Source organism: Streptomyces malaysiensis subsp. malaysiensis (genome assembly GCF_040653035.1).
GTDB classification, from domain to species: Bacteria; Actinomycetota; Actinomycetes; order Streptomycetales; family Streptomycetaceae; genus Streptomyces; species Streptomyces malaysiensis.
Map to the genome: position 1 here is coordinate 173015 of NZ_JBEZNG010000007.1, position 115343 is coordinate 288357.

Annotated in this window: 67 protein-coding genes (2 of these 67 running past the window's edge); 25 read left to right on the forward strand and 42 right to left on the reverse strand. The window is 71.8% G+C overall.

Features of this window, described 5'->3' with window-relative positions:
- The 5 genes from AB0E24_RS16925 to AB0E24_RS16945 all read right to left on the reverse strand — a co-directional run.
- On the reverse strand, window positions 1-11863 hold the 5' portion of the coding sequence (locus tag AB0E24_RS16925; protein ID WP_359377762.1) for a type I polyketide synthase. 2426 nt of this gene lie to the left of the window's left edge; 11863 of the gene's 14289 nt are visible here — the first part of the coding sequence; its start codon is at window positions 11861-11863; its stop codon lies beyond the left edge, outside the window.
- Window positions 11864-11888: 25 nt separating this feature from the next.
- Window positions 11889-22019, reverse strand: a complete 10131-nt coding sequence (locus tag AB0E24_RS16930) for a type I polyketide synthase (RefSeq protein WP_359377765.1) — start codon at window positions 22017-22019, stop codon at window positions 11889-11891.
- 82 nt (window positions 22020-22101) lie between these two features.
- The gene (locus AB0E24_RS16935; protein ID WP_359377768.1) at window positions 22102-37644 is read right to left on the reverse strand and encodes a type I polyketide synthase; all 15543 of its coding nucleotides are present in this window, start codon (window positions 37642-37644) and stop codon (window positions 22102-22104) included.
- A gap of 256 nt (window positions 37645-37900) precedes the next feature.
- Window positions 37901-38107 (reverse strand): ferredoxin, encoded by a 207-nt coding sequence (locus AB0E24_RS16940; RefSeq protein ID WP_069860755.1) that lies wholly within the window; start codon window positions 38105-38107, stop codon window positions 37901-37903.
- Between the two features lie 176 nt (window positions 38108-38283).
- Window positions 38284-39129 carry a cytochrome P450 gene (locus tag AB0E24_RS16945; protein WP_234701112.1) on the reverse strand — a complete coding sequence of 282 codons (846 nt, stop codon included), beginning with the start codon at window positions 39127-39129 and terminating at the stop codon, window positions 38284-38286.
- Between the two features lie 993 nt (window positions 39130-40122).
- Here AB0E24_RS16945 and AB0E24_RS16950 point away from each other — a divergent pair.
- Together AB0E24_RS16950 and AB0E24_RS16955 are read left to right on the forward strand one after the other, a co-directional pair.
- Window positions 40123-44661: a hypothetical protein gene (locus tag AB0E24_RS16950; protein WP_359377773.1), complete on the forward strand. Its 4539-nt coding sequence runs from the start codon at window positions 40123-40125 to the stop codon at window positions 44659-44661.
- On the forward strand, window positions 44658-45323 hold the full coding sequence (locus AB0E24_RS16955; protein WP_102936372.1) for a hypothetical protein: 666 nt from the start codon (window positions 44658-44660) through the stop codon (window positions 45321-45323). Before AB0E24_RS16950 ends, AB0E24_RS16955 begins: the two co-directional genes overlap by 4 nt.
- On the opposite strand, the gene AB0E24_RS16960 is transcribed toward AB0E24_RS16955, so the two are convergent.
- Genes AB0E24_RS16960 through AB0E24_RS17060 form a run of 21 tightly spaced genes read right to left on the reverse strand, consistent with a single transcriptional unit; the run spans window position 45302 to window position 69884 of the window.
- Entirely contained in the window at window positions 45302-45589 is a 288-nt protein-coding gene (locus AB0E24_RS16960; RefSeq protein ID WP_079260202.1) for a hypothetical protein, read from the reverse strand. The genes AB0E24_RS16955 and AB0E24_RS16960 overlap by 22 nt on opposite strands.
- A 5-nt stretch (window positions 45590-45594) precedes the next feature.
- Window positions 45595-47697 (reverse strand): ATP-binding protein, encoded by a 2103-nt coding sequence (locus AB0E24_RS16965; protein ID WP_359377776.1) that lies wholly within the window; start codon window positions 47695-47697, stop codon window positions 45595-45597.
- A 5-nt stretch (window positions 47698-47702) separates the two neighbouring features.
- A complete protein-coding gene (locus AB0E24_RS16970; protein ID WP_359377778.1) occupies window positions 47703-49610 on the reverse strand; it encodes an amino acid adenylation domain-containing protein in 1908 nt (635 codons plus the stop codon).
- Window positions 49607-50137: a hypothetical protein gene (locus AB0E24_RS16975; protein ID WP_102936374.1), complete on the reverse strand. Its 531-nt coding sequence runs from the start codon at window positions 50135-50137 to the stop codon at window positions 49607-49609. The genes AB0E24_RS16970 and AB0E24_RS16975 overlap by 4 nt, the downstream gene beginning before the upstream one ends.
- A 2-nt stretch (window positions 50138-50139) precedes the next feature.
- Entirely contained in the window at window positions 50140-51276 is a 1137-nt protein-coding gene (locus tag AB0E24_RS16980) for a hypothetical protein (RefSeq protein WP_359377781.1), read from the reverse strand.
- Window positions 51273-53381: a hypothetical protein gene (locus AB0E24_RS16985; protein WP_359377784.1), complete on the reverse strand. Its 2109-nt coding sequence runs from the start codon at window positions 53379-53381 to the stop codon at window positions 51273-51275. Before AB0E24_RS16985 ends, AB0E24_RS16980 begins: the two co-directional genes overlap by 4 nt.
- A 2-nt stretch (window positions 53382-53383) precedes the next feature.
- The gene (locus tag AB0E24_RS16990) at window positions 53384-54640 is read right to left on the reverse strand and encodes a hypothetical protein (protein WP_359377787.1); all 1257 of its coding nucleotides are present in this window, start codon (window positions 54638-54640) and stop codon (window positions 53384-53386) included.
- Window positions 54641-54652: 12 nt separating this feature from the next.
- Window positions 54653-56674, reverse strand: a complete 2022-nt coding sequence (locus tag AB0E24_RS16995) for a phage tail protein I (RefSeq protein WP_359377789.1) — start codon at window positions 56672-56674, stop codon at window positions 54653-54655.
- Window positions 56671-58722, reverse strand: coding sequence for a putative baseplate assembly protein (locus AB0E24_RS17000; protein WP_359377792.1), 2052 nt, complete (start codon window positions 58720-58722; stop codon window positions 56671-56673). The genes AB0E24_RS16995 and AB0E24_RS17000 overlap by 4 nt, the downstream gene beginning before the upstream one ends.
- Window positions 58719-60668 (reverse strand): putative baseplate assembly protein, encoded by a 1950-nt coding sequence (locus tag AB0E24_RS17005; RefSeq protein WP_359377795.1) that lies wholly within the window; start codon window positions 60666-60668, stop codon window positions 58719-58721. The genes AB0E24_RS17000 and AB0E24_RS17005 overlap by 4 nt, the downstream gene beginning before the upstream one ends.
- Window positions 60665-61078: a GPW/gp25 family protein gene (locus AB0E24_RS17010; protein ID WP_069860743.1), complete on the reverse strand. Its 414-nt coding sequence runs from the start codon at window positions 61076-61078 to the stop codon at window positions 60665-60667. Before AB0E24_RS17010 ends, AB0E24_RS17005 begins: the two co-directional genes overlap by 4 nt.
- Window positions 61075-61770 (reverse strand): phage baseplate assembly protein V, encoded by a 696-nt coding sequence (locus AB0E24_RS17015; protein WP_202543553.1) that lies wholly within the window; start codon window positions 61768-61770, stop codon window positions 61075-61077. Before AB0E24_RS17015 ends, AB0E24_RS17010 begins: the two co-directional genes overlap by 4 nt.
- Before the next feature lie 2 nt (window positions 61771-61772).
- Complete coding sequence (locus AB0E24_RS17020; RefSeq protein WP_069860741.1) at window positions 61773-62954, reverse strand: phage late control D family protein; 1182 nt, start codon at window positions 62952-62954, stop codon at window positions 61773-61775.
- Between the two features lie 10 nt (window positions 62955-62964).
- Window positions 62965-63636, reverse strand: a complete 672-nt coding sequence (locus AB0E24_RS17025) for a CIS tube protein (protein ID WP_359377800.1) — start codon at window positions 63634-63636, stop codon at window positions 62965-62967.
- Complete coding sequence (locus AB0E24_RS17030; protein WP_237288168.1) at window positions 63636-63809, reverse strand: putative phage tail protein; 174 nt, start codon at window positions 63807-63809, stop codon at window positions 63636-63638. Before AB0E24_RS17030 ends, AB0E24_RS17025 begins: the two co-directional genes overlap by 1 nt.
- A 14-nt stretch (window positions 63810-63823) precedes the next feature.
- Complete coding sequence (locus tag AB0E24_RS17035; protein ID WP_069860738.1) at window positions 63824-64342, reverse strand: phage tail protein; 519 nt, start codon at window positions 64340-64342, stop codon at window positions 63824-63826.
- Window positions 64339-65832, reverse strand: a complete 1494-nt coding sequence (locus AB0E24_RS17040; protein WP_359377803.1) for a phage tail sheath family protein — start codon at window positions 65830-65832, stop codon at window positions 64339-64341. The genes AB0E24_RS17035 and AB0E24_RS17040 overlap by 4 nt, the downstream gene beginning before the upstream one ends.
- Before the next feature lies 1 nt (window position 65833).
- Window positions 65834-66289, reverse strand: a complete 456-nt coding sequence (locus tag AB0E24_RS17045) for a phage tail protein (RefSeq protein WP_069860736.1) — start codon at window positions 66287-66289, stop codon at window positions 65834-65836.
- Window positions 66290-66308: 19 nt separating this feature from the next.
- A complete protein-coding gene (locus AB0E24_RS17050; protein ID WP_359377806.1) occupies window positions 66309-68573 on the reverse strand; it encodes a phage tail sheath C-terminal domain-containing protein in 2265 nt (754 codons plus the stop codon).
- Window positions 68574-68583: 10 nt separating this feature from the next.
- Window positions 68584-69309 carry a carboxypeptidase-like regulatory domain-containing protein gene (locus AB0E24_RS17055; protein ID WP_359377809.1) on the reverse strand — a complete coding sequence of 242 codons (726 nt, stop codon included), beginning with the start codon at window positions 69307-69309 and terminating at the stop codon, window positions 68584-68586.
- A complete protein-coding gene (locus AB0E24_RS17060) occupies window positions 69306-69884 on the reverse strand; it encodes a Pvc16 family protein (protein ID WP_069860733.1) in 579 nt (192 codons plus the stop codon). Before AB0E24_RS17060 ends, AB0E24_RS17055 begins: the two co-directional genes overlap by 4 nt.
- Window positions 69885-70062: 178 nt before the next feature.
- On the opposite strand from AB0E24_RS17060, the gene AB0E24_RS17065 reads away from it, so the two are divergent.
- Window positions 70063-70290 carry a hypothetical protein gene (locus tag AB0E24_RS17065; RefSeq protein WP_069860732.1) on the forward strand — a complete coding sequence of 76 codons (228 nt, stop codon included), beginning with the start codon at window positions 70063-70065 and terminating at the stop codon, window positions 70288-70290.
- A 175-nt stretch (window positions 70291-70465) separates the two neighbouring features.
- Window positions 70466-71278 (forward strand): AfsR/SARP family transcriptional regulator, encoded by an 813-nt coding sequence (locus AB0E24_RS17070; RefSeq protein ID WP_069860731.1) that lies wholly within the window; start codon window positions 70466-70468, stop codon window positions 71276-71278.
- Window positions 71279-71356: 78 nt separating this feature from the next.
- Here AB0E24_RS17070 and AB0E24_RS17075 read toward each other — a convergent pair whose 3' ends face one another.
- Complete coding sequence (locus AB0E24_RS17075; protein ID WP_359377813.1) at window positions 71357-73315, reverse strand: ABC transporter ATP-binding protein; 1959 nt, start codon at window positions 73313-73315, stop codon at window positions 71357-71359.
- Window positions 73316-73450: 135 nt separating this feature from the next.
- On the opposite strand from AB0E24_RS17075, the gene AB0E24_RS17080 reads away from it, so the two are divergent.
- Complete coding sequence (locus AB0E24_RS17080; RefSeq protein WP_359377816.1) at window positions 73451-73891, forward strand: MarR family winged helix-turn-helix transcriptional regulator; 441 nt, start codon at window positions 73451-73453, stop codon at window positions 73889-73891.
- Between the two features lie 98 nt (window positions 73892-73989).
- On the opposite strand, the gene AB0E24_RS17085 is transcribed toward AB0E24_RS17080, so the two are convergent.
- Complete coding sequence (locus AB0E24_RS17085) at window positions 73990-74727, reverse strand: hypothetical protein (protein ID WP_079260187.1); 738 nt, start codon at window positions 74725-74727, stop codon at window positions 73990-73992.
- A gap of 154 nt (window positions 74728-74881) precedes the next feature.
- On the opposite strand from AB0E24_RS17085, the gene AB0E24_RS17090 reads away from it, so the two are divergent.
- Both AB0E24_RS17090 and AB0E24_RS17095 read left to right on the forward strand, forming a co-directional pair.
- On the forward strand, window positions 74882-76852 hold the full coding sequence (locus AB0E24_RS17090; protein WP_359377818.1) for an ABC transporter transmembrane domain-containing protein: 1971 nt from the start codon (window positions 74882-74884) through the stop codon (window positions 76850-76852).
- A complete protein-coding gene (locus AB0E24_RS17095; RefSeq protein ID WP_359377820.1) occupies window positions 76849-78630 on the forward strand; it encodes an ABC transporter ATP-binding protein in 1782 nt (593 codons plus the stop codon). Before AB0E24_RS17090 ends, AB0E24_RS17095 begins: the two co-directional genes overlap by 4 nt.
- A 44-nt stretch (window positions 78631-78674) precedes the next feature.
- Here AB0E24_RS17095 and AB0E24_RS17100 read toward each other — a convergent pair whose 3' ends face one another.
- Window positions 78675-79466 carry a metal-dependent hydrolase gene (locus AB0E24_RS17100; RefSeq protein WP_069860726.1) on the reverse strand — a complete coding sequence of 264 codons (792 nt, stop codon included), beginning with the start codon at window positions 79464-79466 and terminating at the stop codon, window positions 78675-78677.
- 136 nt (window positions 79467-79602) lie between these two features.
- Here AB0E24_RS17100 and AB0E24_RS17105 point away from each other — a divergent pair, with 136 nt between their 5' ends.
- Complete coding sequence (locus tag AB0E24_RS17105; protein WP_069860725.1) at window positions 79603-82131, forward strand: DEAD/DEAH box helicase; 2529 nt, start codon at window positions 79603-79605, stop codon at window positions 82129-82131.
- Between the two features lie 61 nt (window positions 82132-82192).
- On the forward strand, window positions 82193-83083 hold the full coding sequence (locus AB0E24_RS17110) for an acyl-CoA thioesterase (RefSeq protein ID WP_359377825.1): 891 nt from the start codon (window positions 82193-82195) through the stop codon (window positions 83081-83083).
- A 28-nt stretch (window positions 83084-83111) separates the two neighbouring features.
- Here AB0E24_RS17110 and AB0E24_RS17115 read toward each other — a convergent pair whose 3' ends face one another.
- Entirely contained in the window at window positions 83112-84092 is a 981-nt protein-coding gene (locus AB0E24_RS17115) for a DUF6397 family protein (RefSeq protein ID WP_359377827.1), read from the reverse strand.
- Between the two features lie 98 nt (window positions 84093-84190).
- The gene (locus tag AB0E24_RS17120; protein ID WP_069860722.1) at window positions 84191-84595 is read right to left on the reverse strand and encodes a roadblock/LC7 domain-containing protein; all 405 of its coding nucleotides are present in this window, start codon (window positions 84593-84595) and stop codon (window positions 84191-84193) included.
- A 119-nt stretch (window positions 84596-84714) separates the two neighbouring features.
- Between AB0E24_RS17120 and AB0E24_RS17125 the strand changes: the two genes are divergently transcribed.
- Window positions 84715-85143, forward strand: a complete 429-nt coding sequence (locus tag AB0E24_RS17125; RefSeq protein WP_069860721.1) for a PPOX class F420-dependent oxidoreductase — start codon at window positions 84715-84717, stop codon at window positions 85141-85143.
- Between the two features lie 53 nt (window positions 85144-85196).
- Here AB0E24_RS17125 and AB0E24_RS17130 read toward each other — a convergent pair whose 3' ends face one another.
- Both AB0E24_RS17130 and AB0E24_RS17135 read right to left on the reverse strand, forming a co-directional pair.
- Window positions 85197-86390 carry an alcohol dehydrogenase catalytic domain-containing protein gene (locus AB0E24_RS17130; RefSeq protein WP_069860720.1) on the reverse strand — a complete coding sequence of 398 codons (1194 nt, stop codon included), beginning with the start codon at window positions 86388-86390 and terminating at the stop codon, window positions 85197-85199.
- Complete coding sequence (locus tag AB0E24_RS17135; protein ID WP_359377832.1) at window positions 86359-86877, reverse strand: roadblock/LC7 domain-containing protein; 519 nt, start codon at window positions 86875-86877, stop codon at window positions 86359-86361. The genes AB0E24_RS17130 and AB0E24_RS17135 overlap by 32 nt, the downstream gene beginning before the upstream one ends.
- A gap of 243 nt (window positions 86878-87120) precedes the next feature.
- Here AB0E24_RS17135 and AB0E24_RS17140 point away from each other — a divergent pair, with 243 nt between their 5' ends.
- The 3 genes from AB0E24_RS17140 (at window position 87121) to AB0E24_RS17150 (ending at window position 89144) form a co-directional block, all read left to right on the forward strand.
- Complete coding sequence (locus AB0E24_RS17140; RefSeq protein WP_359377834.1) at window positions 87121-87768, forward strand: class I SAM-dependent methyltransferase; 648 nt, start codon at window positions 87121-87123, stop codon at window positions 87766-87768.
- 296 nt (window positions 87769-88064) lie between these two features.
- Window positions 88065-88244 (forward strand): hypothetical protein, encoded by a 180-nt coding sequence (locus tag AB0E24_RS46000; protein ID WP_383137612.1) that lies wholly within the window; start codon window positions 88065-88067, stop codon window positions 88242-88244.
- A gap of 102 nt (window positions 88245-88346) precedes the next feature.
- On the forward strand, window positions 88347-89144 hold the full coding sequence (locus AB0E24_RS17150) for a hypothetical protein (RefSeq protein WP_079260182.1): 798 nt from the start codon (window positions 88347-88349) through the stop codon (window positions 89142-89144).
- A 320-nt stretch (window positions 89145-89464) separates the two neighbouring features.
- Here the strand turns inward: AB0E24_RS17150 and AB0E24_RS17155 are convergent, their stop codons facing one another.
- Entirely contained in the window at window positions 89465-89647 is a 183-nt protein-coding gene (locus tag AB0E24_RS17155) for a tail-anchor membrane protein (RefSeq protein ID WP_069860718.1), read from the reverse strand.
- A gap of 142 nt (window positions 89648-89789) precedes the next feature.
- Here AB0E24_RS17155 and AB0E24_RS17160 point away from each other — a divergent pair, with 142 nt between their 5' ends.
- The 3 genes from AB0E24_RS17160 (at window position 89790) to AB0E24_RS17170 (ending at window position 95702) form a co-directional block, all read left to right on the forward strand.
- Entirely contained in the window at window positions 89790-92711 is a 2922-nt protein-coding gene (locus AB0E24_RS17160) for an SCO1167/SCO6262 family helicase (protein ID WP_359377838.1), read from the forward strand.
- On the forward strand, window positions 92708-94081 hold the full coding sequence (locus AB0E24_RS17165; RefSeq protein WP_359377842.1) for an SWIM zinc finger family protein: 1374 nt from the start codon (window positions 92708-92710) through the stop codon (window positions 94079-94081). Before AB0E24_RS17160 ends, AB0E24_RS17165 begins: the two co-directional genes overlap by 4 nt.
- A 520-nt stretch (window positions 94082-94601) precedes the next feature.
- On the forward strand, window positions 94602-95702 hold the full coding sequence (locus AB0E24_RS17170) for a pectinesterase family protein (RefSeq protein WP_359377844.1): 1101 nt from the start codon (window positions 94602-94604) through the stop codon (window positions 95700-95702).
- 172 nt (window positions 95703-95874) lie between these two features.
- On the opposite strand, the gene xylA is transcribed toward AB0E24_RS17170, so the two are convergent.
- Complete coding sequence (xylA, locus tag AB0E24_RS17175; RefSeq protein ID WP_069860714.1) at window positions 95875-97047, reverse strand: xylose isomerase; 1173 nt, start codon at window positions 97045-97047, stop codon at window positions 95875-95877.
- A 117-nt stretch (window positions 97048-97164) separates the two neighbouring features.
- Here xylA and xylB point away from each other — a divergent pair, with 117 nt between their 5' ends.
- Together xylB and AB0E24_RS17185 are read left to right on the forward strand one after the other, a co-directional pair.
- The gene (xylB, locus tag AB0E24_RS17180; protein ID WP_359377848.1) at window positions 97165-98622 is read left to right on the forward strand and encodes a xylulokinase; all 1458 of its coding nucleotides are present in this window, start codon (window positions 97165-97167) and stop codon (window positions 98620-98622) included.
- A 130-nt stretch (window positions 98623-98752) separates the two neighbouring features.
- The gene (locus AB0E24_RS17185) at window positions 98753-100018 is read left to right on the forward strand and encodes an ROK family transcriptional regulator (protein ID WP_079152780.1); all 1266 of its coding nucleotides are present in this window, start codon (window positions 98753-98755) and stop codon (window positions 100016-100018) included.
- On the opposite strand, the gene AB0E24_RS17190 is transcribed toward AB0E24_RS17185, so the two are convergent.
- Both AB0E24_RS17190 and AB0E24_RS17195 read right to left on the reverse strand, forming a co-directional pair.
- On the reverse strand, window positions 99999-100487 hold the full coding sequence (locus AB0E24_RS17190) for a GNAT family N-acetyltransferase (RefSeq protein ID WP_359377851.1): 489 nt from the start codon (window positions 100485-100487) through the stop codon (window positions 99999-100001). The genes AB0E24_RS17185 and AB0E24_RS17190 overlap by 20 nt on opposite strands.
- 106 nt (window positions 100488-100593) lie before the next feature.
- On the reverse strand, window positions 100594-101499 hold the full coding sequence (locus AB0E24_RS17195) for a phosphatidylinositol-specific phospholipase C/glycerophosphodiester phosphodiesterase family protein (protein WP_359377854.1): 906 nt from the start codon (window positions 101497-101499) through the stop codon (window positions 100594-100596).
- A gap of 397 nt (window positions 101500-101896) precedes the next feature.
- On the opposite strand from AB0E24_RS17195, the gene AB0E24_RS17200 reads away from it, so the two are divergent.
- Window positions 101897-103309, forward strand: a complete 1413-nt coding sequence (locus AB0E24_RS17200) for a family 2B encapsulin nanocompartment shell protein (RefSeq protein WP_359377857.1) — start codon at window positions 101897-101899, stop codon at window positions 103307-103309.
- A 71-nt stretch (window positions 103310-103380) separates the two neighbouring features.
- On the forward strand, window positions 103381-104769 hold the full coding sequence (locus AB0E24_RS17205; protein ID WP_359377860.1) for a family 2B encapsulin nanocompartment shell protein: 1389 nt from the start codon (window positions 103381-103383) through the stop codon (window positions 104767-104769).
- 59 nt (window positions 104770-104828) lie between these two features.
- On the opposite strand, the gene AB0E24_RS17210 is transcribed toward AB0E24_RS17205, so the two are convergent.
- The 4 genes from AB0E24_RS17210 to AB0E24_RS17225 all read right to left on the reverse strand — a co-directional run bounded on the left by AB0E24_RS17210 (window position 104829) and on the right by AB0E24_RS17225 (window position 108660).
- Window positions 104829-105023, reverse strand: coding sequence for a hypothetical protein (locus AB0E24_RS17210; RefSeq protein ID WP_069860708.1), 195 nt, complete (start codon window positions 105021-105023; stop codon window positions 104829-104831).
- Between the two features lie 294 nt (window positions 105024-105317).
- Window positions 105318-106457 (reverse strand): acyl-CoA dehydrogenase family protein, encoded by a 1140-nt coding sequence (locus tag AB0E24_RS17215; protein WP_079260172.1) that lies wholly within the window; start codon window positions 106455-106457, stop codon window positions 105318-105320.
- Window positions 106454-107659 carry an acyl-CoA dehydrogenase family protein gene (locus AB0E24_RS17220; RefSeq protein WP_359377863.1) on the reverse strand — a complete coding sequence of 402 codons (1206 nt, stop codon included), beginning with the start codon at window positions 107657-107659 and terminating at the stop codon, window positions 106454-106456. Before AB0E24_RS17220 ends, AB0E24_RS17215 begins: the two co-directional genes overlap by 4 nt.
- Window positions 107656-108660 (reverse strand): NADPH:quinone oxidoreductase family protein, encoded by a 1005-nt coding sequence (locus AB0E24_RS17225; RefSeq protein WP_359377866.1) that lies wholly within the window; start codon window positions 108658-108660, stop codon window positions 107656-107658. The genes AB0E24_RS17220 and AB0E24_RS17225 overlap by 4 nt, the downstream gene beginning before the upstream one ends.
- Before the next feature lie 243 nt (window positions 108661-108903).
- Between AB0E24_RS17225 and egtA the strand changes: the two genes are divergently transcribed.
- From egtA to AB0E24_RS17250, 5 genes are all read left to right on the forward strand, one after another.
- The gene (egtA, locus tag AB0E24_RS17230; protein WP_069860704.1) at window positions 108904-110169 is read left to right on the forward strand and encodes an ergothioneine biosynthesis glutamate--cysteine ligase EgtA; all 1266 of its coding nucleotides are present in this window, start codon (window positions 108904-108906) and stop codon (window positions 110167-110169) included.
- On the forward strand, window positions 110166-111494 hold the full coding sequence (gene egtB / locus AB0E24_RS17235) for an ergothioneine biosynthesis protein EgtB (RefSeq protein ID WP_251772653.1): 1329 nt from the start codon (window positions 110166-110168) through the stop codon (window positions 111492-111494). Before egtA ends, egtB begins: the two co-directional genes overlap by 4 nt.
- A complete protein-coding gene (gene egtC, locus AB0E24_RS17240; RefSeq protein ID WP_079260168.1) occupies window positions 111494-112249 on the forward strand; it encodes an ergothioneine biosynthesis protein EgtC in 756 nt (251 codons plus the stop codon). Before egtB ends, egtC begins: the two co-directional genes overlap by 1 nt.
- Window positions 112246-113211 carry an L-histidine N(alpha)-methyltransferase gene (gene egtD / locus AB0E24_RS17245; RefSeq protein WP_069860701.1) on the forward strand — a complete coding sequence of 322 codons (966 nt, stop codon included), beginning with the start codon at window positions 112246-112248 and terminating at the stop codon, window positions 113209-113211. Before egtC ends, egtD begins: the two co-directional genes overlap by 4 nt.
- Before the next feature lie 390 nt (window positions 113212-113601).
- The gene (locus AB0E24_RS17250; protein WP_079260167.1) at window positions 113602-114825 is read left to right on the forward strand and encodes a transglycosylase family protein; all 1224 of its coding nucleotides are present in this window, start codon (window positions 113602-113604) and stop codon (window positions 114823-114825) included.
- On the opposite strand, the gene AB0E24_RS17255 is transcribed toward AB0E24_RS17250, so the two are convergent.
- Window positions 114815-115343 carry the 3' portion of a phytoene desaturase family protein gene (locus tag AB0E24_RS17255; RefSeq protein ID WP_359377871.1) on the reverse strand. It continues 1094 nt past the right edge of the window, so 529 of the gene's 1623 nt are visible here — the last part of the coding sequence; its start codon lies off the right edge, out of view — the gene reads right to left on this strand; the stop codon is at window positions 114815-114817. The genes AB0E24_RS17250 and AB0E24_RS17255 overlap by 11 nt on opposite strands.

A 115343-nucleotide genomic window follows, 5' to 3' on the forward strand; every position in this document is an offset into this window, starting at 1 on the left:
GACCCACTTCCAGGAACCTTGTCACGCCCAACGCCTTAAGCGAACGTACTCCATCCGCAAACCGAACCGCCTCACGCACATGCCGAACCCAATAATCCGGAGAACATGTCTCCCCCTCCGAGGCCAGCTCGCCAGTGACATTGGACACCAGCGCCATGGTCGGCGGTTCAAAAGAGACCTCACGGACCACGTGGCCGAACGCGTCCAACATACTGTCCATGAGGCAAGAGTGAAACGCATGCGAGACCCGCAAACGCCTAGTCTTTGTCCCCTTCGCCGTCCATGTATCCGCCACCTTCTGGACCGCTTGCGCATGCCCGGCGATCACCACTGCCGTCGGTCCGTTGACCGCCGCGATGCTCATCTCGTGCTCACGGCCGGCGAGTGAGGCGGCGACCTCCTCTTCAGATGCCTGAATGGCCACCATCGCGCCGCCCTCGGGGAGCGCCTGCATCAGACGGCCGCGGGCCGCGATCAGTGTGCACGCGTCCTGAAGCGAGAACACCCCCGCCACATGCGCGGCGGCGATCTCCCCCACCGAGTGACCGATCACCACATCCGGAGTGACACCCCAGTGCTCCAGCAACCGGAACAACGCCACCTCGATGGCGAACAACGCGGGCTGAGTGAACCCCGTCTGATCCAGTAGCTCGGCATCCGCACCGCCCTCGACCGCGAACATCACATCCCGCAGCGGACGATCGAGCAGCACATCCAGGTGGGCGCACACCTCGTCCAGCGCACGGGCGAACACCGGGAACGCCTCGTACAACTCCCGCCCCATGCCCAGGCGCTGCGCACCCTGCCCCGAGAACAGGAACGCCGTCTTGCCGCCCGGCACCGCCTGCCCCTGCACCACACCGGAAGCGATCCCGCTCCCGGCCACGGCCTCGAGACCGCGCAGAAGGGCTTCCCGGTCCTCGCCGACCAGCACGGCACGGTGCTCGAACACCGACTTGGCCGCCAGCGAATACCCCACGTCCAGCACGCCGAGGTCGCCCCGGGCCGCCACATGCGCGGCGAGCCGCCCGGCCTGGGCGCGCAGCGCCTCCTGGCTCTTGGCCGAGACCAGCCATGGCACCACGACCGTCGACTCGACGGTCTCGGAAGCGGAAGAGGAAGCGGGAGCCGGAGCGGAAGCGGGGGCCACGGTGTCCGAAGCCGCGGGCCCCTCGGCCGCCGGCGCCTGCTCGATGATGGTGTGGGCGTTGGTCCCGCTCAGCCCGAACGAGGAAATACCCGCCCGGCGCGGACGGCCCGTCTCCGGCCATGCGGTGGCCTCGGTCAGCGGACGCACCTCACCCGCCGACCAGTCCACCTCGTGCGACGGCTCGTCCAGGTGGAGGATCTTCGGCAACACGCCCTCGCGCATCGCCATCACCATCTTGATCACACCGGCGACACCGGCGGCCGCCTGTGTATGACCGATGTTGGACTTGATGGCCCCCAGCCACAGCGGCTGGTCCTCAGAACGCCCCTGGCCATAGGTGGCCAGCAACGCCTGCGCCTCGATCGGGTCACCCAGCGTCGTGCCCGTGCCGTGCGCCTCCACCACGTCCACATCGGCCGTCGAGAGATGGGCACTGGCCAGCGCCTGCCGGATCACCCGCTGCTGGGAGGGGCCGTTCGGCGCCGTAAGGCCGTTCGACGCACCGTCCTGGTTGATCGCCGAACCGCGCACGATCGCCAGCACCGGGTGGCCGTTCTTCCGCGCGTCCGACAGCCGCTCCACCAGCAGCATGCCGACACCCTCGGACCACCCTGTACCGTCCGCGGCGTCGGCGAACGGCTTGCACCGGCCATCGGGCGCCAGTCCGCGCTGACGGCTGAACTCGACGAAGGCGCCGGGTGTCGACATCACCGACACACCACCGGCGAGGGCCAGATCGCACTCGCCCTGGCGCAGCGCCTGCATGGCCATGTGGAGTGCCACCAGCGATGACGAGCACGCCGTGTCCACCGTCACCGCGGGCCCTTCGAGACCGAAGGTGTAGGAGATGCGCCCGGACACCACGCTGGCCGCGCTGCCCGTGCCCAAGTGGCCTTCGAGGTCGCCCTGGGAGTCCACCCACAATCCGGCGTAGTCCTGGCCGTTCGTCCCGACGAACACACCCGCTCGGGCGCCCCTCAGCGACTCGGGAGCGATACCTGCGCGCTCGAACGCCTCCCACGAGGTCTCCAGCAGCAGCCGCTGCTGCGGATCCATGGCAAGGGCCTCACGTGGCGAGATCCCGAAGAACCTGGCGTCGAATTGCGGGGCGCCGTAGAGGAAGCCGCCCTCGCGGGCGTAGGACGTGCCGAGCCGCTCGGGGTCGGGGTCGTACAGCCCATCGAGGTCCCAACCGCGGTCGGTGGGGAACTCGGAGATGGCGTCGGCGCCTTCGGCCACCAGCCGCCACAGGTCCTCGGGCGTGTGGACATCCCCGGGGAAGTGGCAGCTCATCGCCACGATCGCGATGGGGTCGTGGTCCACGGCCACCGCGTTCGGCCGGGTGGTGTCGAGGGCCGGCTGGGCCGTGCCGAACGCCTCGGCGTCCAGGTAGTCGGCCAGTTCGGCGGCGGTCGGGTAGTCGAAGACGAGCGTCGCCGGGAGGCGCAGGCCCGTCGCGAGGTCCAGCCGGTTGCGCAGCTCGACCGCCGTGAGGGAGTCGAACCCGAGGTCGCGGAAGGCGCGGCCGGGCTCGATCGAGTCCGCCGTAGTGTGGCCGAGCACCGAGGCCGCGTGGCCGCGGACCAGCTCCAGCACGGCCTCGTTGCGCTCGGCCGCCGACAGTCCGGCCAGCTTTCCTGCGAAGGTGGCCGCCTCCGTAGCGGCGCCGCCGTCGTCCGTGGCCAGGTGCTTGTGCGCCTCGGGGATGTCGCTGACGAGAGTGCCGCCGCGGGCGGCGGCCAGCGACGGGGCCAGGCGCTCCCAGTCGACGTCCGCGATGACGAGCGACGCCTCTTCTTGGCCCACGGCCCAGCTCAGCGCGTCCACCGCCAGCGCCGGGGCCATCGCGGACACCGCGCCACCGCGCACCCGCTCCCCGGCGCGGCCGCCCGCAGCCATACCGGACTCGGCCCACGGTCCCCACGCCACCGCCGTACCGGCCAGCCCGGCGCCACGCCGCACCACGGCCAGCGCGTCCAGATACGCGTTCGCCGCCGCGTAGGCGCCCTGTCCGGCGCCGCCCACCACCCCGGCGAACGACGAGAACAGGACGAACGCGTCCAGTTCGAGGTCGGCCGTCAGCTCGTGCAGCAGCCGCGCGCCCTCGACCTTCGCGCCCAGCACCCCGGCGAGCTGATCGACGGTCAGGCCGTCCAGCACACCGTCATCCAGCACACCGGCCGCGTGCACCACACCACGCAGCGGGAAGCGCTCGGGAATCGCCGCCACCACCTCGACCAGCGCATCCCGATCCGCGGCGTCACAAGCCACCACCGACACGGCGGCGCCGAGCCCTTCCAGCTCCGCCCGCAGCTCGGAGGCGCCCTCCGCCGCGAGACCGCGGCGGCTGGTCAGCACCACATGCTCGGCGCCCTCACGCACCGCCCAGCGCGCCACATGCGCGCCCAGCGCACCCGTGCCGCCGGTGATCAGCACCGAGCCGCTCGGCCGCCATGCCTCGCCGCCCGTGGACGCCGTACCCACCAGCCGCCGGCCGAACACCCCGGAGCCGCGGATCGCCGTCTCGTCCTCGCCGCCCTCCGCGGACAGCACACCGGCCAGCCGCGACACCGCGCGCTCGTCCAGCGTCTCGGGCAGATCGACGAGCCCGCCCCAGATCTGCGGATGCTCCAGCGCCGCCACCCGGCCGAGGCCCCACATCTGCGCCTGCGCGGTGCTCGCGAGCCGGTCGGAACGGCCCACCGACACCGCGCCCCGCGAGGCACACCACAGCCGAAGGCCCGCGTCCAGCCCGGCCGCGGCCTGCACCAACCGCAGCGTCAGCGCGAGTCCGGCGGCGACCACCGGCTCCCCGGCACACGGCTCCTCGTCCAGCGCGAGCAACGACAACACACTCGCGTCGGACTCATCACCGAGCGCGCCCCGCAGCGCCTCGGCGAGCCCATCGCGGTCCATACCGCCGTCAACCGACACCGGTACGACATGAGCTCCGTGCTTCTCCAGCCCCTGCGTGATGGTGACGGTGAGCTCGCTGTCCGCGAGCCCTGCGGGCACCGCCAGCAGCCACGTACCCGACAGCGGCCCAGCCGCCGGCTCCGGGACCGGCTTCCAGGAGACCCGATAGCGCCAGCCGTCGACCGTGGCGCGGTCACGCTGCTGACGGCGGTACGAGGACAGCGCGGGCAGCAACTCGCCGAGCGAGCCACCGCCATCGACGTCCAGCGCCTTTGCCAGCGCCTCCAGGTCCTCGCGCTCCACCGCGTCCCAGAACCGCGCGTCCACACTGTCCGCGGCGGAGCCGCCCGAAGCCTCCGCGCGGTCCTCCAGCCAGAAGCTCTGATGCTGGAAGGCGTACGTCGGCAGCTCCACCGTCCGCGCACCGCGCCCGGCGAAGACCCGCTCCCAGCCCACCTCGACCCCGTGCACATGGAGTTCGGCCAGCGCCGCCGTCAGCGCCTGAACCTCCGGGCGGTCCTTGCGCAGGACGGGCGCCACGACCGAGGCCGAACCGGCGTCCGCCATCAGGCAGTCCCGTGCCATGGCGGACAACACACCGTCGGGGCCGACCTCGACGAACCGGGTCACGCCCAGCTTATCGAGGGTTCGCACCCCGTCCGCGAAGCGCACGGCCTCCCGCACATGGCGCACCCAGTACTCCGCCGAGCACACGTCATCGCCGCTCGCCGCCTCACCCGTCACGTTCGACACCAGCGCGATCGACGGCGTCTGGAAGGACAGCCCCTCGACGACCTTGCGGAAGTCGCCGAGCATCGCGTCCATACGCGGCGAGTGGAACGCGTGGCTGACCCGCAGCCGACGGGTCTTACGACCCTGCCCCGACCTCTGCTCGGCGATCTCCAGCACCGCGGCCTCATCACCCGCGATGACGACGGCGTTCGGGCCATTGATGGCGGCGATGCTCACCTCCGCCTCACGACCGGCGACCGACGGAGCGATCTCCTCCTCCGACGCCTGCACCGCCACCATGGCCCCGCCCTCGGGCAGGTCCTGCATCAGCCGGCCGCGCGCGGCCACCAGCGTGCACGCGTCCTCCAACGAGAACACCCCGGCCACATGGGCGGCGGCGATCTCACCGATGGAGTGGCCGATCAGCACATCCGGAGTGACGCCCCAGTGCTCCAGCAGCCGGAACAGCGCCACCTCGATGGCGAACAACGCGGGCTGCGTGAACGCCGTCTGGTCGAGCAGCTCGGCGTCCGCGCTCCCCTCCGCCGCGAACACCACATCCCGCAGCGGACGGTCCAGCAGCACATCGAGATGCGCGCACACCTCGTCCCACGCGTCGGCGAACACCGGGAACGCCTCGTACAACTCCCGGCCCATGCCCAGGCGCTGCGCACCCTGGCCCGAGAACAGGAACGCCATCACACCCGACGCGTTCGCGACGCCCTGGACCACCCCGGGGGCCACTTCACCGGACGCGACGGCCTCGACGCCGCGCAGCAACTCCGCACGGTTCGCACCCGCGATCACCGCGCGGTGTTCATGCACCGCGCGCGTCGCCACCAGCGAGTGGCCCACGTCCAGCGCGCCCAGCTCGGCACGCTCGACCAGATACGACCGCAACCGCTCAGCCTGGGCGCGCAGAGCCTCCGCGCTCCGGGCGGAAAGCGCCCAGGGCACGATGCCGTGATCCTCGGGCGGGGCCGCCGGGGCGGGCTCCGCCTCGTCATCCGCCGCCGGGGCCTGCTCGATGATGGTGTGCGCGTTGGTGCCACTCACGCCGAACGCCGAGATCCCGGCCCGGCGCGGATGCCCGGTCTCGGGCCACTCCATGGCCTCGGCCAGCAGCCGCACCTCACCCGCCGACCAGTCCACCTCGCGCGAGGGCTCATCCACATGCAGCGTCCGCGGCAGCACACCGTGCCGCATCGCCATCACCATCTTGATGATTCCGCCCACACCGGCGGCGGCCTGCGTATGGCCGATGTTCGACTTGAGCGCGCCCAACCAGAGCGGAAGGCCCTCCGGCCGCTCCTGGCCGTAGGTGGCCAGCAGCGCCTGGGCCTCGATCGGGTCACCCAGCGTGGTACCGGTGCCGTGCGCCTCCACCACGTCCACCTCGGCGGCCGACACTCCGGCGTTGGCGAGGGCCTGGCGGATCACCCGCTGCTGCGAGGGGCCGTTGGGCGCGGTCAGACCGTTCGAGGCGCCGTCCTGATTGACGGCCGAGCCCCGTACGATCGCCAGCACCTGGTGACCGTTGCGCTCGGCGTCGGACAGCCGCTCAACCAGCAGCATGCCCACGCCCTCGGACCAGCCCGTGCCATCCGCGGCGTCCGCGAACGGCTTGCACCGGCCGTCGGGGGCCAGACCACGCTGGCGGCTGAACTCCACGAACGCTCCAGGGGTGGCCATCACCGTCACACCACCGGCGAGCGCCATCTCGCACTCGCCCTGGCGTAGCGCCTGCGCGGCCTGGTGCAGGGCGACCAGCGACGACGAGCACGCCGTGTCCACCGTCAGCGCGGGCCCCTCAAGACCCAGCGTGTAGGAGATACGACCGGAGACGACCGATGTCGCGTTGCCGGTGAGGATCTGCCCTTCCAGCTCCCCGGCCGCGCCGTCGTGCCCGACTCCGTAACCCGAGGTCGCGGCTCCCACGAACACGCCGATCTGGCGGCCGCGTACGGAGGTGGGGGCGATACCGGCCCGCTCGAACGCCTCCCACGAGGTCTCCAGCAGCAGCCGCTGCTGCGGATCCATGGCGAGCGCCTCACGCGGCGAGATCCCGAAGAATCCGGCGTCGAACTCGCCCGCGTTGTGCAGGAAACCGCCCTCGCGCGCGTAGAACGTGCCCAGACGCTCCGGGTCGGGGTCGTACATCCCGTCCACGTCCCACCCACGGTTGGACGGGAAGTCGGAGATGGCGTCACCACCGCCGGCCACGAGCCGCCACAGGTCCTCGGGGCTTCCGACGCCGCCCGGGAAGCGGCAGCTCATCCCGACGATCGCGATCGGGTCGTCATCGACCGCGGCCACCACCGCCGACGGCGTGGCCACCGCCCCCTGCGTCCCCAGCACCTCGGCACGCAGATGGTCGGCCAGCACCGTGGCACTCGGGTAGTCGAAGACCAGCGTGGCCGGAAGCACCAGCCCCGTCTCCGCGTTCAACCGATTACGGAACTCCACCGCGGTGAGCGAGTCGAAACCCAGCTCCTTGAACGCCCGCCCGGGCTCAACCACCTCCGCACCCGTGAAACCGAGCACCGCGGCGGCCTGGCCGCGCACGAGGTCGAGCAGGGTCCGATCGATCTCGGCCTCGGTCAGTCCGGCCAGCCGCTCCCGCAGACCCGTCGATGCGTCGCCCGCCTGGCCGGGCGAGGTCGCGGTGTCGAGTGCCCTGCGGACCTCGGGCAGGTCGCCGAGCAACGGGCTCGGTCGCTCCAAGGTGAACAAGGGGGCGAACCGCTTCCAGTCCACATCGGCGACCGTCACCACACCGTCGTCACCCGCGACCGCTCCATGCAGCGCGGTCAGGGCCAGCGTCGGGGGAATGACCGCCAGGCCACGACGGACGAGCTCCCCTTCCATCCCCTCCGAAGTGGCCATACCGCCCTCGGCCCAGGGCCCCCAGGCCACGGCCGTACCGGCGAGACCCCGTGCACGGCGGTCCTCCACCAACGCGTCCAGATACGCGTTCGCCGCACCATACGCGGCCTGACCACCACTGCCCCACACACCCGCGATCGAGGAGAAGACCACAAACGCGTCCAGCTCACGGTCGCCCAGCAACGCGTCCAAATGCCCGGCACCGGTCGCCTTCCCCGACACCACCGACGCCGCATCCGCCAAACCCATCCCCGCGAGCTCCGCAGCCTGCTCCACACCCGCCGCATGGAAGACAGCCCTCAGCGGGAACTCCTCCGGAACGGTCTCCAGCACCGCCGCCAACTGCTCACGGTCGGCCACATCACAGGCCGCCACCGTCACCCGGGCACCCAGCGCTTCGAGCTCCCCGCGCAATTCGGCCGCACCCGGCGCCGAAAGCCCCCGACGGCTGGTCAGCACCACATGCTCAGCCCCCTGACCCACAACCCACCGAGCCACCCGGCCACCCAACGCACCCGTACCACCCGTCACCAACACCGTGCCACGCGCCCGCCACGACACCCCCTCACCCACAGCCACCGCCGACCGCACCAAACGACGCACAAACACACCGGAACCCCGCACCGCGACCTGATCCTCACCACCCCCACCCGACAGGACACCCACCAGCCGCCCCACCGCACGCTCATCCAACACCTCAGGCAGATCCACCAGACCACCCCACACCGCCGAATGCTCCAACCCCACCACCCGACCCAAACCCCACACCTGCGACTGCACCACACCAGCCAACCGATCCGAACGCCCCACCGACACCGCACCCCGCGACACACACCACAACAAGCACTCGGCACCCACCCCGACCAACGCCTGCACCAACGTCAACGTCGAAGCAAAACCAGCAGACAACGCCGGATACCCCGGGCACGACCCCTCATCCAGAGCGAGCAGCGACAACACACCACCCAACTCCGGCACCTCAGCGACAACCTCACCCAGCCGCTCCCCCAGCACCCCGGCGTCCAGGTCCCGCTCATCCACCACCAGCGACACCACACCCGCACCATGCCGCTCAAGCCCCGAGACAACCCCGGCCACCAACTCGTCCTCGGCACGAGACGCCGGAACCACCACCAGCCACGTCCCCGACAACGCCCCACCGGCCACATCCGCAACCGGCTTCCACGACACCCGATAACGCCAACCATCGATGGTCGACTGATTGCGGCTGCTGCGTCGGTACGCCGACAGCGCGGGCAGCACCGCGCCCAGCGTCGCCTCGTCATCGAAGTCGAGGGTCTTGGCGAGCGATGCGAGATCCTCGCGCTCCACGGCCTGCCAGAACCACGCGTCCACCTCGTCCCGGATACCGGCATCGACACCGGTTCCGTCGGCGGACTTCTCTATCCAGTAGCGCTGACGCTGGAAGGGGTATGTCGGCAGGTCGACCCGGCGGGCTTCGAGACCGTCGAACGCCGGCCGCCAATCGACGACGGAGCCATGAACATGCAGCCGGGCCAGCGCCGTTGTCAGGGCGACGGCCTCCGGGCGATCCTTGCGCAGCACCGGCAGGGCCACGGGCGCCGAGTCCTCCCCGGCCCGCTCCGCCAGGCAGTCCTGCGCCATCGCCGAGAGCACACCGTCGGGGCCCACCTCCAGGAAGGTGGTCACGCCTTGCGCGTCGAGCGTCCGTACCCCGTCCGCGAACCGCACCGCCGCACGGACATGGCGCACCCAGTACTCCGGCGAGCACACCTCCGCGTCCGCCACCTTGCCGGTGACGTTGGAGACGAGATCGATGGAGGACGGGGCGAACGACAGGGCTTCCACGACGCGCCGGAAGTCGTCCAGCATCGCGTCCATGCGCGGCGAGTGGAAGGCATGGCTGACCCGCAGCCGACGGGTCTTACGACCCTGCTCCGACCACTGCTCGGCGATCTCCAGCACCGCGGCCTCATCACCGGCGATGACCACGGCCGTCGGGCCATTGACGGCGGCGATACTCACCTCGGCCTCACGACCGGCCAGCGACGGAGCGATCTCCTCCTCCGACGCCTGCACCGCCACCATCGCGCCGCCCTCGGGGAGCGCCTGCATCAGTCGGCCGCGGGCCGCGATCAGTGTGCACGCGTCCTGAAGCGAGAACACCCCCGCCACATGCGCGGCGGCGATCTCCCCCACCGAGTGACCGATCACCACATCCGGAGTGACACCCCAGTGCTCCAGCAACCGGAACAACGCCACCTCGATGGCGAACAACGCGGGCTGAGTGAACGCCGTCTGATCCAGCAACTCGGCGTCGGCACCGCCCTCGACCGCGAACATCACATCCCGCAGCGGACGGTCCAGCAGCACATCCAGGTGGGCGCACACCTCGTCCAGCGCACGGGCGAACACCGGGAACGCCTCGTACAACTCCCGCCCCATGCCCAGGCGCTGCGCACCCTGACCCGAGAACAGGAACGCGAGGGTGTCCTCGATCCGTGCCACGCCCTGGACGACCTGGGCCGCGTTCTCGCCGTTGGCCAGAGCCTCCAGACCGCGGAGGAGGCCATCGCGGTCCTCGGCGATCACGGCCGCGCGGTGCTCGAAAGCCGAACGGGTCGTGGCCAGGGAGAAGGCCATATCGGCCGGCGACAACTCCGGATGCGCACTCATGTGGGCATGGAGCTGGCTCGCCTGGGCGCTGAGCCCCTCCGCGCTCTTGCCGGACACCAGCCACGGCAGGACGACGGACTGCTTCGCCGCGTCGGCCCGGGGGGCGGTTGCCTCCTGTTGTTCATCGGGGTCGGCTGTCGGAGCCTGCTCGATGATGGTGTGCGCGTTGGTCCCGCTCAGCCCGAACGAGGAGATACCCGCCCGGCGCGGCTGCCCGGTCTCGGGCCACTCGGTGGCCTCCGTCAGCAGCCGCACCTCACCCGCGGACCAGTCCACCTGCCGCGACGGCTCATCCACATGCAGGACCTTCGGCAGGATGCCGTGCCGCATGGCCATCACCATCTTGATGATTCCCGCGACACCGGCGGCGGCCTGGGTGTGACCGATGTTCGACTTGATGGCCCCCAGCCACAGCGGCTGCTCCTCGGGCCGCCCCTGACCATAGGTGGCCAGCAGCGCCTGCGCCTCGATCGGGTCGCCCAGCGTGGTGCCCGTACCGTGCGCCTCGACCGCGTCCACCTCGGTGGCCGACAGTCCCGCGCTGGCCAGTGCCTGGCGGATCACCCGCTGCTGGGACGGGCCGTTGGGCGCCGTCAGACCGTTGGAGGCGCCGTCCTGGTTGACCGCCGAACCGCGGACGATGGCCAGCACCGGGTGGCCGTTCTTCCGCGCGTCCGACAGCCGCTCGACCAGCAGCAGGCCCACGCCCTCGGACCAGCCCGTGCCGTCCGCGCCCTCGGCGAACGGCTTGCAGCGGCCATCGACCGCGAGCCCGCGCTGCCGGCTGAACTCGATGAACGAACCGGGCGACGACATGACCGACACACCACCGGCAAGCGCCAGATCACACTCGCCCTGACGCAGCGCCTGCACCGCGAGATGCAGCGCCACCAGCGACGACGAACAGGCGGTGTCCACCGTGACGGCCGGTCCTTCGAGGCCGAAGGTGTAGGAGATACGGCCCGACACCACGCTGGCCGCACTGCCCGTCAGATAGCCCTCGAGTTCGCCTCCCACCTCATAGAGATGGGTCGCGTAGTCCAGGCCACTCGTGCCGACGAAGACCCCGACCGGCCTGCTGCGCAGGGAGACGGGGTCGATACCGGTCCGCTCGAACGCCTCCCAGGAGGCTTCCAGCAGCAGCCGCTGCTGTGGATCGGTCGCCAGTGCCTCACGCGGGGACATCCCGAAGAACTGCGGGTCGAACTCGTCGGCGTCGTAGAGGAAGCCGCCCTCACGGGTGTAACTCGTCCCCGGGTTGTCCGGGTCCGGGTGGTACAGCGTCTCGTTCTCCCAACCGCGGTCGGTCGGGAACTCGGAGATGGCATCGACGCCATCCACGACGAGTTGCCAGAGTTGCTCGGGGGTGCGCACACCCCCGGGGAAGCGACAGCTCATACCGACGATGGCGATGGGCTCTTTCGAGGCCGCGACCAGACGCTGGTTCTGTAGCTTGAGGCGGTCGTTTTCCCGCAGAGAAGCGCGCAGCGCTTCGACAACTCTTTCGGAGGACGTAGCCATCAGTAGCTCCACACTTCCAACAACATCAAAGGTCAGCGCCGCCCAGAGCCCTCTGGACGAGGTCATCGACATCCATCGTGTCGACCGCGCTACTCAGTTCTTCTTGCGGCGCCGACTCAGAACCGCTCTCCGGTTTCCGCGCGAGTTCGAGCAGGGTGTCCATGAGTCCGGCTTCACGGAAACGCGCGAGCGGAATGGAAACCAACGCCTCGCGTATCCGGTCCTCTTCCGAGTCGTTCTGCTCAGCCCCATCACCTTGCGGGAACATGCCCGTCTCCAGGTGCTCGGCCAGGGCGATGAGGTTCGGGTAGTCGAATGCCAAAGTGGTCGGCAGTTCCAGGCCGGTGATCGCGCCCAGCCGGTTGCGTAGCTGAACGGCCGTCAGCGAGTCGAAACCGAGCTCGGTGAACGACCGATCGTTCTCGATGGCGTCAGGGGTGGTGTGCACCAGGACCGCGGCGACGTGCTGACGCACCAGCTTGCGCAGCTGGCGCTGACGCTTCGCCGAGGGCAGCGCCTCCAGGCTCGCGCGCAGCTCGGCCGCCGCCGACTCGGTCGCCGCCGGGTCGGAAGGTGTCAGTGATGCCGTCGGCCGCTGCCGCTCGGTCAGCTCGCTCAGCAGCGGTATCGGCCGGTCTGCTCCCAGCTCACCCGCGAGCCGCTCCCAGGCGGCATCGGCCACGAGGAGGAAGGTCTCGTCCAGGTCCAGCGCGCGCTGAAGCGCGGAGATGGCAAGGTCCGGTTTCATCGGGGCCATGCCGCCCCGCCTCATCTGCTCTTCGAGCTCCCCGTCGACCGCCATTCCGCTTCCGGCCCAGGCGCCCCAGGCGATGGAGGTGGCCGGAAGGCCATCCGCACGCCGCTGCGACGCCAACGCGTCGAGATAGGCATTACCCGCCGCGTAACTCCCCTGACCCGGACCACCCAACGTACCCGCCGCCGAAGAGAACAACACAAACGCCGACAGATCCATCCCCGCCGTCAACTCATGCAGATTCCACGCCGCATCCACCTTCGGACGCAACACCCCAGCCGCACGCTCCACCGTCAGGGCATCCAGCACACCGTCATCCAGCACACCCGCCGTGTGCACCACGGCGGTGAGCGGCAGCTCCGAAGGAATCGCCTCCAGCACCGCGGCCAGTGCGTCACGGTCCGCCGCGTCGCACGCCGCCACCGTCACCCGGGCCCCGAGCTCCTCCAACTCCGCCTTCAACTCGACGGCACCCTCGGCCTCCATGCCACGACGGCTCGTCAGTACGAGATGCTCGGCGCCCGTACGCGCCAGCCAGCGGGCCACATGACCACCCAGCGCACCCGTACCACCAGTCACCAACACCGAACCACCCGAACGCCACCCATCAACGCCGGTGGCCTCAGACGCGGAAGCCCGCACCAGCCGCTTGACGAACACACCCGAACCACGCACCGCGACCTGATCCTCACCGCCCTCCGCGGACAGCAGCCCGACCAGTCGCGACACGGCGCGCTCGTCCAGCGTCTCGGGCAGATCGACGAGCCCGCCCCAGATCTGCGGATGCTCCAGCGCCGCGACCCCGCCGAGGCCCCACACCTGCGCCTGCGTGGCGCTCGCGAGCCGGTCGGAACGACCCACCGACACCGCGCCCCGCGAGGCACACCACAGCCGAGCGCGCACGCCCAGCCCCGCCACGGTCTGCACCAGCCACAGAGTCAGCGCGAGTCCGGCAGCGACCGCCGGCTCCCCGGCCATCGGCTCCTCGTCCAACGCGAGCAACGACAACACCCGGACATCGGATTCGCCGTCGACCGCGGTCAGCAGTGTCCGGGCGAGCCCGGCGCGGTCCGCGCCCGCGTCCACCGCCACCGGTACGACACGGGCACCGGACTTCTCGAGCCCTTGGGAAATCGTCCCGGTGAGCGGGCTGTCCGCGAGCCCGGCGGGCACCACCAGGAGCCAGGTGCCCGACAGCGAGCCCGCCGCCACCTCCGGGACGGGCTTCCAGGAGACCCGGTGCCGCCAGCCGTCGACCGTGGTCCGCTCACGCTGCTGACGGCGGTACGACGACAGCGCGGGCAGCAGCTCGCCGAGCGAACCGCTCCCGTCGACGTCCAGCGCCTCCGCCAGCGTCTCCAGGTCCTCGCGCTCCACCGCGTCCCAGAACCGCGCGTCCACGCTGTCCACCGCGGCGGAACCGCCCGGCAGGGAGCCGGCCGACGTCTCCGCGCGGTCCTCCAGCCAGTAGCGCTGACGCTGGAAGGCGTACGTCGGCAGCTCCACCGTCCGCGCACCGCGCCCGGCCAAGACCCGCTCCCAGCCCACCTCGACACCGTGCACATGGAGTTCGGCCAACGCCGCCGTCAGCGCCTGAACCTCCGGGCGGTCCTTGCGCAGAACGGGCGCCACGACCGAGGCCGAAGCCCCGCCCGCGATCAGACAGTCCTGCGTCATCGCGGTGAGCACACCGTCGGGGCCCACTTCGAGGAACGAGGTCACCCCGAGCTTCTCCAGCGCCCGGACCCCGTCCGCGAACCGCACCGCCTGCCGCACATGGCGCACCCAGTACTCCGCCGAGCACACGTCATCGCCGCTCGCCGCCTCACCCGTCACGTTCGACACCAGCGCGATCGACGGCGTCTGGAAGGACAGCCCCTCGACGACCTTGCGGAAGTCGCCCAGCATCGCGTCCATACGCGGCGAGTGGAACGCGTGACTGACCCGCAGCCGACGGGTCTTACGACCCCGCTCCGACCACTGCTCGGCGATCTCCAGCGCCGCGGCCTCATCACCCGCGATCACCACGGCCGTCGGGCCATTGACCGCCGCGATGCTCACCTCGGCCTCATGACCGGCGAGCGACGCCGCGATCTCCTCCTCCGACGCCTGCACCGCCACCATCGCGCCACCCTCCGGCAGCGCCTGCATCAACCGGCCACGCGCCGCGATCAGCGCACACGCGTCCTCCAGCGAGAAGACCCCGGCCACATACGCGGCGGCGACCTCGCCCACCGAGTGGCCGATGAGTACATCCGGGGTCACACCCCAGTGCTCCAACAGCCGAAACAGCGCCACCTCGATGGCGAACAGCGCCGGCTGGGTGAACGCCGTCTGATCCAGCAGCCCGGCGTCCGCGCTCCCCTCCGCCGCGAACACCACCTCCCGGAGCGGACGGTCGAGCAGCACATCGAGATGCGCACACACCTCGTCCAGAGCCTGGGCGAACACCGGGAACGCCTCGTACAACTCCCGACCCATACCGAGGCGCTGCGCACCCTGGCCCGAGAACAAGAACGCCCGCGGGCCGGACGCGTTCGCGACGCCCTGAACCAGTCCCGGGGCGACCTCACCGGATGCGACGGCCTCGAGCCCGGCGAGAAGCTCCGCACGGTCCGCACCCGATACCACCGCACGGTGCTCGAACATCGACCGCGTCGCCACCAGCGAATGGCCGACATCCAGCGCGCTCAGCTCGCTCCGCTCCAGCAGGAACGCCCTGAGCCGTGCCGCCTGGGCTCGTAGCGCATCCGCGCCACGAGCCGACAGCAGCCATGCGGCCACACCGCTGTCGGCGCCGGAAGCCGGGCCTTCCTCGGCCTCGCCCTCGCCCTCGTCAACCGGCGGGGCCTGCTCGATGATGGTGTGCGCGTTGGTGCCACTGACACCGAACGCCGAGACACCGGCCCGGCGCGGCTGCCCGGTCTCGGGCCACTCGGTGGCCTCCGTCAGCAGCCGCACCTCACCCTCCGACCAGTCCACCTCCCGCGACGGCTCATCCACATGCAGCGTCTGGGGCAATACGCCATGCCGCATCGCCATCACCATCTTGATGACACCGGCGACACCGGAAGCCGCCTGCGTATGGCCGATGTTCGACTTCAACGCGCCCAACAGCAGCGGCCGGCCCTCAGGCCGCCCCCGTCCATAGGTCACCAGCAGCGCCTGCGCCTCGATCGGGTCACCCAGCGTCGTACCCGTACCGTGCGCCTCCACCACGTCCACATCGGCCGCCGACAGACGAGCACTCGACAGCGCCTGCCGGATCACGCGCTGCTGCGAGGGACCGTTCGGCGCCGTAAGGCCGTTCGACGCACCGTCCTGGTTGACCGCCGAACCCCGGACGACCGCCAGCACGGGGTGGCCGTTGCGCCGGGCGTCGGACAGCCGCTCCACGAGCAGCATGCCCACGCCCTCGGACCAGCCCGTGCCATCCGCGGCGTTCGCGAACGGCTTGCAGCGGCCGTCCGCGGCGAGGCCACGCTGTCTGCTGAACTCCACGAACGCGCCGGGCGACGACATCACCGAGACGCCGCCGGCGAGCGCCAAATCGCATTCGCCCTGGCGCAGCGCCTGCGCCGCCAGATGCAGCGCGACCAGCGACGACGAGCACGCCGTGTCCACCGTCACCGCGGGCCCCTCAAGGCCGAGCGTGTACGAGATCCGGCCGGAAGCCACGCTTCCAGCGCTTCCGCTGCCGAGCGACCCCTCGAAGCCCTCGGGAACCTGCCGCAGCCGGGTGCCGTAGTCGTTGTACATCACGCCCACGAACACACCGGACCGGCTGCCTCGCTTGGTCGTGGGGTCGATACCGGCCCGCTCGAACGCCTCCCAGGAGGTCTCCAGCAACAGCCGCTGCTGCGGGTCGGTCGCCAGCGCCTCGCGCGGGCTCATGTCGAAGAAGGCGGGGTCGAATTGGTGCGCGTCGTAGAGGAACCCACCGTTCTGGGCGTAGTACGTGCCTTCCCGGTCGGGGTCCGGGTCGTACAGGCGCTCAAGGTCCCACCCGCGGTCGGACGGGAACTCGGACATCGCGTCCGTGCCCGCCATGACCAACTGCCACAGCTCTTCGGGGGTCCGCACGCCACCCGGGAAGCGGCAGCTCATGCTCACGATCACGATGGGATCGCTGTCCACCGGCGCGCCCGGCGCGGCCACCGCCGCCGCGCCCGCCGACGAGGGAGTGCCGTCCCCGCCCAGGATTTCGTCGCGGATATGGCCGACGAGTGCCATCGGGGTCGGATAGTCGAAAACCAGCGTGGCGGGGAGCCGTAGACCGGTCTCCGCGGTGAGCCGATTCCTGAGATCGACCCCCATCAGCGAGTCGAAGCCGAGCTCCTTGAACGGCCGTCGTGTGTTGACGGTCTCGGGGGTGGCGTGCCCGAGGGCCGCCGCGGTCTGCACGCGGACCAGCTCCAGCAGCATCTGGTCCTGCGCTGTCCGTGGCAGACCCGCGAGGCGCCGGCGCAGTTCATCGGGAAGGCTCTCGTCCTGCTCCGATCGTGCGACACGCCGCGCCGTCGCGGTGGGCACGACATTGCGGAAGAGGGCGGGGAGTTCGGCGCCCTGCGCACGCAGCGCCGCGATGTCCAGCCGCACCGGAACGGGCACGGTCTCATTCGCCACCAGGGCCGCGTCGAACAGCTCGAGCCCCTCGTCGGAGGAGAGCGGCACCAGACCGGAACGCGACACCCGACGCAGGTCCCGCTCGCCGAGGTGTCCGGTCATGCCACTGGCCTCGGCCCACAGACCCCACGCCATCGACACACCCGGCAGCCGCTGAGCCCGCCGCCACGACGCGAGACCGTCCAGGAACACATTCGCCGCCGCGTAGCTCCCCTGGCCCGGACCGCCCAACGTGCCCGCCGCCGAGGAGAACAGCACGAACGCCGACAGGTCCATCCCGGCCGTCAGCTCATGCAGATTCCACGCCGCGTCCACCTTCGCCCGCAACACCGGCTCAACCCGCTCACGCGTCAACGACGTGAGCAGTCCGTCGTCGAGCACACCCGCCGCATGCACCACACCGCTCAGCGCAAAACCCTCGGGCAACCCGGCCAACACCCCGGCCAGAGCCTCACCATCCGCGGCATCACACGCCGCGATCACCACCTCAGCACCCGCCCCCTCCAACTCCGCCCGCAACTCCGCCGCGCCCTCGGCCTCCGCACCACGACGCGACAACAACACCAGCCTGCTCACCCCATGCCGCACCACCAGATGCCGCGACACCACACCACCCAACACACCCGTACCACCCGTCACCAACACCGCACCCGAACCAAACCCACCCGACTCCGACGGATCCGGCACCGGCACCCGGCCCAGGCGCGGCATCCGCAGCACACCGGAACGCACCAGGACCTGCTCCTCGCCCAGAGCCAGCACTCCGGGGAGCAGACTGTCGACGCCGTCCAGGTCATCGGTGTCCAGCAGCACCAGACGCCCGGGGTTCTCCGACTGCGCGGACCGCACCAGCCCCCACACCGCCGCCCCGGCCATGTCCTCCACACCATCACCCGCATCAACAGCACCCCGCGTCACCACCACCAACCGCTCACCCGCGAGGCCCTCATCCGCCACCCACGCCCGCACCCGCTCCAGGACCTCAAGGACCCGGCCATAGACCTCACTCACCACATCCGGACCGTCTGAGACGACCCGTACGACCTCGGTCCGCGGCGCCACCTCACCCACCGCTGCCACGGCCCCAGGCGCGTCCACCCACTCGAGCCGGAACAGCGCGTCGCGCGCCGCTCCGCCGACCGCGTTCAGCTGATCCGCGTCGACCGGGCGCAGCACCAGCGATTCGACCGAGGCCACCCCACGCCCGGACTCATCCCCCACCAGCACCGACACCGCATCCGACCCAACACCCACCGACGCCAACCGCACCCGCAACGACGTCGCACCCACCGCCTCCAAAGCAAACCCACGCCACGAGAACGGCAACAAACTCCCCGAACCACCCGCAAGAACCCCACTCACACCCAACGCATGCAACGCCGCATCGAACAACGCCGGATGCAAACCAAACTGACCCGCCCGCTCCCGCTCCCCCTCCGGAAGCCCAACCTCAGCAAACACCTCACCATCACGCCGCCACGCACGCCTCAACCCCTGAAAAACAGGCCCATACTCCAACCCGTTCTCCGCAGCCCGCACATACTCACCCGACACATCAACCAACTCAGCCCCCACCGGAGGCCACACACCGAAGTCGAAGGAAGCCGCCTCGGCACCTGCCATCGGCGCGAGCACACCACGGGCATGGCACGTCCATACCGCGCCCTCGCCCTCCGCCTCCTCCCGTGAGAACACGCTCACCTCACGGAAGCCGGAAGCGTCCGCCTCCCCGGCCTCGACCTGGATCCGCACCCCACCGTGCTCGGGCAGGATCAGCGGCGCCTCGATGACGAGTTCCTCGATCCGGCCACAGCCGACCTGGTCCCCGGCCTGCACCACGAGCTCGACGAACGCCGTCCCCGGCAGCAGCATCACCCCGTGTACGGCGTGGTCCGCCAGCCACTCATGCGTGGCCAACGACAACCGCCCACTCAGCAGCACCCCACCACCACTCGCCAACGACACCACCGCACCCAGCAACGGATGCCCCAGCGAACCCAACCCCACCGAACCCACATCACCCGTACCCGCGGGGACGTCAAGCCAGTAACGCTCGCGCTGGAAGGCATACGTCGGCAGCTCAACCTGCCGACCGCCCCGGTTCTCCAGCACGGCGGCCCAGTCCACCTCGGCGCCGTTCACGAACACCTCGGCGGCGGAGGTCAGGAACCGCTCCAGGCCACCCTCGTCACGCCGTAGCGTGCCGACGACCACGGCCTGTGCCTCGGCGGCCTCGACCGTCTGCTGCACCGGCACGGTCAGCACCGGATGCGGGCTGACCTCGATGAACACACCATGCCCGGCATCGAGCAGGGTGCGGGTGGTGGACTCCAGCTCAACGGTCTGGCGCAGGTTCCGGTACCAGTACTCGGCGTCCAGCTGAGCCGTGTCCACCAGCTCACCGGTCACCGTCGAGTAGAACGGCACCTCCGAGGACCGGGGCTGAAGGTCCGCCAGAACCCTCAACAGCTCCTCACGAATCCCCTCCACATGGGCGGAATGCGAGGCATAGTCCACCGGAACCCGACGGACCCGCACCTCCTCACCCTCCAGCTCCGCGACCATCTCATCCAGCGCCCCCGGATCACCCGACACCACCACGGAACCCGGGCCGTTCACCGCCGCCACCGAAATCGCCCCACCCCACCGGGCGATACGCTCCTCCGCCTGTTGCGCCGACAGCCCGACCGACACCATGCCACCACGACCAGCAAGCCCCACCGCGATCGCCTGCGACCGCAACGCCACCACCTTCGCCGCATCCCCCAGCGACAACCCACCCGCCACACACGCCGCAGCAATCTCACCCTGACTATGACCCATCACCGCATCCGGCTCCACACCCACCGAACGCCACAACCGCGCCAACGACACCATCACCGCAAACAACACCGGCTGCACCACATCCACCCGATCAAAACCAGGCGCACCCTCAACACCACGCAACACACCCGTCAACGACCAATCGACATACGCCGACAGCGCCGCCTCACACTCGCCAACCGCCTCCGCGAACACCGGCGAGGACTCCAACAACCCCACCGCCATACCCACCCACTGCGCCCCCTGCCCCGGGAACACAAACACCGAACGACCGGGAGGCGCGCTCTCGCCCACCACCACGCCCGGAAGAGCGGACTTCTCCGCGACGGCGCCCAGTCCGGACAGCAACTCGTCCCGGTCCCGGCCCACCAGCACCGCGCGGTGATCCAGCACCGACCGGGTCATCACCAGCGACCGCGCCACATCGGCGGCGCCCAGCTCCGAACGCCCGGCCACGTATGCCCGCAGCCGCTCGGCCTGGGCCCGCAGCCCCTCGGCACCGTGGCCCGACACCACCCAGGCCACCGGACCGTCGGCGGCCTCGGGCTCAGCGTCCCCGGCCGCCTCGGCCTCCGGCGCCTGCTCCAGGATCACATGCGCGTTCGTCCCGCTCACACCGAACGAGGACACACCGGCCCTGCGCGGCTCACCCGTCTCCGGCCACGGGGTCGACTCGGTCAGCAGCGACACCGCCCCCGCCGACCAGTCCACGTGCTCCGACGGCTCCTCCACATGCAGGGTCTTCGGCAGCACACCGTGCCGCATCGCCATCACCATCTTGATGACGCCACCCACGCCCGCGGCCGCCTGCGTGTGGCCCACGTTCGACTTGAACGAGCCCAGCCACAACGGCCGATCGGCTCCGGCGCGCTCCTTGCCGTAGGTGGCCAGCAGCGCCTGTGCCTCGATGGGGTCGCCCAGCGGTGTTCCGGTGCCGTGTGCCTCCACCGCGTCCACATCCGCCGCGGACAGACCGGCGTTGCGCAGCGCGTCGCGGATCACCCGCTGCTGCGAGGGGCCGTTGGGAGCCGTCAGCCGGCTGCTCGCCCCGTCCTGGTTCACGGCGGCGCCCCGTACCACGGCCAGCACCTGGTGTCCGTTGCGCTGGGCGTCGGACAGCCGCTCCAGCAGCAGCACACCGGCGCCCTCGGACCATCCGGTGCCGTCGGCCGCGTTCGAGAACGACTTGCAACGTCCGTCCACGGCGAGTCCGCGCAACCGGCTGAACTCGATGAACACCCCTGGTGTCGCCATCATGGCCACGCCACCGGCGAGCGCGAGCGAGCAGTCGCCCTTGTGGAGCGCCTGGACGGCCAGTTGGAGCGCCACGAGCGACGAGGAGCATGCCGTGTCCACGGTCACGGCGGGGCCTTCGAAGCCGAAGGTGTAGGAGATGCGGCCGGAGGCGACGCTTCCGGCGCTGCCGTTGCCGAGGTGGCCTTCGAGACCCTCCGGTATGGACTGGATGCGGGAGCCGTAGTCGTTGTACATCACGCCGACGAACACGCCGGTTCGGCTGCCACGCGCGGACGCCGGGTCGATGCCCGCGCGCTCCAGCGCCTCCCATGAGGTCTCCAGCAGCAGCCGCTGCTGCGGGTCGGTCGCCAGCGCCTCACGCGGACTCATGCCGAAGAAGGAGGCGTCGAAGCCGTTCGCGTTGTGCAGGAACCCGCCCTCACGCGTATAGCTCTTGCCCGGCTTCTCCGGGTCGGGGTCGTACAGGTCCTCGTCCCACCCACGGTCCACGGGGAAGGTGGACACCGCGTCGGTGCCCGAGGCGACCAGCTCCCACAGGTCTTCGGGCGACTCCACCCCGCCGGGATACCTGCACCCCATGCCGACGATCGCGATGGGTTCCCGGTCCCTGTCCTTGAGTTCCTTCAGCTCTTGACGAGTTTCGTGCAGGCTGGCCGTCGCGCGCTTGAGGTAGTCGCGCAGCTTGGTCTCACTCACCGCTTCTTGTCACTCCTCTGAGCACCCCGGACAGGGGTGGAAAGCCTTCGGCCGGTAACTTCCGGGGACGGGGGCGTCCGCGTCACGAGAGCTCCTCGTCGAGGAAGTCGAAGATCTCGTCGTCGGTGGCCGACTCGAACTTGTCGGCGGCGACGACCCCACCGTTCGCGGTCTCCGTCTGCTGCCCCGCCGTCAGCTTCGCCAGGACCTGCTGCAAGCGCGAGGTGAGACGTGCCGTGGCGGCTTCGTCCGCCACCACCTCGGCGAAGGAGCGCTCCAGCTTCTCCAGCTCCGACAGAACCGGCAGCACCAGCGATGCGTCCGGCCCTTCCGCGACGAGCTCCTGCGCCAGGTAGCCGGCCAGCGCCCTGGACGTCGTGTAGTCGAACAGCAGGGTGGCGGGGAGCCGCAGACCGGTCACCGTGCCCAGCTGGTTGCGCAGTCCGACCGCGGTCAGCGAGTCGAAGCCGAGCTCGAGGAAGCCACGGTCGGGGGCGATCATGCGGGGGCTGTCGTGGCCCAGGGCCATGGCCGCGTGCTCCGTGACCAGTTCGAGGAGCGCCTGCTGCCGGGCGGCGGGGTTCATCGAGCCGATCCGGCGGCGCAGTTCGGCGGGGTCGGCACCGGAACCGCCCGTGGACGCCTTCGCGGGGCCGCGCCGGGCCGTGGTCCGGATGATGCCCCGCAGCAGCGCCGGGATCGGCCCGTCCTGGGCTCGCCACGCCGCGGCGTTGAGCCGTGCCGGGACCAGAGTGGCCGCGTCGATGCCGCGGGCGGCGTCGAACAGGGCCAGTGCCTCCTCGGAGGACATCGGGGTCACGCCTTCGCGGGCGAGGCGCCGCATATGGGCCTCGTCCAGCTTGCCCGTCATACCGCTGCGCTCCTCCCACAGGCCCCAGGCGAGCGACTGGGCGGGAAGGCCCTCGGCCCTGCGCCGGTGGGCGAACGCGTCCAGGAAGGCGTTGGCGGCCGCGTAGTTGGCCTGGCCGGTGCCGCCGAGGGTTCCGGAGAGCGAGGAGAAGAGCACAAACGCGGACAGGTCGAGACCGGCGGTCAGCTCGTGCAGATTGAGCACCGCGTCCACCTTGGGCCGCAGCACACGGTCCACCCGCTCGGGCGTGAGGGCTTCGACGACGCCGTCGTCCAGCACTCCGGCGGTGTGCACCACGGCGGTGAGCGGGTGTTCGTCCGGCAGGGAGGCCAGAAGCGCGGCGAGGGAGTCGCGGTCGGCGGTGTCACAGGCGGCGACCACGGCGTGGGCACCGAGGTCCGTCAGCTCCGTCCGCAGTTCGGCCGCGCCGTCCGCGGCGAGGCCGCGGCGGCTGACCAGCACGAGGTGGCGGACGCCGTGCTCGCCGACGAGGTGCTTGGCGACCAGGCCGCCGAGGCCGGATGCCGCCCCGGTGACCAGGACGGTGCCCTGCGGGTCCCAGGTGACGCCGGTCGTGACCGACCGTGCGTCGCCCTGCTCGGACGCGCTGCCGTGCGCCGCCACCCGGGCCAGCCGGCCGGCCAGGACCGTGCCGTTCCGGACCACGATCTGTGGTTCGTCGGTGGTGAGCGCCGCCGGGAGGATCCGGCGCGAGCCTTCCCTGTCGTCCAGGTCGGCCAGGACGAACCGGCCGGGGTTCTCGGACTGGGCCGAACGCACCAGGCCCCAGACGGCCGCACTGGCGGGGTCGGCCACATCGGTGTCATCGCCCGCGGCGATGGCCCCCCGGGTGAGGAAGACCAGCCGGGAGCCGCCGAGGCGGTTGTCGGCCAGCCAGCTCTTGAGCAGGTCGAGGGCGTGGTGGCCGGCTTCCCGTACCGCCTCCGCCAGTTCCCGCGTCCGGCCGGTGCGGGACACGTTCGCGGCGAGTACGACGTCGGGCGCGGTCGCGCCCGCGTCGATGGCCTCGGCCAGGGCCGCGAGGTCCGGGTAGGTGTCCACGGTGACATCGGCCGATCCGAGGGCGCCGGTCAGCTCGGCCCGGTCGGGTCCGACGAGCGCCCAGCGCCCGGCGGCCGCGCCGCTCGTCTCCGGGGCGGTCGGCACCCAGTCGACCTGGTACAGCGACTCGTGCGGCTGGGCGGAGTTGACCTGCTCCGGGGCCACGGGCCGCAGTACGAGCGAGTCGACCGAGGCGACGAGCGCACCGGAGACGTCGGTGACGTGCAGGGAGACCGTGTCCTCGCCGACGCTGGTCAGCCGCACCCGCAGCGCGGACGCGCCGCTTGTGTGGAGGGTCACCCCGTTCCACGAGAACGGGAGGGTGCTGCCGTCGCTGCCGGACGGCTTGAACGCCACGGTGTGCAGCGAGGCGTCGAGCAGCGCCGGGTGGAGACCGTAGCGCGCGGCCTCGCCCTCCTGCGCCTCGGGCAGGTCGACCTCGGCGAAGACCTCGTCGCCACGGCGCCAGGCGGCGCGCAGCCCCTGGAAGGCCGGGCCGTAGGCGAAGCCGACGTCGATGAACCGGTCGTAGAGATCGGCCACGTCGATGGCCTCCGCCTCCGCGGGCGGCCACACGGCGAAGTCGGCGGCCACGGACTCCGGGGCCGTGGTGGACGGGTCCCTGCTGAGCAGGCCGGTCGTATGGCGCGTCCAGGGGTCGTCCGGGTGGGCGTCCTCGGGCCTGGAGTACAGATTGAGCGAACGGGCGCCGGACTCGTCCGGCTCGCCCACGGCGAGCTGGATCTGGACCGCGCCCCGTACGGGCAGGACCAACGGCATTTCGATGGTCAGTTCCTCCACCCGCTCGTAGCCCACCTGCTCGGCCGCGCGCAGGGCCAGTTCCACGAAGGCCGTGCCGGGGAAGAGCACGGTGTCCGCGAAGGCGTGGTCGGCCAGCCACGGCTGGGTGGCGACCGACAGGCGCCCGGTGAACAGGTAGGTGTCGGTGTCGGCCAGGGCGACGGCGGCGCCGAGGAGCGGATGGTCGGGCGAGTCCAGGCCCGCCGATGTCACATCTCCACCGGCGGCCGGCGCGGCTTCGAGCCAGTAGCGCTGCCGCTGGAAGGCGTAGGTGGGCAGCTCCACCCGCTGGGCGCCACGCCCGGCGAACACCGCGTCCCACTTCACCGTGGCGCCGTGCACATGGAGTTCGGCCAGCGCCATGGTCAGCGACTGAAGCTCGGGCCGGTCCTTGCGCAGTACGGGCACGAGGGCGGGAGCCACCGCGCCACCGGGTTCTGCGGCCGTCAGGCAGTCCTGCGCCATCGCGGTGAGCACACCGTCCGGGCCCACCTCGACGAACGAGGTCACGCCCAGGTTCTCCAGGGTCCTTACCCCGTCCGCGAACCGCACGGCCTCGCGCACATGCCGGACCCAGTACTCCGGCGAGCACACCTCGTCCGCGTCGGCCGGGGCGCCGGTGACGTTGGACACCAGGGAGATGGTCGGCGGGGCGAACAACAGCCCCTCGACAACCTTCCGGAAGTCACCGAGCACACCGTCCATGCGCGGGGAGTGGAAGGCGTGGCTGACGCGCAGGCGGCGTGTCTTACGGCCCTCCCGCTCCCACTGTCCGGCGATCTCCAGCACGGCGGGCTCGTCGCCCGCGATGACCACGGCGGTGGGGCCGTTGATGGCCGCGATGCTCACCTCGGCCTCACGACCGGCCAGCGACGCGGCGATCTCCTCCTCGGGCGCCTGGACGGCCACCATCGCGCCACCTTCGGGCAGCGCCTGCATCAGGCGGCCACGGGCCGCCACCAGGGCGCACGCGTCCTCCAGGGAGAACACCCCGGCCACATGGGCGGCGGCGACCTCACCAATGGAGTGGCCGATCAGCACATCCGGGGTGACACCCCAGTGCTCCAGCAGCCGGAACAGCGCCACCTCGATGGCGAACAGCGCGGGCTGGGTGAACGCCGTCTGGTTCAGCAACTCGGCGTCGGCACTGCCCTCGACCGCGAACATCACCTCGGTCAGCGGCCGGTCGAGCAGCACATCGAGGTAGGCGCACACCTCGTCCAGCGCCTGGGCGAACACCGGGAAGGCGTCGTACAGCTCCCGGCCCATGCCCAGCCGCTGCGCGCCCTGGCCCGAGAACAGGAACGCCGTCTTGTGCTCGGCCCGTGCCACGCCCTGGATCAGCGTGGCCGCGTTCCCGCCCGCCGCCAGCGCTTCGAGCCCGGAGCGGAACTGCGCCGGGTCCTCCGCGACCACAGCGGCGCGGTAGGGCAGTGCGGAACGGGTGGTCGCCAGCGAGTAGCCGATGTCGGCGACATCACCGGCCCGCGCGGTGCGCACACCGTCGAACTCGCTCAGCCGCCCGGCCTGAGCGCTCAGCGCATCGGGGTTGCTGCCCGAGAGCAGCCAGGGAACCACCGTGATACCCGCGGGCGAACCGGTGGCCTCGCCACCCGTCTCCGGCGACGGCGACTCAACGGGGTCGGCCGCCTCGATGATCGTGTGCGCGTTGGTGCCGCTGATCCCGAAGGACGAGACGGCCGCCCGGCGCGGGCGGTCCGTCTCCGGCCACGCGGTCGCCTCGTTCAGCAGCGACACGGCGCCACTGGTCCAGTCGATATGCGGCGAGGGCTCGTCCGCATGGAGCGTCTTCGGCAGCACACCCTCGCGCATGGCCATCACCATCTTGATGACACCCGCGACACCGGCCGCGGCCTGCGTGTGCCCGATGTTCGACTTGATCGAGCCCAGCCACAGCGGCTGGTCCTCGGAACGCGCCTGGCCATACGTGGCCAGCAGCGCCTGCGCCTCGATCGGGTCACCCAGCGAGGTGCCCGTGCCATGGGCCTCCACCGCGTCCACATCGGCGGCCGACAGACCCGCGTTTTCAAGGGCCTTGCCGATCACACGCTGCTGCGACGGGCCGTTCGGCGCCGTCAGACCGTTGGACGCGCCGTCCTGGTTGATCGCCGAACCCCGGACGACGGCCAGCACCTTGTGGCCGCGGCGCCGGGCGTCCGACAGCCGCTCCACCAGCAGCAGGCCCACACCCTCGGACCAGCCGGTGCCATCGGCCTCGGCGGAGAACGCCTTGCACCGTCCGTCAGGCGACAGCACACGCTGGGCGCTGAACTCGACGAACGTGCCCGGCGTGGCCATGATCGTCACACCGCCGGCCAGCGCCATGTCGCACTCGCCCTGGCGCAGCGACTGGCAGGCCAGGTGCAGGGCGACCAGCGACGACGAACACGCGGTGTCCACCGTCACGGCCGGGCCCTCGAAGCCGAAGGTGTAGGAGAGGCGGCCGGAGGCGACGCTGGACGCGCTGCCGAGTCCGAGGTAGCCCTGCACACCGTCCGGCGCGCTGATCGCCCGGCCGCTGTAGTCCTGGTAGTTCGAGCCGATGAAGACGCCCGCCTGGCTGCCGCGCAACGCCGCCGGATCGATTCCGGCCCGCTCGAACGCCTCCCAGGACGTCTCCAGCAGCAGCCGCTGCTGGGGGTCCATGGCCAGGGCCTCACGCGGTGAGATGCCGAAGAAGTCCGGGTCGAAGTCGGAGACGTTGTCCAGGAACCCGCCGGTGAGCGCGTAGGTCTTGCCCGGCTTGTCGGGGTCGGGGTCGTAGAGCCCGTCGAGGTCCCAGCCACGGTCGTCGGGGAACCCGGAGATCGTGTCGACTCCGGCGTTCACCACGTCCCACAGCTGTTCAGGGGTCCGCACACTGCCCGGGAAGCGGCAGCTCATCGCCACGATCGCGATGGGCTCGTCGAACGATTCCGATCGGGTCGGCGTGACCTCGGCGGCGCCGCCTTCCTCGGTGCCGAACATCTCACCGTTCAGGAACCGCGCCAGCACCGTGGGCGTGGGGTAGTCGAAGACCAGGCTGACCGGCAGCCGCAGCCCGGTCGCCGCGCCGATCCGATTGCGCAGTTCAACGGCGGTCAGCGAGTCGAAGCCGAGGTCGCGGAAGGCACGGTCCGACGCGACCGCGTCCGCGCTGTCGTGAGCGAGGACATCGGCGGCCTGGGCGCGCACCAGATCGCGCAGCGCGGCTTCGCGCTTCTCCCGGGGCAGGGCTTCCAGCCGGTCGTGGAGTTCCGCCCGCCCGGGGTCGGCGCCACCCGGTGTGGACTGCTTCCCCGTGGCCGTGGTCCGCGCGCCGCGCAGCTCGCGGAAGAGGGGGCTGTCGACGGAGTCCGCTTCGAAGCGTGTCCAGTCGATGTCGGCGACGGCGAGGAATGTCTCGTCGTGGTCCAACGCCTGGTGCAGCGCCGAAATCGCCAGCTCGGGGGACATGGCCAGCATCCCCGAGCGGCTCATCTGCTCGCCGACCGCACCGGAGACGAGGCCACCGCCGGCCCAGGCGCCCCAGCCGATGGAGGTGGCCGGAAGGCCATCCGCGCGCCGCTGCGACGCCAGCGCGTCGAGATAGGCATTACCCGCCGCGTAACTCCCCTGACCCGGACCACCCAACGTGCCCGCCGCCGAAGAGAACAACACGAACGCCGACAGATCCATCCCCGCCGTCAACTCATGCAGATTCCACGCCGCATCCACCTTCGGACGCAACACCCCAGCCGCACGCTCCACCGTCAGGGCGTCCACGACGCCGTCGTCCAGCACACCGGCCGTGTGCACCACGGCGGTGAGCGGCAGCTCCGAAGGAATCGCCTCCAGCACTCCGGCCAGCGCCCCACGGTCCGCCGCATCACACGCCGCCACCGTCACCCGGGCCCCGAGCTCCTCCAACTCCGCCTTCAGCTCGGCGGCACCCTCGGCCTCCATCCCGCGACGACTCGTCAGCACCAGATGCTCGGCACCCGTACGCGCCAGCCAGCGAGCCACATGGCCACCCAGCGCACCCGTACCACCGGTCACCAACACCGACCCACCCGAACGCCACCCACCGACACCGGTGGCCTCAGACGCGGAAGCCCGCACCAGCCGCTTGACGAACACACCCGAACCACGCACCGCGACCTGATCCTCACCGCCCGCGCCTGCCAGCACTCCGGCCAGCCGGACCAGCGCCCGGCTGTCCATGGTCTCGGGCAGGTCCACAACACCGCCCCAGCGCTGGGGATACTCCGCCCCCACGATCCGGCCCAGGCCCCACACCATCGACTGCACCGGGCTCACCAGCCGGTCGGAACGACCCACCGACACCGCGCCCCGGGTACCACACCACAGCGGAGCCACCACACCCGCATCGCCCAGCCCCTGGACCAGACCCACCATCGCGGCCAGACCACCCGGCACCACACCGAACGCCGGATGCCCGGACTCGTCCAGCGCCAGCAGCGAGAACACACCCGCCACGTCCGACGGCTCCACCGCCACGCCGTCAAGCGCCACGCGCAGCCGCTCCGCAACCGCCTCGCGGTCATCCGCGGCCCCGACGACCACGGAGACCACATGCGCGCCGCGACCGGTCAAGCCGTCCAGCACGGTGGCAGCCAGGGTCTCGTCACCACAGGCTTCCGGAACGGCCACGAGCCAGGTGCCCGAGAGCGTCGACTCGGACGCGGACGCCAGGGGCTTCCAGACCGCCTTGTAACGCCAGCTGTCCACCGTGTTCTGCTCACGCCGCTGACGGCGCCAGGACGACAGCGCGGGAAGCAGCGCCGTCAGCGACGACTGCTGCTCCTCGTCCTCCACCTCCAACGTCCGCGCCAGCGCCTCCAGATCCTCGCGCTCCACCGCCTCCCAGAAGCGCGCGTCCACCGCATCGGCGCTCAAGCCGTCACCGGCGGCCGCCACCTCAGCGGCCGAGAGGGCGTCCAGCCAGTACCGCTGGCGCTGGAAGGCGTAGGTCGGCAGCTCGACACGGCGGGCACGGTGTCCGGCGAACACCTTCCGCCAGTCAACCGTGGCCCCATTGACATGGAGCTCGGCGGTGGAGGTCAGGAACCGCTCCAGACCACCCTCGTCACGCCGCAGCGTGCCCACGACCACGGCCTGTGCCTCGGCGGCCTCCACGGTCTGCTGCACGGGAAGGGTGAGCACCGGATGCGGGCTCACCTCGATGAACACGCCGTGCCCGGTGTCGAGCAGGGTGCGGGTGGTGGCCTCCAGCTCAACGGTCTGCCGCAGATTCCGGTACCAGTACTCGGCATCCAGACCGGCCGTATCCACCAGCTCACCGGACACCGTGGAATAGAACGGCACCTCCGAGGAGCGGGGCTCCAGATCCGCCAGGACCCTCAGCAGCTCCTCGCGGATCCCCTCCACATGCGCGGAGTGCGAGGCGTAGTCCACCGGAACCCGGCGGACCCGCACCTCCTCACCCTCCAGCTCCGCCACCATCTCATCCAGCGCACCCGGATCACCCGAGACCACGACGGAACCCGGACCGTTGACCGCGGCCACCGAGATCGCACCGTCCCAAGCGGCGATGCGCTCCTTGGCCCGGTCCGCCGACAGTCCAACGGACACCATGCCACCGCGGCCCGCCAGACCAGCGGCGATGGCCTGCGACCGCAGCGCCACCACCTTCGCGGCGTCCTCCAGCGACAACGCACCCGCGACGCAGGCCGCGGCGATCTCACCCTGGCTGTGACCCATCACCGCATCCGGCTCCACACCCACCGAACGCCACAGCTTCGCCAGCGACACCATCACCGCGAACAACACCGGCTGCACCACATCCACCCGATCGAAACCGGGAGCACCCTCGCCACCACGCAGCACCTCGGTCAGCGACCAGTCCACATACGCCGACAGCGCCGTCTCACACTCGCCGATCGCCTCCGCGAACACCGGCGAGGACTCCAGCAGGCCCACCGCCATGCCCATCCACTGCGCCCCCTGGCCGGGGAAGACAAACACCGAACGGCCCCGCGCATCAGCCACGCCACGCGTCACACCCGAGGCCACCTCGTCCCCGGCCAACGCGCCCAACCGCTCCAGGAGCTCCGCACGGTCAGCTCCTGTCACCACCCCGCGGTGCTCGAACACCGAGCGCGACGTCACCAGCGAGAACGCCACAGCGGCGGCGTCCAGCTCCGGGCGCTCGGTCACGAACTCCCGCAGCCGCTCGGCCTGCGCCCGCAGGCCCTCCGGGCTGCGGCCGGACACCAGCCACGCCACCGGACCGCCGACGGCCTCGGCCTCGGCATCCTCGGCCGCCTCGACCTCCGGGGCCTGCTCCAGGATCGCGTGCGAGTTGGTCCCGCTCACGCCGAAGGACGACACGCCGGCGCGGCGCGGGTGGTCCGACTCCGGCCAGGCGGTGGCCTCGGTGAGCAGCGCGATGTCGCCCGCCGACCAGTCCACGTGCTGTGACGGCTCATCGATGTGCAGCGACTTCGGCAACACGCCGTGCCGCATCGCCATCACCATCTTGATGACACCGGCCACACCGGCCGCCGCCTGCGAATGGCCGATGTTCGACTTCACCGATCCGAGCCACAGCGGCTGGTCCGTGGGCCGGTCCTGGCCGTAGGTGGCCAGCAGAGCCTGCGCCTCGATCGGGTCACCCAGCGACGTACCCGTACCGTGCGCCTCCACCGCGTCGACCTCTGCGCCCGACAGCCGGGCGGTCTTGAGCGCCGCGCGGATCACCCGCTGCTGGGACGGGCCGTTCGGCGCCGTCAGACCATTGGACGCACCGTCCTGGTTGACCGCCGAGCCCCGGACGAGGGCCAGCACCTCGTGGCCGTTGCGCCGGGCGTCCGACAGCCGCTCGACGAGCAGCAGCCCGACGCCCTCGGCGAAGCCGAATCCATCGGCGTCATTGCTGAACGCCTTGCACTTGCCGTCGGCGGACAGCGCGCGCTGACGGCTGAAGTCCACCAGTCCGGCCTGTGTGGACATCACCGTCGCGCCACCGGCGAGCGCCAAGTCGCACTCGCCCTGGCGCAGCGCCTGGACCGCGAGGTGCAGCGCGACCAGCGACGACGAGCACGCGGTGTCCACCGTCACGGCGGGCCCCTCCAGGCCCAAGGTGTAGGAGATACGGCCCGAGGCCACGCTGCCCGCGCTGCCGGTGCCGAGGTAGCCCTCAAAGCCTTCGGGGGCGTTGCCTTGCAGCCGGGTGCCGTAGTCGTTGTACACAACGCCGACGAAGACGCCGGTCCGGCTTCCCTTCGCCGACTCGGGGTCGATACCGGCCCGCTCGAACGCCTCCCACGAGGTCTCCAGCAGCAGCCGCTGCTGCGGGTCCATCGACAGCGCCTCACGAGGCGAGATCCCGAAGAACGCCGGGTCGAACTGGTCCGCGTCGTAGAGGAAGCCACCGTTGCGGGCGTAGTACGTGCCCTCGCGCGCGGGGTCCGGGTCGTATGTCGTCTCGAGGTCCCAGCCACGGTTGGACGGGAGCGAGGCGGTGGCGTCGGTGCCCCCCATCACCAGGTGCCACAGTTCCTCGGGCGTCCGCACACCACCGGGGAATCGGCAGCTCATGGAGACGATCGCGATCGGATCGTCGTCCGTGCGGGACAGGGCCTCGGCTGGTCCGCCCGCCGCCGGTGCCGCGGTGGCCGTGCCCTGGGACCCGAGGATCTCCGAACGCAGATGGCCCGCCAGTACCGTCGGGTTCGGGTAGTCGAAAACGAGCGTCGCGGGGAGCCGCAAACCGGTTTCCGCGCTCAGCCGGTTGCGCAGTTCCACGGCGGTGAGCGAGTCGAAGCCCAGCTCCTTGAAGGGCCGTCCCACCTCGACGGTGTCCGAGTTCGCGTGGCCCAGGGCGGCGGCCACCTGGATACGGATGAGCTCCTCCAGCAGGAACTGCTCCTGGTCCGCCTCGGACATGCTGACCAGTCGCCGCCGCAGGCGGGCGGCGATGTCGTCCACGTCCGCGTCTCCGGCACCGGCGACGCGCCGGACCGTCATCCCCGGTACGACATTGCGGAAGAGGGCGGGGAGTTCGGCGCCCTGCGCACGCAGCGCCGGGATATCCAGCCGGAAGAGAACCGGGACGACCGCGTCCGAGACCAGGGCGGCGTCGAACAGCTCAAGGCCCTCGTCCGTGGCCAGCGGCAGCACGCCCGAGCGGGATATTCGCTGGATGTCGTCCTCGTCGAGGTGTCCGGTCATGCCACTGGCCTCGGCCCACAGACCCCACGCCATCGACACACCCGGCAGCCCCTGAGCCCGCCGCCACGACGCGAGACCGTCCAGGAACACATTCGCCGCCGCGTAGTTGCTCTGCCCGGCACCACCCAGCACACCAGTGGCCGAGGAGAACAGCACGAACGCCGACAGGTCCATCCCCGCCGTCAGCTCATGCAGATTCCACGCCGCGTCCACCTTCGCCCGCAACACCGGCTCAACCCGCTCACGCGTCAACGACGTCAGCAACCCGTCATCCAGCACACCCGCCGCATGCACCACACCGCTAAGCGCAAAACCCTCCGGCAACCCCGACAACACCCCGGCCAGAGCCTCACGATCCGCGGCATCACACGCCGCGATCACCACCTCAGCACCCGCCCCCTCCAACTCCGCCCGCAACTCCGCAGCGCCCTCAGCCTCCGCACCACGACGCGACAGCAACACCAGCCTGCTCACCCCATGCCGCACCACCAGATGCCGCGACACCACACCACCCAACACACCCGTACCACCCGTCACCAACACCGCACCCGAACCAAACCCACCCGACACCTCACCCGGCGCCCGCACCCGACCCAGACGCGGCACCCGCACCACACCCGAACGCACCACCACCTGCTCCTCACCCAGAGCCAGCACCCCGGGCAGAACACCACCGACACCCTCCACATCATCGGTATCCACCAGCACCAGACGCCCCGGATTCTCCGACTGCGCGGACCGCACCAAACCCCACACCGCCGCCCCGGCCACATCCTCCACACCATCGCCCACATCAACAGCACCCCGCGTCACCACCACCAACCGCTCACCCGCCAGATCCCCATCCCCCACCCACGCCCGCACCCGCTCCAACACCCCAAGCACATGCCCATACGCCTCACCCACCACATCCGGACCCTCGGAAACGACCCGCACCACCTCAGTCCGCGACGCCACCTCACCCCCGGCCGCCACAGCCCCAGGCACGTCCACCCACTCCACCCGGAACAACCCATCCCGCGCCGCTCCGCCGACCGCGTTCAGCTGATCCGCGTCGACCGGGCGCAGCACCAGCGACTCGACCGAGGCCACCCCACGCCCGGACTCATCCCCCACCAGCACCGACACCGCATCCGACCCAGCACCCACCGACGCCAACCGCACCCGCAACGACGTCGCACCCACCGCCTCCAAAGCGAACCCACGCCACGAGAACGGCAACAAACTCCCCGAACCACCCGCAAGAACCCCACTCACACCCAACGCATGCAACGCCGCATCGAACAACGCCGGATGCAAACCGAACTGACCCGCCCGCTCCCGCTCCCCCTCCGGAAGCCCAACCTCAGCAAACACCTCACCATCACGCCGCCACGCACGCCTCAACCCCTGAAAAACAGGCCCATACTCCAACCCGTTCTCCACAGCCCGCACATACTCACCCGACACATCAACCAACTCAGCCCCCACCGGAGGCCACACACCAAAGTCGTACTGGGTCTCGGAGCTGGGCACGGCCGAACCGAGCACACCATGGGCATGCCGCATCCATGCCGCGCCCTCGCCGTCCGCCTCCTCCCGCGAGTACACGCTCACCTCACGGAAGCCGGAAGCGTCGGCCTCCCCCACCTCAACCTGGAGGTGTACGCCACCCTTCTCGGGCACGATCAGCGGCGCTTCGATGACCAGTTCCTCGACCCGGCCGCAGCCGACCTGATCGCCCGCCCGTACCACCAGCTCGACGAACGCCGTCCCCGGCAGCAGCATCACCCCGTGTACGGCGTGGTCCGCCAGCCACTCATGCGTGGCCAACGACAACCGCCCGCTCAGCAGCACCCCGCCACCGCTCGCCAACGACACCACCGCACCCAGCAACGGATGCCCCAGCGAACCCAACCCCACCGAACCCACATCACCCACACCGGCGGGAGCGTCAAGCCAGAAGCGCTCGTGCTGGAAGGCGTAGGTCGGCAATTCAACGCGGTGGGCGCCGTGTCCGGCGAACACCTTTTGCCAGTCAACGCGCGCCCCGCTGACGTGAAGCTCAGCGGCGGAGGTCAGGAACCGCTCGGCCCCGCCCTCCTCGCGCCGCAGTGTCCCCACGACCACGGCCCGCGACTCAGCGGCCTCAACTGTCTGCTGCACCGGAAGGGTCAGCACCGGATGCGGGCTGACCTCGATGAACACGGTGTGGCCCGCGTCGAGCAGCGTGCGAGTCGTGGACTCCAGCTCAACCGTCTGCCGCAGGTTCCGGTACCAGTACTCGGCGTCGAGACTCGCCGTGTCCACCAGCTCACCGGTCACCGTCGAGTAGAACGGCACCTCCGAGGACCGCGGCTGAAGGTCCGCCAGAACCCTCAGCAGCTCCTCACGGATCCCCTCCACATGCGCGGAGTGCGAGGCGTAGTCCACCGGAACCCGACGGACCCGGATCTCCTCACCCTCCAGCTCCGCAACCATCTCATCCAGCGCGTCCGGGTCACCGGCCACCACGACCGAACCCGGACCATTGACCGCCGCCACCGAAATCGCCCCACCCCACCGGGCAATACGCTCCTCCGCCTGCTCCGCGGACAACCCCACCGACACCATGCCACCACGACCCGCAAGCCCCACCCCGATCGCCTGCGACCGCAACGCCACCACCTTCGCCGCATCCCCCAGCGACAACCCACCCGCCACACACGCCGCAGCAATCTCACCCTGACTATGACCCATCACCGCATCCGGCTCCACACCCACCGAACGCCACAACCGCGCCAACGACACCATCACCGCAAACAACACCGGCTGCACCACATCCACCCGATCAAAACCAGGCGCACCCTCAACACCACGCAGGACCTCGGTCAACGACCAATCGACATACGCCGACAGCGCCGCCTCACACTCACCAACCGCCTCCGCGAACACCGGCGAGGACTCCAACAACCCCACCGCCATACCCACCCACTGCGCCCCCTGACCCGGGAACACAAACACCGAACGACCAGGCGTTTCGGCGTCACTTCCGTGGATCACACCGGGGAGCTCGGCGCCCTCGGCCACCGCCTCCAGACGCTCGATGAGCTCCTGACGGCTGGTCCCGATCACCACGGCGCGCTGCTCGAACGCGGCCCTGGTCGTCGCCAGCGAGAGCGCCACATCGGCGGCGCTCAGCTCCGAACGCTCCGCCACGTACTCCCGCAGCCGTTCGGCCTGGGCCCGCAGCGCGGCGTCGCTCTTGCCCGAAACGGCCCATGCCACGGGGCCCGCGACACCACCGCCGGCGGGCTCCTCGGCCTCGGTGTCGGCCTCGACCTCCGGGGCCTGCTCCAGGATCACATGCGCGTTCGTCCCGCTCACACCGAACGAGGACACACCGGCCCTGCGCGGCTCACCCGTCTCCGGCCACGGCCTCGCCTCGGCCAGCAGCTCGACCTGGCCCTCGGACCAGTCCACGTGGCTCGACGGGGCGTCGACGTGCAGCGTCTTCGGCAGTACGCCGTGCCGCATCGCCATCACCATCTTGATGACACCGGCCACACCGGCGGCGGCCTGTGTGTGGCCGAGGTTCGACTTCAGCGAGCCCAGCCACAGCGGCCGTCCCTCCGGCCGGTCCTGCCCGTACGTGGCCAGCAGCGCCTGTGCCTCGATCGGGTCGCCCAGCGTCGTACCCGTACCGTGCGCCTCGACCGCGTCGATCTGGCTGGTGGTCAGCTCGCAGTTCTCGAGGGCCTGCCGGATCACGCGGCGCTGTGACGGGCCGTTGGGGGCCGTCAGTCCGTTGCTCGCGCCATCCTGGTTCACGGCGGAGCCGCGCACCACCGCGAGGATCTGGTGACCGTTGCGCCGCGCGTCGGACAGCCGCTCCACCAGCAGCACACCGATGCCCTCGGACCATGTGGTGCCGTCCGCCGAGTCCGCGAACGCCTTGCACCGGCCGTCGACGGCCAGTCCGCGCTGTCGGCTGAAGGTGACGAAGCCCTTGGGGCTCACCATGACGGTCGCACCGCCGACCAGCGCCATGGAGCACTCGCCCTGACGCAGCGCCTGTGTGGCCAGGTGCAGGGCGACCAGCGCCGATGAGCAGGCGGTGTCCACGGTCAGCGCGGGGCCTTCGAAGCCGAAGGTGTAGGAGACACGGCCGGAGGCGATGCTGGTGGTGGCGCCGTTGTGGAGGTAGGGCTCGATCTCGTCCGGGATCTGGGCGGCCTCGGACGCGTAGGTGGTGTGCATGGCGCCGGTGAAGACGCCCGTCTGGCTGCCGCGCAGGGACGCGGGGTCGATGCCCGCCCGCTCCAGCACCTCCCACGAGGTCTCCAGCAGCAGCCGCTGCTGGGGGTCCATGGCAAGGGCCTCACGGGGCGAGATGCCGAAAAACCCGGAGTCGAATTGGTCCGCGTCGTGGAGGAATCCGCCTTCGCGTACGTAACTGGTACCCGGATGGTCCGGGTCCGGATTGTAGATCCCTTCCACGTCCCAGCCGCGGTTTGTGGGGAAGGGCGAGATGCCGTCCGCTCCGTCGGCTACCAGCTGCCACAGGGCCTCTGGGGAATTCACTCCACCCGGAAATCGGCAGGCCATACCGATGATGGCAATGGGCTCGGTCGCCGAACTGATCAACTGGCGGTTCTGACGCCTGAGCCGCTCGATTTCCTTGAACGACTTGCGCAGCGCTTCAACGGCTTTGTTCTGGTTGGATGCAGCAGGCATCAGAAACTCCACACTTAACGCGTCGTTCGCTGGGAGAGCTCAACGGCCCTAAAAGTTATGAAACACGCATTGCCAGACGGACACCGGCCACACTAGCCCTAGTCCCGTAAGGGAAACCCTAGAAACCCACGCAGGCTCGGTCGACGCTCCCGGTAGCGTTCCCGGGATTCGGTTTCACCAGCGATTCACCGGCGCGTGTGGCGTTTGCCACTGTGGGTTCTCCGCCGCTATTCGCGCTCCGTTTTTGACGCCGTTTTCACGCGCCAGGGTCTTCTTCGATGCGGATCGCACCGGTGGGGCAACGGGATACGACTTCGCGCAGGGCGTCCAGCCGTCCGGCGTCGGGTCGTGCGTCGAGCAGGACGACGGTGCCGTCATCGTCGCTCTGGTCGAACAGGTCAGGCGCGATGAGCGCGCACTGACCCGCCGCACAACACGCCTCACGGTCGGCGGTGATCCTCATCGGGTCTCAGTCCTACCTTGTCATTCGGGATGAGCGGGCCGTCAACGGAGTTGACCGGCCCAGGGATCCGGGGGTGACTCGGGCCGGCACATCGACGTTCCGCGGGCCCTCTCGCGTGACGGACGGTGCGAGAACTCCACACCGTCCGCCACATTCGACGCCGTTCGGCGTCTCGATCAGTCGTCCCAGGTGACGGGAAGCGACCTGGGGCCGTAGTGCACGAAGTCGTCGCGCATCTGGATCTCTTCGGACGGCACGGCCAGTTGGAGCGTGGGGAACCGGTCGAAGAGGGCCTCGTAGCCGACGCGCAGGATCGTGCGGGCGAGGTGCTGGCCGAGACACTGGTGAACACCGTGGCCGAGCGCCAGGTGCCCATGGTCCGTACGGCCGATGTCGAGCTGGTCGGGGTTGTCGTAGCGCTCGGGGTCGCGGTTGACGGCGGGGAGGGCGACGGTGACCACCTCGCCCTTCTTGATGGTCTGGCCGGCGAACTCGACATCTTCGAGCGCCCACCGGCTGGCACCGAGGTGGGAGATGGTGAGGAAGCGGAGGAGCTCCTCGACCGCGGCCCCCATGAGCTCCGGGTCCTCGTGGAGCTTGGCCAGCTGGTCGGGGTGCTCGAGCAGGGTGAAGATGCCCATGGCGAGCATGTTGCCCGTGGTGTCCATGGCCCCGGTGATCAGCGTGGCGGTCATGCCCATGAGTTCTTGCTCGGTGAGCTGCCCGCCACGGATGAGGTCCCCGAGGATGTCGTCCCGGGGGTCGTCCATCCTGGTCGGCACGAAGCGGGCCAGGAATCCACTCATTCCGGACACGGCGGCCAGCGCCTCGGGGACGGTGGAGGAGAGCCGTCCGAGGGTCTCCACATGCCGCTGGAGGCTCTTCCGCTCGGATTCGGGGACGCCGATCATCTCGCACATCACCCGGGAGGGAACGGATTCGGTGAAGACATCGACCAGATCGGCACCCGGCCCGGCCTTTTCCAGGTCGTCGAGTTGTTCATGCACGATTCGCTCGATCATGGGGGCGAGCTGACGTGTGCGACGGACCGTGAAAAAGCCTGTGATGAGCTTGCGATACTTACTGTGGACCGGGTCGTCCGTCTTGGCAAAGGCGCCCGGATCGGCCGGGCCATCGTACGCCAACTCCGTGGGGACGGGAGAGATTATCCCTTCCTGGCGGGCGCTGAAGCTCTTATGAGTGAGCAGTTCCTTGGCTTCGGCGTGACGGGTGATGAGCCACCCGGGCGTGCCGCCCGGATAACTCATGCGGGTAATCCTCTCCTGCTCGCGCAGGGGGGTGTAGCCATCGGGAGGATCGAAGGGGCAGCTCCGCTTGGTGGGCAGTGACACAGCGGGGTGCGGGGCGTCGACCAAGACTCCTCCATCGATTTTTTAACCCATGCATCGAGGTCGTCGGCGGCTACACCGGCTGGCTCGATGTCGATGCTAGCTTCGCCGTCGACCCTAAAGCGCGCCAAAAGGCCCCCATGGGCAACCTCTGCGAATTTCCTTAGACAAGGGCGAGAGCCGTTGACCTCATCCGCGCGGGTGAACCCACCGCGCCGGGCGCGACGTCCGAGCGTCGCGGCCTCACCACTCTTCATCCCCTCTTCCCCCGGTGCGTCCTCTCCAACCACACATGTTGGCCATCATGTCTGGCACGAGGCCGCTCCGGCACGGGCCGCGAGCTCCCCAACTCCATGGAGACGTAGGGGAAACACGGGGGTGACGGCCTCGTCACGCCCGTGGTGCCACCCTTCGTCGGGAAGTGTCAGCGGGACGCCACGTTCCTGTCGGCACCGACATGCGTGGGAGGGGTTCCGTCCGATGCCACCGCCGAAGGCTCTCGCGCTGCGGCCCAGGGTGTCGAAGACAGTACCCGCCCCCACACAGAATCGGCCAGAGGTACGCGGCACACAAGATCAGCCAGAGCCGCGCGGCCTCGCACGGCACCAGTTCCCTCCGTCCAACGCGGCGGTGACGGCCGCCCTGTCCGGCGGGCGCGGACCTGCCGTGCTGCCGCCTTCGCCCACCCGGCCGCCGCCTGCCGGCCAGGACACGGTCGGCAACGGCGCGGTCGCGGCGGCCCGCCGCACCGAGCCCGGTCCCCGGCGGCCGCCCATGGCCGATCCCGAGCCGGCACCGGTGGACAGTGCGGAGGCGAGGCCCGCAGCCGCCGCCCCGGAGGCCGCCCCGAACGCCACGCCGAAGGCCGAGTCCCGGCCCGCCCCGGATGCCGCGCCGGAGGCCAAGGCCCGGCCCGGCCCGGACGCGGATCCGAAGTTCACGACGCTGAAGAAGGACGTACGGAGCAAGAAGCGAGCGGTCGCGAGCTCGCATCCGCCCCCGAGGGCGGAGGCCGGGGCCGCGCAGGACGCCGCCCGGCCGCCCAAGGACGACGAGGAGGCGCAGGGCAAGACCGCCAACGCCGAGAAGATGAACGAGGCCAAGCCGAAGGACTTCGACAAGGACGCGTTCATCAGGGCGGTCGAGAAGGCGATCGCCGAGAAGGCACCGAAGAACCTGGACGAGGCGGACAAGTTCGCCGACTCCGGCAAGGCCGATGAGGTACGCGCGGAAGTGCACGGCAAGGTCGGCGAGGGCACGTCGGACTCCGCCCAGCAGATCGCCACCACGACCGCCGCCCCGCCGGACACCTCGGCGGCCGTCCCCAAGAAGGTCGTGCCGCTGGCCCCGGACCGGCCCCCTGGAACGCCGGGCACGCCCGACCCGGCGAACGCCGTACCGGACAAGCTGCCGCCGTCCGCCACCGATCTGTCCGCGGGCCCCGACAAGCTCAACCGGCGGATGACGGACGCGCAGGTCACCGAGGGCCAGCTGAAGAAGTCCAACGAGCCCGCCTTCAAGAGCGCGCTGAACGAGAAGAAGGCCGCCGAGCGCCACTCCGCGGTAGCCCCCGGCCGGATGCGCGGACATGAGAAGAAGGAGCTGAACGCGGCCACCGCGCGGGCGCGACGGCTCGGCGCGGCGTCCATGGGGGCGATGGGCGCCCAGCGGGTGCGGACCGGGCAGCGGGTCGGTGCGGGCAAGACCGGCGCCAAGGGCCGGGACGAGGACAAGCGGGCCCAGGTGACGACGCTCCTGCAAGGGGTGTTCGACACGATGAAGAAGGACGTCGAGGCCATTCTCGACGGCCTCGACAAGCTGGTCGACGATCAGTTCGGCAGGGGTGAGAAGGCGGCGCGGGACGCGTTCACCGCCGAGCACCAGCGGAAGATGGACGAGTACAAGGACCGCCGGTACTCGGGTGTGACGGGCAAACTGCGCTGGGTGCGGGACAAGTTCGCCGGGCTGCCCGCCGAAGCGGACAAGATCTTCGAGGAGGCCCGCGACAGCTACGTCCGGCGGATGCGTCAGGTGATCTCGGACGTCGCCGACACCATCGGCGCGGAGCTGAACCGGGCCAAGCGCCGTATCGCCCAGGGCCGGACCGAGTTGCGGGAGGCGGTGCGCGGGCTCCCGGCCGATCTGCGGTCCATCGGGCAGCAGGCGGCCGCCGAGTTCACCGACAGGTTCGATGAACTCACGCAGTCCGTGGACGACAAGGGCACTCAGCTCGTCGACACGCTGGCCACCAAGTACACCGACGCGCTGAGGTCCGTGGACGACGAGATCGCGGCGGAGAAGGAGAAGAACAAGGGCCTGGTGGCCAAGGCCGTGGACGCGGTCAAGGCCGTGATCAACACCATCCTGGAGCTGAAGCGGCTGCTGCTGTCGGTTCTCGCCAAGGCCGCGTCGGCGGTCATACTGATCCTCAAGGACCCGATCGGCTTCCTGCGCAACCTGGTGTCGGCCGTCGGCGCCGGTCTGCGGCAGTTCCTGCGGAACATCGGCCGCCACCTCCAGCAGGGCATCCTGTCCTGGCTGCTGGGCAAGACGGCCGAGGCGGGCGTCGCACTGCCGTCGAGGTTCGACACCCAGGGCGTTCTGCGGATGCTCGCCTCTCTGCTCGGGCTGACCTGGCAGTCGATCCGCGCCCGTATCGTCCGCAAGGTACCGAAGATGGAACCGGCGGTCTCGGCGGCCGAGACGGCGGTGCCGCTGGTCGCGGAGGTCCGCAAACGGGGCGTCGCGGGGATGTGGGACGACCTCAAGACGCGCGTGGGGGACCTGCGCAAGGACCTGCTGGACAAGGTCATCGCCTACGTCACGCCGACGATCGTCGTCGCCGGGATCATGTGGGTGATCTCGCTGCTCAACCCCGCGTCGGCGTTCGTCCGCGCGGTGAAGCTGATCATCGACATCGTGCGCTTCATCGTCACTCGGGCCCGCCAGATCGTCGAGTTCGTGAACGCCGTGCTCGACGCGGTCATCGCGATCGCGGGAGGCGGCAGCGGCGGCGTCCCGGGCCTGATCGAACAGGCCCTGGCCCGCTCCATCCCCGTCCTGCTCGGCGTCCTCGCCGCGATCCTGGGAGTCGGCGGCATCGCCTCCCGGGTCAAGGGCATCGTCCAGGCGATGGCCAAACCGGTGAACCGGGCGGTGGACTGGGTGATCGACAAGATCGTGGGCCTGGTGAAGAAGCTATGGTCCAGGATCAAGCCGAAGTCCGACAAGACGAAACCGAAGCCGAAGCGCCGCCCGGACCCGAGGCGGCGGGGCGGCCCGCGCCGACGGCGGCGTCCGGACCAGCGGCGACGCCCCGACCGGCGCGGGCCCAAACGCAGGGGCGACCCGAAGAAGAAGCGCCCGGACAAGCGGTCCCGGAAGGACATCCAGCGCGCCCTGGACGCGGCCTTACGCGAGGCGACGCGCCTGCTCGACGCGGAAGCAGCCACGGAGGAGTCGATTCGGGAAGGGCTCCCGGCCATCAAGAGACGCCACCGCCTGACCCGGATCGAGCTGAAGAAGAAGGGGTCCGACACCTACGCCGTGATGGTGGCCATCAACCCCTCCAAGAGCACCTCGTACAAGGAGCTCTTCCCGTACCGGATCGACCGGGCCCAGGGGAAGTTCCCCATCAAGCGCCACCCGCACGCGGTCGTGCAGCTCCAGCCGATCGACCAGCCCATCGAGGGGAACGACCGCTGGATCGGCTTCGTCGTCAACATGGCCGCCATCCCCGGCGAGATCACCAAGAACCCCACGGTCGCGACCCGCTACCTGGACAAGGCGTGGCAGGGCACGGGGGCCCTGCACGCCCAGGACATGGCGGCGGCGCGAACCGCCGTTGTCATCGGCATCAACTCCTTCGAGCGGCTCAATCCGCAAGAGGGCGACGCCATCGGGGGCGCCATCAACAGCGTCGGCCGAAAGCCCGAGCTCCTGATGGCGGTGTTCGGCTTCGTCTGGACCCCCAGATGGGTCAAGGGCAAGCGCAATCGCAAGGTCGGCATCGAGGAGGTACGCGCGGCCTACCAGCAGCTCGAAGCCTCCAACAAGCGGCGGGCCGAGGCCAACGAGAAGGGTCTGCGCGACAAGGGCGCGCTTCCCTACGGCATCTTCCGCGACGAGGTGATCCGCTCGGAGTACACCAAGTCGGCGGTGAACATCCTCAAGGACGTGAACCAGCAGGTCCACATCGTGAGCCAGGACGCCGACACCGGCGTCGCCGCCATCAGCGGCGTGGGTGTCCTCAGAGCGTATGAGAAGGTGCTCACCGAGATGGGGGTTCATCCGCTGCTCACGATCGGCGGCTACCACTTCGACGACTTCGACTGGGGCAGGAAGGCCGACCGCCGCGCGAAACAGCTGACGCGGCTGGCCAACGAGCTGGACCGGGCCATTCGGGTCGGCATCGCCAAGAAGTATCCGCAGATGCTCTACCCGACGGAGCCGAACCTGCTCATCAAGGCGTGGGACCATCAGGAGGGCCGCGTCAGCGGGATCTTCCAGGACGCCCGGGGCCTCGCCCTGCTGGAGGTCCAGGGCCTGCTCTTCGGTGCACGCGGCGCCGAGGGCCGGGCGATGCGCAACGCGCTCATGAAGGCATTCGGCACCGACTTCTCCGTGGCGTACGCACCCGACGCCAGCACCGGCACGAGCCCGCTCCCCGGCGACGAGGCCCGGGGCCTCACCGTCACTCCGCTGGCCGTCCGCCGGGCCGCCCAGGGCAAGATGCGCGTGCGCGGCGGCGAGGAGACGCTGCGCACCGCGCACCGGATGTACGCGCTCATCATCCAGTCGCAGTCGAACGCCAGCGCCCGTACCCTGGCCAGGGAGTTCACCCGCGCCACCCCAGGACTGGACGAGACGGCCCAGCGCCTTCTTCAGAACAAGATCTTCTCCTATGTCGAGGACACCGCCATGCTGATGGCCGACAACCCGAGCCTGACCGGCGGAAGCCCGGCCGTCAGAGCGCTCAAGGAGCGGCTCGACGCCGATGTCGAGGCCCTGAACAGGCTTCAAGCGGTGGGAGAGGACCCCGAGTTCCAGCGGGCCGTCGACAAGGCGCATGAGACGACCCAGGAGATCATCTCGGCGATGACCGCTTCCCAGCTCGCCAAGCTCTGGAAGAACATCAGCCTGGCCCTGGACGCCGTCACGAAGAAGCCGTCCGAAGGCAGAGGCCGCCGAGGAGGCCGGCGATGACCTCGGACGCCGTCGACCGACTGCGCGCCGAAGCCGCACGCGACGACTACGCCTCGATGGCCCGGCTGGCGCGAGCGCTGTACGGGATGGGGCTCGGCCCGCACGAGGTGCTGCACCAGTGCTATGGCGTCGCGTTCCCGCAAGAGGTCTTCATCATCGCGGAAGGGGGGCTGTGGCGGCTGCGTCTGCTGGCGCTCTTCACCAACCAGCCCTGGCAGCTGGCCGTACCACCCGACCGGGGCGGCCCGGCGGCCGAGCCCGACGGCCTGATCGACACCGAACTGCGGCTCCTGGCCGGGGACCTCGACCTGATGCCGCTCGTCCGCGTTCCCGCCGCCGATCCCGGCCGGGAGGACCGGATCGTCTGCTACCGGCTCGGCGAGCTGCGCGCGGGCCGTTCGACGGTCTTCCGCCTCTTCGAGTCCTCCGCCGCCGAGGACGCCCTGGCCTGTGGCGGCTCCCTGCTGGAGGTCCTGCACACCGAGCACACCGCGTCCGTCCGCCGGTTGGAGAAGGAACTGCGCTCCCCGTCGAACTGGGGCGCCGGTTCGGTGGACGACGACGAGGTGGACCGGGCGTACGCGTCTCTGGAGCGCGTAGAGGAGTTGCAGCGGCAGGTCGCCGAGCGCCTCGCCGAGGGTCAGGGGGACGCTGGCGGCTGAGCGGCCTTCGGCTTCAGCACCACCACCGCGCCCGCCGGTTGGGGCACGACAGGGCTCGTACGGGCCGCCGCGCCCGCCACCGCCGCGTTGCCCAGCTGGTCCTGCCCGGCGAGCAGACGTTCGACGGCGGTCGGCGGCTGCGCCGCGGGCGGCGCCGGGGCCGCGGCGGGGACCTGATGGGTGGCCACCGCCGTTTCCTGCGGTCGGGCCGGTGGGACCGGGGCCAGCAGGCGGTGGAGGGAGAGCGGCGGTTCGGTGGGCAGCATCGGCTTCACCCCTGGGATGCGTTGTCGAGCAGATGGGCGTGCGGGCCCAGTTCGGCCGGGCGGAGCAGGCGGGCCTCGCGCTGGAACTGGCGTGCCACACCCCGTACGACATGGCGCATGGCAATCGTATCGCCGCCCCCGTCCGCCGCCGCCAGTGCCGCGGTGCGGGCCGCCGCGGCGATGGCGGCGCCCGTCATGTCCAGGCGGGCCAGGGCGTCCACGTCCACATCGGGGGCGAGGGGGGCCTCCTCGGGAAAGGCGAGGCGCCACAGCCGGCGGCGTTCGGCGGCGGCCGGGCGGGGGAAGTGGACGACGAAGTGGAAGCGCCGGGTGAAGGCCGGGTCGATGTTGTCCTTCAGATTGCTGGTCAGGATGACCAGGCCGTCGCTGGCCTCCAGGCGTTGCAGCAGGTAGCCGACCTCCAGGTTGGCGTAGCGGTCGGTGCCGTGCTTGACCTCGCCGCGCTTGCCGAAGAGGGCGTCCGCCTCGTCGAAGAGCAGTACGGCGTGGCTCTCCTCGGCCTGCCGGAACGCGGTCTCCATGTTCTTCTCCGTCTCGCCCACCCATTTGGAGACGACCTGGGCGAGGTCCACCTTGAGCAGTTCCAGGCCGAGCATGCCGGTGACGATCTCGGCGGACATGGTCTTGCCGGTGCCGGGCTCCCCGGTGAAGAGCGCCTTGACCCCGCCGTGCCCGGACCGGCGGGCGAAGCCCCAGCTCTCGGCGATCCGGGGCCAGGCGCGGAAGGCCGAAGCGATCTCCAGGATCTGGCGGAACTGGACATCGGGCAGGACCAGGTCCGCCACGGTGCGCCGGGGTGTGATCGAGTGGACGGCGCCGCCGCCGCGGCCGCGGGTGACGGTGGCGATGGCGGGCTCGACATGGGCGGCGACCGGCTCCGGGTGCCCGTTGCCGGCCAGGCGTGCCCCGGCGTCCGCGACCGCTGCGACGGCGCGCAGTTCGCCGCCGCTCATCCGGTAGCGGACGGCGAGGTCTTCGAGGAGGGTTCCGTTCAGGTCCGGGAGCGCGGCCGACCACATGGCCCGGCGGTCGGTGAACCCCGGTACGGGCACGGTGAGTTCGGCGTAGGCACGGGCGGCGAGCAGCCCCGCCGGGCGCCACGGCTTCAGGCCGGTCAGGCACACCGGTACGCGCGAGCGCAACAGCGCGGCGGACACCGCGTCGGCGGTGGGCCGCCGCGGCTCGCCGTGCAGATCGTCGGTGGGGATCCACAGCACGGCGCCCAGTACGGCGGCCGTCCGCAGATCGGCCTCGGGGTCGGCGGTGAGGGTGCGCAGCGGCGCTCCGGCGGACCGGGCCAGCGCCTGTACGGCGTCGAGCTGGCCGTCGGGCGGGCAGCCCCACAGCCCGGCCAGGTCGAGGTCGCCCGCGCCCAGCGCGCGGCCCAGTCGGGTGAGCGGTGCGGAGGAGAGATAGGGGGACAGCACGCGCGGCTCGGGCGGGGCGACCTCGCCGGGGTCGTGGCCGAGCAGTCCGACGTCGCCGCCCCAGCCCAGCAGGAAGTCCAGCACCCCGGGGGCGGGGATGAGCTCCTGGGCGAGTTCGACCGCGGCCTCGCCGTGTTCTCGCAGCAGGCCGTACCGGCGCAGCGGGGCGGCCGGGCCGAGGGAGCGGCGCAGGGCGAGGCGGGCCGCGGCGCTGTTCGCGCCCACGGCGATCAGCAGTTCCACGCTCGGCAGCCGCCGGTTCAGGTTGTCCACGATGTAGGCGTAGATCCGCTCATAGCCGCGGTCGAGTTCGGGCGCGGCGGCCAGGAGCAGGGCGTCCTGCTCGGCGCGGGTCAGGCCGAACCGGGTGGCGAGCGCGTCCAGCGGCAGGGCCGTGCCCCCGGCGGACGCGCGCCGCCTCAGATCGCGTTCGGCTTCCGGCTCCGGCTGCCTCGGGGCGTACGGCTCGGCCATCGTGTCGGCGAAGGCGTGCACCTCGCCGAGCAGCACATCGACCTGTTCGTCGGTCACGCAGTACGGGGTGAGGTCCGGTCTGGTGAGCCGGGCGGCGAGTCGGGCCTGCCGCTCGACGGCGGCCCTGAGCGCGCGGTGCAGGCCCGCCAGCCGGATCCGCAGATGCTCCACCGCGGGTTCGCCCATATGGCTCACCCGGCCGAGAAGGTCAGGGTCCGGCCGCCCAGCCAGACCACGTCGGGCACGTCGGCGAGCAGGCCGCCGCGCTGGAGGTCCGCGTGGCGCCGTCCCATCGGGACGCGCACCCGGACGGCCGCGCGCTCGTACCGCACCGTGGCCGCCAGGTCGGCGAAGCGGGCCAGGGCCGACAGCGGATCCGGGGTCTCGCGGTCGCGCCAGAGCGTCCAGGCGATCGTGGACAGGCCGAGCGCGGCGGCGAGGGTGACAGTGCGCTCCAGAGCGCCGTCCCGTGCGAGCGGCACCGCACGGCGCTCGGTGACCAGGGCGGTGACCAGAGCCGTACACCGCTGGGTGTGGGCGGGCAGTTCCGCGGCGAGGCGGATGTCCGGTGCCGCGCCCTCGGCGGCCCACAGGTGCGTACGCCAGGGCAGCCGCGCCACGGGGTCGCCGCGCAGCGGCCGTACGGCGGTGAGGAACGGCACGCCCGCGGAGGCCAGTTCGCGAAGGGTGCCGGGCGGCAGGGGCCCGTCGCAGAGCAGCACGGGCGGGCGGCCGCACGAGTGCCAGTACGGCAGCAGTGCGGTGGCCTCCGGGGTCCAGGCGATCGGGAACATGCCGTGGGCGTCGATGAGGAGCAGCCCGTCGTCCGCCCCCGTGAGCAGCAGCGGGTCCGCGGGGTCGTGGCCCCGGCACACCGCCAGGGCCAGGACGCCGTCGAGGACCGGAAGGGCGGGGCCCGCCCGGCGGGCGAAGCCGGCCAGCCGCTCCTCGGCGAGGGGAGGCGGAAGACCGGCGAAGGCGGCCGCGGCCTCGCCGTCGCGTTCTGCGCGGCGCCAGCCCCGTGCGGTCTCGCCCAGCACCTTGTATGCGAGGGCCGCCGCGAACAGCGGTGCGTCCTGGGCCAGTTCGACACCGGCCAGGGCGGGCCCGATCGCGTCGAGGTAGCCGATGCGTGCCAGTGGCCCGGTGAGCAGGAAGGGCAGGGCGGACCAGACCTGTACCTCGCCGGTGGTCCGCGCCCCGGCGGCCGCGCTCGCCCCGGCGGCCATACCCACCGCGGCGCTGCCACCCGCCGCCCCGGGCCGCTCGTCGGTGTTCGGGGCGTGCGGATCGGCCGGGGGCCGGGCCAGCCGTACGACTTCCGCGCGGTCCGCCGAGGCCAGGAAGTCGGCGAGGAGCCGTGGCAGATCGGCCGCGACGGCGCCCGCGACCACGGCGCGCAGCCGCTCGGGCATCGGCTCTGGCAGCGGCTCGGCGGGCCCCGGTCGCGCGGCATCGCCGTGCGGGCCAGCGGGCGAGGAGCCCGCGAGGACGCGCCGGACGAGTTCGGCGAGCAGCCGGGCGGCCGCCGTGTCGTCCACTCCCAGCAGGGCGAGCAGATACGCCCGCACCGAGACGTCCGGCAACAGCGCGAGCAGCGCGTCCAGTTCGCCGCGCTCGGCGAGTTCGGCGAAGAGCGCGGCGGCGCCCGGCGCGGTCCACGGGTCCGACGCCGCCGCGAAGGACTCCTCGAACGACCCGCCGCCGTCGGCGGGCGCGTCGCCGGGGACCTCCACCATCGCCACCGGCGCGAAGTGGACCTCGACGGGCGGTCCGCCGCCGAACGCCCCTCCGGACCAGCCGTAACGGCCGGTCCGGCCCGGCCGGACGGTGACGGTCAGCGCCTCGGTGATCTCCATATCCGGCCCATCGGCCGCAAGCCGCTCGGCGAAGTGCTCCGCCAGCAACTCCGGCAGGGCATCGACCACATGGCGGACCAGGCCGCGTGGTTCGGGCCCCCAGCTCCACCCACCGCACCGGACCACCGTCACGGTGCACCGGTGCACCGTGATCTCACCGGGCTCACCGCTGTCGCCGAGCCCGCCGATTCCGCCGATTCCGTCGGTCCCGTCGGCGGTCGGCGCGGTGGGCGCGCTCATGTCGCCTTCTCCTTCCCCAGGCGGCCCGCCCAGCCCGCCACGAGCACCAGCACACCGTGCACGCTGTCCGCCACGAGGGTCACCGGCAGTTTCACCTGGGTCTGCTGGGCGGGGATCTCCCCGGTGAGCACATGCGTGTCCTGCTCGTCGGAGACCAGGACAACCACGGGGGTGGTACGGGCCACGGCCACCTTCACGGTGACGGTCAGCCCGTCCGTGGCCAGCGCGATGCCTTCGGTCCACGACGGGAGGCGCACCAGCGCCGGTTTGGGTTTGCCCTCGGCCGTCAGCTCGACCCCGAAGGCCAACGGATCGGCGAGGGCGGCCGGTTCATCGTCCACGGCCGCCACGGCGAGGTCCCTGGCGTTCAGCGGAAGGGTCGCCGTGCGGCCCTCGCCGAGGGAGACGCGCAGCGGCAGCGCGCGTCCGACGAGCGCGGCCACATCGACCGGGGCGTCGGCGCCGGTCAGGGCCAGCGCGCCCACGACATGGCCGGTGTCCACGGCGTACACCACGGAGAGAGCCATCGTCAGCCACCGCCGTTCGTCGCCGCGACCGTCGCCAGGACGAGGAAGTCGACCGCGCCGGGCTGTTCGACGGGCTGTTTCCAGTTCACCGCGGGGTTGTACACGCGCACCCGGCACCGGACCCGCCGGTCGCCGTCCACCGTGGTCTCCACCGCGCTGAACAGCGCCGTCTCCGCCAACGGCGGCGGGTGCGGGGTCAGATGGACATGGAGCACGACCCGGCCGTCGGCCACCTGTTCCGGGGTGACGCCGGACGGCAGCGGCAGCAGCATTCCGTCGGTGGCGGTCCCGGAGGTCACCAGCGTGCTGCCGGCCGGCATCCGGCCGCCGAAGCTGCCCTCGATCGAGAGGTTGCCGTTGGCCGCCACCGTCATCAGCGGGCTGACCGCGCCACCGCCCTGGTACAGGCCGAAGACCAGGTTCGGTGTGTCGCCGCCGGACAGTACGAGCGCCGGTTCGCCCTCCCGGGTCTCCGGGCCCGTCCGCAGGGTCAGCGCGCCCGACCGGGCCGATACGGTGTCCGCGCGCACCCCGGCGAACCGCGCCGCGACACCCCGCGCCATGGTCTCGACACCGCTGAAATGGCCGTCCGCCCAGCGGACATAGCCCAGCAGGACGAGCCAGCGGGCGGGCGGATCGGCGGGTGGGGCGCCGATCGCGGGCGGCCGCTGCTCGGTGGCCAGCCGCTCGTCGCCGAGGCGCCCGAAGAGGATCTGGTACGACTCCTCCACCCGGGTCCCGGTGGCGCTCCCGGAGCAGGAGACCGGCCCGGGGGTCCGGGCCGGTTCCCGGTCGGCCGCGGTGAGGAAGACCGGGTAGGGCTCGTCCGTGGGCTGGTCGGCGCCGTTGACCTCTTCGAAGTCGCTCTCGCGCAGCACGACCGGCTCGGTGACGACCGCCTCGCGGCCCGTGCCGTCGACGGCGATCCCCGCCGAGACGCTCACCTCGACATGGCGGACGCCCGTCAGCGGGTCGGTACGGGGCTCGGTCACGAGGCCGAGCCCTTCGACGATGCCCCACTCGTGCAGATGCCGCGCATGCCGGGCGGCCCCGCCGCGCGCGTACTCCACCGTGGCCGACAGATCCGCGGCGGCCAGCACCTGGCCTTCGTGGAAGGCGGGGCGCAGCGGGCCCGTCATGGCGTCTCACCGGGCTTCCGGGTCCGGGGCGACCGGCTGCGCTTGGCCGGGGGCTTGGCGGGCTGCCGCTCCGCGGGGTCCGAAGCCTGGGCCTGGTCCGAAGGCTGGTCCTGGGCCTGGGCCTGGGCCCGGTCTTGGGGCTGGTCCTGGGCCTGGTCGGAGCCCTGGGCCTGGTCCCGCTCCGGTTCCTGGCCCGCCGCTCGGTCCGGTGCGCCTTCGAGCTCCGCGAGGCGGGACCCGAGCCGTTCCGGCACCTGCTCCTCCAGGTGGGTCACCTGCGTCCGGGCGCTGCCCAGTTGGGCGCGCAGCCCCTCGACCGCGGCGGTGAGATCGGCGACCTGGGTCCTGAGCCGGGCGAGCTCCTGCATGCTGTCGGTGACTTCGCTGGGGGTCGTGTAGACCTGTTCGTGCAGTGCCTTGGGCGGTGTCTCGCCGGGTGCGCGGGTCAGCAGCAGGGACAGCATCTCCTCCAGATCCCCGGTGCGCGGCCAGTCGCCGAGCAGGTCGTCCGCGTACGGGCGGGCCACCGGGCCCTCGGAAGGGAGCGTCGGCTTCTGGTGGCGCGGCACCGGCTGACAGCACACGCGCTCGGCGAGTTCCCGCAGCCGGTAGAGCTTGGGCAGCCACTCGCCGTACGCCGATCCGCCCGGCAGCACCTGCTCCCGGGTGGCCGAGCAGACCCGGACGACATCGCAGCCGTCCAGCTCCAGGTGTGCGAGCAGGACGTCGGTGTCAGCGCTGTCGCCGCACGGCGGGTTGAGCGTGGCGCACGCCGCGTCGGTCAGGAACCGGCGCACCGCGCCGCCCAGTGCCGCCGCGGCCTCCGCGATCTGCTGCACCTCGGCGACGGTCGCCTTCTCGGTGCTGTCCGGCGGCGGTGCGGGCAGCGGCGGCGGTACGTCGACGGCGGCGATGTCCTGGCGCAGCGCGCAGTCGGCGAGGTCGGTGGCCTGGTCCAGCCGGCACAGCAGCCACTCCCGGATCAGACCGAGATCCGCGCGGAACTCCACCCGCAGCGCGTGTCCGAGCGGTGTGCCCTGGGCCAGCATGCGTACTTCCAGCGGTGCGTCCGGGTCGCCCCGCTCCGGTACGACGCGGGCCGCGGTCTCGGTGACGACGGCGTGGGCGATGCCACGGCGCAGCGGGTCCGGCCACGCCGCTTCCATGTCGGCGCCGCCGAGCCGCGCGCACGCGGTGCCCAGGACGCCGCGGGCGTCCCGCACGGTGGCGAGGTCGGGGTAGTCCTTCCCGAGCTGGGTCTGCCCGGCCGGGTCGTAGGTGTCGTACCGGGCGATGGCGGCGGCCAGCGCGCGGACGTGCTCGGTCATCTCGCGGACCGTCGGCGGGGCGGGCGGGCCCTCCCCGCCCGCGTTCGCGCGCAGCCAGGCGAGGGCGGTGGCGTACCGCCGCGCGTCGGCGGCGTCGAAGCGGAAGGCCCGGCCCGTGCCGAGCGAGGCGACGGTCAGGGCGTCGGTGTAGAACCCGAGCCGCCGGTCGCGGGTGCGGGCCCGGTCGGCGCGTGTGAGGTCGCCGAGGGTTGTCAGGAGCCGGGTGCCGGGGTTGTGGCGGTGGTCCTCGAAGTCATCGCACTTGACGACGAATTGGAAGCCCTCCTGGATCCTGGAGGGCACACATCCCGGTGAGGGGCAGGGCTCCTCGGTGGCGTACGGCGCCACCGGTTCGACGGGGAGCTCCCGGTAGCGCGCATAGAGCCCGTAGCGGCGCCCGCTGTCGCCGTCGTCGTCGCAGCCGCTTTCCCCGCAGTCCACGCCGAGGGCGCTGATGCGCCGCTCCCGCACCAGTGCCGGTACGTCGACCCGCTCGGTGCAGGGCACCACGATGTCGTTCCCGGCGCAGTCCAGCGCGTGTCCGGGGTGGACCGCCACGGTTCCGCCGCCGCACGGGTCGCAGGTGACGCCGAGGCCGCAGATGACGCCGGGCCCGTAGAGGGAGCGGTTGTGGAGTCTGGCCTTCGCCGTCGTGTACTCGACCAACAGACTGAGATCGTCCTCGGTCAGCAGCTGCCCTGCGAAGAAGCGGGGGCGCACGAAGGCGGAGGTCCGGGTGGCGTCGCCACCGCAGCCGCATCCGCAGTCGGTTCGCATGATCAGCGCTCCTTCACGAAGAACCAGCTCTCGAAGACGTCCCCGCCCGCTCCGGTGCCGGACGTCCAGGGCCCGATGCCAGAGGGCGGGAGGTCACAGCACTCCTCGCCGTGCTCGGCCGACACCGTCGCACCGGTGTGGATGAGCGGTACGCGCCCGCCCACGTGGGTGCCGTCGACCGGGCGGCAGCAGCGGTCGAGGAGGAACGCGGCACGGACGGTGATCAGTACGCGGTCGCCGTCCTGAAGCGTCTCGCGGGTGGTCTGGCGGTAGCGGAACCGCCGCGTGAACTCGTGGCGGTCCTCGGATTCGGGGTCCGGTTCGGCGAACGCGCCGCCCATGTACCAGGTGGAGGCGTTGCGGCCGCTGCCGCCCTCGATCACCTGGATCTCCACCACACCGGGCCGCAGCGTGTCGGCGCGTACGTCGGCGGAGAACCGCACCACGAGCCCGCCGTCCTCGTCCAGGGTGCCGAGAAGGTCCTTGGCCTCGTCGATGGTGTAGGTGTGTCCGTGGATCCAGTTGATACCCGTGATCACCGTGGGCAGATGGCGGCCGAACGGACGGCGCACGTTCATATGGATCCGATCGCGGCGCACCGGCTCGTACCAGTCCACGCGGTCGATCCTGGCCAGCCAGAGCACCGTGTGCTCGCAAGGGGAGCAGCAGGTGTCACAGCGCTCGTCCTCGGGCGGTTCGCAGCCGGTGACCCGGACCGTGTAGCACTCCTCGGTCCAGCCGAACTCACAGTCGGAGGTGTCCGCGCAGCCGTCGTTGTAGACGGCGCGGGTGGGCTCGACGGGCCGCTCGGCGTACTCGACGCCGACCCAGACGGTGTCGGTGTCCCGTTCGTGCCGGGGCAGCGCCTTCCACAGGTCGATCTCGCAGCCGCCCCGCACCACGACCTCGTTGCCCTCGCAGTCCACGGCGAGCCCGGGAGTGATCCGCACCTTGGCCCCGCGCCGGGTGCGCTCCGGCTCGGTACCGCCCTCCTCCGCGCTCTCTCCTGGCCGCGCGGGCCCTTCGATGGCGTCGGCCGGCGGACAGTCGTCCTCGTCCCGTCTCACCGGTTCCACATGCAGGCCGCACACCACGCCGTAGCCGAGCAGACAGCGCATGCGCAGTCTCAACTTCTCGCGGTGGTACTCCTGTTCTCGCTGGAAGTCCCGTGCGCCCAGCATCTGGCCGTGGAAGTACCGCAGCCGGCGCAGTGGTGGCGCGTCGAACTCCTCGGTCCTCGATGGTCCTGTCCCGGTCATCGCCCCGTCCTCTCACGACACTTGTGTATGCATGCCGACGGCGGAGACGACTCCCACGCCCACCCCTCGGCGCAACCCTCTCGGTCCCGGCCTCAGCACCCCGTCGCGGCCCAGCCGCACGGGGTGCGCACCGCCCAGTACGGGCACCGGCAGCGGAACGAACGCGGTGTCCACGCCGACCGTGGACCGCGAACCGACCACGAATCCCGCGCCGCCGGTGCGTACCGACCCCACCGTGTGCGCGGGCGCCTGCCGCTCCACCAGCCGTCGCAGCGCGGTCTCGTCCGCCGATCCGGCGGGCAGCAGCAGCCGGAACCGGTGTGCGTGCGCGGTGAACGGGTCGCTGTCCGGCGTGCCGAACGCGCGCAGTGGCGCCGCGCCCAGCGCGGTGCCGCCGACCCGGAAGCGGCTCGCCGACCGGCCGAACAGCCGTACGGCGCCGAGCCCTTGGCCCGGTCCGGTCTCCCGCCCCCGCCCCGGCCCCGGCTCCTGTCCCTGTTCCCCTTCCCCTCCCTGTTCGCGTTCCGTTCCAAAGGCTCCGACGGCCTGGCGCAGCCACGCCCAGCGGCGGTCCGCCGCCAACTCGTCCACGACCGGGGTCACCCCGAACACGATGCGCACCGCCTCGCGCAGCGCCCACGGTGTGCCGCGCCGCCGGTAGAGCTCCGGGGCGGCGGCCAGCAGCGCGCGCCGGGTGCGGGCGTCCCAGCCCGCCTCGAACGACAGGCCCAGCAGACCGGCCAGCCATGGCAGCGCCCGGTCCGGGACGCCGGCCGGGTCGAGGAGCGAGGGATACCGCTCGATGACCCGGTCGAGCTGGGCGAGCGTGGCGTCGAACAACGACAGGAAGCGCTCGGTGAAGTCATCGGCCGCGGGGTCCTCGCGGAAGGCGGGCGGCAGCAGGTCGGCGCTGGTGACCCGGGGGAAGTCCAGCCGGATCCGGCGTACGACCGGAGTCGAGCCGCCGTCGCCCGACAGCCGCAGCCGCAGCCGGATGAAGCGGCCGGGTGGCTGGTCGACAAGGAAGTCCGCGGCTCCCGGAGCCGGCACCTGCCAGTCGCTCTCGTCGTACCGCCCGTCCTCGCTCACCACGATCTCGGCGGCGACCGCCGTCCCTGCGGGCACATCGGCGTCCACGCGCACGCGGTGCCAGCGGCACCGCGAGATGCCGCTGTCGATCAGGGCGGTGAGGTACGACCCGTCGGTCTCATAGACGTCGGTGGCCGGTGGCGCGGGGTCCCGGGGCCGGCCCTGCCAGGTGAAGCAGCTGGTCTCGGGGCCCTCCGGGCCCTTCTCGCCCAGGCAGAACCCGTTTCCGTCCGCCGAGATGAGCGTGGACGGGGGCAGTGCGGCGGCCAGTTCGTCCGCGATGACGGGGCGGAAGGGCCGGCCGTGACCGCCCCGGTGGACGCCGAGCCGCCCGCCGTCGTCGGTGAGCAGCCACACGGTCCGCTCCGGTCCGGTGCGCAGGCCGATGATCTCGCCGGGCACGCCGGTGCGCAGCACCCCGCGGCAGCCGCCGGTCGAGTCGAACCGCCGCAGATCCGTACTGCCCTGACAGGCCACCAGAACCTCATCGCCGGGGCCCAGTGCGGCCCATCGCGGCCGCTCGGCCGGGATCACTCCGGCGAGCTGCTCGCCCTCTCGGCGCCACACCAGGACCCGGCCGGACTCCACCACGGCCAGCCGGTGTCCGCGCGCGGCGACGGAGACCGGCCGGTGCGGCGGGCCGGGGCCGCGGTCGGGCGGCCAGAGTGGGGTGAAGGCACCGCCGCACCCGTCGCGGCGCAGCAGCCGCCGCTCGCCGGGGACGAGCAGATACCAGCCGCACGGCCCGCATCCGGGCGCGAGGCGCGGGTCGGGGAACCACGGCAGCAGCCGGTCCCTGGTGGGGCCTTCCTGGTCGGCCCCGCGGTGGGCGAGCCGGAGGCCGGCCGGGGCGTCGAAGCCGACGATGCCGTACGCCTCCTGCCGGTCCCAGCCGACGTAGGCGTCGAGGAGCCGGAAGGTCGCGGGGTGCGGTGAGCACGTCATGGCCGGTCTCCTACCGGGATCAGCAGCGGGCGCTCCGGCCAGACGAGGGTGTGGGGCGGGAGGGCGTGGTCGGTGCAGGGCGGGCGGCGCACTCCGTCGACGGTGAGCGAGAGCCGGGTGACGGCCAGCACCCCGTCGACCGCCAGCAGCCGCCGGACCAGCGCCGTATGGCGCAGCGCGCCGCCGAACGGCCAGCCCGCGCCGTCCTCCCCGCCGCGCAGCGGATCCAGATAGGTGCGCACCGCGTCCCCGGCCCGGGCCAGGACGGCGGCCCGGTCGAGGTCCGGGTCGAGGGCCACCCAGGACTCCACCGCGACACGGCGGTACGGCGCGGGGGCGGCGACCACGGTGACTCCGGCGGGGGCGGCTTCGCGGGACAGGAAGTCGGCGACGGCCTTCAGGGTCGCGGCGGTGGGGACCGGCGGTTCGTCCGGGGCGTCGCCCGGCGGTACGGGTGGTACGACGAGGACTCCCACGACGCCGGGGATCGGCGCCCCGGCGAAGTCGGGGTGCAGACCGGGCACGCCCCGGGCGCGGGCCACCGACGCGCCGGGTGCGCGGGTGGCGAGCTGCCCGTAGTCGGCGGGGGCCACGGCGCGGCCGCGGGCCCGCAGTTCCCCCGCGCCGCGGCGCATGGCATCCGCGTCGGGCTCGGCGTCCGTGCCGCCGGAGGCCGGGAAGGGGTTGGCCACGCGGGTGACGAACGGCAGCGCGGTCACCACCCCGTTCACCGCGCCCGCCGCCACAGCTCCGGCGCTGCCGCCGCCCACGCGGTAGCGCACGGCGCGGACGTTGCGGAAGCCGGGCGGAACGGCCGCGCCGCTGACGCCGTCCCCGAAGGTCACCTCGCCGCTTTCGTGGTCCACGGTGAACACCCGGTCCTCGGCGCCGTAGCCGGCCAGGCTCTCCACCTCGCGCCACCGGGACGCGGTTCCGGCCGTGGTGCCGAAGACATCGCCGCCGGTGTCGTCGTCGACCTCGATGACCACCGATCCGGCCAGGATGGGCACCTGACTGAGCTTCATGTGCCGCCGTCCGCCGGTCGTGGGGTCCTGGACGGGCTGGAGCGGCTCGTCCCGGATGGTGCGGGCGGCGGTGGCGGCGACCACGTTCAGCCGCAGCCCGGACAGCACGGGAGCGGGTCCGGCGAAGGCGCCGTGGGCGATCCGCAGGCGCAGCCAGCGCAGCCGGGGCCGGGTGCCGGAAGGGCTGCCCGGCTCCCATGAGCGCGGAACCCTCAGCTCGACGGTCCCACCGGCGCCGAACCCGGCCGTGGAGTCCCGCATCAGCTCGGCGGGGACGAGCCGGGTGCCGTCCAGCACGTCCCAGCGCAGCAGCGGCGCGGGCGGCAGCGGCAGGGGCACCGTGCCGCCGGAGGCCGCGGGGGCGGGTGGAGCGGCGACGACCACGAAGCCCAGCGACAGCCGCGGGTAGGGGGCGGCCGGCCCGGCGAGCCCGATCCACAGCGCGTTGCCGGGCCGCGGGTCCCGGCCGAAGGGCTCGAAGGGACGGCTGGGCCCGGCCGGTCCCAGCGGCAGGGCCTGGAGCGTTCCGGCCTCCTGGACGGCGAGGTCGGCGAGGGTGGCCGGGGTGGCGTACAGATCCTGGTCGGTCTCGTAGACGATCTGCCCGGCGGGGGTGGAGGCGGCGCTCTGGAACCCGACGGGGACGAGCACGGAGGCGCCGTCCGGCGGGTTGACGGTGAACTCCAGGAGTGTCGCCGCCGCCCCGGCCGGGCGCCGGCGCACCCCCGCCGTCGACAGATGTTCGGCCAGGACCTTCTCCGGCAGCCGGTTGACGCGGCCGAGCACGGGTTCGGCCTGGGTGCCGAAGAGGCGGACGAGGGCGACGCCCGCGTCCTGCCGGTCGGGGTCGGTCCAGTCCGGGGTGTAGCCCGCGATCCGGCCGCGTACATCGGCGCGGACGGCCTCGCGGGTCGCCTCGACCAGCTCGGGCTGAACGCCGGTCGGTCCGGGGCCGGGCACGATCCGCCCGTCCTCCCGCTCCCGCTCCCGCGCGTCCTTCTCCCACCACACCTCGCCGGTCATGCCAGCCCCTCCCCCGGTTCGACGGCGGGCACGATCCGGGTGTGGACCGTCCGCAGGACGGGGAGCTCCCCCGCGCCGAGGGGCACCTCGTCGCACTCCTCGGTCGGGTCGGCCCCGTCGAGGCCGATCGCCACGGCGGCGATGTCCGCGAGATCGCCCAGCGCCCGCTGCGCGGCCCGCAGCAGGGCCGAGGGCCGCAGCGGCTGCCCGAACGGCCAGCCGTCCTGGTCCTCCCCGCCCACGAGCGGATCGAGGAAGCGGCGCAGCGCGGCGGTGAGCACGGTGGACACCCGGGTGCGGTCGGCCGGGTCGCCCGACAGGGCCACGCGCAGCGCCACCTCGCGGTAGCGGGGCGGGCGGACGAAGACCTCGGAGGTGAGCAGCCGCGTCTGTTCGAGGCGGGCGGCGGCCGCGCGCAGCATGCCGGGGTCGGGCAGCGGCGCGGCGACGAAGTCCTCGCGGGCGAGGTCGTCCCGGGGCGCGGCCGGGACGATGTGGACGGTCACCGCGCCGGGCACCGTGGAGCACGGGAAGCCGGGGTGCGCGCCGACGGCCGGGTGGGCGCGGGCGATGGCGACGCCCGGGACCGTACGGACCAGGGTGGCGTAGTCGTCCGCGGTGACCGCGCGGGTCACCTCCCCCAGGGACGCGGCCGCGCGCCGGCGCGCCTCGGTGATGGTCTCCGGGTCCGCACCGCCTTCGGCCCGTACGAGGTTGGCGGCCGAGACCGCTCCGGGCGGGGCCGGACGGTCCGCGGGCGGCAGCCAGTTGCCGGTCATGCCGCCGTTGCCGCCCCGGCCGCCGCCGGTCGCGTACGTGATGTGAGCGTCCGGGTCCGGGTGGGGGACGCGCCCGGTGAGTCCGTCGCCGAACACCAGCGCGCCCTCGGCCCGGTCGAGCACGAAGAGCCGGTCGGCCGGTGCGCCGAAGGTGAAGTCCGGTGCCGGCCGCCACTCCTGGCCCGCCAGGCGCACGGTCGCCTCCAGGAGGCGGCCGGCGGCGTCCGGCAGGACGAGGTGCTGGCCGGGCAGCCTGAGCCAGGCGTCGATCTGCTCCCGCAGGTCGGCGCCGGTCGCGGTGCGGTGCTGGCGGTGGTGCGCGGCGGACACATTGACGGCGAGCTGGAGCAGACGGGGTGGGGCCGCGTAGGTGGCGGCCGGGGTCGTCACCAGCAGTCCGGCATCGCGCGTGGTCCAGCCGGCCGGCGGGTGCAGCCGGACGACACCGGGCCGTCTGAGCCCGCCCGTACCGTCCTCGACCCTCTCGAACCCCCCGGAGAGGTCCGTGCCAGGCCGGAACCAGGACCAGGTCAGCTCGGCGGGCGGCGGTACGTCGGGGACCGCCCCGGGCAGCCACGACGGCACGGACGCGGCGGGCGCGTCCAACTCGACGAGCAGGCCGATCGGGCCGGGCGCGGGATGCTCCCCGGTGAGCGGCAGGGTGAACCGGACCCGCGCCGGGGCGCCGTCGCTCGCCAGCAGCGCGATACCGCGCCGGGCCCGCAGATCCGCCGTGCGGTCGCGGTCGGTCCACACGGTGACCTCACCGCCCTCGGCGAGCGGGAGGACGGCCACGTCGTCATCGAGGGTGAAGACGATCTGCCCGGTGGGGTCGCGGGTCAGCGCCGTCCCGGCGGGGACCACGGGCAGGGCGGTGCCCTCCTGCCGGGCGGCGAGGCGCAGCACGGTGGCGGCCGGGCGGGCGGGGCGCGGCGGTTCGAGGCCGAGCAGCCGCAGTACGGCGGCCACGAGCGCGTCCGGCACCTGGTCGAGCCAGTACAGCCGCTGTTCGAGGAGGTAGGCGAAGAGTTCGAGGAGGGTGACACCGGGGTCGACGGGCGCGTGCAGCGTCCAGATGCCGTCGGACTCGGCGGGGATCCGGCGGCGAACGGCCGCCATCATGTCGGCCCAGGTGAGGTCGTCCAGCTTCGGCGCGGGCAGGGTCATGGGGTGCCCCCGGTGAGGCCCGTGAGTCCGGTGTAGAACGGGAACACCAGGTTGGCCTTGGTGTTGCTGCGCCGGATGCGGTAGACGACCGAGACGGTGATCCGCGACTCGTCGGCGGGGTCGGCCTCCGCGCGGACCTCTTCCAGTTCCACCCGCGGCTCATGGTCACGGACGGCGGTTGCGATCGACCGCTCCAGATCGCGCAGGTTCTGCACACTGCCGGGCGCGAACAGCAACTCCTGGGCGCGGGTGCCCAGTTCGGGCCGCATGACCCGCTCGCCGGTGGCGGTGAGCAGCAGCGCCCGCAGACAGTGCTCGATGCTCTCCTCGCCGACGGCGTAGCCGAGCCGGCCGGACGCGTCGGGCAGGATCGGGAACCGCCAGCCGGTTCCGAGGAACTCCTCGCTCATGCCGTCCTCGCCTTCTTCGCCAGCACGGCGGGGGTGAGCGGCGGGGTCGGCGGGCCGGTGGGCCCGGCGGCGGAGGGGTGGGTGTGGGCGTTGAACGCCTGGAGCAGCGCGTTGCCGAGCACCAGCGGTTCGGTGGCGCCGCCGCCGAGGTCGATGGAGGGGGATTCGACCGTCACCTTCGGCGCCTTGAGGGTGATGTCGCCCTGCGCGGTCACGGTGACGCTGCCGCCCTCGGCCGCGGTGATCCGGATCGCCTTGCCCTGGTCGTCCAGCTCCACCACATGCCCGGCGGCGGAGGTGATCCGTACGGCGGCCTTGGACCGGGTGTCGTCCAGAAGCACTTCATGGCCGTGCCGGGTCCGGATCATCTTCTGGTCGCGGCCTTCGGTGCGGGCGGTTGGCGGCTTGTCCTCGCCGTTGTAGAGGCCGCCCAGCACGATCGGGTACCGCATGTCCCCGTGGACGAAGGCGACGAGCACCTCATCGCCCTTCTCGGGGACGAACACCGAGCCGTAGCCACCTCCCGCGTACAGCTGGCCGACCCGGACCCAGTCGGTGACCGTGGTGTCGTCGAACCACGGGAACTTCAGCTTGACCTGGCCTTCGTCATCACCCTCGTTCTCCACCACGAGCGCCTCGACGACGCCGTAGTAACGCTTGTCGGTGGAGCGGGCGCGTGGTGTGCCCCTCATGGTCACTGGGCCCCCTGGTGGATCCGCCGTGCGGTGAACTGGGTGAAGAAACCACTGGTGTTGAGGGTGTGCTCGACCCGTTTGACGAAGTAGGTGCCCGAGAAGCGGCGGCCGAGGCCGTAGATCTCCAGGTTGTCGCCGGGCCGCAGTTCGGGCAGGCCCGCCACCTTGCCGGTCGCGGTGATGAACTCGTAGGCACGCTCGCGCAACAGGCTGATCGCCAGTTCGCGGGCCTCCTGGTCGCTGCCGACCGGGGCGTCCACCACGACCTCCTGGCGGCCCTGCAAGGTGGACTCGGCGGCCTGCGGTCCGCTCTGCCCATCGGCCGTGTTCTCCCCGGCCGGCAGGTTCTCGGCGGTCGCGGTGAACGCGATCGGCTGTTTGGTACGGGGGTCCCAGCCGCGCACGGTGACCTTGCTGACCTGCTGGGAGACGGTCAGCGTCGGGGTGAACTCGATCAGGTTGGGGACCAGCCCCTCGGGCTGGGCGGTGGGACCGGTGCTCAGCCCCGGTGCGTACGCCAGCCGGTACAACCGGATCGGGCGGCCGTCGCGGCCATCGGTCGGCTTGATGAAGTACAGCGTGTCCTCGCCGGTCGTGGGGTCCGGCAGGATGTAGCAGTCGAAGTCGAGCCGCTTGGCCCGCTCCAGCAGGAATGTGGCGTCGTCCTGGTTCTTCTGCACCACCCGGTCATGGGTGGGCCCCTCCCTGGTGACCTGGATGCGCAGATGGTTGCGCTGGGCGATCTGCTCGGCGATGCGCCAGTCGGGCAGATCGCGGTAGATCTTGACCTCGTTCTCGGTGGGCTTGCGGTCCTTGAGCCGCAGCAGCCCGTCCACGCCGCTGACCTGGACGGTGGGCGAAGCGCCATCGGTGAACTTGGGGCTGAGCGTGGAGATGGTCCCGGTGGCGACGGTGAGCAGCTCGTCGGCGTAGCCGAGCCGGACCGAGACCCGGCCACCGAGCCGGAACCGCGGCGAATCGCTGTGCTTGAACCGCAGGTTCGCATCGTCCCAGTTGTTCAGGGTGAGATCGAAGCCGGACATCTCATCGATATCCCGGTTCACCTTGATGTCGATGATGTCGTTCTTGGTGGACGGGTCCATCTCCAGGCCCTCGATGCGCACATCGAACTCGGGCGCGTACCGGTCGGGCGAGGCGACCTCGGGCGCGGGAGTGCTCATCGCGCGCTCCTCACGACAGCCGGGGCACGGTCAGCACCCGGCCCGGTCGCAGGTCCCGCGGGTCGCCGATGCCGTTGGCGCGCGCCAGCTCCCGCCAGGCGTCGGGCCGCCGGTACAGCGCGGCGGAGATGGAGCTGAGCGTGTCGCCACGGCGCACCACATAGCTCTTCTCCACCGTGGGAGAGGAGCGCGGTGTCCCGGCGACCTGCGCGGCGGCCGTGCGGAACTCCTTGAGCGAGAGGTCCAGCATGGCCCGCAACGGCACACCGTCCGGCTGGAAGAGCTGGTAGTTGACGTCCAGCTTCTCCACGACTCCGGTGAAGACCTCCTCGTCCCAGACGAACCGGACCACCGGGGGCGTGTGTTCCCGGCTGTCGGGCCGCAGCAGATCGCGCACCGCGTCGACGTAGACCTTCCGTACGTTCTCCAGGGTGTCGGAGGTGTCCACCAGCGCCTGGACGGTGAGGGTCTCCGTGCCGCCGCGTACGTACTGGAGGGGCGGTGTCTCCAGGCCGGGGATGGTGATCTCGGCGAAGGTGTTGCTCTTGCTCAGCTTGTAGTCGGTGGGGTTGAACCGCAGCGGGATCCGCCGCCGCCGCTCATCGGCGATCACCGGCCGCACGATCTCCAGCCGGGCCCGGGCGGCGCCTTGCCGGGCAAAGGAAACGGGCGTCACGCTCATCAGTGCCCCTCCCCGTCGCCGAAACTCCGCTCGCTCCGCGTCTGTTTGGCTCGTGCGCACTGGTCCTCGTACAACTTCGCCCACGCCTGGATGTGCTTGTTGAACAGACGGGTGAACACGGCGCCGTCGTCGCCGTCCACCTGGAACCGGACCTCGAGGTGGTGAATGGTCACCTTCGGCACCTCGGTCACCTCCCTTGGATCTGGCGCGGCAAGGCGCTCGCCGCGGCGTCTTGCAGGACCTTCGTGAGCCCCTCGTGCGCGATCTCCAGCGATTCGATGGCGATCGCGTTCTGCTCCCCGTGCAGGTCCGGGCCGCTCCACTTGGCGGCGAGCCCGCCATGGAAGGCCCATGCCGCGCCGGGCACCCCGTCCGGGCCGAGCACGATCACCGCGCCGTCGCGGCGGGCGCCCAGGGAGTCGGCGAGCCCGGCCTGGTACCAGGACCACAGCCCCGGGTCGCGCACCACCCCACGCTTGAGCGTGATCCGGTTCCATGAGTGGCGCAGCGGCAGTTGGTGGACCGAGTCGTTGCGGCCGCCCTCCGGGTAGCTCGTCACTTCGAGTTGTGCGCCGAGCCCGGTGACCTCCTGGAACGCGCCGGAGGCGGCCAGCGGCAGCAGCAGCGCCTGCGCGGCCGGGAGATACGCGTCGCCGGGGTCGAGGGTGACCAGGAAGCGATACTTGGGCAGCGGATCCAGGCTCATGCCTCGATCACCTCCAGACCTCGGTCCTGGCCGAGTACGAGACGCAGCCGGATGAACTCCATGGGCACTGCCGGGGCGACCTCGATCTCACAGACCAGCTGCCCCGGGTCCTGCTCGGGCGGGTTGTTCGTGTCGTCGCACACCACCCGGAACGCCTGCTCGGGCCGGGCTCCGGCGAGCGCCCCGGCCCGGAAGGCCGAGAGCAGTACGGAGGTCAGCGCCCGTACCAACGTCAGCCGCAGCTCGGCCGAGTTGACGTCGAACACCAGCGGGCTCGCCGCCCGCCGGATCGCGCGCACCAGCAGATGGACCAGCCGGCGGTGCGCGATGTAGCGGGTGCGCGGATCGGCGGACAGGGTGCGCCCGCCCCACACCATCAGCCCCCGCCCGCGGGTGCACCGGATCAGGTTCAGCCCCGCGTCGAACAGCCGGACCTGCTGCGGCTCCGGGTACTCGGCGGCCAGGTCGACCGCCTCCAGGATCACGGCGCCCGCGGGTGTGTGGTGCGCCCCGCGCTCGCCGTCGAGGCGCGCGATGACGCCCAGGACGTGCCCGGACGCCGGGACGGTGCGCACGTCCTGTCCGTCGGGGGTGCGCAGCGGCGGGTGGTGGACGGCGGCGCAGCCGAGCAGCCCGCTGTCGCCGGTGGCCGCCAGGGAGTCCACCCAGTCGACCGCCTGGTCCACGGAGGCCAGCCCGGGCGGCACGTCCAGAACGACAAGCCGGTCGTGCAACGGCTCGACGCTCCGCAGCAGTTCGAGCACCACATCGGTGTGCGTGGCACCGGACAGATCCGCGCCCAGGTCCGGCAGCGCCACCAGCGCGGGTTCGGGCAGTTCGGCCTGTACGGTCACGGCGTCCGTGTACGCGCCGCGGGTGGGCGCCGCGTCGGCGCCGCCCGTGAGCGTCAGGTCCCAGGACAGCGAGATCGGGCCGGGCCGACCCGGTGGCGGTGGCGGCCCGTCCGGGATCAGCCGGATGTAGCGGGATCCGGTCAGCCGGTCGGCCAAACCGGTGAGCGGCAGCCCGGAAAAGGTCTCGGGCGGCTCGCCGGGCATCATGACCCGGACGCCCACGGTGGGCGGTCCCGCGACGGTGCTGGCCTGGTAACGGATGGCGACGCGCCCGCCGTTGGCCCAGGCTCCGGGGCTGGTGGCGACGACTTGGTAGCCCGTGGCCTCCCATCCGCTCAGCGGCCCGACGGTCCACGCCGTCCGGGCCGTGGTGGCCGGCCCGGACACCCGGAGCACCCAGGCGGTGCGGCCGCCGTTCTCGAAGAAGCCGCGCAGTGCGTACGGGGTGGCGAAGGCGCCCTCCGGCGGCCCGAAGGCGCCCACGACGTCGTTCCAGCTCTCCACGCGGACGGGAGTGCCGACCGGGCCGCGGCGGAGCCGGCCCAGGAACGCCGCCACGTCGGTGCGCAGCGGCTCGGTGCCGGAGCCGCGCGGCGCGAACGCGAGGGATACCCCGGGGAGCGCTTCGCCTGCCATATCAGACTTCGATCTCCAGCTTCTCGACCGCCAGGACGAGCGTCTCCATGGCGATCTCGTTCTTGGTGGCGCTCAGCGTCGGGCCGGTGTACTTGGTGGGCCAGCCGCGGTCGAAGTTCCAGCGCATCACGTCGTTGCGGTTCTCGTCGCAGAGCACGATCGAGCCGTGGGTGCGCTGCACCTTGCCGTTGAGCGCGTCGACCACCCACCGCCAGAAGGCGACGTGTCCGGTGATGCCGCGTTTGAAGGTGAGGTTGGTGAACTTCTTCAGCCCCGGGATCTTGCGGACGGTGATGTCCTCGCTCCCGTTGCGGTACTCGATCGGCGGAATCTCCAGCTCCAGCCCGCTGGCCTCGGTGAAGGATCCGCTCACCGCGAGCCCGTCGTCGCTGACGTTGGACACGATGATCTTGAAGTTATAGGACGCGTACGGATCGTCCCTGGTAAGGGGCGGCATGGTGGACTCCCTTGGCCACTCAGGCGAGTTGGGTCTCGCGGGTCTTCTGCTGGATCCGGAAGATCACGAACTCCGCCGGGAAGACCGGCGCGACACCGATGGCGCAGATGAGCCGGCCGCCCGCGAGGTCGTCCTCGGTCATCGTGGTGCGGTCACAGGCGACGAAGAACGCCTCGTCGGCGGTGGTGCCGGCGAGCGCGCCGCTGCGCCAGACCGTGGTGAGGAAGTTCGTGACCGTCTGGCGGACCAGGGACCACAGCGCCTCGTCGTTCGGCTCGAACACCACCCATTGGGTGCCCTCGTCGATCGACTCCTCCAGATAGAGGAACAGCCGCCGGACGTTGATGTACTTCCATGAGCTGTCCGAGGAGAGCGTGCGCGCGCCCCAGACCCGGTGGCCCAGCCCGGGGAAGAACCGGAGCGCGTTGATGCCCTTGGGGTTGAGCAGGTCCTGATGGCGTTTGGTGACGTCCTGGGCGATGCCGTCGGTCGGCCGGATGCCCCGGATGACCGCGTTGGCCGGTGCCTTGTGCACCCCTCGCTCCACGTCCACGCGCGCGTAGATCCCGGCCATATGGCCCGATGGCGGCACCTCGACATCGCGGCCCGCCGAGAGGTCGCGGGTGACCAGCCACGGGTGGTAGAGCGCGGCGTACTTGGTGTCGAACCGCTCGCGGAACGCCTGGACGCCCTCGATGTCCAACCCGTCCTGCGGATCGAGGATCGCGAACCGGTCCTTGAGCAGCTCGCAGTGGGTGACCAGGGCCGATTCGACCGTGCCCGACCACATGCCGGGCACGGCGCAGACGGCCACCTCGTCGATGTCCTCGAGCGCCGCGATCCCGGTCCGCTTGCCGCTGCCGCCGTCCTCGCCGACGAAGTCGGCCACGCTCAGGCTCCCGTAGGCGTCGTCCCCGCCGTCCAGCGTCAGCCAGGAGCCGACCGCGGGCAGGGGGAACTTCGTCGGGTCGGTGGACAGGGCGCCCAGAGCCGTCGCCCGCACCAGCCGGGAGCGGCCGGCCAGGGTGGTCACCAGGTTCGACGGTGTGTCGCCGGTGAGCCGGAGGTTGCGGTGGGTCTCGGTCTCCACGGTCCCGGACGGGTCGGTGAACCGGGCGTCGACCTGCGCCTCGACCAGATGCAGCCGATCGGTTTCGAACAGCGTGCCGGGCACGTCCCCGTCGAGGGTCACGACGTCCGCCGCGATCGTCTCGACGGTGCGGATGGTCAGATGGCTGCCGTCGTCGACCTGGACGACGGCACCCTCGTACAGCCGGCTCGCACCGCCGATCCGCAGCGTCGTCCCCGCCGAGGTGTTGCCCCGGCGCACACGGCGCACCAGCAGTCCGCTCCGCCACTCCTCATGTGCCGTACCGGACGGCAGGGTCAGCGTGACCTTCCCGTCCGCGGGCCGGCTCACCTGGGCCTTGAACCGGCCCGAGCCGATCCCCACCCACACATCGGGCGGCAGCTCATCGGGGTCGAGCCCGGTCACCGCCTCGACCTCGACCGTCTCGCTGTCGGCGGCGGCGTCCGCGGCCAGCCGGGTGACGAACAACCCGCCCTCCTGCGGATCCGGCAGCACCGGCAGCGCGGCGGCGGCCATCGGCTGGATCCGCACCTGTACCGCGTCGCCCCATGAACCGGGGCTGACGGCGGCGAACTCCAGTGTCCGCTCCGCGCCGCGCGTCCCGATCTGCGCATAGTCGCCGCGGCCCGCCCTGACCTCCGCGGGCAGCGGGGCGTCCAGTTCGATCCGGTGGGTGATGGCGTCGTAGGCCGCGACCCCGGCGGTGTGGATCGACTGCTGGTCGTCGCCGCGGAAGATCTGGATCTGCTGCCCGACGCCGGAGAACCCGATCAGATGGCCGAGTTCCAGGCGGGTCGCGCCCTTGGCGGCATCGCCGGCGACCGGGCTCATCACACCGTGGCCCAGCACGCCCGAGGACGGGGTCGCCTGCCTGCCGGCGACCCGCTTGATGTACAGCCGCTGGCCGCCGTTGTCGAAGAAGCCCTTGACCGCCAGCGGGAACAGCCACCAGCGGCCGCCTTCCACGGGGTCGTTCGCCCAGGTGTCCCGGATCAGCGGGTCCGGCTCACGGAGAAAACCGCCGAAGGTGTTCTGGAACTCCAGGAAGTTGGTGACCAGTTTGGGCTTACCGGTGTACGGACCGCGCATGGTGACCCCGGCCATCCCGGCCGTACTGGTGCTCACCCCCGCGATCGGCCGTGGGCCCGCATCGACCTCCTCGATGTAGACCCCGGGGCTCAGATACTCCGCCATGGACGGCTCCTTAACTCTCGCGGATCTCTATGACGTGCCGGCGCTCGGTGTCCTGGGGCAGCCGCACGACCAGCGATCCGGACCGGCCCGGCCGCTCGGTGGCCTGGAGGTGGAACGTCTCCTCGACGGCGTGCTCATCGGCCTTCTCGCCCTCCCACCGCAGGGCCAGCCGGAAGGCGCCCGCGGGGTCGGACAGGGTGCGCTCGTGCCATGGCGTCAGGTCCCGGCTGGTGTGCCCGCCGGCCTCGACCAGCGCATTGGGGATCGGCGCCCCGGTGGCCGCATCGACCACGGCGCCGTGCACCGTGCGCAGACCGGGTGGGTAGCGGAAGGAGACGCTCGGCAGCAGCCGGACCAGCCGCGGCTCGGTCACCACCGTCGGCGGATGGGCGTCGTCATACGGGTGGACCAGGAATTCGACGCCCACCAGAGCGGCCGAGAACGGCCGGCCGTCGGCCGGGTACAGCGGCTGGTAGCCGTCGGCCGCGAAGCGGGCCCGGTGGCGCCGCGGCCGGGCCGCCCACAGCTCGGCGCACCGGCCGAGACCCGGATAGGCGAAGGCGGCGCCGGGGGTGCGCACCGCCATGTCGTCCAGGGGCAGCCATTCGCCGTCGTCGTACCGGTCCAGCTGGACCGACACCCCGGCGGCGCGCACCCGCCGGGCGAAGTCGTCGTACGGTATGAGCCAGGCCGGGCTGTAGAGCGTCGATCGCTCCAGCGGTATGAAGCGGCTCATGGCATCACCGCCCCGCCGATGACCCGGCTCTGCACCGGGTGCACCGGCGTCTCGACCGCGGAGTCCAGGTTGACCACGCGGACCTCGTAGTTCAGCGACAGCCGGTACGGCTTCTGAATCGCGTACCAGACCCAGGACTTCTGGTCCAAGGTGAGCGGGGTCAGGCTGAGGTGCAGCGAGTCGGTGCTCGCCGCGAGGCTGCCGGACAGCTGTGCGCCGTCCAGGATCGCGTCGTCGTAGAACGTTTGCAGGGCCCGTCCGAGCATCCGGTGCTGGGTCGCCTGGTCGCCGCCCCAGGGGGTGACCAGGTATCGCAGCAGCAGCGCCATCGGCGGCTTGCGGGTGGTCGGTGGGTCGGGTGGCTGGGAGCGCACCGGCGGCCGGTTGCGCGATGTGGGGTCCTCGGCGATCTCGTAGAGGAACACCGTGAGCTTCGGCGGCGGTGTCTGCACCGTCTCGGAGAGGTCGTTGAGCTCCGCGATCGGCGGTTCCACCTGGCTGAGCCCGCGCAGGGCCTGGGACAGGCTCTGCACGATGACCGTCGAGACATCGGCGATGACACCGAAGTCACCCATGCGAATCCCCCCTCTCCGCGCTCGGAAGCGTGCCCCGAGAGGATGCCGGTCCCGGCGTGGCCGGACCGCGATACGCACATCACACGAACGTCACCGGTCCGTTTCCGCCGCCGCCGATGACGAACCCGGACACACGGCGACAACGCCGAGGTGACACGGGCGGGCATATTTTCCCCTCATGGAAATCCCCTCAGAACGGACCGGTGTCCTGATCCTCCGGGTCTGGGTGGAAGACGGCAGAGCGGATGGCTTCCGCGCGCGCATCGTGCGGACCGGGAGCCGGGGCCAGGCGCCCCCCAGCGCGGCGAGCGCGGTCGACGACGTGCTCACCGCCGTGCGCGCCTGGCTCGACCAGCTGCTCGAAACCGACCGGTGCGAGCCCGGCAAGTGCGGGCCCGATGGGTGACGTTGCCGCGACGTTCCGGTGATGCCCGGCCATATAGCGTCCTTTAGCCCGAAGGCCGGACACAGGACCATGATCTGCTCGTAACATGGCTTCAGGGCATCCCGATGGGACGCAGGGGATGGGTCGCTGAAGCCGATATCGCCCCGGGGGGCCGATGAGCGCAGAAGACCATGTCATGACATTGAGACTGCTCAAGAGTTTCGCGCTGTCGGTCGATCACAAACGCGTTCCCATATCCTCCAGCGCCCAGCGCCTCCTCGCGTTCCTCGCCCTCCAGAACACACCGCGGAGCCGGACCTATGTGGCGGGAATGCTGTGGCCGGACGTCACGGCGTCCCGCGCCAACGCCAACCTCCGCTCATCGTTATGGCGCGCCTCGCGAACGGGGCATCAGGTCATCGACGCGTCCACCCAGGAACTGGCGATCTGCAAACACATCGACGTGGACATCCATGCGGCGGCGACGCGTGCGCACCAGTTGCTCGACATGTCGCGCTCATGCGACGACATCCTCACCGCGCGGACGCGGGAGGATCTCTCGGCCGACCTCTTACCGGAGTGGTCGGAGAACGAATGGGTGCTGGTCGAGCAGGAGCAATACCATGAACTGCGGCTGTACGCCCTGGAGGCGATGACCGAGCGGCTGACAGCGGTGGGCCGCCATGGCGAGGCCGTCGCCGCCGGGCTCGCCGCCGTACGTGCGGAACCCCTGCGGGAGAGCGCTCATCGGGTGCTCATCAACGCCCATCTGGCCGCGGGCAACCGGGGCGCGGCACTGCGCCAGTACCAACAGTGCCGCCGCGTTCTCCTCGATGAGCTGGGCCTGGAGCCCTCCCCGACGCTGAGAAACCTTGTGCCCCCTCATCCCGGTCACTCCGGGGGCGCCACCCCGGAGCCCCCGGCGCGTCGGATCGTCTGCCGCCCGGCGGGCGATGCCCCGGCGCAGGGCACGGACACATCGGCTCCGGCGGGCACAGTGCCCGCCTGACCGTCATAGGTACGGTGCCACGTCTTTCCAGGGTTTTACGGAGCGTCTTGGCGGAGGGTGGCGGAGGGTCTTGGCGGACTAGACGGCAGGGGCCACCGGCGCCAGGTGGGAGTCGCGCCGCACCAGCGCGGCGTATCGCCCACCCATGGCCAGCAGCTCCTCGTGGGTGCCCCGCTCGGCGATATGGCCGCCGTCAAGGACGACGATCTGATCGGCGTCGCGCACGGTGGACAGCCGGTGGGCGATGGTGATCGTGGTACGGCCGGCCGAGAGGGCGTCGATGGCCTGCTGGACGGCCTGCTCGGTGCGGGTGTCCAGGGCGCTGGTGGCTTCGTCGAGGATGAGGACGGGCGGGTCGCGCAGAATCGTCCGGGCTATGGCCAGACGCTGTTTCTCGCCGCCGGAGAAGCGATAGCCGCGCTCTCCCACGAGGGTGTCATAGCCGTCCGGAAGGGAGGCGATATGGTCGTGGATCTGGGCCGCCTCGGCCGCCGCCACGATCTCCTCGTCGGTCGCGTCGGGCTTGGCGAAGCGCAGGTTCTCGCCGACGGAGGCGTGGAAGAGATAGGTCTCCTGGGAGACCACGCCGACGGCGCGGGCGAGGGTGTCGAAGTCGAGATCGCGGACATCCACTCCGTCGATCAGCAGCCGGCCACCGGTCACGTCGTAGAGCCGGGGCACCAGATAGCTGAGGGTGGTCTTGCCGGAACCGGTCGGCCCGACGACCGCCAGGCTGCCACCGGCGGGGACGGTCAGATCGATGCCGCGCAGGGTGCCCTTCGCCGGGGCGCCCTTGGAGATGTCCACCGCCGAGGCGCCGTTCACCGAGGTGGCGTTCACCGGGGCGCCCTTCACCGAAGTGCCGTTCACCGCAGGGCCGTTCACCGCAGGGCCGTTCACCGGGGTGCCGTTCGATGCGCCGGGGGCCGGGCTTTCGTAGTCGAAGTCGACGCCGTCGAAGCGGACTTCGCCGCGCACCTTCTCCAGGCGCACTGGCTCGGCGGGCTCGGTGATGTCGATCGGCAGGTCGAGGTATTCGAAGATACGGGCGAAGAGGGCGAGGGAGGTCTGCACCTGCACACCGGTGGACAGCAGGCTCACCGTGGGCCGGAGCAGCCCCTGCTGGAGCGAGACGAAGGCGACGAGCGTGCCGATGGAGACGGCCGGGCCACCGGCCTGGAGGGCAATACCCGCGGCCCAGTAGATCAGCGCGGGCATGGCGGCCATGACGATGCCGATGGTGGACATCCGCCAGCGGCCGGCCATATTGGAGCGCACTTCCAGATCCACCAAGCGCTCGGACTCCTGGGCGAACTGCTGGGTGAGCGATTCGGACCGGCCCATGGTGCGGCCGAGCAGGATTCCGCTCACCGACAGGGACTCGGTGACCATCGCGGACATGGTCGCCATCTGCTTCTGGCGCTGTGAGGTGATCTTCTTCCGCTCGGCGCCGACGCGACGGCTGACCCAGACGAACAGCGGCAGCAGGAGCAGTGAGACGACGGTCAGCCGCCAGTCGAGCGCGAGCATGGCGACGACGGTGGCGACCACGCTGGTGAGGTTGGAGACCAGGGAGGTCGCGGTGGAGGTGACGGTGGCCTGCATACCGCCGATGTCATTGGCGATACGGGACTGCACCTCACCGGTGCGGGTGCGGGTGAAGAAGGCGAGCGGCATCCGCTGGAGCCGGTCGTAGACCGCGGTGCGCAGATCGTGCATGACCCGCTGGCCGACGGTGGTGGAGATCAGGGTCTGGAGAACGCCGAAGACGCTGTTGACGACCGCCGCGGCGATCATGCCGAGCGCGAGCAGGGTGAGCAGTCCGGTACGGCCGTCGGGGATGGCGGTGTCGAGGATCTCCCGGAGCAGGAACGGCGAGGCCACCGAGACCAGCGCGGAGGCGGCGACCAGCAGGCCGACCACGGCGAGACGGCCCCGGTAGGGACGGAAGAGCCGGAGGATGCGCCGCACCTGCGCGGGCCGCTCGGGCTCCTGGGCGGACACAGTCCATGACGGTGGTGGTGTGTCGGGGTGCATGGGCTCCTTCTGGAGGCAGAATGGCCGACGCGGGCGACGGCATGGTCGGGCCGTGATCGCGTCGGCGCGGACTTTGAGAGCATAGCTCATTGTTACCTATGCTCACAATGAATCCGGTCCTGATAAACTGCGATCATGCCCACCCCCGAGACATCCGGCCTCCTCGCGGAGCAGCTGCTGCGCCTGACCCGAAGACTCCAGCGCGCCCAGAAGCGTCATATGGAGCCGCTGGGCATCACCCCCGCCCAGTCCCGCCTGCTGCGCACCGTGGCCCACGGCGACCAGCCGCTCCGGATGGCGGACCTGGCGCAGCGCCTCGAAGTGGTCCCGCGCGCCGTGACGACGCTGGTGGACGCCCTCGAGGCGCATGGCTCGGTGCGCCGCATAGCGGATCCGTCCAACCGCCGGGTGGTGCGCGTCGAGCTCACCGACACCGGGCGTTCGACGCTGCGTGCGCTGCGCGAGGCGCGCCGGGCCGCCGCGGAGGACATCCTGGCGCCGCTCAGCGATCAGCAGCGCGATGCGCTGGGCGCACTGCTGGACACCCTGTCCGGCGCCCCGGACCACCGCTGCTGAGGCCGGATGGCGTAGCACGGCGAGATCAACTTCCCGTGTGCGGTCAGATCCTTCCGGCCTTGCTCCCGGGCAGCGCCGGGGCATCCCCGGCGCCGCGCTCAGACGGCCAGATGCGCCTTGTCCCCCATGACCACCACCGGGTGCAGCTTGGGGTCGAGGGTTTTCAGCAGATACTCCATACCGGCCTTGGGGATGCTGACGCAGGCCGAGGTGCCGCTGCCGTGATCCATGTGCAGCCAGATGCTGCCGCCCTTGGTCTGCCCTTCGGGCCGGGTCGGGTCGAGCGGTGAGGTGCCCTTGACGCGGTTGTAGTCGATGGCGATGACGTAGTTGAAGTCGGTCCAGTGGGACTTGGGCCAGTAGTGGGGCGCCGCGAAGGAGCCGGAGGCCGTGTACGGCAGCCGGGCGCCGGGGTCGGCCAGCACCCCGCCCGCGTCGCTGAGCGTGTAGACCCCGACCGGGCTACGCTTGTCGCCCTCGTGATGGCTCGTCGTCCAGCCGCGCTTGCCGTTGTGCGCCGTCCAACTGCGGGTCCGCTCCCATGCCTTGCCCTGCTTGGTGTAGAGGACCACGGTCGAATCCGCGGAGTTCACCCCTTTGCCGTAGACCGCCACGACCTGACGGGACTGGTCCGGGATCCGGGACTGGAGCTTGTCCCCCACATCCGGGATACGCGTGGGATCCGGCGTGGGCGCCCCGCTGCGCAGCGCTTGTCCGCCCTGGTCCGCGCCCTTGTCACCGCCGCTGTCCCCACCGCCGTCGCCGCAAGCCGTGAGAAGGACGAGGGCGGCGGCCGCGGCCACCGCACTCATGGACATCGTGCCGGAAATTCGCATGTCCCCATGGTCCCACCCCGGTCGGACAACGCGGCATGGGGGATTGGCGTGTTCCGGTTGCTCCCGGGAAAACCAGTTGAATTCCACCCCCTGGGGACGTCAACCTTTCACGTCTCCTGCCAGCCCTCCGCCGCCCGCCCGACCTTGGGACGTCATGCACATTCGAGATCTTCCGTATCCCGATCCTGGCCGACCCGACGTACGGTCAGGTCCGCGGTTTCTCATCTGGCTGGGCAGGAATCAGCTGGGCGGGCAGGTCAAGTCGGCCCTCTGGGGTCTGGTGCACATGGCCGCGCTGGTGTCCTTCCCCCTGGCCATCGGCTTCGGTGTGCAGGCGGTGGTGGACCGCTCCGGCTCCCGGCTGGCGATGGCCGGGGCGCTGATGGTGGGGCTCACCGTGCTCACCGCGCTGGGGGACGCCATGCTGCACCGGGCGGCGGTCACCAACTGGATCACGGCGGCGGCGCGGGTGCAGCAACTGCTGGCCCGCAAGACGGTGGAGCTGGGGTCCGCCCTCACCCGGAAGGTGGCGGCCGGCGAGGTCGTGGCCGTCTCCACGGGCGATGTCGAGAAGATCGGCTGGTTTGTGGAGGCCCTGTCCCGGTTCACGGCAGCCGCGATCACCACCGTCGCGGTCTGCGTGGCCCTGGTGCTCTACCAGCCGGCGCTGGGAGCGGTGGTGGCGGTCGGGGTGCCCGCGCTGGCGCTTGCCGTGCTGCCGCTGCTGCCGCGTGCGGCGCGCCGGGCCGATGAGCAGCGGGACAAGGCGGGCCGGGCGACCGAGCTGGCCTCGGACACCGTGGCCGGGCTGCGGGTGCTGCGGGGCATCGGCGGCGAGGAGCTGTTCCTGGGCCGCTACCGGAACGCCTCGCAGGAGGTGCGGACCGCGGCGGTGCGCAGCGCGCGGATGTGGGCGCTGATCGCCGCCGTGCAGGTGGCGCTGCCGGGGCTGCTGCTGATCGGTGTCGTCTGGTACGGGGCGTCGCTGGCCCAGAAGGGCCGGATCGACGTGGGCGAGCTGGTCACCGTCTACAGCGCGGTGACCTTTCTCCTCTTTCCCCTGCGCCACTTCGAGGAGATCGCCATGGCGTACTCCTTCTCCCGGCCCTCCGCGCGGCGCGCGGCCCGGGTGCTGGCGCTGCGGCGCTCCTCCTCGGACAGCGCGGGCGCGCCCCCGGTGGACAAGGGCGAGCACGGGGAGGGGCAGGAGACCGCCGCACCGCTCGGCGGGGATCTGTACGACCCGACGAGCGGGATGCTGGCGCCGAGCGGGCTGCTGACCGCGGTGGTGTGCGGCGACCCGGACGCGGCGGGGCGGCTGGCGGACCGGCTCGGAGGGCACCCCGTGCACGACGGCCCGGACGACGGGAGCCACGGCGACTCGGACGGCGGGGGCCACGGCGACTCGGACGGCGGGGGCCACGGCAGGGCAGCGTCGGCGCTGCTGGGCGGGATCGCGCTGGACGAGGTGCCGCTGACCGCGGCGCGCACGGCGGTGCTGGTGCAGGACAAGGATCCGGTGCTGTTGTCGGGGACGCTCACCGAACTGCTGGATGTGCCGAGGTCCGGCGAGGTCTCGGCGGAGAAGGCGCTCGACGCGGCCCAGTGCGGCGATGTGCTGGACGCGCTGGCGCAGGCGTCGGCGGCCGACACCCATGGCGCGGACGGCGCGGATGGCCCCGATCCGATGCGCACCCGGATCACCGAGCGCGGCCGCTCGCTGTCGGGCGGCCAGCGGCAGCGGCTGGCGCTGGCCCGCTCGCTGGTGACCGATCCGGAGGTGCTGGTGCTGGACGAGCCGACCTCCGCGGTGGACTCGCATACCGAGGCGCGGATCGCCGACGGGGTGCGGCGGCTGCGCACGGGCCGGACCACCATCGTGTTCACCTCCAGCCCGCTGCTGCTGGACCGGGCCGACCGCGTGGTGTTCGTGCCCGATGGGGAGGCGGTGGGGGTGGGCACCCATCGTGAACTGCTGGGCACCGATCCCGTGTATCGCGCGGTCGTCACCCGCGAGACGGACGGCGAGGCCACCGCGCGGAGCGCCGGGCGGTCCACCGGGCCGGCCGGCCACGGTCCGAAGGGCATCGGACGCGTCGAGGAAGAGATCGAGGAGTCGGCATGATCGGCGTGGCACCGCCCGCCTATGACCCGGCCGCACCGGAGTCGGCGACGACGCTGCCGGTCGGCACACCCACCACCGTGCGGGCCTATGTACGCGAGCTGCTGCGGCGGCACCGGGCCGCCTTCACCGTGCTGATGGTCGTGAACGCCACCGCGGTGATCGCCTCCATGGTCGGCCCGCGGCTGCTGGGCGGCCTGGTCGAGGATCTCTCCGAGGGCGAGCGGGACCTGCACATCGGGCGCACCGTGGCGCTGTTCGCGGTGGCCCTGCTGGTGCAGACCGTGTTCGTCCGGATGGTGCGGATGCGCGGGGCGGTGCTGGGCGAGCGGATGCTGGCGGATCTGCGGGAGGACTTTCTCGTACGGTCGGTGGGCCTGCCGCCGGGGGTGCTGGAGCGGGCCGGGACCGGGGATCTGCTCTCCCGGATCACCACCGATGTCGACCGGCTGGCGAACGCGATGCGCGAGGCCGTGCCGCAGCTCGCCATCGGCGTGGTGTGGACCGGACTGCTGCTCGGCGCGCTGACCCTGACCGCTCCCCCACTGGGTCTGGCGGTGCTGGTGGCGCTTCCGGTGCTGGTGGTCGGCTGTCGCTGGTACTACCGCCGTGCGCCGAGCGCCTATCGCTCGGAGGCCGCGGGCTATGCGGCGGTGTCCGCGTCCCTCACCGAAAGCGTGGACGCCGGGCGGACCGTCGAGGCCCACCGGCTGGGCGAGCGGCGGATCGCCCAGTCCGAGCTGCGTATCCGGCAGTGGACCGCATGGGAGCGCTACACACTCTGGCTGCGCTCGGTGCTCTTTCCGGTGATCAATGTGAGCTACACGCTGATCACCGGTTCGGTACTGATGATCGGCGGCGTATGTGTGATGCGGGGCTGGATGTCGATCGGCGATCTGACCACCGGGGCGCTGCTGTCGCAGATGCTGGTGGAGCCGATCGGGCTGATCCTGCGCTGGTACGACGAGCTGCAAGTCGCGCAGGTGTCGCTGGCCCGGCTGGTCGGGGTGCGGGAGATCGAGGAGGGCCCCGCCGACGAGGGGGTGGTCCCCGGCGGCCGTGAGGTGCGGGCCGACGAGGTCCGGTTCGGATACCACGAGGGCAGCGATGTGCTGCACGAGGTGTCGATGAGGGTGCCCCCGGGGACGCGGCTGGCGCTGGTGGGCCCGTCCGGGGCCGGGAAGTCCACCCTGGGGCGGCTGCTGGCCGGGATCTACTCCCCGCGCACCGGCCGGGTGACCCTGGGCGGGGCGGAGCTGGCGCGGATGCCGGCCGAGCGGATCCGGGCGCATGTGGCCCTGGTCAACCAGGAGCACCATGTCTTCGTGGGCTCGCTGCGTGACAATCTGCTGCTGGCCCGCGCCTTCGCCGAGGACGCCGAGCTGTGGGCGGCGCTGGGCGCGGTGGACGCCGACGGCTGGGCCCGCGCGCTGGACGAGGGCCTGGACACCGAGGTCGGGTCGGGCGGGCTCGCGCTCACCCCGGCCCAGGCGCAGCAGATCGCGCTGGCCCGGCTGGTGCTCGCCGATCCGCATACGCTGGTGCTGGACGAGGCCACCTCGCTGCTGGACCCACGGGCGGCGCGCCATCTGGAGCGGTCGCTTGGCCGGGTGCTGGAGGGCAGGACCGTGGTGGCGATCGCCCACCGGCTGCACACCGCGCATGACGCGGATGTGATCGCCGTGGTCGAGAGCGGCCGGATCACGGAGCTGGGCAGCCATGACGAACTCGTCGAGGCGGACGGGGCGTACGCCGCGCTGTGGCGCTCCTGGCATCAGTGAGGGTGGCCGCGCCCCGGCGTGGCCACCCCTGCCCCGTCGGGGGTTCAGATCACGCCGAGGGCGGCCAGCCCGCCTATGCCGCCGAGCAGCATGAAGACCGGCATCAGCACCTTCAACTCGACCCAGCTGCCGGCCCGGAAGCGCATCCCCTTCGGCGGACCGAGGGCGTACCAGCGCTTGCGGCCGATCGGGATGGGCCACAGGATCGGGCAGCCGGAGACGGTGAGCGCGTCCCCGATGTCGTGGACCAGGGCGCCGAGCACGATCGGCAGGCCGAGCCAGAGGTACTCCTGGCCCGGTGCGGCGAAGAGCCAGTCCGAGCCGTTGCCCGGCTGGTGCAGCACATCGGCGAGGATCCAGGCACTCGCCGCCCCGAGCAGCCACACCAGGACATCGCTGGAAACCCGCGCCGCCCGCCACAGCAGCCCCTCGACGGCCAGCACCATATGCACGAAGAGGATGGCCAGCACCGCCCAGCGCCCGCCGACCATGGCGAGCGCGGAGGCTCCGGCGCCGATCAGCACCGCCCATACCCAGGTGTGGGTGAGGGTGCGATGGCCGCCCGAGCGGCGCGGGTCGCCCGGCTTCCTGGTCGCCTTGTAGACGGAGTACGAGATCTTGTCGATCACCTCGCACAGCGTCCGCGAGATAGGCCCGAAGGCGCGCGATATGGTCGCCGCCTTGTGGTCGAGGTCGGGGGCGAGCGCCGCTCCCGCGCAGATCAGCGCGCCGGTGACCAGCACCGGCCAGGGCATCGCGTGGTCGGCCGCCGCGGCCGCCGCCCCCACCCCCAGCCAGGCCGCCGCCCCGGACAGCGAATGCGCCGGTCCCATCATGGTCGTACCCCGCCCCTGTTCTTTCCCGCGTCCGCGCGGGAGTTGACTGCTTCGGCCCGGCACAGCCTAGCGGCGGACGATCTTCGACCACACAGCCGGTTCCCGTCCAGGCGGGGAAACCAGGCAGTATAGGTGTGTGACTCTTATCGATCAGCTGCCGAGCGACGCCGACCCCGACGCACTTTTCGAGGCGTTCTCCACCTGGGTCGAGGAGCGGGGAATCTCGCTGTACCCCGCCCAGGAGGAAGCGCTGATCGAGGTGGTGTCCGGGGCGAATGTGATCCTCTCCACTCCCACCGGCTCCGGCAAGAGCCTGGTGGCGGCGGGTGCCCACTTCGCCGCGCTCGCCCGGGACGAGGTGACGTTCTACACCGCGCCGATCAAGGCCCTGGTGTCGGAGAAGTTCTTCGAACTGTGCAAAATGTTCGGCACCGAGAACGTCGGGATGCTGACCGGGGACGCGTCGGTCAACGCGGACGCGCCGGTCATCTGCTGCACGGCCGAGGTGCTGGCGTCGATCGCCCTGCGGGACGGCAAGGACGCCGATATCGGCCAGGTGGTGATGGACGAGTTCCACTTCTACGCCGAGCCGGACCGGGGCTGGGCGTGGCAGATCCCTCTGCTGGAGCTGCCGCAGGCGCAGTTCATCCTGATGTCGGCGACGCTCGGTGATGTGAGCCGGTTCGAGGACGATCTGACCCGGCGCACCGGGCGGCCCACCGCGGTCGTGCGGTCGGCGACCCGGCCGGTGCCGCTGAGCTACGAGTACCGCACGACACCGCTGACCGAAACGCTGACCGAGCTGCTGGAGACCCAGCAGGCACCCGTCTATATCGTGCACTTCACTCAGGCGGCGGCGGTCGAGCGGGCCCAGGCGCTGATGAGCATCAATATGTGCTCGCGCGCCGAGAAGGACGAGATCGCCTCGCTGATCGGCAATTTCCGGTTCACCACCAAGTTCGGCCGGAACCTGTCCCGTTACGTCCGGCACGGGATCGGTGTGCACCATGCGGGGATGCTGCCCAAGTACCGGCGGCTGGTGGAGAAGCTGGCGCAGGCCGGGCTGCTCAAGGTCATCTGCGGTACCGACACCCTGGGCGTGGGCGTCAATGTGCCCATCCGCACGGTGCTGTTCACCGCGCTGACCAAGTACGACGGTCAGCGGGTGCGGACGCTGCGGGCCCGGGAGTTCCACCAGATCGCGGGCCGGGCCGGGCGGGCCGGCTTCGACACCGCGGGCTTTGTGGTGGCCCAGGCGCCCGAGCACGTCATCGAGAACGAGAAGGCGCTCGCGAAGGCCGGGGACGATCCGAAGAAGCGCCGCAAGGTGGTTCGCAAGAAGGCGCCGGAGGGCTTCGTCAGCTGGGGCCAGAACACCTTCGAGAAGCTCATCGCCTCCGAACCCGAGCCGCTCACCTCCCGGTTCCGGGTCACCCACGCGATGCTGCTGTCGGTCATCGCCCGCCCCGGCAACTCCTTCGAGGGGATGCGCCGGCTGCTGGAGGACAACCACGAGCCGCGCAAGAACCAGTTGCGGCACATCCGCCGGGCGATCGCGATCTACCGCTCGCTGCTGGACGGCGGGGTGGTCGAGCGGGTGGCGCCGGAGGGCACCGACGGTGCGGACGGGGCCGCCCCGATCGTCCGGCTGACGGTGGATCTGCAACAGGACTTCGCGCTCAACCAGCCGCTTTCCACCTTCGCGCTGGCCGCCTTCGAACTGCTGGACCCCGAATCGCCCTCCTACGCCCTGGACATGGTCTCGGTCGTGGAGTCGACGCTGGACGATCCCCGGCAGATCCTGGCGGCGCAGCAGAACAAGGCGCGCGGTGAGGCGGTCGCCGCGATGAAGGCGGACGGTGTCGAGTACGAGGAGCGCATGGAGCGGCTCCAGGACATCTCCTACCCCAAGCCGCTGGAGGAGCTGCTCTTCCATGCCTACGGGCTCTACCGCAAGAGCCATCCCTGGGTCGGTGACCATCCGCTGTCGCCCAAGTCGGTGATCCGCGATATGTACGAGCGGGCGATGACCTTCACTGAGTTCACCTCGTTCTACGACCTGGCGCGCACCGAGGGCATTGTGCTGCGCTACCTGGCCGGCGCCTACAAGGCCCTGGACCACACCGTGCCGGACGATCTGAAGTCCGATGACTTCCAGGACATCATCGCCTGGCTCGGCGAGATGGTGCGGCAGGTCGACTCCAGCCTCCTGGACGAGTGGGAGCAGCTGGCCAACCCGGAGGAGGAGTCGGCGGAGGAGGCCCAGGAGCGCGCCGACCAGGTCAGGCCGGTCACCGCGAACGCCCGCGCCTTCCGAGTGCTGGTGCGCAATGCCATGTTCCGCAGGGTGGAGCTGGCCGCGCTGGACAAGGTCGCCGAGCTCGGGGAGATGGACGCCGACTCCGGCTGGGACGAGGACGCCTGGGCCGAGGCGATGGACGGGTACTGGGAGGAGTACGAGGAGCTCGGCACCGGACCGCAGGCGCGCGGGCCGAAGCTGCTGCGGATCGAGGAGGACCCCGAGCACGGTCTGTGGCGGGTGCGGCAGACCTTCGACGACCCGAACGGCGACCACGACTGGGGCATCTCGGCGGAGGTCGATCTCACCGCCTCCGACGAGGAGGGCCGGGCGGTGGTCCGGGTCACCGAGGTGGGCCAGCTGTAGCCTCCTGGACGCGGTCCACGCCGGGGACCGGCCCGGCCCCCTCAGCGAAGGAGCACCACCGATGACCAATCCCGCCGAGAGCCTGGTCGATCTGCTCGATCTGGAACGGATCGAGCTGGACATCTTCCGCGGCCGCAGCCCCGATGAGTCGCTCCAGCGGGTGTTCGGCGGGCAGGTGGCGGGCCAGGCACTGGTGGCGGCCGGGCGGACCACCGACGGGCAGCGGCCGGTGCATTCGCTGCACGCGTACTTCCTGCGGCCGGGGCGGCCGGGCGTGCCCATCGTGTACCAGGTGGAGCGGGTCCGGGACGGGCGCTCCTTCACCACCCGCCGGGTCGTCGCCATCCAGCAGGGTCGTACGATCTTCAATCTGACAGCCTCCTTTCATTCTCCTGAGCCGGGTATCGAGCAGCAGCTGCCGATGCCCGAGGTGCCGGGGCCGGAAGGTCTGCCGACCCTCGCCGACGAGGTCCGCTCCCATCTGGGCGCGCTCCCCGAGGCGTTCGCCCGCATGGAGCGCCGCCAGCCCTTCGACATCCGCTATGTGGACCGGCTGCGCTGGACCGACGAGGAGCTCAAGGGCTCGGAGCCGCGCAGCGCCGTGTGGATGCGCGCGGTGGGGCCGCTCGGGGACGACCCGCTGGTGCACACCTGTGCGCTCACCTATGCCAGCGACATGATGCTGCTGGACGCGGTGCGGGTGCCGGTCGAGCCGCTGTGGGGCCCACGGGGCTTCGACATGGCCTCGCTCGATCACGCCATGTGGTTCCACCGGCCCTTCCGCACCGATGAGTGGTTTCTCTATGAGCAGGAGTCGCCCGTGGCCACGGGCGGCCGGGGACTGGCCCGCGGACAGATCTACGACCGCGCGGGCCGACTCCTCGTATCAGTGGTGCAGGAGGGGTTGTTCCGCCCGCTGCGACCCGCCGAAGACGCCACGGACGGCGGCTGAGCTCCACCGGGGTGTGCCACGGCGCGGCTCATCGCCTGCCGGTCAGCTTCTGCCACAGGCTCCGTGGACGGCCCGACACCGGGGCGCGGTCCACGAGCGGTCGCTCCACCTCGGCGTCCGGGCGCGGCACGGGCCGGATTCGGCGGGCGTCGCCCAGCGAGGAGGCGAGGGCGGCCCGATAGCGCCGGATCTCCCGTGGGTCGTCCGCCGTGACCACCGCGTCGATGATGTCCCGGACCGCGCCGGCCTCGGGGCGCATCCGGACGAGCGCGGGGCGCAGCTGCCGCAGATATGCCCGCTCGTGGGGATCGGCCACAGCCGAGGCCAGCTCGACGGAGCCCAGCACCGAGGCCAGGACCGCGGCCCGCTCCCAGGGGTCCTCGGTCTGGGCGAGCAGTTGGCCGATCCTTCGGCCGCGCCATTTCGCGGCCCGCCAGTCCTCCCCGGCGGCCAGTGCGGCGCTCAGCCCCGGCGGGGTGCGGCCGCTCAGCAACTCCGGCTGCCTGTCGGCGAACTCGATCAGATCCGACGCCAGATAGAGCCATACGACGGCCCGATAACGATTGATGTAGAACCGGACGGGGGCGAAGAATCCCCCACGCGCGAGCCGGGTGAGCCGGCCCTGGCTGATGCCGAGCAGCTCCGCGCCTTCCGCCGTGCCGACCACGCGAAGGCGGGCGATGAGCGCCTCCGGGAAGCCCTCGGCGGCGGTGACCCGCCGCAATTCCTCGCACGCCACCCGCCGGCCCAGACCGGTGGTGACGGTGCGCACCTCTCCCAGCTGCACGGCCAACTCGAACTCATGCGGTTTGAGCCCCAGCGCCCGGGCCGCCGCGCCGTACCCGACGCTCTCGCCCGATCCGCCCGGCCCCGCCGACCGGCCCGGGTCTCCCGGCCCGCTCGCCTGTCCCGGTACGCCCGGCTCTCCGAGCCACTCCAGGCTCCACGGCCCCTGGCTCTCCCGCGGCCCCCGGCTCTCCCGCAGCTCCTGATCCACCCGCACTGCCATGCGACGTCCTCCCCCGCACTGCCTCAATTACCGACAGTGACGACGATAGCCGCGAAGCACGACGGGCGGTCAGCCCTGTGGATAACTTCCGCGCGGCATCAGCTGGGTGCGCCGCTCTCCTGCCGCGCCTCGACCGCCAGGTGCTCCCCGACCCGGTTGACCAGCAGCGTCATCTCGTAGGCGACCTGGCCGATATCCGAGTCCGGCCCGGTGAGCACGCACAGGCAACTGCCGTCCCCGGCCGCCGTGACGAAGAGGACGCCCTCGTCGAATTCGACCATCGTCTGCCGCACCCGGCCCGTCCGGAAGTGGTGCCCGGACCCCTTGGCGAGGCTGTGCAGCCCGGAGGCCACCGCGGCCAGATGCTCGGCGTCCTGGCGCACCAGCGTGGAACTCGCCCCCGTCACCAGCCCGTCGTTGGACAGCACCAGCGCATGCCGTATTTCCGCGATCCGCTCGGTCAGGTCGTCCAGTAACCAGTCGAGCCCCTTGTTGACTGCCATATCCGATTCCTCCCCGATTCCCCTTCAGCTGCGTGCCAGCCTTTCTCACTGCCGCCGTCTGGGCAACCCGCCCCGCCCGTCACCCCACGGTTGTGCGCTGATTGACGCAGGATGGGGACATGGCACAGAACATGACCAAGGATCAGTGGCAGAAGTTCCTCCTGGAGGGCACCCGCACCGCGAAGCTGTCGACCGTGCGGGCCGACGGAAGTCCTCATCTCGCCCCCGTGTGGTTCCTGCTCGACGGTGACGACCTCGTCTTCAACACAGGTCAGGAGACGGTCAAGGGACGCAACCTGGCCCGGGACGGCCGGCTCGCCATCTGTGTGGACGACGACAGGCCGCCGTTCGCCTTCGTCACGCTGCGGGGGCATGCCGAGCTCATCGACGATCTCGAGCAGATCCGCCACTGGGCCACCCGGATCGCCGCCCGTTACATGGGCGAGGACCGGGCCGAGGAGTTCGGCGCCCGCAACGGCGTACCGGGTGAGCTGCTGGTCAGGGTGCACATCGACAAGGTGCTCGCGCTCTCCGGAGTCGCCGACTAGCGGGATTCGACCGAAATCCAACCCTTCATGACGCACCCCCGCCCATCCGACGTTTACGGGCGCATGAGGATCTTTATCGCACCGTCCTCCTTGCGCTGGAACATCTCATAGGCGCGGGGTGCCTCCTCCAGCGGCATGCGGTGGGTGGCGAACCCGTCGACGCCCAGCGGGTCGTCGTCCGTCAGCAGCGGGAGGATGTCGTCGGCCCAGCGCCGTACGTTCGCCTGGCCCATCCGCAGCTGGATCTGCTTGTCGAACATGGTCATCAGCGGCAGCGGATCGGCCATGCCGCCATACAGCCCGCTGAGGGAGATCGTGCCACCGCGCCGGACCAGCGCGATGGCCAGCCGCAGCGCCGCCAGCCGGTCGACCCCGGCCTTCTCCGTGAGCTTGGCGGCCCACTCCCGGGGGAGGAAGCCCGTGGCCCGCTGGGCGGTCCGGCCCAGCGGGCTGCCATGGGCCTCCGTTCCCACCGCGTCGATGACCGCGTCCGGTCCACGGCCGCCGGTGGTCGAGCGAATCGCGTCGACCAGGTCCTCCTGCTGGGAGAAGTCGTTCAGGTCGTAGACCTCGACGCCGTCGGCGCGCGCCCGGCGCAGCCGTTCGGGGACGAGGTCCACGCCGATGATCCGGTCGGCCGCTCCCCGGACCTTCGCGACCCGGCAGGACATGATCCCGACGGGGCCCAGCCCGAGGACCGCGAGCGTGCCACCGCGCGGCACCGCCGCGTACTCGACCGCCTGCCATGCCGTGGGCAGCACATCGGACAGATAGACATAGCGGTCGTCCTGAACGCCTTCGGGCACCTTGATCGGGCCGTACTGGGCCTGCGGCACCCGCAGATACTCCGCCTGGGCACCGGCCACCGCGCCGTAGAGCGTGGTGTAGCCGAAGAGCTCCGCCCCCGTGCCGTGCTCGATGACCTGGGTGGTCTCGCACTGCGTCGGCAGACCCGAACGGCACATCCAGCAGTGTCCACAGGCGATCTGGAACGGAACCACCACGCGATCGCCGGGACTGAGGCGCGTCACCTCAGGACCGGTCTCCTCCACGATGCCCATCGGCTCGTGGCCGAGGATGTGCCCCGGGGTCATGAAGGGCGTGAGCACCTCGTACAGATGCAGATCGGAACCGCACAGACCCGTGGTGGTGATCCGGACGATCGCGTCCGTCGGCTCCTTGATGATGGGGTCGGGCACCGTCTCCACCCGCACATCATGTCGGCCCTGCCAGGTCACCGCTCGCATCGCCGCATCCCTTCGCCGTAGTCGTCGGCATGGTCTTCCGCGAACCGTTCCGGGTACCCCGGCGGATACGGCCGAACCGCCGGCGGGACCATGGGCCGCGCCGCCGGTTCACCAGGTCCACGAGCCGGGATGTCGCCTCGGCGACCACGGCCGGTTCGGCGCCCGGGGCGCCCAGCACGGCCAGGCACGTGCCGTCCGCCAGGGCCGCGACGAAGAGGGTGCCCGCCGCCATCTCGATCATCGTCCGCCGGGATGAGCCACCGCGCCCCCGCCGCCCCGCGTTCGCGGCTATGCCATGGAATCCGGAGGCGACGGCCGCCAGGTGCTCGGCCTCCTGGCGGGAGAGCCCACCGGACGCGCTGACGGTCGCCCCGTCCCGGGAGAGCACCACGGCATGGCGTACGCCTCCGGTCCCGGCCACCAGATCGCCCAGGACCCGGTCGAGATCGGCCATGGAGCGTGCGGCGCTGCTGCGGGGCTTGGTCATGGGCGGTCTCCCTCGGTCGGGATGCGCCGCGCCGTGCGGCGCTCCAGGTATCCCCCTGGCCAGGGACGCTAGCCCTGGCGGAGGCACGTATTCGGGGCGCATTACGGAACCTGTTGAAAAATGACAGAGTCAGATGCCAGAGCGATCGATCGGCGTTCGAATCTGCCCTCGATGCGACGGGCGTAGGCTGCTTGCTCATCGCATCGCCTCACCGTCGTACCCAAGGTGTCCCGAGGAGTTCCCGTGCCCCATGAGCCCTCCCGCGGAAACAGCGCGGCCGATGTGAGGGACTTCTTCACCCCACGGGCGGCCGACTGGGACAGCCGCTTTCCGGACGACGGCCCCGCCTACGCCGCCGCCGTAGCCGACCTCGGGCCGCGCCCCGGGGGCGCGGTACTCGACGCGGGGTGCGGAACGGGGCGCGCGCTGCCCGCGCTGCGTGCGGCGGTCGGCCCCGAGGGGACCGTCCTCGGCGTGGATCTCACACCGGCGATGCTGGACGCCGCCGTACGCGAGGGCCGGGACGGCTTCGCGGGCCTCGCCCTCGCCGATGTGGCGCGGCTGCCGCTGCGCGACAACTGCCTCGACGCGGTGTTCGCCGCCGGGCTGATCTCCCATCTGTCGGATCCCGGCGCGAACCTGCGCGAACTGGCCCGGGTGGTACGCCCCGGCGGTCGGCTCGCGCTGTTCCACCCGGTGGGGCGGGCCGCTCTCGCCGCGCGCCACGGCCGCGCCCTCACCCCTGACGACCTGCGGGCGGAGTCCCGACTACGGCCGTTGCTCGCGGGCGCGGGCTGGCGTCTGGAGTCGTACGCCGACGAGGACACGCGCTTCCTGGCGCTGGCGGTCCGCGAAACCGATCAGGCGGGCGGAAGGGCCGATCGGAGCTGATCGTTCGACATCACGTTGTGCCCCACTCCGGGCACGGTACGGACCCTCGCCACGGCCGCCGTCAGCTCCTCGTGGCCGGCGAGCTCCTCGACACCGACAATGCATCGGCGAGTTGCGCGAACGCGTCGCCGCGCTGACCGGACATGTGAAACCCGTGGCCGAGAGCACCCTCCACCCGGCGATCAAGCGGCTGGAGAAGGCCGGTCCGCCGGACCCAGCCGGGCACGCACGGGGGCCGCTCCCCGGCACGTCCTCACGCTGACCGTCGAGGGCGCGCGGAGCTGCTGGAACGCAGGATGGCCTTCCCGCCGCAGCCGTCCAGCTTTTTCTCCGAGGGCGACCGCCCGCTGCGGGCCGAGGAGGTGGAGGACCCCTTCCGCCGCGGCATCCTCACCATCGCCCGAGCCACCAGCCGGGCCGAACTGCCCTGGCCGCTCCGCACACCGGACACGCTCCGGGCGGCGAACGACGACTGAGGAGCGACCGCCGCCCGATGTCTCGACTCCATGGCTACCGGGTGGTTAAGGTGCGCGACGACGGATCGCTCTTCGGATCCACATGCGCAAGAGGAGGCTGTCGTGCCCGCCACGGAGGAGTCAGGCGACGAGGCACTGTATGTGCTGACCGCGGTGCTGCTGACACCCGCTCAGTTCCCGAGCGTGCTCGGCGACGACTATCCCGAGGCATGTACCGCGCTCGGGCTGGAGCCGTACGAGACCGGCTACGGCCTGGTGCTGGGCCAGGACGGCGGCGGCGCCCGCTGGACGGTGGTCACCGACGATGTGTCGCTCGTGGCCACCGCCATCGCGACCTGGGACTGCGGCATGGAGTACGCCCTGGCCATCGACGACCGTACGGTGATCGCCTCCCTTCCCGGCTGGCCGCTCGCGGTGGCCGTGGCCGCCCCGGGCATACCGGCTCCCCATGACCCCGCTCCCGACCCCGAGCTGGGGGAGGACATCTCCCGGGCGCCGCTGTCGCCGCCGAACTCCGAGCGGTGGGGTCCGGCGCAGCGGCGGCTGGGCGCCGATGAGATCGCGCTCCAGTGGGCGATCTGGCGTGAGCAGGTCGACAGCGAGGTGACGTTCGTGGCTCCGGGCGAGAAGCCGCACGGGGGCGTGCGGCGGGTGCTCGAAGAGGTGCGCGGCTATCTGGACTCGCCCCCTCCGCTGGGGCGGATCCGCTCGGCGTTCGCCTCCGGTGACGCGCGGACGCTCCGGGCCGACGGACCGGGCTGGAGCATGGTGGCCCGGACCGATGACATCGCGTTCGTGCTGCTGGACGACGCGCCGGGCGAGGTGCTGCCGGTCGGTCGCGGCCCCGAGCTGCCGGACCTGCTGATGGCCCTGGACAAACTGGCCGTGCGCCCCCTCTGAGACGCCGGACCCGGGCGCCCTCCCGCCGTCCGGGCCGGTCAGGGCGGCGGGACGGCAGGGACGAGCGCAAGGCCCGCTCCCGCCGGTCTCCGAGCGCATGGCGCGCCGCCCATGCGGTCGCCACGGCCCTCTCCGTCCGGCCCCCCGGACGCCGCCCCGGGCCTCAGGGGCATGACTCCTCCCCCAAGCCGGCCGGGCCCCGAACGGGGTCGCGAGCGGTCCGCGATCGGTACTGCACGGTCACTCCCGGGTGCGTGCCGCCCGTGGCCCCGAGCCCGGCCGGCCGCCTCCTGCGGCTGCCGTGCTCGACGCAGGCCGCTTCAGCGCCCCAGCTGCTTACGGGAGACCCTGCGCAGCTTGCGGCGCTGAGAGGGGTCCAGCAGCAGATAGGCCGCCGCCGGCACTCCCACCATCACCAGCACCGCCGCCCAGAAGGGCAGCAACCACAGCAGGATCACACCCGCCACCACACCACCGGTGGCGACCTTCGCGCGTGTGGACATATCACCCGCCTCCTTCACGGCCCAGAGCCGCACTCACTTCACACAACGGACACCGACGGCACCCGGTTCCTCCTCCCGCCGTCATCCTGTACCCTCGGGCGGCCCGGCCTTGACTAGTCAAATTTGAGGAACGCTCAGCGCTGTGACACCACCCTCCGCGGCAACACCCTCCGACATCGCCGAACTCTGCCGCTGTACCGCGGTCTTCCTTCCCGGCGACCCGGCACGCACCGGCCGCATCGCCTTCTGGCGGCCGGACGGCGGGCCCCCTTCCGGCCCCGCCACCGGCTCCGTCGAGGAGCTGACGGTCGTCGTCCCGGTGGACGATCCCGACGGCGGCCCCGCCCCCGCCGACATCGACACACGTACCGTACGAGCGCTCGTGCTCCCCCTGGCCGAGGCGCTGCCGGTGCTCACCCGGGCCCGGGCGCGGGCCGCACAGGCAGGGCCCGGGCAGTGCGACCCCGCCACGGCCTTCTGGGGCGCCGCCGCCGTACTCGCCCTCCAACTCGCGGCCCGCGGAAGGCTGCTGCCCGGGCTCACCGCCACCGACCACGACGCCTGGCGCGTCGGCCCGCTCACCCCCGACGATCTGACGCGGGTGCGCGAGCTGGCCGCCGCCATGCCGCCCACCGCGCACGCGACCCCGATGCCCGCCTCCGGCCCGGTGCTGCTGCCCGAGCCCGAGCGGCAGCTGCGCGCGTTCCTGGACGCCGTGGCGGACGGGCTGCCGCGCTCGCCCGCCGCGGCGCTGGCCGCGGGCGGCCCCGCCTTCGCCGCCCCCGCGCCACGGCGGCTGCCAGAACAGCGCGCCTGGGCCGCCGACGTGGCCGCCGGGCACGACGCGGGGGTGCGGCTCTCGGTCCGTATCGAGCTGCTGTACGGCGGCGGTGGGGACGGTAAGGCGGACGGGCCGAGCTTCCGTGCCGTACTCCAGCTGCACAGCCTCACCGACCCGGCGCTGGTCGCGGACGCCGCCGACGTCTGGGCGGGCACCTCGCCCATCGCCCCGGCCCTCGGACCGCGCGCCCGTATGGACGCGCTGCTGACCCTGCGGCGCGCGGTCCGCGCCTGGGCGCCGCTCGCCCCGCTGCTGTCGGCCGCCGTGCCCGACGCCCTCGACCTCACCGACGAGGAGGTGGCCGAGCTGCTCGGCCCGGCGGCCGGGGCGCTGGACGCCGCCGGGGTCCAGGTGCACTGGCCCAGGGAGCTGGCCCGCGGGCTCACCGCCCGCGCCGTCATCGGCCCGGACGACGACGAGGCCCAGGACGACACCGGGCCCCGGTTCCCCGCCTTTCTCTCCGCCGACGCGCTGCTGCGCTTCAGCTGGCGGTTCGCCGTGGGCGACCAGGAGCTCACCCGCGCCGAGCTCGACCGGCTCGCCGAGGCCAGCCGGCCGGTGGTGCGGCTGCGCGACCAATGGGTCCTCCTCGACCCCGAGGCGGCGCGCCGCGCCCGGGAGCGTCATGACCGCAAGCTCACTCCTGCCGCCGCCCTCGGTGCCATCCTTACCGGTCGCACGGAGGCGGATGGCACCGATGTGGAGGTGCGGCCCACCGGCTGGCTGGAGGCCCTGCGGGACCAGCTCGCCGACCCCGAGGGGACCGGTGGCGCCGGGCGGCCGCCCGTGCCCCAGCCCGCCGCTCTGGCCGCCACACTGCGCGACTACCAGCTGCGCGGCCTGGACTGGCTGGTCCGTATGACCTCGATCGGCCTCGGCGGCTGTCTCGCCGACGACATGGGGCTCGGCAAGACCATCACCCTGATCGCCCTCCATCTGCACCGTATGGACGTCCCCGAAGCCTCCGGGCCCACGCTGGTGGTCTGCCCCACCTCCCTGATGGGCAATTGGCGGCGTGAGATCGAGCGGTTCGCGCCGGGCACCCCGGTGCGCCGCTACCACGGCACCGCGCGCAGCCTGGACGGCCTCGCGGACGGCGAGTTCGTCCTCACCACCTACGGCACGATGCGGCTCGACGCACAGCGGCTGGCCGAGGCCGGGCCGTGGGGCATGGTGGTCGCGGACGAGGCGCAGCATGTGAAGAACCCGTTCTCGGCGACGGCGAGGCAGCTGCGCACCATCGGTGCGAAGGCCCGCGTGGCGCTCTCCGGGACCCCCATCGAGAACAACCTCTCCGAGCTGTGGGCGATCCTCGACTGGACCACTCCGGGAGTGCTGGGCACCCATGGGGCGTTCCGCACGCGCTACGCCCAGGCGGTGGAGAGCGGAAGCGACCCCGATGCCGCCGCGCGGCTGGCGAAACTGGTCCGCCCCTTCCTGCTCCGGCGCCGCAAGTCCGACCCCGGAATCGCCCCCGAGCTGCCGCCGAAGACCGAGACGGACCGGGCGGTGGTGCTCACCAAGGAGCAGGCCGGGCTCTACGAGGCGGTGGTGCGCGAGATCCTCGCCGAGATCTCGGGCACCGGCGGTCTCGCCCGGCGCGGGCTCATCGTCAAGCTCCTCACCGGTCTGAAGCAGATCTGCAACCACCCGGCGCAGTACCTGAAGGAGGACCGGCCGGTGATCCCCGGGCGCTCCGGCAAGCTGGAGCTGCTCGACGAGCTGCTGGACACCATCCTGGCCGAGGGCGCCGCCGTCCTGGTCTTCACGCAGTACGTCCGGATGGCGCGCATCCTCGAGGGCCATCTGGCCGCGCGCGGGGTGCCGGCCCAACTGCTGCACGGCGGTACGCCGGTGGCGCGGCGCGAGGAGATGGTGCGGCGCTTCCAGGACGGCGAGGTCCCGGTGTTCCTGCTGTCCCTGAAGGCGGCGGGTACAGGGCTCAACCTCACCCGGGCCGGGCATGTCGTGCACTACGACCGCTGGTGGAACCCGGCCGTCGAGGCGCAGGCCACCGACCGCGCGTACCGCATCGGCCAGACCCAGCCGGTGCAGGTCCATCGCATCATCGCGGAGGGGACCGTGGAGGACCGTATCGCCGCGATGCTGACGCGCAAGCGGGAGCTGGCGGACGCCGTGCTCGGCTCCGGCGAGGGCGCGCTGACCGAACTGACCGATGCCGAACTGGCGGAGCTCGTGGAGCTGAGGGGGAGCGAACGATGAGCCGTGCCGAGTACGTCGACCACGAACCGTACGGGGACGACGCCCCCGGAGACCCCGGCTCCGACGACGGCCGCACCGCCGACCGGGCCGCCGGCGACGGCGCGCGTCCCGAGCGCACCTTCGCCGCCCTGCCGCCCGCCCGCGGCCGCGGCTTCGCCCACACCTGGTGGGGCCAGGAGTGGCTGAAGGCCCTGGAGGACACGGCGCTGGACGGGGAGCAGCTGAGGCGCGGCCGTAAGCAGGCGCGCGAGGGAGCGGTGGGCGCGGTGTGCGTACGTCCGGGCCGGATCACCGCCGTGGTGCGGGACCGCGACCGCACGCCCTACCGGTCCGATGTGCTGCTGCGCGAGTTCACCGGGGCGGAGTGGGAGCGGCTGCTGGAGGTCGTCGTGGACCGCTCCGGCCATATCGCCGCCCTTCTGGACCGCGACATGCCCCCGCAGCTCGCCGAGGACGCCGCAGCCGTGGGCGTCGAACTGCTGCCGGGGATCGGCGATCTGGAGCCGGAGTGCGGCTGTGAGGCGTGGGACCACTGCACGCACACCGCCGCGCTCTGCTACCAGCTCGCCCGGCTGCTGGACGAGGACCCGTATGTGCTCCTCCTGATGCGTGGCCGCGGGGAGCGGGAGCTGCTGGACGAGCTCCAGGTGCGCAGCGCGGCGCGGGCCGCCCGGCACCTCCCGAGAACGGTGGAGGACGCCGCTCCCCCGGTTCCCGAGGGCGTACCGGCGCGGGAGGCGTTCGCCGCGCCCGGTCCGCCGCCGCTGCCCGCGCCCCCGCCCGCCGTCGCCGCGCCCGGCCGTCCCCCGGCGCTGGCGGGCAGCACGGACCCGGCCGAGGGGCTGGACGTCGCCGCGCTGGAGTTCCTGGCGGCGGACGCCGCCGTACGCGCCCAGCGACTGCTGGCCGAGGCGCTCGCGCCAGGCCACGCCACCACCCCGGTCCCGGCCGCGCTGACGGTGTGGGAGGACACGGTGCGGCTGACCGCCGCCGGTCCCCCGGCCCCGATCGCCTCGCGGCTCGCGGCGGGCTGCGGGCGCGACCGCACCGATCTGGCGCGCGCCGTCCGGGCCTGGGAGCACGGCGGGGCCGCCGCGCTCACCGTCCTGGAGGACGAGTGGACGCCGGACACGGAGGCCCTCGCGCGGGCCCGCGCCCAGCTCGTGGCCGCCTGGGAGGAGGACGAACAGGCGCCCCGGCTGCGCGCCACCGGGAACCGCTGGACGGTGGTGGGCACCGATCTCCAGGTGCGCTACGGCCGCGACGGCCGCTGGTGGCCGTACCGCAGGGAACGTGGCCGCTGGTGGCCGGCGGGCCCGGCCGGACACGACCCGGCGGGGGCGCTGGCGATGCCCGGCCCGGAGAGCTGACGCGGCGCACGGCCGGTGGCGGCGTCCCCTCTGCCACCGGCCACGGGCGAGGAGGAACGACCCGGCGCCGCCCGTAGGAAGCGGGCCCAGCCGTAAGGAGCGGGCCCAGCCGTAAGGTCAACGCGGGATCGCCGTGAGGACAGCGAAGGACCGCCGTAAGGACAGCGCGGGACCGCCGTAAGGACAGCGCGGGACCGCCGTAAGGGCAACGCAGGACCGCCGTGAGGACGGCGCAGGGCCGCCGTGCGCGGGACCGCCGTGAGGACAGCGAAGGACCGCCGTGAGGACAATGCAGGGCCGCCGTAAGGACAACGCGGGACCGCCCGTGAGGGAGGAGCGGGGTCAGGGCCGCGGGTTCGCCTCGGCCGTACCTCTTCCGGCCTCTCACGCGGCGGCGACGGCGGACGAGCCGGGAGATCCAGCTTCGGTGAAGGCCGCCGGGCGGCAACCTTTGACCCAGCCGTGGAGACCGTAAGGCGTCAATCGCTCGGCACGCCTCCACGGGACGGAGTCACCGACCATGACCCTCAGCCCACGTCGCCCCCGGCGGCGCCCCGCTCCGCTCATCGGCTCCCTGGCCCTGGCCACCGGTGTCGGGCTCGCCGCCGCCCCGGCCGCCGACTGGCCCGGCGACGGAGGCCGGGCCCATGCCGCCACGCCCACGGCCGCGGCGGCCACCCTCGTGGTGGCCAAGGACGGCAGCGGGAACTACACCACCGTGCAGGCGGCCGTCGACGCGGTACCGGCGAACAACCCGTCCACCGTCACCATCTCCATCAAGCCCGGCACCTACCGCGAGACGGTGAAGGTCCCCGCCGACAAGCCGCATATCCGGCTGGCGGGCACCACGAGCGGCAAGAACGACGTGACCATCGTCTACAACAACGCCTCCGGCACCCCCAAGCCGGGCGGCGGCACCTACGGCACCAGCGGCAGCGCGACCGTGGCCGTCGAGGCCGATGACTTCCAGGCCCGCAACCTGCAATTCGTGAACGACTTCAACGAGGCCGACAGCGGCATCACCGACAAGCAGGCGGTCGCGCTGCACACCGCGGGCGACCGGATCGTCCTGGACAACATCGGGGCGGTCGGGGACCAGGACACCCTGCTGCTCGACTCGGCGGGCAAGGACAAGGTCGGCCGGGTATACATCAACAACGCCTGGATCCAGGGGAACGTCGACTTCATCTTCGGCCGTGCCTCCGCCGTCATCGACAAGTCGGCGATCCGGCTCGTCAAGCGCTACGACGGCAGTTCCGGCAGCTATGTCGCGGCGCCCTCCACGGCCGCCGGGAAGAAGGGGTTCCTGTTCATCAACAGCAACATCACCGGGGATGTCAGCAGCCGGTCGTGCTACCTCGGCCGTCCCTGGCACGCGGGCGGCGACGCCAGCCTCGATCCGCAGGCGATCGTTCGCAATACGGATCTGTCAGCGGCGATCAAGACCACGCCATGGACGGACATGAGCGGTTTCTCCTGGAAGGATGACCGCTTCGCGGAGTACAAGAACACCGGCGCCGGTTCCGGTGCGGCGAGCACCGACCGGCCGCAGCTGACCGACGCCCAGGCCGCGGACTACGAGATCGCCGACTGGCTCGGTGGCTGGCAGCCGTCGTCCTGAGCGGCCAGGAGCCGGAGCCTTGATGAGCCGGGGGCTGAAGCCCTGGGCGGCCGGAGCCGGAGTCCTGACCTCCCGGGAGCCGGAGCCCCGGGCGGCCGGGACCCGGAGTCCGGAGCCGCTGAGCCCCGGCCGTCGGCCCCGTCGGGGGGCGGGACCGACGGCCGGACTTCGGTCAGCCGCGCGCGGCGAGCAGATGGTCCATGGCGAGCTGGTCGAGGCGCTCGAAGGCCATACCGCGCTCCGCGGCCGCCTCGACGTCGAAGTCCTCGAAGGCGGTGCGGTCCGCGAGCAGCGCCGCCGGGGTCTCGCCCTCGTCGAGGGTCGGCCGACCCAGCTGGTCCAGGCGCGAGGCGCGCAGCGCCTCCTGGACCTCGGGGTCGGCGCGGAAGGCGGCCGCGCGCTCCTTGAGGATGAGGTAGTTGCGCATGCAGCCCGCCGCCGAGGCCCAGACGCCCGAGATGTCCTCGGTGCGCGGGGGCTTGAAGTCGAAGTGGCGCGGACCCTCGTAGCCACCGGTCTCCAGCAGGTCGACCAGCCAGAAGGCGGCCCGTAGATCGCCGGCGCCGAACCGCAGGTCCTGGTCGTACTTGATGCCGTTCTGGCCGTTGAGGTCGATATGGAAGAGCTTGCCCGCCCACAGCGCCTGCGCGATGCCGTGCGGGAAGTTCAGCCCGGCCATCTGCTCGTGGCCGACCTCCGGGTTGACCCCATACAGCTCGGGCCGCTCCAGCCGCTCGATGAAGGCCAGGGCGTGGCCGACGGTCGGCAGCAGGATGTCGCCGCGCGGCTCGTTGGGCTTGGGCTCGATGGCGAAGCGCAGATCGTAGCCCTGCTCGGTGACATAGGCGCCGAGCAGGTCGAACGCCTCCTTCATCCGGTCGAGCGCGGCGCGCACGTCCTTGGCGCCGCCGGACTCCGCGCCCTCGCGGCCGCCCCAGGCCACATAGGTCTGGGCGCCCAGCTCGGCGGCGAGGTCGATGTTGCGCATGGTCTTGCGCAGCGCGTAGCGGCGCACATCGCGGTCGTTGGCGGTGAAGCCGCCGTCCTTGAAGACCGGATGGGTGAAGAGGTTGGTGGTGGCCATGGGCACGCGCATACCGGTGGCGTCCAGGGCCTGGCGGAAGCGCTTGATATGCGATTCGCGCTCGGTCTCGGAGGCCCCGAAGGGGATGAGGTCATCGTCGTGGAAGGTGACGCCGTGCGCGCCGAGCTCGGCGAGCCGGGTCACGGACTCCACGGGGTCGAGCGCGGGGCGGGTGGCGTCCCCGAACGGGTCCCGGCCCTGCCAGCCGACGGTCCACAGTCCGAAGGTGAACCTGTCCTCGGGGGTGGGGTTGTAGCTCATGGCGGCTCCTCGCCTATTTCGTCATGGCACTTTACAAATTAGTATGCGCGAGCATTCGGGGGAAGCCCTGTTTCACCCGCACACCGCACGACCCATGGACGCAAGGGAGAGCGCGAGATGGCAGCAGCAGCCGTACCCGTGCCACAAGGACCACTCGTCGTCGGCGTGGACAGCTCCACGCAATCGACCAAGGCGCTCGTCGTCGACTCCGCGACCGGCGAGGTCGTCGCCCGCGGGCAGGCCCCGCACACCGTCGGCGGCGGCAGCGACGGCACCGGTAAGGAGTCCGTCCCCGAGCAGTGGTGGGAGGCGCTGACCGAGGCGCTGCGCCAATGCGGGACCCCGGCCCGGGAGGCGGCCGCGATCTCCGTGGGCGGCCAGCAGCACGGCCTGGTCACCCTGGACGCCGCGGGCCGCTCGGTGCGGCCCGCCCTGCTGTGGAACGATGTGCGCTCCGCGCCGCAGCGCGACCGGCTCATCGAGGAGCTGGGCGGCCCGAAGGCATGGGCGGAGCGAGTGGGCAGCGTGCCCGCGCCCGCCTTCACCGTCACCAAATGGGCCTGGCTCATGGAGAACGAGCCTGAGGCGGCCCGGGCCACCGCGGCCGTCCGGCTCCCCCACGACTACCTCACCGAGCGGCTCACCGGCTACGGCACCACCGACCGCGGCGACGCCTCGGGCACCGGCTGGTGGGCCTCGGGCACCGAGTCCTACGACGAGGAGATCCTGGACCGGGTCGGGCTCTCCCCCGAGCTGCTGCCGCGTGTGCTGCGCCACGGCGAGGCCGCCGGGACCGTACGGGAGCTGCCCGACCTGCCGCTGCCCACCGGCGCCCTGGTGGCCACCGGCACGGGCGACAACATGGCGGCCGCCCTGGGGCTCGGCCTGCGCCCGGGGCAGCCGGTGCTCAGCCTGGGCACCTCCGGCACCGTCTACGCGGTCTCGGCCCACCGGCCCACCGACCCCACCGGGGTGGTCGCGGGGTTCGCCGACACGCGCGACGCCTGGCTGCCGCTGGCGTGCACCCTCAACTGCACGCTCGCGGTCGACCGGATCGCGACGCTGCTGGGCCGCGACCGCGAGGCGGTGGAGCCGGGCGGCTCGGCCGTGCTGCTGCCGTTCCTGGACGGCGAGCGCACCCCCCATCTGCCGCACGCCTCGGGGCTGCTGCACGGTCTGCGCCACGACACCACCCCGGGGCAGGTGCTCCAGGCCGCCTACGACGGCGCCGTCTTCGCCCTGCTCACCGCGCTGGACCAGGTACTGGACGCGGACGCGGCGCCCGACGCCCCGCTGCTGCTCATCGGCGGCGGCGCCAAGGGCACGGCGTGGCGGGAGACGGTCCGGCGGCTGAGCGGACGCCCGGTGCGGGTGCCCCGGGCCGAGGAACTGGTCGCCCTCGGCGCCGCCGCGCAGGCCGCGGGACTGGCGCTGGGCGAGGACCCGGCGGCGGTGGCACGGCGCTGGTCGACCGCCGAAGGGCCGTCCTACGGTCCGGTGTCCCGCGACGAGGCGGCGCTGGAGCGGCTCTCCCAGGTGCTGGCGAGCGCGGACGGCCTGCTCCGCCACTCCTGAGCGCCGTACGGCGGCGGCCGGGCGCATCCGTGTCGTACCGGCCGCACCGATGTCGTACCAGCCGCCCGGTGTCGTACCGGCCCGGCACAATGAGCGGATCGGCCGATCGGACGAGAGGCGGCGAATTCAGGTGGCAGCGCCACTGCCCAACACCCAGCAGGCGATGCGACGGCGCAATCTCTCCCTCGTGCTGCACGCCGTGGCCGCCCACGGCCCGCTGTCCCGTGCGTCGGTGGCGGCCCGGGTGGGGCTCACCCGGGCCGCCGTCTCCACACTCGTCGACGAGCTGATCCGGGACGGGCTGCTGGTCGAGCTGGGCCCCTCCCGGCCCGGCACGGTCGGCCGCCCCGGCAGCGCCTTGCAGCTCAACGAGCACGGTCCGGCCGGGCTGGGCGCGGAGATCGGGGTGGACCATCTCGCGGTGTGCGCGGTGGACCTCGCCGGGCGGGTGCGGGCCCGTACGGAGGCCGCGTCGGCGAACCGTGACTGTGCGCCGGCCCCGGTGCTCACCCAGCTCTCCGCCCTGGTCCGGCAGGTCGCGGCGGAGGCGGAGCTGGGCGGGCTGCGGCCGGTGGGGCTCGCGGTGGCGGTGCCTGGTCTGGTGGCACGGGACTCGTCGCTGGTCGTGCGCGCCCCCAACCTGGGCTGGGAGGGGGTGGACATCGGCCCCGAGCTGCGCGCGGCGCTGCCCGGTCTGCCGGTGACCGTCGACAACGAGGCGAATCTGGGCGCGCTCGCCGAGCTGTGGCGGGGCGGCCATGACCCGGCGCCCCAGGACTTCATGCATGTCTCGGCCGAGATCGGCATCGGCGCCGCGGTCGTGCTCGACGGGCAGCTGCTGCGCGGCACCCATGGTTTCGCGGGCGAGCTGGGCCATGTGCCGGTGCGCCCAGAGGGGCCCGAGTGCGCCTGCGGCGGCCGCGGCTGTCTGGAGCAGTACGCGGGCGAGGAGGCGGTGCTGCGGGCGAGCGGGCTGTCCCCCGAGGAGGCCGCGGCCGAGCACCCGGGCCCCGGCGGCCGTATCGCCGTGCTGGCCGTGCGGGCGGCGATCGGCGATCAGCCCACGCGGCGTGCGCTGCGCGACGCGGGCGCGGCGCTCGGGATCGCCCTCGCGGGCGCGGTGAACCTCCTGGACCCGGAGAAGGTGGTGCTCGGCGGCGCGCTGACCCCGCTGGCGCCCTGGCTGCTGCCCGCCCTGGAGCGGGAGTTGGGCCGCCGGGTGGCCGACCCGGCCCGTCCGGGCAGCGGGGCGGTGACGGTCTCCCGGCTCGGCCCGGACGGTCCGCTGCTGGGCGCGGCCAACTCGGTGGTGCAGGCGGTCCTCGACGATCCGGCGGGGTTCAGGGACCCCGCCGGGGCCGGGGAGCCGCCCGGGATCAGAGGAAGCGATGCATGATGTGCAGCCCCACATAGCCCTTCGTGGGGTGGTCGAAGCCCTTGGGGACGGTGCCGATGACCTCGAAGCCGAGTGAGCGCCACAGGGCCACCGCCCGGGTGTTGCTCTCCACCACGGCGTTGAACTGCATCGCCGTGTAGCCCTCGGCGCGCGCCCACTCCAGGGCATGCTCGCCCAGGGCCCGGCCCACACCGCGCCCGCCGTGCTCGGGGGCCACCATGAAACTGGCCCCCGCGATATGCGCGGCGGGCCCCATGTGGTTGGGGTTCATCTTGGCCGAGCCGAGGACCGTGCCGTCGGGGTCGGTGGCGACGACGGTACGGCTCGGGGGCTCGAGCATCCAGATGTCGCGGGCCTGGTCCTCGCCCAGGTCGCGGGGGTAGCTGTAGGTCTCGCCTGCGGCGACGACTCGGCGCAGGAAGGCCCAGATGGCGGGCCAGTCCTCGGCGGTGGCGGTCCTGATGAGCATGCGGGCCAGCTTGGCGGTCGGGGCGGCGGCACGCCAGCGGTTTTCCCCGCGCCCCGCCGCCCCCGACCACCGCCCGATCGCCGCCCGACCACCGCCCCGCGCGGCGTCAGCGGGCCGCGCGCAGGAACGCCTCCAGCCCCGCCAGGTCGTCGGTGTTGAGGTAGTCCACGTCGGCGGCCAGGAGCTCACGCCACAGGGCGTCGCGCTCCGGTCCGGCCACGTCCGGGGTGGCCCAGAAACGCACGGTCTGCCGGGCGTCGTGTGCGGAGGCGACGAGGCGGTGCAGCGTCTCGCGCTCCGCCCGCGGTATCGGACCGGCCCCCGTCCAGGTGAAGCTCTTGGTCCAGTCGGCGCTGATGAGCGGGATGAACGAGGCCGGCACACCCGACCCCAGATCCTCCAGACGCCCGTCGTAGAAAGCATGGCGCACCTTCTCGGCCTCCATGGGGGGCCGCGCGCCGCGGTCGCCGGAGATGACGGCCGTCACCGGGCCGCGGCGCACCCGGCCGCCGACCCCGCCGTAGGCGGCGCTGAACAGGGGGCCGTAGCGGCGCAGCCGCTTGGTCAGCTCCAGGTAGGTGGGCTCCCCGGCGGTCTTGATGTCGATCAGCAGTTGCAGCGACAGGTCGTAACCGCGATAGACCCGGCCGCCGTTGGCCTTCACCCGCCGGGCCAGCGGGTCGAGGTAGAGCGACTCCAGGGTGCGGGTGGGGTCGAGATCGGTGGCGTCGTGCGCGACCAGCAACTGGCCGTCCACCAGCCAGATGTCGGCCTCGACGCTGCCGAAGCCGTGGGAGAGCGCGTCGAGGAGCGGGCGGGGGTGCTCGTAGTCGTTGTGGGCATGAGCTCTGGCCAGCGGACGCTTCGGCTTCGAGCCGTCCTTCGCGACATCCCGCGAGGCGGAGGTGTCGCCGAGCGATACGGATGTGCTGGCGAACGCGGGCGCGGCCGCGCCGCCCGCGAGAGCGGCTCCGAGGGCGACGACAAAGGCACGGCGTGTACGGCGGACCATGGGGCCTCCCGGCTCTCGTCCCGGCGTGGTGCCGGATACGCACGATGACGCTGTGAGTATCGGGCCGCCGTACGCCCAAAAGGCAGTGCTGTGCGAAGAGTTCCACGGGTGGTCCCCGGCCATTTCCTCGCCGTTCCCGAGGTGCCGGGGCGGTGGCCGCGGCGCTCGCCCACGAGGGGTGCCGGGCGGGTGCGCGGACACCGGGTGAACGGGCGGGGCCACGGCACCCGTCGGCCCCGGCGCATTCGAAGGGTTTACCCGTCCGCGGCGGTCGGCATAACCATCGCCCGGGCACTCTTTTGAGTGAATGCACCACCCAAAGTCCGCTGATAGCTTGGCAGTTGCTCGGGCGGAATTTCTCCTCGAGGTCCGTTACAGGGATGGGTGAGCATTCACGATGACGACGTCCGTTGAACCGGGTTCCGGTACCGAAATTTCGCAGCCGCCATTGAGTCTCGGCACGGCGGCCGCGCGGAATCTGGCGACGACGACCAAATCCGTTCCGCAAATGCAGGGCGTCACCTCCCGGTGGCTGCTGCGCATGCTGCCGTGGGTGCAGGTTCCGGGCGGTTCCTACCGGGTGAACCGCCGGGCGTCCCACACCCTCGGCGACGGCCGGGTGGAGTTCACCACCACCGGGTCCGCGGTGCGGGTCATCCCGGTCGAGCTGCGCGAGCTGCCGCTGCTGCGCGGTTTCGAGGACACCGCGGTGCTCGGGGCCCTGGCGGACCGCTTCGCCCAGCGGGAGTTCGCGCCCGGCGATGTGCTCGTGGAGGCCGGGCGCCCGGCCGATGAGCTCCTCCTCATCGCCCACGGCAAGGTCGACAAGGTGACCGAGGGCGCCTTCGACGAGCCCTCGGTGGCCGGCTCGGCCGCCGGAGGCGACCACATCGGCGAGCCGGAGCTGACCGCCGCCGAGGCGGGCGCCTGGGGCTTCACGGTCAAGGCCGTGACGTCCTGCACGGTGCTGGCCCTGCCCCGGCAGGAGTTCGAGGAGCAGCTGGACCGCTCACCGGGGCTGCGGGCGCATGTGGAGGGGGTGCGCTCGGCGCCGGAGACCGAGCGGAACGAGCACGGGGAGTCGGCCATCGCGCTGGCCTCGGGCCACTCGGGCGAGCCGGTCCTGCCGGGCACCTTCGCGGAGTACGAACTGGCGCCGCGCGAGTACGAGCTGAGCGTGGCCCAGACCGTGCTGCGCGTCCACACCCGCGTCGCCGACCTCTACAACGAACCCATGAACCAGGTCGAGCAGCAACTCCGCCTCACCATCGAAGCCCTGCGCGAACGCCAGGAACACGAGCTCATCAACAACCCCGGGATCGGCCTGCTGCACAACGCCGACCTCTCCCAGCGCATCCACACCCGCAGCGGGCCTCCCACCCCCGACGACCTCGACGCGCTGCTGGCCACCGTGTGGAAGGACCCGGGGCTGATCCTGGCGCATCCGCGCGCCATCGCGGCGATCGGCCGCGAGTTCAACAGCCGTGGCATCTCCCCGCAGCCCGCGGAGGTGAACGGGCACGCGATCCCGGCCTGGCGGGGCGTGCCCATCTTCCCGTGCAACAAGATTCCGGTGACCCGCAGCGGGGTGAGCTCGATTCTCGTGCTGCGCACCGGGGAGGAGAACCAGGGGGTCATCGGACTGCACCGCACCGGAATTCCCGACGAATACCAGCCGAGCCTCTCGGTGCGGTTCATGGGAATCAGCGAGCAGGCCATCATCTCGTATCTCGTCAGCGCCTACTATTCCGCGGCCGTGCTCGTCCCGGACGCGCTCGGAATTCTGGAGAACGTGGAAATCGGGCTCTGACATCCGCCGGACCTGGCCCATGGCCTTCGCATACCTTCCCGAAGATCTACCGAAATGAGTGATGAGCACATATGACCACCTCCGTGGAGTCCGGTGAGCAGCCGCTGAGTCTGGGCACGGCCGCCGCACGGAATCTGGCGACCACCACCAAGTCCGTTCCGCAGATGCAGGCCATCTCCTCCCGGTGGCTGCTGCGCGTCCTCCCCTGGGTCCAGGTGTCGGCCGGTACGTACCGGGTGAACCGCCGGCTGACGTACACGGTCGGGGACGGGCGGGTGGAGTTCATCACCACCGGATCACAGGTGCGGGTCATCCCGCCGGAGCTGGGCGAGCTGCCGGCGCTGCGCGGCTTCGGGGACACCGCCGTGCTGGAATCACTGGCCGACGGCTGTGTCCAGCGCGAGTACGCGCCCGGGGATGTGCTGGTGGAGGCCGGGCGCCCGGCCGACCAGGTGTATCTGATCGCCCATGGCAAGGTCCGTCAGATCGCCCCCGGCGCCTATGACGAGGGCAGCACGATGGCGGTGCTGGCCGACGGGGAGTACTTCGGCGACGCGGTCCTGACCGGTCCGGAGGACTCCTGGGAGTTCACCGTCCGGGCCGTCACCCGGACCACGGTGCTCACCCTCCCCCGCCGCGTCATCCAGGAGGCCGCCGACCGTTCCGCGTCGCTGCGCGACCATCTCCAGGGGCTCTCCGAGCGGACCGCGCCCGCTCAGAACCGGCGCGGTGAAGCCGATATCGCCGTCGCGTCCGGCCACTCGGGCGAGCCGGTGCTGCCGGGCACCTTCGTGGACTACGAACTGGCGCCGCGCGAGTACGAGCTGAGCGTGGCCCAGACCGTGCTGCGCGTCCACACCCGCGTCGCCGACCTCTACAACGAACCCATGAACCAGGTCGAGCAGCAACTCCGCCTCACCATCGAAGCCCTGCGCGAACGGCAAGAGCACGAGCTCATCAACAACCCCGAAATCGGCCTGCTGCACAACGCCGACCTCTCCCAGCGCATCCACACCCGCAGCGGCCCGCCCACCCCCGACGACCTCGACGAGCTGCTGACACGGCGCCGCAAGACCCAGTACCTACTGGCGCATCCGCGCACCATCGCCGCGTTCGGGCGCGAATGCAGCGACCGTGGTCTGTATCCGCAGGGCGTCGAGGTGGCCGGGGTCGCGGTGCGGGCCTGGCGCGGCGTTCCGCTGCTGCCCTGCAACAAGATCTCGGTGAGCGAGTCCGGCACCAGCTCCATCCTGGCGATGCGTACCGGGGAGGAGAGCCAGGGGGTCATCGGTCTGCATCAGACCGGTATCCCGGATGAGTACGAGCCCAGTCTGAACGTCCGGTTCATGGGCATCAGCGAGCAGGCCGTGACGTCCTATCTGGTCTCCGCCTACTACTCGGCGGCGATTTTGGTGCCCGACGCGCTCGGTGTGCTGGAGGACGTCGAGATCGGCCGCTGAGCCCGGCCGGGGCGCCACTGAGCCCGGCCGGGACAAGGACCGGTCACCGCGGGCGTGGTTCAGGGACGGACGCTGCTGACCACGTCCGCGGTGGCTGCGAGCCCCTCGGAGATGGTGGGGGCCACGCTGCTGCTCGCCAGGTAGAAGCCCAGCGTCACACAGACCAAGGCGTGCGAGATGCGCAGTCCGCCGCTGCGGAGAAAGACCACCGCGAGGATCAGAAGCAGCAGGACCACGGAGATGGAAATGGCCATGGGGAGCCTCCTCGGCCACTACGGAGCATCGGAATCCGGCCGTCAGTGTGGCCCAGAATCGCTCCTTGACCGCCACCACCTGGTGCTCCATACGGGTGCCGATCTGCTGTGCGGTTACTCCCCGGCGGTCGCCCTCCGCGATGAGCGGGCGCGGCGGGCCCTCTCCGATATCGCGTCGGCCCCCGTTCCGCGATCACGTCGCCGGTGATCGCGGAGCGGGGGCGGTTCGGCGGGCTCGGCGGACCCGGCCCGTAAGTCGGTGAGGGCGAGCCGTCAACCAGCGGGCGTGGCCCGTCAGCCCGTAGGGGCGGCCAGGTCCACCAGCCCGGCGAGCGCCTGCCGGTGGCGGCCGGGGGTGCCCAGCGCGATCTCATCGGCCTTGGCCCGCTTGAGATACAGATGCGCCGGGTGCTCCCAGGTCATGCCGATGCCGCCGTGCAGCTGGACGCACTCCTCGGCCGCGCGCACCGCCACCTCGGCGCAGTGCGCCTGGGCCACGGCCACCGCGACCGGTGTGTCCGGGCTGTCCGTGGCCAGTGCGTCGGCCGCGTACCGGGCGGTGGCGCGGGCCGAGACCAACTCCAGCCACAGCGCGGCCATACGGTGCTTGAGCGCCTGGAACGAGCCGATGGGGCGCCCGAACTGATGGCGCTCCTTGGTGTGGCGGACCGTCTCGGTCAGACACCATTCGGCCACGCCCAGCTGTTCGGAGGCGAGCAGTCCGGCACCGGTCAGCAGCGCCCGGCCGATGGCCGCCGCGGCCCGGTCGGGCCCGGCCAGCCGGCGGGCGGGCGCACCGGTGAGGGTCACCGCGGCGAGTGGGCGGGTGAGGTCGAGCGAGATGAGGGGTTCGACGGTGACGCTGGTCTCGGCGGTCTCCACGGCGTACAGCCCGTATCCGTCCGCGCCGGTGGCGGGGACGAGCAGCACATCGGCGCCCGCGGCGCCCGCCACACCGGTGACCTGGCCGCTGAGCGTTCCGTCGCCATCGGCCCGTACGGTCGCGGCGGGCGCGCCGGGGGCACCGGCCGCGGTGGACAGCGGCACCGCGAGGGCGCCCACCGAGCGGCCCTCGGCGAGCGCGCCGAGCAGCCGGGCCACGGCCTCCTGGTCGGTGTCGCAGCCGAGCAGGGCACCGGCGGCGAGGACCGCGCTGGTGAGGTAGGGCACCGGGGCGACGGCGCGGCCGAGCTCCTCCATCACGACCGCCGCCTCGCGCGCGGTCGCGCCCTGGCCGCCCAGCTTGTCCGGCACCAGCAGCCCCGCGGTGCCCATCTCGGTGCCCAGCGCACGCCACAGCGCGATGTCGTGGGCCCGGCCGCTCTCGGCCTCGGAGAGCACCGCGGCGGGCGGGCGGCGGTCGGTGAGCAGCGACCGTACGGCCGCGCGCAGATCGTCCTCCGCCTCGGAGTAGAGCAGGTCCGGGGTGCTCATCGGGGCAGGTCCTTCCACGGGACGTCCTTGTCGGTGCGGGGCTCGGGCGGCAGGCCCAGGACGCGTTCGGCGATGATGTTGAGCAGCACCTCAGAGGTGCCGCCCTCGATGGAGTTGCCCTTGGCGCGCAGATAGCGGTAGCCGGCCTCGCGCCCGGTGAAGTCCACCAGTTCGGGGCGGCGCAGCGTCCAGTCGTCGTAGAGCAGCCCCTCTTCGCCCAGCAGCTCGACCTCCAGCGCGCTGATGTGCTGGTTGAGGCGGGCGAAGGCGAGTTTCATGGCCGAGCCCTCGGGGCCTGGCTGGCCCACCGCGAGCTGCTGGCGCAGCCGCTCGCCCGCGAGCCGGGCCACCTCGGACTCCGTCCACAGCCGCAGCAGCCGCTGGTGGAGGTCGTGGGTGCGCAGTTCGGGCCGCTCCCGCCAGACGCCGGCGACCAGGCCGATCATGCCGCCCTCGCGGGGGATCCGGCCGCCGCCGATGGCGACCCGCTCGTTCATCAGGGTGGTCTGGGCGACTCGCCAGCCCTCGCCGATCTCACCGAGCCGCCAGCTGTCGGGGATCCGCACACCGGTGAGGAAGACCTCGTTGAACTCCGCCTCGCCGGTGATCTGGCGCAGTGGCCGCACCTCGACGCCGGGGTCGGTCATATCGCAGATGAAGTAGCTGATACCACGGTGTTTGGGCTGGTCGGGGTCGGTGCGGGCGATGAGGATGGCCCAGCGGGCGAGATGGGCGCTGGACGTCCAGACCTTCTGCCCGTCGACCACCCAGTCCTCGCCGTCGCGCACGGCCCGGGTGGCCAGGGCCGCGAGGTCGGATCCGGCGCCGGGCTCGCTGAACAGCTGGCACCACACCTCCTCGCCGGTCCACAGCGGGCGCAGCAGCCGCTGCCGCTGCTCGTCGGTCCCATAGCCGAGGATGGTGGGGGCGGCCATGCCCAGGCCGATGCCGATGCGGCGCGGGTCGTTGTCGGGCGCGCCCGCGGCCTCCAGTTCGGCGTCGACGACGGCCTGGAGTGAGCGCGGGGCGTCCAGGCCGCCGAGTCCGGCCGGGTAGTGCACCCAGGCGAGCCCGGCGTCGAAGCGGGCGCGCAGGAAGTCCAGGCGGTCGGTGGTGGCGGGCGGGTGGGCGTCGAGGAGCTCGCCGACGCGGCGGCGCAGCTCGTCGGCGTCCACGGTGGCGTGCTGACCGGTGGTGCTCATCGGGCCGCTCCGTCGGCCTGCCCGGGGACGACCACCACACGGCCGGTGGTCACGCCGTCGGCGACGCGCTGTACGGCCTCGGCCGCGCCCGTCATCGGTACGCGCTCGCTGACCAGCGGTTTGACGGTGCCCTGTGCGGCCAGCTTGGTCAGCTCCTCGTGGCAGGCGCGGATCGCGGCCGGGTCGTGGGTGTTGTACAGGCCCCAGTGGAGGCCGAGGATGGCGTAGTTCTTGACCAGGGCGTGGTTGAGGGCGGCCTGGGGGATGACGCCGCTGGCGAAGCCGACGACCACGATGCGGCCCTCGAAGGCGACGCACCGGACGGACTTGACGAAGGCGTCGCCGCCGACCGGGTCGTAGACGACGTCCACGCCGCGTCCGCCGGTGGCCTCCTTGACGGCCGCCACGATGTCGTCGGCGCGCCGGTCGAGCACGAGGTCACAGCCGAGCTCACGGGCGACCCGGGCCTTGTCCTCGCCGCCGACGACGCCGATCACGGTCGCCCCGGCCGCCTTGCCGAGCTGGACGGCGGCGCTGCCGACCCCGCCCGCGGCGGCGTGCACCAGGAGCGTCTCGCCGGACTGGAGGCGGGCCCTGCGGTGCAGGGCGAACCAGGCGGTCTGGTAGCCGATGTGCAGCGCGGCGGCCTCGGCGTCGTCCAGGGCGTCGGGCGCGGGCAGCGCGGCGTCCGCCGCCACGGGCACCAGCTCGGCGAAGCCGCCCGCGGGGAGCATGGGCGTGGCCAGGACCCGGGAGCCCAGCTCGCCCTCGGCGCCCTCGCCGACGGCGACGACCTCGCCGCACACCTCGACGCCGGGGGTGAACGGCAGGGGCGGCCGCACCTGGTACTGGCCGCGGCACAGCAGGGCGTCGGGGAAGTTGACGTTGACGGCCCGGACCCGCAGGAGAAGCTGTCCCGGTCCCGCCTCGGGGTCCGGCACCTCGTCGAGGCGCATGACCTCACCCGGCTCGCCATTGTCGTGCACTCGCCATGCCTGCATCCGGTGGCCTCCACAAACGGATCGTCGGGACGCGGTACCCGCGCCGGATCGAACATACTAACCAGTCGGTACGACAAGGGGAACCGTCACCGCCGTCAGCCATCCTGACCTGCCCGTCCGGCGGTGGATGAACTCCTGTGCAACTCTGGAGGCACCCTTGAGCCCGGCGCGTCGGCAGGTAAAGAGTGGACGGCGACATATCGACTCGTTTCCCAGCGAGTCGTTGCCGTAACGGGACGGGAGATGACGACTGTGCCCGACAACAAGGCGCTCAGCGAGGCCGAGATGGAGGCCAGGCTGCACGGCATCTGTTTCAAGACCGGGCCGCCTCGCCGCACCGGCGTCGAGCTCGAATGGTTCCTGTACGACCCGCACGACCCCGCACGACCCATCGAGGCGGCCCGGCTCGAAGCCGCGGTCACCGCCCTGCGCGGACTGCCACTGCGGTCCGCCATCACTTTCGAACCCGGCGGCCAGGTGGAGCTCAGCTCCCTTCCGGCCGACTCCCTCACCGCGTGTGTGGAGTCCGCCGCCGCCGATCTGGTTCTCGTACGTTCCCTCCTCACCGGGCTCGGCCTCGGCCTCGCCGGTCATGGACACAACCCCTGGCACCCACCGAGACGGTTCCTCACCACGCCCCGGTACGAGTGCATGGAGACCTACTTCGACCGCCGGGGACCGGCCGGGCGCTCCATGATGTGCAGCACCGCCTCGGTGCAGGTCTGCGTGGACGCGGGGCATGAGGAGCCCGGACCGCTCGGCATGGCACGGCGCTGGCGGCTGGCCCATCTGCTGGGCGCGGTGCTGACCGCCGCGTTCGCCAACTCACCGCTGCGCCAGGGCCGCCCCACGGGCTACCGCTCCACCCGGCAGGCGCTGTGGACGGCGATGGACCCCGGCCGCACCCATGCCCCCGCCGACGGCGGGGATCCCCGCACGGCCTGGGCCCACTACGTGCTGGACGCGCCCGTGATGGCCATCCGGGACGAGGAGGCGCCCTGGACGGTGCCGTTCGGGGTGACCTTCCGCCAATGGGCCCGGACGGGGCTGCCCCGGCCGCCCACCCACGACGACCTCGACTTCCACGTCTCCACGCTCTTTCCCCCGGTGCGCCCGCGCGGCCATCTGGAACTGCGCATGATCGACGCGCAGAGCGGTGACGACGGATGGATCGTGCCGCTCGCCGTGACGGTCGCGCTCTTCGACGACGCACAGGCTGCCGAAACGGTTTATCGCGTGGTGAAGCCGCTGGGCGAGACGGCGGGCGCGCGCCCCGCACCGGGCAATCCGCTGTGGCGCGCCGCGGCCCGCCACGGGCTGGCCGACCCCGAGCTGCGCACCGCCGCCGTCAGCTGCTTCACCACGGCGCTGGAGGCGCTGCCCCGTATCGGCGCCTCCCCCGCCATCACCGCCGCCGTCGCCGCCTTCACCGACCGCTATGTGGTCCGCGGCCGGTGTCCCGCCGACGATCTACTCGCTCCTCTCACCGGTAAGGAGGGACGGTCATGACCGCCCCCGATTCCGAGCTCACCATCGATCCCGAGGCCCTGCGCCTGCGCGCCGAGAAGGCGCTGCGCACCGCGCGCGACCGCACCCACACCCTCACCTCGTGCGTGGACGAGCACGACCTCACCGCCCAGCACTCCCCGCTGATGTCCCCGCTGGTCTGGGATCTGGCGCATATCGGCAACCAGGAGGAGCAGTGGCTGCTGCGCGCGGTCGGCGGACGTGACGCCCTGCGCCCGGAGATCGACTCGATCTACGACGCCTTCGAGCATCCGCGTGCCGAGCGGCCCACCCTGCCGCTGCTGGCGCCCGCCGAGGCCCGCGGCTATGTGCACGAGGTGCGCGGCCGGGTGCTGGACATCCTGGAGCGGATCGAGCTGCGCGGCGCCCCGCTGGTCGACGCGGGCTTCGCCTTCGGCATGATCGCGCAGCATGAGCAGCAGCACGACGAGACGATGCTGATCACCCACCAGCTGCGCCGGGGACCCGCCGCGCTCACCGCCCCGCCGCCGCCCGGCCCGGCGGACGGCGAGACGCTGCCCGAGGAGGTGCTGATACCGGGCGGCCCGTTCGCCATGGGCACCTCGACCGAGCCATGGGCCCTGGACAACGAGCGGCCCGCGCACCACCGGCTGGTCCCGGCCTTCCACATCGACACCACGCCGGTGACCAACGGCGGATATCTGCGGTTCATCGAGGACGGCGGCTACACCGAGCGGCGCTGGTGGACGGCCGAGGGCTGGGCGTACATCCAGGAGCACGGCCTCGCCGCGCCGCTGTTCTGGCGGCGCGAGGGCGGGCAGTGGCTGCGGCGGCGGTTCGGGGTGACGGAGCCGGTGCCCTCCGAGGAGCCGGTGGTGCATGTGAGCTGGTACGAGGCGGACGCCTACGCCCGCTGGGCGGGGCGGCGGCTGCCGACCGAGGAGGAGTGGGAGAAGGCCGCCCGCCACGACCCGGAGAGCGGCCGGTCCCGGCGCTATCCGTGGGGCGACGCCGATCCCACCCCCGACCGGGCCAACCTCGGCCAGCGCCATCTGCGGCCCGCACCGGCCGGAAGCTATCCGCTCGGCGCCTCCCCGCTGGGGGTGCGGCAGCTGATCGGCGATGTGTGGGAGTGGACCGCGAGCGACTTCCTGCCGTACCCGGGGTTCCGTGCCTTCCCGTACCGCGAGTACTCGGAAGTCTTCTTCGGCCCGTCGCACAAGGTGCTGCGCGGCGGCTCCTTCGCGGTGGCCGAGGTCGCCTGCCGGGGCACGTTCCGCAACTGGGACCTGCCGGTCCGGCGCCAGATCTTCTCCGGTTTCCGCACCGCCCGGGACGCGTCCTGATGTGCCGGCATCTGGCGTACCTCGGACCGCCGGTCCCCATCGGCGACGTGGTCATGGCGCCCCCGCACAGCCTGTTCCGGCAGTCGTGGGCGCCCCGGCGGCAGGCGCACGGCACGGTCAACGCCGACGGGTTCGGCGTCGGCTGGTACGCACCGGGCGACCCGGTGCCCGCGCGCTACCGCCGCGCCGGGCCCATCTGGGGCGATCTGTCGTTCGCCGACCTCGCCCGCGTGGTGCGGACCGGGGCGCTGATGGCCGCGGTGAGGGACGCCACCGAGGCGAGCGCGGACGGCGAGGCGGGTGCCTCGCCGTTCGCCTCCGGGACATGGCTGTTCAGCCACAACGGGGCGATCCGCGACTGGCCGCACTCGGTCGCGGACCTCGCCGCCGCACTGCCGCCCGCGGATCTGCTCGGCCTGGAGGCGCGGTGCGACTCGGCGTTCGTCTGGGCGCTGTTGCTGCACCGGCTGCGGCTGGGCCACGAGCCCGCGGAGGCGCTGGCCGAGACCGTCGAGGGGTTCGCCGGCGCCTCCCCCGGCTCCCGGCTCAATCTGCTGCTCATGGACGGGGAGACCATCGCCGCCACCGCCTGGGGCGACACGCTGTGGTACCTGGCCGAACCGGACCGGGGCGTGGTGGTCGCCTCCGAACCGTACGACCAGGACCCGGGCTGGACGGAGGTCCCCGACCGCACCCTGCTCACCGCCACCCGCACCGATGTACTGCTCACCGCACTCAAGGAGGCTTCCCGTTGAGCCCCTTCACCGTCACCCGCACCCTGCCCGCCGATGCCACCACGGCCGCGCTGCGCGCCGATGTGGCCGACGGGCTGACCAGCACCCCCAAACAGCTTCCGCCCAAGTGGTTCTACGACGCCCGGGGAAGCGCGCTGTTCGAGGAGATCACCCGGCTGCCCGAGTACTACCCCACCCGCGCCGAGCGGGAGATCCTCGTCGCCCGCGCGGCGGAGATCGCCCACGCCACCGGGGCCCGCACCCTTGTCGAACTGGGCTCCGGCTCCTCCGAGAAGACCCGCCACCTGATCCGGGCGCTGCCGGATCTGCGCGTCTACGTCCCCGTCGACGTGAGCGAGAGCGCGCTGGAGCTGGCCGGGCAGGCCCTGCTGGCCGAACATCCACGGCTGACGGTGCATGCGCTGGTGGCCGACTTCATGAACGGGCTGGCACTGCCCGACGACACCCCGGGGCCGAGGCTGCTGGCCTTCCTCGGCGGCACGATCGGCAATCTGCTCCCGGCGGAGCGGGCGGCCTTCTTCGCCTCGGTGAGCGAGCTGCTCGCGCCCGGCGACGCGCTGCTGCTCGGCACCGACCTGGTCAAGGACGAGGCCACCCTGGTCGCCGCCTACGACGACGTCCAGGGGGTCACCGCGGCGTTCAACAAGAACGTGCTGACGGTGCTCGGCCGTGAGCTGGGCGCCGACCTCGACCCCTCCGATTTCGACCATGTGGCGGTGTGGAACGCCGAGGAGGAGTGGATCGAGATGCGGCTGAGGGCCCGTAAGGACCTCACCGCGAAGATCCCGGCCATGGATCTCGCGGTCCATTTCACGGCCGGGGAGGAGGTCCGTACGGAGGTGTCCGCCAAGTTCCGGGAGGAGAAGGTGCGGGCCGAACTGGCCGCCGCGGGAATGGAGTCGCGGCGCTGGTGGACCGATGCGGAGGGCCGCTTCGCGGTGTCGCTCGCCGTGCGCCGGTAACGCTCGGCGGGACGCGCCGCACGCCGTCGCCCGGGGCGCAGGACCCGGGCGGCGGCTCCTTTACGGTCATCTGTCCGCCCGCCGGAGCCCTTACGGCGGGCACGGGCTGGACCCCGCGCCGCCCTGCGGCCCGGGCCGCGGCTGCGCGGGGTGCGCGCGGACACCGTCCGCGCCCGAGCGTACGCCGGGGCGGGCCGGTCACCCTGCGTCCCGCTCGAACCACCGACGGAAATGATGTGATGCACATCACATCGACGGAACAGGGCCGCAGCACAGCGCGCTGCGGCCCTCGTTCCAGGAGAACTCCCTCTTGTTGCGCCCAAATCGGCCCCCTTATCTTTGGCCCGCCCGGCAGCGCGCCGCACCCGGCAGCACGAGAAGGAGCCGTCCATGCCCTTACGGGGACGCCACCGCCGTTACAAGCCCAACCGCATCTCCCGTGCGTCGCTGAGCGTCACGGCGGGCGGCGCCGGAATCGCCCTTCCACTCATCGGCGCCGCGGGCGCGTCCGCGGCCTCGGGCGAGACCTGGGACAAGGTGGCCCAGTGCGAGTCCACCGACAACTGGGACATCAACACCGGCAACGGCTTCTACGGCGGGCTCCAGTTCACACAGAGCACATGGGAGGCGTACGGCGGCACGGCCCATGCGGTGCGGGCCGATCTGGCCACCAAGGACCAGCAGATCGCGATCGCGGAGAAGGTGCTCGACGGCCAGGGTCCCGGCGCATGGCCGGTGTGTTCGGCGAAGGCCGGTCTGACGCGGGACGACGCGGCACCGCGGACCGCACCGAAGGTCGTCAAGGCGTCCACCGCCCCGGCCAAGAAGGCACAGCGGCCCGAGAAGGCCCGGCCCGCGGCGGCGAACAAGCCCACGCCCACCAGCCTGCCGGGACAGTCCTCCACGAAGTCCGGCCGCTATGTGGTCGTCAGCGGCGACTCGCTGTCCGGCATCGCCGACAGCCACGACGTCTCCGGCGGCTGGAAGGCGCTCTACGAGAGCAACCGCAAAACGATCGGCGGCGATCCGGATCTGATCTACCCCGGTCAGAAGCTCTCCCTCAAGGGCGGTAAGGCCACCGCCAAGCCCAAGGCGGAACCCGAACACCACAAGGCCGAGCCGAAAGCCAAGCCGAAGCCCGCGCCGCGCCCGAAGGCCGAGAAGCCCCAGCCCAGCCGGGAGCGGAACACCAAGCCCGTCGTCTCCTCGGGCTTCACCGCCCCCGTCAGCGGCATAAGCCCGAGCACCGCCTACCGTGCGGCCGGCTCCAGTTGGTCCAGCGGCTATCACACGGGCGTCGACTTCCCCGTGGGCATCGGCACCTCGGTCAAGGCCGTGGGCTCGGGCCAGGTGGTCTCGGCGGGCTGGGGCGACGCGTACGGCTATCAGGTGGTCATCCGGCACCCGGACGGCAAGTACAGCCAGTACGCCCATCTCTCACAGCTGTCGGTGCGCTCCGGGCAGAGCGTCAACGGCGGCCAGCAGATCGGCCGTTCCGGCTCGACGGGAAACGCCACCGGACCGCATCTCCACTTCGAGATCCGCACCGGCCCCGGCTACGGCTCGGACATCAATCCCCTCGCCTATCTGCGGGCACACGGCGTCAGCCTCTGATCCGGCGCCCGGGTGCGAGCCGGGGCAGGCGGGCGAACCGTGCGCCTCTGGTGAGCGTCGTGGCGACCATATGCCCGGAAACCCCGCCCAGCCCCGCCCCCGGATGAGTGGACGCGCCGATGTGCCAGAGCCCGCGGATCCCGGTCGCATGCCGTCCGGAGGCGGGCAGGGGACGCCAGACAAAGCTCTGGTCGAGTTCGGCGGAACCGCCGTACGGGTCGCCGTCGACCGCGTTGGGGTTCCGCCGGGCGAGGTCCGGGGGCGCGATGACATCGACGGCGAGCACCTTGCCGGGCAGATCCGGGGCGTGCCCGGCGATCCGGCTCAGCACCCGGTCGGCGTAGCCGCGGGCCAGGGCCGGAGTCCAGCCCTGAGCGGTGTCCAGTTCACCGGCCGCGTCCCCGCGTGGTGCGAACGGCACGTCCTGCAACTGGAGCCATAGCGCGGCGGCCCCGGGCGGCACCCGGCCGGGGTCCAGCACGTACTGCTGCCCGACGACCACCGTGGGCCGCCGGGGC

Excerpts from the sequence above, each read along its gene's own strand:
- AB0E24_RS17170 (WP_359377844.1), top strand. The coding sequence starts at position 94,602 with ATGACCCTCAGCCCACGTCGCCCCCGGCGGCGCCCCGCTCCGCTCATC.
- AB0E24_RS17120 (WP_069860722.1), bottom strand. The coding sequence starts at position 84,595 with ATGGCAGTCAACAAGGGGCTCGACTGGTTACTGGACGACCTGACCGAG.
- AB0E24_RS17070 (WP_069860731.1), top strand. The coding sequence starts at position 70,466 with ATGACATTGAGACTGCTCAAGAGTTTCGCGCTGTCGGTCGATCACAAA.
- AB0E24_RS17045 (WP_069860736.1), bottom strand. The coding sequence starts at position 66,289 with ATGCCGCCCCTTACCAGGGACGATCCGTACGCGTCCTATAACTTCAAG.
- AB0E24_RS17215 (WP_079260172.1), bottom strand. The coding sequence starts at position 106,457 with ATGAGCACCCCGGACCTGCTCTACTCCGAGGCGGAGGACGATCTGCGC.
- AB0E24_RS16945 (WP_234701112.1), bottom strand. The coding sequence starts at position 39,129 with ATGATCGAGCGAATCGTGCATGAACAACTCGACGACCTGGAAAAGGCC.
- egtB (WP_251772653.1), top strand. The coding sequence starts at position 110,166 with ATGACCGCCCCCGATTCCGAGCTCACCATCGATCCCGAGGCCCTGCGC.
- AB0E24_RS17210 (WP_069860708.1), bottom strand. The coding sequence starts at position 105,023 with ATGGCCATTTCCATCTCCGTGGTCCTGCTGCTTCTGATCCTCGCGGTG.
- egtC (WP_079260168.1), top strand. The coding sequence starts at position 111,494 with ATGTGCCGGCATCTGGCGTACCTCGGACCGCCGGTCCCCATCGGCGAC.
- AB0E24_RS16970 (WP_359377778.1), bottom strand. The coding sequence starts at position 49,610 with ATGAGCGCGCCCACCGCGCCGACCGCCGACGGGACCGACGGAATCGGC.
- AB0E24_RS16990 (WP_359377787.1), bottom strand. The coding sequence starts at position 54,640 with ATGACCGGGACAGGACCATCGAGGACCGAGGAGTTCGACGCGCCACCA.
- AB0E24_RS17125 (WP_069860721.1), top strand. The coding sequence starts at position 84,715 with ATGGCACAGAACATGACCAAGGATCAGTGGCAGAAGTTCCTCCTGGAG.
- egtA (WP_069860704.1), top strand. The coding sequence starts at position 108,904 with ATGACGACTGTGCCCGACAACAAGGCGCTCAGCGAGGCCGAGATGGAG.
- AB0E24_RS46000 (WP_383137612.1), top strand. The coding sequence starts at position 88,065 with ATGGCCTTCCCGCCGCAGCCGTCCAGCTTTTTCTCCGAGGGCGACCGC.
- AB0E24_RS17155 (WP_069860718.1), bottom strand. The coding sequence starts at position 89,647 with ATGTCCACACGCGCGAAGGTCGCCACCGGTGGTGTGGTGGCGGGTGTG.
- AB0E24_RS17100 (WP_069860726.1), bottom strand. The coding sequence starts at position 79,466 with ATGATGGGACCGGCGCATTCGCTGTCCGGGGCGGCGGCCTGGCTGGGG.
- AB0E24_RS17015 (WP_202543553.1), bottom strand. The coding sequence starts at position 61,770 with ATGAGGGGCACACCACGCGCCCGCTCCACCGACAAGCGTTACTACGGC.
- AB0E24_RS17130 (WP_069860720.1), bottom strand. The coding sequence starts at position 86,390 with ATGCGAGCGGTGACCTGGCAGGGCCGACATGATGTGCGGGTGGAGACG.
- AB0E24_RS17115 (WP_359377827.1), bottom strand. The coding sequence starts at position 84,092 with ATGGCAGTGCGGGTGGATCAGGAGCTGCGGGAGAGCCGGGGGCCGCGG.
- AB0E24_RS16995 (WP_359377789.1), bottom strand. The coding sequence starts at position 56,674 with ATGACGTGCTCACCGCACCCCGCGACCTTCCGGCTCCTCGACGCCTAC.
- AB0E24_RS17010 (WP_069860743.1), bottom strand. The coding sequence starts at position 61,078 with ATGAGCGAGGAGTTCCTCGGAACCGGCTGGCGGTTCCCGATCCTGCCC.
- AB0E24_RS17080 (WP_359377816.1), top strand. The coding sequence starts at position 73,451 with ATGCCCACCCCCGAGACATCCGGCCTCCTCGCGGAGCAGCTGCTGCGC.
- AB0E24_RS16965 (WP_359377776.1), bottom strand. The coding sequence starts at position 47,697 with ATGGGCGAACCCGCGGTGGAGCATCTGCGGATCCGGCTGGCGGGCCTG.
- AB0E24_RS16980 (WP_359377781.1), bottom strand. The coding sequence starts at position 51,276 with ATGACGGGCCCGCTGCGCCCCGCCTTCCACGAAGGCCAGGTGCTGGCC.
- AB0E24_RS17220 (WP_359377863.1), bottom strand. The coding sequence starts at position 107,659 with ATGAGCACCACCGGTCAGCACGCCACCGTGGACGCCGACGAGCTGCGC.
- AB0E24_RS17055 (WP_359377809.1), bottom strand. The coding sequence starts at position 69,309 with ATGAGCCGCTTCATACCGCTGGAGCGATCGACGCTCTACAGCCCGGCC.
- AB0E24_RS17060 (WP_069860733.1), bottom strand. The coding sequence starts at position 69,884 with ATGGGTGACTTCGGTGTCATCGCCGATGTCTCGACGGTCATCGTGCAG.
- AB0E24_RS17025 (WP_359377800.1), bottom strand. The coding sequence starts at position 63,636 with ATGAGCGTGACGCCCGTTTCCTTTGCCCGGCAAGGCGCCGCCCGGGCC.
- AB0E24_RS16975 (WP_102936374.1), bottom strand. The coding sequence starts at position 50,137 with ATGGCTCTCTCCGTGGTGTACGCCGTGGACACCGGCCATGTCGTGGGC.
- AB0E24_RS17195 (WP_359377854.1), bottom strand. The coding sequence starts at position 101,499 with ATGGTCCGCCGTACACGCCGTGCCTTTGTCGTCGCCCTCGGAGCCGCT.
- AB0E24_RS17205 (WP_359377860.1), top strand. The coding sequence starts at position 103,381 with ATGACCACCTCCGTGGAGTCCGGTGAGCAGCCGCTGAGTCTGGGCACG.
- AB0E24_RS16955 (WP_102936372.1), top strand. The coding sequence starts at position 44,658 with ATGACCTCGGACGCCGTCGACCGACTGCGCGCCGAAGCCGCACGCGAC.
- AB0E24_RS16960 (WP_079260202.1), bottom strand. The coding sequence starts at position 45,589 with ATGCTGCCCACCGAACCGCCGCTCTCCCTCCACCGCCTGCTGGCCCCG.
- AB0E24_RS16985 (WP_359377784.1), bottom strand. The coding sequence starts at position 53,381 with ATGCGAACCGACTGCGGATGCGGCTGCGGTGGCGACGCCACCCGGACC.
- AB0E24_RS17190 (WP_359377851.1), bottom strand. The coding sequence starts at position 100,487 with ATGCTCATCAGGACCGCCACCGCCGAGGACTGGCCCGCCATCTGGGCC.
- AB0E24_RS17250 (WP_079260167.1), top strand. The coding sequence starts at position 113,602 with ATGCCCTTACGGGGACGCCACCGCCGTTACAAGCCCAACCGCATCTCC.
- xylA (WP_069860714.1), bottom strand. The coding sequence starts at position 97,047 with ATGAGCTACAACCCCACCCCCGAGGACAGGTTCACCTTCGGACTGTGG.
- AB0E24_RS17200 (WP_359377857.1), top strand. The coding sequence starts at position 101,897 with ATGACGACGTCCGTTGAACCGGGTTCCGGTACCGAAATTTCGCAGCCG.
- AB0E24_RS17075 (WP_359377813.1), bottom strand. The coding sequence starts at position 73,315 with ATGCACCCCGACACACCACCACCGTCATGGACTGTGTCCGCCCAGGAG.
- AB0E24_RS17005 (WP_359377795.1), bottom strand. The coding sequence starts at position 60,668 with ATGACCCTGCCCGCGCCGAAGCTGGACGACCTCACCTGGGCCGACATG.
- AB0E24_RS17135 (WP_359377832.1), bottom strand. The coding sequence starts at position 86,877 with ATGACCAAGCCCCGCAGCAGCGCCGCACGCTCCATGGCCGATCTCGAC.
- xylB (WP_359377848.1), top strand. The coding sequence starts at position 97,165 with ATGGCAGCAGCAGCCGTACCCGTGCCACAAGGACCACTCGTCGTCGGC.
- AB0E24_RS17085 (WP_079260187.1), bottom strand. The coding sequence starts at position 74,727 with ATGCGAATTTCCGGCACGATGTCCATGAGTGCGGTGGCCGCGGCCGCC.
- AB0E24_RS17050 (WP_359377806.1), bottom strand. The coding sequence starts at position 68,573 with ATGGCGGAGTATCTGAGCCCCGGGGTCTACATCGAGGAGGTCGATGCG.
- AB0E24_RS17165 (WP_359377842.1), top strand. The coding sequence starts at position 92,708 with ATGAGCCGTGCCGAGTACGTCGACCACGAACCGTACGGGGACGACGCC.
- AB0E24_RS17000 (WP_359377792.1), bottom strand. The coding sequence starts at position 58,722 with ATGACCGGCGAGGTGTGGTGGGAGAAGGACGCGCGGGAGCGGGAGCGG.
- AB0E24_RS17040 (WP_359377803.1), bottom strand. The coding sequence starts at position 65,832 with ATGGCAGGCGAAGCGCTCCCCGGGGTATCCCTCGCGTTCGCGCCGCGC.
- AB0E24_RS17110 (WP_359377825.1), top strand. The coding sequence starts at position 82,193 with ATGACCAATCCCGCCGAGAGCCTGGTCGATCTGCTCGATCTGGAACGG.
- AB0E24_RS17065 (WP_069860732.1), top strand. The coding sequence starts at position 70,063 with ATGGAAATCCCCTCAGAACGGACCGGTGTCCTGATCCTCCGGGTCTGG.
- AB0E24_RS16935 (WP_359377768.1), bottom strand. The coding sequence starts at position 37,644 with ATGCCTGCTGCATCCAACCAGAACAAAGCCGTTGAAGCGCTGCGCAAG.
- AB0E24_RS17020 (WP_069860741.1), bottom strand. The coding sequence starts at position 62,954 with ATGAGCACTCCCGCGCCCGAGGTCGCCTCGCCCGACCGGTACGCGCCC.
- AB0E24_RS17225 (WP_359377866.1), bottom strand. The coding sequence starts at position 108,660 with ATGCAGGCATGGCGAGTGCACGACAATGGCGAGCCGGGTGAGGTCATG.
- AB0E24_RS16940 (WP_069860755.1), bottom strand. The coding sequence starts at position 38,107 with ATGAGGATCACCGCCGACCGTGAGGCGTGTTGTGCGGCGGGTCAGTGC.
- AB0E24_RS17090 (WP_359377818.1), top strand. The coding sequence starts at position 74,882 with ATGCACATTCGAGATCTTCCGTATCCCGATCCTGGCCGACCCGACGTA.
- AB0E24_RS17095 (WP_359377820.1), top strand. The coding sequence starts at position 76,849 with ATGATCGGCGTGGCACCGCCCGCCTATGACCCGGCCGCACCGGAGTCG.
- AB0E24_RS17035 (WP_069860738.1), bottom strand. The coding sequence starts at position 64,342 with ATGAGCCTGGATCCGCTGCCCAAGTATCGCTTCCTGGTCACCCTCGAC.